At 49.5% G+C, this 115,343-nt stretch carries 98 protein-coding genes and 1 tRNA gene (2 of these 99 cut by a window edge); 44 read left to right on the plus strand and 55 right to left on the minus strand.

All coding sequences use genetic code 11. The features are described 5' to 3' along the window. The 7 genes from J2X05_RS00275 to J2X05_RS00305 all read right to left on the minus strand — a co-directional run. On the minus strand, nt 1-414 hold the 5' portion of the coding sequence (locus J2X05_RS00275; RefSeq protein WP_310067190.1) for an esterase/lipase family protein. 339 nt of this gene lie to the left of the window's left edge; the window shows 414 of its 753 coding nt (coding positions 1-414); the start codon lies at nt 412-414; the stop codon falls past the left edge of the window. Between the two features lie 176 nt (nt 415-590). Beyond that, nucleotides 591-956, minus strand: coding sequence for a DUF2750 domain-containing protein (locus tag J2X05_RS00280; RefSeq protein ID WP_310067192.1), 366 nt, complete (start codon nt 954-956; stop codon nt 591-593). A 155-nt stretch (nt 957-1,111) separates the two neighbouring features. Next, nucleotides 1,112-1,999: an IS3 family transposase gene (locus tag J2X05_RS00285; RefSeq protein WP_310067195.1), complete on the minus strand. Its 888-nt coding sequence runs from the start codon at nt 1,997-1,999 to the stop codon at nt 1,112-1,114. Next, a complete protein-coding gene (locus tag J2X05_RS00290; RefSeq protein WP_310067199.1) occupies nt 1,924-2,301 on the minus strand; it encodes a transposase in 378 nt (125 codons plus the stop codon). Before J2X05_RS00290 ends, J2X05_RS00285 begins: the two co-directional genes overlap by 76 nt. 72 nt (nt 2,302-2,373) lie before the next feature. Then, a complete protein-coding gene (locus J2X05_RS00295) occupies nt 2,374-2,808 on the minus strand; it encodes a hypothetical protein (RefSeq protein ID WP_310067202.1) in 435 nt (144 codons plus the stop codon). A 231-nt stretch (nt 2,809-3,039) separates the two neighbouring features. Continuing rightward, nucleotides 3,040-3,297 (minus strand): hypothetical protein, encoded by a 258-nt coding sequence (locus tag J2X05_RS00300; protein ID WP_310067204.1) that lies wholly within the window; start codon nt 3,295-3,297, stop codon nt 3,040-3,042. A 416-nt stretch (nt 3,298-3,713) separates the two neighbouring features. After that, nucleotides 3,714-4,640, minus strand: coding sequence for a LysR family transcriptional regulator (locus J2X05_RS00305; RefSeq protein WP_310067206.1), 927 nt, complete (start codon nt 4,638-4,640; stop codon nt 3,714-3,716). Between the two features lie 150 nt (nt 4,641-4,790). Between J2X05_RS00305 and J2X05_RS00310 the strand changes: the two genes are divergently transcribed. Both J2X05_RS00310 and J2X05_RS00315 read left to right on the plus strand, forming a co-directional pair. Continuing rightward, nucleotides 4,791-5,048, plus strand: a complete 258-nt coding sequence (locus J2X05_RS00310) for a DUF2798 domain-containing protein (RefSeq protein ID WP_310067209.1) — start codon at nt 4,791-4,793, stop codon at nt 5,046-5,048. Nucleotides 5,049-5,123: 75 nt separating this feature from the next. Then, on the plus strand, nt 5,124-5,786 hold the full coding sequence (locus J2X05_RS00315; protein WP_374725239.1) for an SDR family oxidoreductase: 663 nt from the start codon (nt 5,124-5,126) through the stop codon (nt 5,784-5,786). A 56-nt stretch (nt 5,787-5,842) separates the two neighbouring features. Here the strand turns inward: J2X05_RS00315 and J2X05_RS00320 are convergent, their stop codons facing one another. After that, nucleotides 5,843-6,406, minus strand: coding sequence for a RebB family R body protein (locus tag J2X05_RS00320; protein WP_310067212.1), 564 nt, complete (start codon nt 6,404-6,406; stop codon nt 5,843-5,845). 256 nt (nt 6,407-6,662) lie between these two features. On the opposite strand from J2X05_RS00320, the gene J2X05_RS00325 reads away from it, so the two are divergent. From J2X05_RS00325 to J2X05_RS00345, 5 genes are all read left to right on the plus strand, one after another. Beyond that, the gene (locus J2X05_RS00325) at nt 6,663-7,655 is read left to right on the plus strand and encodes a Gfo/Idh/MocA family protein (RefSeq protein ID WP_310067214.1); all 993 of its coding nucleotides are present in this window, start codon (nt 6,663-6,665) and stop codon (nt 7,653-7,655) included. Nucleotides 7,656-7,787: 132 nt separating this feature from the next. Beyond that, entirely contained in the window at nt 7,788-10,037 is a 2,250-nt protein-coding gene (locus J2X05_RS00330) for a DUF3857 domain-containing protein (protein WP_310067217.1), read from the plus strand. Nucleotides 10,038-10,047: 10 nt separating this feature from the next. Beyond that, nucleotides 10,048-11,505, plus strand: a complete 1,458-nt coding sequence (locus tag J2X05_RS00335; protein ID WP_310067220.1) for a hypothetical protein — start codon at nt 10,048-10,050, stop codon at nt 11,503-11,505. Between the two features lie 62 nt (nt 11,506-11,567). Further along, nucleotides 11,568-12,884, plus strand: coding sequence for an NAD(P)/FAD-dependent oxidoreductase (locus tag J2X05_RS00340; protein ID WP_310067222.1), 1,317 nt, complete (start codon nt 11,568-11,570; stop codon nt 12,882-12,884). A gap of 106 nt (nt 12,885-12,990) precedes the next feature. Continuing rightward, complete coding sequence (locus J2X05_RS00345) at nt 12,991-13,920, plus strand: prolipoprotein diacylglyceryl transferase (RefSeq protein WP_310067225.1); 930 nt, start codon at nt 12,991-12,993, stop codon at nt 13,918-13,920. 54 nt (nt 13,921-13,974) lie between these two features. Here J2X05_RS00345 and J2X05_RS00350 read toward each other — a convergent pair whose 3' ends face one another. From J2X05_RS00350 to J2X05_RS00370, 5 genes are all read right to left on the minus strand, one after another. Further along, complete coding sequence (locus J2X05_RS00350) at nt 13,975-14,490, minus strand: GNAT family N-acetyltransferase (protein ID WP_310067228.1); 516 nt, start codon at nt 14,488-14,490, stop codon at nt 13,975-13,977. 190 nt (nt 14,491-14,680) lie between these two features. Next, nucleotides 14,681-16,261: a S41 family peptidase gene (locus tag J2X05_RS00355; RefSeq protein ID WP_310067229.1), complete on the minus strand. Its 1,581-nt coding sequence runs from the start codon at nt 16,259-16,261 to the stop codon at nt 14,681-14,683. Between the two features lie 126 nt (nt 16,262-16,387). Beyond that, the gene (locus tag J2X05_RS00360) at nt 16,388-18,847 is read right to left on the minus strand and encodes a glycoside hydrolase family 3 N-terminal domain-containing protein (RefSeq protein WP_310067232.1); all 2,460 of its coding nucleotides are present in this window, start codon (nt 18,845-18,847) and stop codon (nt 16,388-16,390) included. Between the two features lie 223 nt (nt 18,848-19,070). Then, nucleotides 19,071-20,402 carry a xylose isomerase gene (xylA, locus tag J2X05_RS00365; RefSeq protein ID WP_310067235.1) on the minus strand — a complete coding sequence of 444 codons (1,332 nt, stop codon included), beginning with the start codon at nt 20,400-20,402 and terminating at the stop codon, nt 19,071-19,073. A 72-nt stretch (nt 20,403-20,474) separates the two neighbouring features. Continuing rightward, nucleotides 20,475-21,959, minus strand: coding sequence for a xylulokinase (locus tag J2X05_RS00370; protein ID WP_310067236.1), 1,485 nt, complete (start codon nt 21,957-21,959; stop codon nt 20,475-20,477). A 400-nt stretch (nt 21,960-22,359) separates the two neighbouring features. On the opposite strand from J2X05_RS00370, the gene J2X05_RS00375 reads away from it, so the two are divergent. Continuing rightward, entirely contained in the window at nt 22,360-23,091 is a 732-nt protein-coding gene (locus J2X05_RS00375) for an NUDIX hydrolase (RefSeq protein WP_310067238.1), read from the plus strand. A 249-nt stretch (nt 23,092-23,340) separates the two neighbouring features. Continuing rightward, nucleotides 23,341-24,756, plus strand: a complete 1,416-nt coding sequence (locus J2X05_RS00380) for a sugar porter family MFS transporter (RefSeq protein ID WP_310067240.1) — start codon at nt 23,341-23,343, stop codon at nt 24,754-24,756. A gap of 199 nt (nt 24,757-24,955) precedes the next feature. Here J2X05_RS00380 and J2X05_RS00385 read toward each other — a convergent pair whose 3' ends face one another. Beyond that, a complete protein-coding gene (locus J2X05_RS00385; RefSeq protein ID WP_310067242.1) occupies nt 24,956-25,234 on the minus strand; it encodes a hypothetical protein in 279 nt (92 codons plus the stop codon). Between J2X05_RS00385 and J2X05_RS00390 the strand changes: the two genes are divergently transcribed. From J2X05_RS00390 to J2X05_RS00415, 6 genes are all read left to right on the plus strand, one after another. Continuing rightward, nucleotides 25,233-26,777: an endo-1,4-beta-xylanase gene (locus J2X05_RS00390; RefSeq protein WP_310067244.1), complete on the plus strand. Its 1,545-nt coding sequence runs from the start codon at nt 25,233-25,235 to the stop codon at nt 26,775-26,777. The genes J2X05_RS00385 and J2X05_RS00390 overlap by 2 nt on opposite strands. A gap of 81 nt (nt 26,778-26,858) precedes the next feature. After that, a complete protein-coding gene (locus J2X05_RS00395; RefSeq protein ID WP_310067247.1) occupies nt 26,859-28,517 on the plus strand; it encodes a glycoside hydrolase family 43 protein in 1,659 nt (552 codons plus the stop codon). Next, entirely contained in the window at nt 28,517-31,369 is a 2,853-nt protein-coding gene (locus J2X05_RS00400; RefSeq protein ID WP_310067250.1) for a glycosyl hydrolase 115 family protein, read from the plus strand. Before J2X05_RS00395 ends, J2X05_RS00400 begins: the two co-directional genes overlap by 1 nt. 38 nt (nt 31,370-31,407) lie before the next feature. Further along, entirely contained in the window at nt 31,408-32,616 is a 1,209-nt protein-coding gene (gene manD, locus J2X05_RS00405; protein WP_310067252.1) for a D-mannonate dehydratase ManD, read from the plus strand. A gap of 51 nt (nt 32,617-32,667) precedes the next feature. After that, nucleotides 32,668-33,792, plus strand: coding sequence for a glycoside hydrolase family 43 protein (locus J2X05_RS00410; protein ID WP_310067254.1), 1,125 nt, complete (start codon nt 32,668-32,670; stop codon nt 33,790-33,792). Nucleotides 33,793-33,973: 181 nt separating this feature from the next. Then, nucleotides 33,974-34,624, plus strand: coding sequence for a putative glycoside hydrolase (locus J2X05_RS00415; protein WP_310067257.1), 651 nt, complete (start codon nt 33,974-33,976; stop codon nt 34,622-34,624). Between the two features lie 22 nt (nt 34,625-34,646). Here the strand turns inward: J2X05_RS00415 and lipA are convergent, their stop codons facing one another. The 3 genes from lipA to J2X05_RS00430 form a co-directional block, all read right to left on the minus strand. After that, complete coding sequence (lipA, locus tag J2X05_RS00420) at nt 34,647-35,678, minus strand: lipoyl synthase (RefSeq protein ID WP_310067260.1); 1,032 nt, start codon at nt 35,676-35,678, stop codon at nt 34,647-34,649. Nucleotides 35,679-35,803: 125 nt separating this feature from the next. Beyond that, nucleotides 35,804-36,409 (minus strand): lipoyl(octanoyl) transferase LipB, encoded by a 606-nt coding sequence (gene lipB, locus J2X05_RS00425; RefSeq protein ID WP_374725247.1) that lies wholly within the window; start codon nt 36,407-36,409, stop codon nt 35,804-35,806. Nucleotides 36,410-36,479: 70 nt separating this feature from the next. Continuing rightward, nucleotides 36,480-36,752, minus strand: coding sequence for a YbeD family protein (locus tag J2X05_RS00430; protein WP_310067263.1), 273 nt, complete (start codon nt 36,750-36,752; stop codon nt 36,480-36,482). A gap of 207 nt (nt 36,753-36,959) precedes the next feature. On the opposite strand from J2X05_RS00430, the gene J2X05_RS00435 reads away from it, so the two are divergent. The 7 genes from J2X05_RS00435 (at nt 36,960) to J2X05_RS00465 (ending at nt 44,933) form a co-directional block, all read left to right on the plus strand. Beyond that, nucleotides 36,960-37,637, plus strand: a complete 678-nt coding sequence (locus J2X05_RS00435; RefSeq protein WP_310067265.1) for an RDD family protein — start codon at nt 36,960-36,962, stop codon at nt 37,635-37,637. Nucleotides 37,638-37,647: 10 nt separating this feature from the next. Next, nucleotides 37,648-38,637 carry a stage II sporulation protein M gene (locus tag J2X05_RS00440; protein WP_310067266.1) on the plus strand — a complete coding sequence of 330 codons (990 nt, stop codon included), beginning with the start codon at nt 37,648-37,650 and terminating at the stop codon, nt 38,635-38,637. Next, nucleotides 38,634-40,253, plus strand: a complete 1,620-nt coding sequence (locus J2X05_RS00445) for a DUF4129 domain-containing protein (RefSeq protein ID WP_310067268.1) — start codon at nt 38,634-38,636, stop codon at nt 40,251-40,253. The genes J2X05_RS00440 and J2X05_RS00445 overlap by 4 nt, the downstream gene beginning before the upstream one ends. Further along, nucleotides 40,250-41,791: a DUF4350 domain-containing protein gene (locus J2X05_RS00450; RefSeq protein ID WP_310067271.1), complete on the plus strand. Its 1,542-nt coding sequence runs from the start codon at nt 40,250-40,252 to the stop codon at nt 41,789-41,791. Before J2X05_RS00445 ends, J2X05_RS00450 begins: the two co-directional genes overlap by 4 nt. Then, nucleotides 41,784-42,812, plus strand: a complete 1,029-nt coding sequence (locus J2X05_RS00455; protein WP_310067272.1) for an AAA family ATPase — start codon at nt 41,784-41,786, stop codon at nt 42,810-42,812. The genes J2X05_RS00450 and J2X05_RS00455 overlap by 8 nt, the downstream gene beginning before the upstream one ends. Nucleotides 42,813-42,834: 22 nt before the next feature. Next, nucleotides 42,835-44,169 carry a DUF58 domain-containing protein gene (locus J2X05_RS00460; RefSeq protein WP_310067274.1) on the plus strand — a complete coding sequence of 445 codons (1,335 nt, stop codon included), beginning with the start codon at nt 42,835-42,837 and terminating at the stop codon, nt 44,167-44,169. Nucleotides 44,170-44,261: 92 nt separating this feature from the next. Continuing rightward, nucleotides 44,262-44,933: a hypothetical protein gene (locus tag J2X05_RS00465; protein ID WP_310067275.1), complete on the plus strand. Its 672-nt coding sequence runs from the start codon at nt 44,262-44,264 to the stop codon at nt 44,931-44,933. Nucleotides 44,934-45,132: 199 nt separating this feature from the next. Here J2X05_RS00465 and J2X05_RS00470 read toward each other — a convergent pair whose 3' ends face one another. From J2X05_RS00470 to J2X05_RS00515, 10 genes are all read right to left on the minus strand, one after another. Beyond that, the gene (locus J2X05_RS00470) at nt 45,133-45,858 is read right to left on the minus strand and encodes a DUF805 domain-containing protein (protein ID WP_310067276.1); all 726 of its coding nucleotides are present in this window, start codon (nt 45,856-45,858) and stop codon (nt 45,133-45,135) included. Nucleotides 45,859-46,094: 236 nt separating this feature from the next. Continuing rightward, nucleotides 46,095-47,309 (minus strand): D-alanyl-D-alanine carboxypeptidase family protein, encoded by a 1,215-nt coding sequence (locus J2X05_RS00475; protein WP_310067277.1) that lies wholly within the window; start codon nt 47,307-47,309, stop codon nt 46,095-46,097. Between the two features lie 114 nt (nt 47,310-47,423). Continuing rightward, nucleotides 47,424-48,332, minus strand: a complete 909-nt coding sequence (locus J2X05_RS00480) for a septal ring lytic transglycosylase RlpA family protein (RefSeq protein ID WP_310067280.1) — start codon at nt 48,330-48,332, stop codon at nt 47,424-47,426. Continuing rightward, nucleotides 48,332-49,372, minus strand: coding sequence for a lytic murein transglycosylase B (mltB, locus tag J2X05_RS00485; protein ID WP_310067283.1), 1,041 nt, complete (start codon nt 49,370-49,372; stop codon nt 48,332-48,334). Before mltB ends, J2X05_RS00480 begins: the two co-directional genes overlap by 1 nt. A gap of 49 nt (nt 49,373-49,421) precedes the next feature. Continuing rightward, nucleotides 49,422-50,576 (minus strand): rod shape-determining protein RodA, encoded by a 1,155-nt coding sequence (rodA, locus tag J2X05_RS00490; protein ID WP_310067285.1) that lies wholly within the window; start codon nt 50,574-50,576, stop codon nt 49,422-49,424. Then, nucleotides 50,569-52,614, minus strand: coding sequence for a penicillin-binding protein 2 (gene mrdA / locus J2X05_RS00495; RefSeq protein WP_310067287.1), 2,046 nt, complete (start codon nt 52,612-52,614; stop codon nt 50,569-50,571). Before mrdA ends, rodA begins: the two co-directional genes overlap by 8 nt. A gap of 73 nt (nt 52,615-52,687) precedes the next feature. Continuing rightward, a complete protein-coding gene (gene rlmH, locus J2X05_RS00500) occupies nt 52,688-53,164 on the minus strand; it encodes a 23S rRNA (pseudouridine(1915)-N(3))-methyltransferase RlmH (RefSeq protein ID WP_310067289.1) in 477 nt (158 codons plus the stop codon). Nucleotides 53,165-53,176: 12 nt separating this feature from the next. Further along, nucleotides 53,177-53,524: a ribosome silencing factor gene (rsfS, locus tag J2X05_RS00505; protein ID WP_310067292.1), complete on the minus strand. Its 348-nt coding sequence runs from the start codon at nt 53,522-53,524 to the stop codon at nt 53,177-53,179. Between the two features lie 64 nt (nt 53,525-53,588). Next, nucleotides 53,589-54,224, minus strand: coding sequence for a nicotinate-nucleotide adenylyltransferase (gene nadD / locus J2X05_RS00510; RefSeq protein WP_310067294.1), 636 nt, complete (start codon nt 54,222-54,224; stop codon nt 53,589-53,591). 6 nt (nt 54,225-54,230) lie between these two features. Then, nucleotides 54,231-55,484, minus strand: a complete 1,254-nt coding sequence (locus J2X05_RS00515; RefSeq protein ID WP_310069403.1) for a glutamate-5-semialdehyde dehydrogenase — start codon at nt 55,482-55,484, stop codon at nt 54,231-54,233. 253 nt (nt 55,485-55,737) lie between these two features. Here J2X05_RS00515 and J2X05_RS00520 point away from each other — a divergent pair, with 253 nt between their 5' ends. From J2X05_RS00520 to J2X05_RS00540, 5 genes are all read left to right on the plus strand, one after another. After that, nucleotides 55,738-56,298, plus strand: a complete 561-nt coding sequence (locus tag J2X05_RS00520; protein WP_310067296.1) for a glycine zipper 2TM domain-containing protein — start codon at nt 55,738-55,740, stop codon at nt 56,296-56,298. Between the two features lie 100 nt (nt 56,299-56,398). Next, a complete protein-coding gene (locus J2X05_RS00525) occupies nt 56,399-56,776 on the plus strand; it encodes a PepSY domain-containing protein (RefSeq protein WP_310067298.1) in 378 nt (125 codons plus the stop codon). A gap of 56 nt (nt 56,777-56,832) precedes the next feature. Further along, a complete protein-coding gene (locus J2X05_RS00530) occupies nt 56,833-57,510 on the plus strand; it encodes a response regulator transcription factor (protein ID WP_310067301.1) in 678 nt (225 codons plus the stop codon). After that, nucleotides 57,497-58,906, plus strand: a complete 1,410-nt coding sequence (locus J2X05_RS00535) for an ATP-binding protein (RefSeq protein WP_310067303.1) — start codon at nt 57,497-57,499, stop codon at nt 58,904-58,906. The genes J2X05_RS00530 and J2X05_RS00535 overlap by 14 nt, the downstream gene beginning before the upstream one ends. A gap of 277 nt (nt 58,907-59,183) precedes the next feature. Continuing rightward, entirely contained in the window at nt 59,184-60,131 is a 948-nt protein-coding gene (locus J2X05_RS00540) for a DegV family protein (protein ID WP_310067306.1), read from the plus strand. Between the two features lie 84 nt (nt 60,132-60,215). Here J2X05_RS00540 and J2X05_RS00545 read toward each other — a convergent pair whose 3' ends face one another. The 4 genes from J2X05_RS00545 to J2X05_RS00560 all read right to left on the minus strand — a co-directional run bounded on the left by J2X05_RS00545 (nt 60,216) and on the right by J2X05_RS00560 (nt 66,926). Then, nucleotides 60,216-63,407, minus strand: a complete 3,192-nt coding sequence (locus J2X05_RS00545) for a di-heme oxidoredictase family protein (RefSeq protein ID WP_310067310.1) — start codon at nt 63,405-63,407, stop codon at nt 60,216-60,218. A gap of 418 nt (nt 63,408-63,825) precedes the next feature. Continuing rightward, entirely contained in the window at nt 63,826-64,854 is a 1,029-nt protein-coding gene (gene galE / locus J2X05_RS00550; protein WP_310067312.1) for a UDP-glucose 4-epimerase GalE, read from the minus strand. 182 nt (nt 64,855-65,036) lie between these two features. After that, on the minus strand, nt 65,037-65,699 hold the full coding sequence (locus J2X05_RS00555) for a TorF family putative porin (RefSeq protein WP_310067314.1): 663 nt from the start codon (nt 65,697-65,699) through the stop codon (nt 65,037-65,039). A gap of 228 nt (nt 65,700-65,927) precedes the next feature. Beyond that, on the minus strand, nt 65,928-66,926 hold the full coding sequence (locus J2X05_RS00560) for a DMT family transporter (RefSeq protein WP_310067316.1): 999 nt from the start codon (nt 66,924-66,926) through the stop codon (nt 65,928-65,930). Nucleotides 66,927-67,349: 423 nt separating this feature from the next. Between J2X05_RS00560 and J2X05_RS00565 the strand changes: the two genes are divergently transcribed. The 3 genes from J2X05_RS00565 to J2X05_RS00575 are packed head-to-tail and all read left to right on the plus strand — an operon-like array spanning nt 67,350 to nt 70,389. Next, nucleotides 67,350-68,591, plus strand: coding sequence for a multifunctional CCA addition/repair protein (locus J2X05_RS00565; protein WP_310067317.1), 1,242 nt, complete (start codon nt 67,350-67,352; stop codon nt 68,589-68,591). Between the two features lie 48 nt (nt 68,592-68,639). After that, complete coding sequence (locus J2X05_RS00570) at nt 68,640-69,401, plus strand: pteridine reductase (protein ID WP_310067320.1); 762 nt, start codon at nt 68,640-68,642, stop codon at nt 69,399-69,401. Between the two features lie 22 nt (nt 69,402-69,423). Continuing rightward, entirely contained in the window at nt 69,424-70,389 is a 966-nt protein-coding gene (locus J2X05_RS00575) for a magnesium transporter CorA family protein (protein ID WP_310067323.1), read from the plus strand. Nucleotides 70,390-70,391: 2 nt separating this feature from the next. Here J2X05_RS00575 and folK read toward each other — a convergent pair whose 3' ends face one another. From folK to tsaD, 3 genes are read right to left on the minus strand one after another with little or no spacing between them, the layout of a single operon-like run. Then, nucleotides 70,392-70,904, minus strand: a complete 513-nt coding sequence (folK, locus tag J2X05_RS00580; protein WP_310067326.1) for a 2-amino-4-hydroxy-6-hydroxymethyldihydropteridine diphosphokinase — start codon at nt 70,902-70,904, stop codon at nt 70,392-70,394. After that, nucleotides 70,901-71,260 (minus strand): dihydroneopterin aldolase, encoded by a 360-nt coding sequence (gene folB, locus J2X05_RS00585; protein ID WP_310067330.1) that lies wholly within the window; start codon nt 71,258-71,260, stop codon nt 70,901-70,903. Before folB ends, folK begins: the two co-directional genes overlap by 4 nt. A gap of 11 nt (nt 71,261-71,271) precedes the next feature. Further along, on the minus strand, nt 71,272-72,300 hold the full coding sequence (gene tsaD / locus J2X05_RS00590) for a tRNA (adenosine(37)-N6)-threonylcarbamoyltransferase complex transferase subunit TsaD (protein WP_310067334.1): 1,029 nt from the start codon (nt 72,298-72,300) through the stop codon (nt 71,272-71,274). A 223-nt stretch (nt 72,301-72,523) separates the two neighbouring features. On the opposite strand from tsaD, the gene rpsU reads away from it, so the two are divergent. The 6 genes from rpsU (at nt 72,524) to J2X05_RS00620 (ending at nt 79,211) form a co-directional block, all read left to right on the plus strand. Beyond that, nucleotides 72,524-72,739, plus strand: coding sequence for a 30S ribosomal protein S21 (gene rpsU / locus J2X05_RS00595; protein WP_084618192.1), 216 nt, complete (start codon nt 72,524-72,526; stop codon nt 72,737-72,739). Nucleotides 72,740-72,873: 134 nt separating this feature from the next. Next, the gene (locus tag J2X05_RS00600; protein ID WP_310067337.1) at nt 72,874-73,329 is read left to right on the plus strand and encodes a GatB/YqeY domain-containing protein; all 456 of its coding nucleotides are present in this window, start codon (nt 72,874-72,876) and stop codon (nt 73,327-73,329) included. Between the two features lie 45 nt (nt 73,330-73,374). Then, entirely contained in the window at nt 73,375-75,420 is a 2,046-nt protein-coding gene (gene dnaG, locus J2X05_RS00605) for a DNA primase (protein ID WP_310067340.1), read from the plus strand. Between the two features lie 149 nt (nt 75,421-75,569). Continuing rightward, entirely contained in the window at nt 75,570-77,426 is a 1,857-nt protein-coding gene (rpoD, locus tag J2X05_RS00610; RefSeq protein WP_310067343.1) for an RNA polymerase sigma factor RpoD, read from the plus strand. 289 nt (nt 77,427-77,715) lie between these two features. Beyond that, nucleotides 77,716-78,981 carry a sialate O-acetylesterase gene (locus J2X05_RS00615; RefSeq protein ID WP_310067347.1) on the plus strand — a complete coding sequence of 422 codons (1,266 nt, stop codon included), beginning with the start codon at nt 77,716-77,718 and terminating at the stop codon, nt 78,979-78,981. 153 nt (nt 78,982-79,134) lie between these two features. Then, nucleotides 79,135-79,211, plus strand: a tRNA-Ile gene (locus J2X05_RS00620). Between the two features lie 144 nt (nt 79,212-79,355). Here J2X05_RS00620 and J2X05_RS00625 read toward each other — a convergent pair. The 4 genes from J2X05_RS00625 to J2X05_RS00640 all read right to left on the minus strand — a co-directional run bounded on the left by J2X05_RS00625 (nt 79,356) and on the right by J2X05_RS00640 (nt 86,355). Further along, nucleotides 79,356-82,904, minus strand: a complete 3,549-nt coding sequence (locus J2X05_RS00625; RefSeq protein ID WP_310067348.1) for a hypothetical protein — start codon at nt 82,902-82,904, stop codon at nt 79,356-79,358. Between the two features lie 152 nt (nt 82,905-83,056). Further along, nucleotides 83,057-83,329: a PilZ domain-containing protein gene (locus J2X05_RS00630; protein WP_310067351.1), complete on the minus strand. Its 273-nt coding sequence runs from the start codon at nt 83,327-83,329 to the stop codon at nt 83,057-83,059. Nucleotides 83,330-83,437: 108 nt separating this feature from the next. Next, nucleotides 83,438-85,696, minus strand: a complete 2,259-nt coding sequence (gene parC, locus J2X05_RS00635; protein ID WP_310067354.1) for a DNA topoisomerase IV subunit A — start codon at nt 85,694-85,696, stop codon at nt 83,438-83,440. Between the two features lie 122 nt (nt 85,697-85,818). Further along, complete coding sequence (locus J2X05_RS00640) at nt 85,819-86,355, minus strand: LEA/WHy family protein (RefSeq protein WP_310067356.1); 537 nt, start codon at nt 86,353-86,355, stop codon at nt 85,819-85,821. A 267-nt stretch (nt 86,356-86,622) separates the two neighbouring features. Between J2X05_RS00640 and J2X05_RS00645 the strand changes: the two genes are divergently transcribed. Next, nucleotides 86,623-87,000, plus strand: a complete 378-nt coding sequence (locus J2X05_RS00645) for a hypothetical protein (RefSeq protein WP_310067358.1) — start codon at nt 86,623-86,625, stop codon at nt 86,998-87,000. Between the two features lie 5 nt (nt 87,001-87,005). On the opposite strand, the gene J2X05_RS00650 is transcribed toward J2X05_RS00645, so the two are convergent. From J2X05_RS00650 to J2X05_RS00670, 5 genes are all read right to left on the minus strand, one after another. Further along, nucleotides 87,006-87,389: a DUF2750 domain-containing protein gene (locus J2X05_RS00650; protein ID WP_310067360.1), complete on the minus strand. Its 384-nt coding sequence runs from the start codon at nt 87,387-87,389 to the stop codon at nt 87,006-87,008. A 19-nt stretch (nt 87,390-87,408) separates the two neighbouring features. Next, entirely contained in the window at nt 87,409-88,149 is a 741-nt protein-coding gene (locus J2X05_RS00655; protein WP_310067362.1) for a M48 family metallopeptidase, read from the minus strand. A gap of 109 nt (nt 88,150-88,258) precedes the next feature. After that, nucleotides 88,259-88,885, minus strand: a complete 627-nt coding sequence (locus J2X05_RS00660; RefSeq protein WP_310067365.1) for a hypothetical protein — start codon at nt 88,883-88,885, stop codon at nt 88,259-88,261. Between the two features lie 82 nt (nt 88,886-88,967). Further along, on the minus strand, nt 88,968-90,149 hold the full coding sequence (locus J2X05_RS00665) for a lytic polysaccharide monooxygenase (protein ID WP_310067368.1): 1,182 nt from the start codon (nt 90,147-90,149) through the stop codon (nt 88,968-88,970). A 392-nt stretch (nt 90,150-90,541) separates the two neighbouring features. Next, on the minus strand, nt 90,542-90,919 hold the full coding sequence (locus tag J2X05_RS00670; RefSeq protein WP_310067371.1) for a DUF6488 family protein: 378 nt from the start codon (nt 90,917-90,919) through the stop codon (nt 90,542-90,544). An 88-nt stretch (nt 90,920-91,007) separates the two neighbouring features. On the opposite strand from J2X05_RS00670, the gene asd reads away from it, so the two are divergent. Further along, the gene (asd, locus tag J2X05_RS00675) at nt 91,008-91,859 is read left to right on the plus strand and encodes an archaetidylserine decarboxylase (protein ID WP_310067374.1); all 852 of its coding nucleotides are present in this window, start codon (nt 91,008-91,010) and stop codon (nt 91,857-91,859) included. 94 nt (nt 91,860-91,953) lie between these two features. On the opposite strand, the gene J2X05_RS00680 is transcribed toward asd, so the two are convergent. From J2X05_RS00680 to J2X05_RS00705, 6 genes are all read right to left on the minus strand, one after another. Further along, complete coding sequence (locus J2X05_RS00680; protein WP_374725240.1) at nt 91,954-92,709, minus strand: TerC family protein; 756 nt, start codon at nt 92,707-92,709, stop codon at nt 91,954-91,956. Between the two features lie 151 nt (nt 92,710-92,860). Continuing rightward, a complete protein-coding gene (locus J2X05_RS00685; protein ID WP_310067375.1) occupies nt 92,861-94,228 on the minus strand; it encodes a cyclic di-GMP phosphodiesterase in 1,368 nt (455 codons plus the stop codon). Nucleotides 94,229-94,463: 235 nt separating this feature from the next. Beyond that, nucleotides 94,464-95,531 carry a uroporphyrinogen decarboxylase gene (gene hemE, locus J2X05_RS00690; protein WP_310067377.1) on the minus strand — a complete coding sequence of 356 codons (1,068 nt, stop codon included), beginning with the start codon at nt 95,529-95,531 and terminating at the stop codon, nt 94,464-94,466. 135 nt (nt 95,532-95,666) lie between these two features. Next, nucleotides 95,667-97,085: a glutamate synthase small subunit GltD family protein gene (locus J2X05_RS00695; RefSeq protein ID WP_310067380.1), complete on the minus strand. Its 1,419-nt coding sequence runs from the start codon at nt 97,083-97,085 to the stop codon at nt 95,667-95,669. A 27-nt stretch (nt 97,086-97,112) separates the two neighbouring features. Beyond that, nucleotides 97,113-101,564 carry a glutamate synthase large subunit gene (gltB, locus tag J2X05_RS00700; protein ID WP_310067383.1) on the minus strand — a complete coding sequence of 1,484 codons (4,452 nt, stop codon included), beginning with the start codon at nt 101,562-101,564 and terminating at the stop codon, nt 97,113-97,115. 261 nt (nt 101,565-101,825) lie between these two features. Beyond that, on the minus strand, nt 101,826-102,281 hold the full coding sequence (locus tag J2X05_RS00705; RefSeq protein ID WP_310067385.1) for a hypothetical protein: 456 nt from the start codon (nt 102,279-102,281) through the stop codon (nt 101,826-101,828). Here J2X05_RS00705 and J2X05_RS00710 point away from each other — a divergent pair. Then, complete coding sequence (locus tag J2X05_RS00710) at nt 102,259-103,509, plus strand: flagella assembly protein FlgT middle domain-containing protein (protein ID WP_310067389.1); 1,251 nt, start codon at nt 102,259-102,261, stop codon at nt 103,507-103,509. The two genes, J2X05_RS00705 and J2X05_RS00710, sit on opposite strands and share 23 nt — an antisense overlap. Before the next feature lie 4 nt (nt 103,510-103,513). Here the strand turns inward: J2X05_RS00710 and J2X05_RS00715 are convergent, their stop codons facing one another. After that, complete coding sequence (locus J2X05_RS00715) at nt 103,514-105,028, minus strand: tryptophan halogenase family protein (RefSeq protein ID WP_310067392.1); 1,515 nt, start codon at nt 105,026-105,028, stop codon at nt 103,514-103,516. Between the two features lie 47 nt (nt 105,029-105,075). Further along, a complete protein-coding gene (locus tag J2X05_RS00720) occupies nt 105,076-106,038 on the minus strand; it encodes a hydrogen peroxide-inducible genes activator (protein ID WP_310067394.1) in 963 nt (320 codons plus the stop codon). Between the two features lie 225 nt (nt 106,039-106,263). Between J2X05_RS00720 and J2X05_RS00725 the strand changes: the two genes are divergently transcribed. The 5 genes from J2X05_RS00725 (at nt 106,264) to J2X05_RS00745 (ending at nt 111,565) form a co-directional block, all read left to right on the plus strand. Further along, the gene (locus tag J2X05_RS00725; protein WP_310067397.1) at nt 106,264-107,562 is read left to right on the plus strand and encodes a cation:proton antiporter; all 1,299 of its coding nucleotides are present in this window, start codon (nt 106,264-106,266) and stop codon (nt 107,560-107,562) included. 271 nt (nt 107,563-107,833) lie between these two features. Then, nucleotides 107,834-108,550, plus strand: coding sequence for an exosortase-dependent surface protein XDP1 (gene xdp1 / locus J2X05_RS00730; RefSeq protein WP_310067398.1), 717 nt, complete (start codon nt 107,834-107,836; stop codon nt 108,548-108,550). Between the two features lie 148 nt (nt 108,551-108,698). Further along, on the plus strand, nt 108,699-109,472 hold the full coding sequence (locus J2X05_RS00735) for a ThuA domain-containing protein (RefSeq protein ID WP_310067400.1): 774 nt from the start codon (nt 108,699-108,701) through the stop codon (nt 109,470-109,472). A 36-nt stretch (nt 109,473-109,508) separates the two neighbouring features. Further along, a complete protein-coding gene (locus J2X05_RS00740; RefSeq protein ID WP_310067403.1) occupies nt 109,509-110,999 on the plus strand; it encodes a phospholipid carrier-dependent glycosyltransferase in 1,491 nt (496 codons plus the stop codon). Nucleotides 111,000-111,001: 2 nt separating this feature from the next. Continuing rightward, on the plus strand, nt 111,002-111,565 hold the full coding sequence (locus tag J2X05_RS00745; RefSeq protein ID WP_310067404.1) for a PA14 domain-containing protein: 564 nt from the start codon (nt 111,002-111,004) through the stop codon (nt 111,563-111,565). A 521-nt stretch (nt 111,566-112,086) separates the two neighbouring features. Here the strand turns inward: J2X05_RS00745 and J2X05_RS00750 are convergent. The 4 genes in view from J2X05_RS00750 to J2X05_RS00765 are tightly spaced (at most 22 nt apart) and all read right to left on the minus strand, a layout consistent with a single transcriptional unit that may run on beyond the window. Beyond that, nucleotides 112,087-112,893: a sulfite exporter TauE/SafE family protein gene (locus J2X05_RS00750; RefSeq protein ID WP_310067408.1), complete on the minus strand. Its 807-nt coding sequence runs from the start codon at nt 112,891-112,893 to the stop codon at nt 112,087-112,089. Between the two features lie 22 nt (nt 112,894-112,915). After that, nucleotides 112,916-114,127 (minus strand): ABC transporter permease, encoded by a 1,212-nt coding sequence (locus tag J2X05_RS00755; protein WP_310067411.1) that lies wholly within the window; start codon nt 114,125-114,127, stop codon nt 112,916-112,918. Further along, entirely contained in the window at nt 114,120-114,914 is a 795-nt protein-coding gene (locus J2X05_RS00760) for an ABC transporter ATP-binding protein (RefSeq protein ID WP_310067413.1), read from the minus strand. The genes J2X05_RS00755 and J2X05_RS00760 overlap by 8 nt, the downstream gene beginning before the upstream one ends. Next, nucleotides 114,914-115,343 carry the 3' portion of an alpha/beta hydrolase gene (locus tag J2X05_RS00765; RefSeq protein ID WP_310067414.1) on the minus strand. The gene runs 1,172 nt beyond the window's last position, so 430 of the gene's 1,602 nt are visible here — the last part of the coding sequence; its start codon lies beyond the right edge, outside the window; its stop codon occupies nt 114,914-114,916. Before J2X05_RS00765 ends, J2X05_RS00760 begins: the two co-directional genes overlap by 1 nt.

The raw sequence follows: 115,343 nt of genomic DNA on the forward strand, positions 1-115,343 counted from the left end.
TGCTGGCCCATTTATTAATTTATAACCAGGAACGTTTTTCAGTTTATCTGCCACTTGACTTCCTTTATTTGGTGGACCAAGCATTACAGTTCGTCCAAGATTTTCAATCGAATGAGTGCTTAAATATTGCCTCAAGACTATTCCACCTAATGAATGAGTAATGAAATTAATTTTCTCATCAGATTTGCATTTACTCAATGCAGCCGGAATTTCCTCCGCAGCGAGAACCTGAATAGTATTTTTTCTAGAGGCGTAATCATGATTGACTATAGAATAACCTTCGCTGGACAAGGCACTTTCCATTTTATTCATTGAATCACTGCTACGTGCCAGCCCATGAAGCAAGATTACACATTCACTTGCGTGAATATGCGAATTAAACATGACTAAAAAACAAAATATTATTTTACGCATAGAATATCGATAAGTAATTATTGGCTAACGTTTAATAAAATTTCACACCCAATTAAAAACCGCCACGGTGAACCAAGCGCTCGAACTTCGTAAATCAGTCAAGAGCTGAAGTTAGTAGCGGATACTCAGCAAAAGATAAAGATGATTTTGATGTGCTTTTTTACCGCAGTCGCTTGTTAAATTTCGTTGTTTTTTAAATAAGCTTCAATATTTTTCTTACAGTCAATAGGCTCAATATCATAACCCGTAGCCTGCGCGCCAGACCAATTTATACCAACCAAAATATTATCTTGTGTCAAACCTTGAACCCAGCGCTCAATGAATTCAGACCAACTTATACAGACAGGCTCAAAAGCTCCGTATGCACTAACATTCTTTATAATCAGTTCGGCCCGCGATCTGCTTGACCAAAATGGCATAGACCTTCGCCCGCTTTCGGAAAGTGGAGAAGGAAAACCCTGAGCATCTCTTATGCTCCAGATTAATTTTTCTTTCGCAACCTCTTTATAAAAAGAGGCTGCATGTGCTGCTGATATGCTCATAGAATTTAACACCGAGTTCAGCGGCAGATTTTAAGTTGTGATTTTGTGGAATACTTTTGCGTAGCAAAACCACAAAAGCGCGACTTAAAAACTGTCCAGCGCAGGCACGAAGTGCCGAAGCTGATCCTCCCCCGATAAAATGGACACCTGTTTAATTATGCAAACCGCTGCTCATATTCCATCGGGGAAACATAATCCAATCCAGAGTGTAACCGGACTGAATTGTAAAATTGATTGATATAACGGCTGATCGAACGACGTAAATTTTCGAGACTATTAAAAACCGTGCCCCTAATCAGTTCAGCCTTTAAACTATGATAGAAGGATTCCATAAACGCATTGTCTGTGCAATGTCCAGGACGGTTTACGCTATGGTTTAATTCATATTTACCTAACATTGATTGAAACTCCCACCCTGTAAACTCACCACCTCTATCCGAATGAATGATGATACCTTTGGGATAATTTCGCTTTTTCAGAGCATACATGAGGGCATCTGTACTTAATTTCGTTGTTCTTGTTTCTGCAAGCGACCAACCAAGAATACGGCGTGAACATTGATCCATTACGGTGGCCAAATATTGCCAACGCCCCTTCAACTTTAAATAGGTAACATCAGTTACCCATACCTGATCCAGAGTGGTGGCATTTCCGTGCTCAAGCAACAGATTATTTCCTTTCGCTACAAATCTTTTTAGCCCAGGCTGACGACGCGTTACCAAAGATACTCGGCCTCGTAAATTCGCTTCGCGCATAAGTCGCTCAACCCTTTTCCTGCCCACCTGAATACCTTGCGCAACAAGCGCTCTAAACACTCTTGGGCTGCCATAACGACTTTCACTTTTCTCATAAATAGCAATAATTTTCTGAAGCAAATAGTGGTCTTCTTGAGTTCTCATAGAAGCTTCACGCTCTAACCATGAATAATAGCCGCTACGTGATACCGATAACCACTTGCACAGCATTGCTACTCCGAACTGGTCTTTGTATCTGAGGACGAATCCAAACCTTTCTGATGCTGTTCCGCCAGATACCGTTGCCACTTTTTTAGAAGATCGTTCTCCTGCCTCAAGCGGTTTACTTCTTTTTTGAGCGCTGCGACCTCAGTGATTTTTTGATCAGGCGATTTCTTCTTTCTACTCATGCCAATCCGGACCTTGCCGTCACATTGTAAAGTACCATGTCGATATTCTCGCCCCCATCGCGACAGCATCATAGGATGAATGCCCAACCCTTCAGCAACATCTTTAACTTTATTATCCGGATGAAAGCTTAATTTAACGGCACGAATTTTAAATTCATTTGAATAAGACCACGTCTTTCGTGGATTTGTATATCTTGGCATTTTAACACCTCTTTAGTTAATCAGAGGTGTCCACTAAAACGGGGGAAGTTCAAGCGGTGCTGCAACGACTTGTTATAACGGATTTTCAATGCGACAAAAATATTCCTTAAATTTCCATTTTGTTACTAGTACATAGTAGCAACTACCCTCTTTAAAAAGAGTTAAAGTTTCGTACTTATTTACGGCATTATTGTAATTGCTAATAATATAATATTCGTTTGTCTCTTCAATTATTTTATAAGGTGAAGGTTTGTCTATACCTTCATAATTTTCAGAAGAATTTTTGTAGTATGACTTGCTATTTTTAGGCCCATATTCATTTATAAGCTTGCCGAAAAAGTCATGTTCAAATAATGCCTTTGCCTTCTCAGAAACATCGGGTGTTTCGTGCATAGACTGAAGAGTCATTTTCTCATTAGATTGCCATGAACCGATTAAGGTGTTCGGTTTTATACTTGAGCAACCAGCAAGAATAAGAAAAACGAAAATAGTATTTGGTGTTTTCATATTGAGTTATAACGCCGCGATAAACGGTGGTTTTTAAGTTGCACTTTTGCCGTAAAATGGAGCGAAGCGGAATGGCAAAAATGCAACTTAAAAATCCATCCGTTTGATTGCTTTGTTATGGTGCCTTTGACTTTACAAATTATTCTTTTGAAGAAAAAACTAGCAGTGCTTAAGAATAGTGGAAATGCTGGAATGCAACAGAATTTCGGTATTTTATAGCTGTTATGCATTCTAATTTCTTGCTTTAAAAGCAACGATCACTATAGCTAGGACACCTAAAGGAACTGTAATTATTGCTAAAAATACTACTGTTACCATTATTTCAACAATTGAATTAAATGATGAGATTGCACAACCGGTTATTCCACTTGCCCCACTGCTGCAACCAAGAACTCCACTTAATATTCCGCCTATCAATGCGCTTATTAGTGGACTAAATGACAATAATAAAATTGTACCTATAGTTTTTTTCTTTCTTTCAGGATTCATGTGTTACTCCTTTTTGAATTATCCATAACAGTTTATTAAATTGCACCAACTATATAACCCGCAGAAATTTATTCCAACTAATTTGGTGTATCACCATGTAATTCCAAAAATAGAAGAGTCTTTGATTCTTTTAACTCATTGTGAATCAACAACTTAGTCTTCACTTCGCATTAATTATGGAGTTATACGGCAAAGGAAACTCCAATTAATTGCCTACTTAATCTCGGATAGCCAAACCGATGCTCAGATTTTCTATCCAGACTGATGCGGTCATGGAGGATTGAGCGAGCGGTCATACCAGCATCACCAATATCACCAGTCTTCTGACAACTCAATTACACAACATAACCCTGCCGAATGTTTATAACGACTCAATAAACGAAGGAATTCCCATGACCGGCAAATACAAACCTGGATTACACCGCCCGCCACTCGGCGGGCAATGCCTCTACCAAATAATCCATAAACGCACGCACTTTCGGTGTTAATTGGTTGCGGTCGCGCACGCAGGCGTAGAAATCCAGTGGTTCAATTTCCGCATTAAAACCGGTGCATTCGTCGCAAGTAAATAATTCCTTCAATTCACCCCTGCGCAAATATTCGTTGGCGACAAAGGCGGCCAAGCGCGTAATGCCACCGCCTGCAAGCGCAAGGCGCGCGAGCACGTCGATGTCGTCACTGATAATTGCCGCGCGCACTTCTGCATCAAAACGCAAACCGTTTTCTACAAAGCCCCAACGCAAAAATCGGCCGTCTGCTGCGAGGCGAAACACCAAACAATCGTGCTCGCGCAAATCTGCCGGGGTTGATGGCCGCCCCGCGCGCGCAATGTAGGCAGGTGATGCGCAAAAAATGGTGGGGACAGTCGCGATCTTGCGCGCGACCATTCCGTCATCCAATTGCTGTTTAATGCGGATACTGACATCCACCGATTCCTGCACGTGGTCCACACGCCGGTCAGTTGAGGTGAGTTCAATTTCCAAACGGGGGTAGCGCTGGTTAAACGCGGGAATGAGCGGCGCCAGCACATGGCGACTAAAGGCAGCGGTGGAAGCGATACACAAACGCCCCTGCAGTTCTTGCTCTGTATCCGTCACCGCCGAACGCGCCAGCTCCAGTTCGTGGATCAGGAGTGCGACTTTGTCGTAATAGACTTTGCCTGCATCGGTTGTAGCAAGGCTGCGCGTAGTGCGCGTGAGCAAGCGCACGCCCAAATAGGATTCAAGACGGGCGATATTCTGGCTGGTCGCCGCTGCGCTGATTCCCACTCGCCGCGCTGCCGCTGCAATACTGCCGCCTTCAACAGCCCTCACAAAACACTCAATACCGCGCAGAGTATCCATAGCCTTAGCTTCCGAATAGTTAATGCAATTACCAAGTTTTGCTTAATACAGCATATACCGCCAGGCGTCTACCGAAGCGGAGGGCTGCGCCTTAAAGTGCACCAGTCAGGTCGGGTTAGCCCGGCTAAAATCATCCTGAAGGTATCAATCATGCAAGAGCTCACCGTTCAATCCGGCAGCAAAAAACTGCCCGCCAAATTCACGCCCTTTGTGTTCGCATTTTATATGTCAGCGATCATGGCATTCCTGATGTCACTGATTATCGTGGCGGCCAACAGCGGCATTGCCGACCACTATCTGGCACAGGTGATTCATGCCTATAGTATCGCCATGCCTTCAGCTTTCTTTTGTGTTTTGCTGGTGCGCCCGCTGGTGATGCAGTTGGTAAAACACACGGTAAAAAATTAGCCAGCAACGGCCGCAAATCAGTTACGCTCTCGCCCATTAATGACTGGCGCAATTTCAACAATGGAGCGAACCACTATGAAAACTGCATTGATTACCGGCGCGAATCGCGGCATTGGCCTGGCTTTGTGCAAAACCTATCTGGCGCAAGGCTGGAAAGTGATCGGCCTGTGCCGGACGGCATCGCCGGAGTTGACTGAATCGGGCGCGCGCGTCATTGCCGGTGTGGACGTAACTGATGCGCAAGCGCTTGCGCAACTCGCCGATACATTGGACGGTAAATCGATTGATTTGCTGATCAATAATGCGGGCATTTTCCAGCATGAAATGTTGGGAAATATTGATTACAACTCCATCCAGCAACAGTTCCTCATCAACGCCGAAGCGCCCTTGCGCGTAACCGAAGAGCTGCTCGGTAATTTAACTGCGGGGGCAAAAATCGCGTTTATTACCAGCCGTATGGGTTCAATTGCAGATAACAGCTCCGGTGGTTATTACGGTTACCGCATGTCCAAGGCTGCACTGAATGCGGCCGCCATGTCACTCGCACGGGATTTAAAACCGCGCGGCATTGCCGTGGCGATACTGCACCCGGGTTATGTGCAAACGGCAATGGTAAATTTTGGTGGCGATATTTCTGCGGATGAAGCTGCCCAGCGATTAAACCAGCGCATCGCTGGATTGACGCTGGAAAACAGCGGCACATTCTGGCATTCCAATGGCGAGGTATTGCCCTGGTAATGGCGCACGCGGGCATCGTTTTTTAACAGATGCCCGCGCAGCCGATGGCACAACATTTACATTCGTTTTATTAACTCCAACACTTTTTCGTAGTTGCCTGCATTTTCCGGAGACTTAATCATCGCGGCCAAGGTGGTTGCAGTGGCAGCAGCACGAATCACATCCATTGAAGTGCGGTGGGTGTTAGCCGACAACTGCGCTAATGACGATGCAAAAGCATCCATCACTGCGCGTGTGCCATAGCTAAAGTCGCCCGCTGAACCCAGCACATTCTGCAAAGCCGCATGCACTGCTTCATCAACTTGCTCCGTGACATTCGCAGCTGCCAAGGTTTGGTCGAGGCTCGCTTTTGCGCTGTCAAGATTGGCTTTGATGCCTTCGGCACTGCGATCCGTATCCAGAGAACAAATTAACGCAACACACATGGTGGTTGCAGCCTGCACAGTTACCGCGAACTGCTGCTGCGCATAGGTCGCATTTAACGCTGCACTGGCAAGTGCTTGCGTGGTTGATTGAAAGAGATTGCCCATCGCAATAGCGGGCGACTCACCGATAGTTTTGGTGTTGGCTTGGGTCACTGCATCGGTGATTTGAGAATTAACTGCTGTTGGAAAAGCCATATCAGGCTCCTGTTGAATGTGAAAAAACATACCTTGTAATGAAGCCCGCCCGGATAATTGCAAGCGGACCAGTGTAGCCTAGCCAAACACAGGGCTATCGCCAAGTTACACGCTATAACAGCGGAGGTACACGCTATAACAGCGCAGGCAAAAGACAAATCAATACCGCATTTACAGCCAAATAACAGGCAAAATCATCTACACTGGGCTTCTATTATCCATCCGGCCATTCAGGCTTTTACGCACAGGATCATCCATGAAAAAACTCCGTTGGGGGGTGCTCAGCACCGCTAAAATCGGCCGTGAAAAAGTCATTCCCGCCCTGCAAAAATCCACTCACAATCAGGTGCTCGCCATTTGCTCGCGCGATGAACAAAGTGCGCGCCGGGTAGCCGATGAATTGCACATCGAGCGCGCCTACGGCACCTATGAAGAATTGCTGGCCGATACGGATATCGATGCGATTTACAACCCGCTGCCCAACCACTTGCACGTGGACTGGTCGATCAAAGCACTGCAAGCGGGCAAGCATGTCCTCTGCGAAAAACCCCTGGGTTTGAATACTGCCGACGCACAGCGTCTGGTCGATGCTGCCCGCGCCCATCCACAACTGAAAGTGATGGAGGCGTTTATGTATCGCTTTCATCCGCAATGGCAGTTGGCAAAACAACTGGTTGATGAAGGCCGCATCGGCAAATTGCATGCGGTGCATTCGCATTTTTCTTACAACAACCGCGAGCCGGATAACATTCGCAATAAAGCTGAATGGGGCGGTGGTGCTCTGCTGGATATTGGTTGCTATTCCATTTCACTGTCGCGCTGGTTATTTAACGAAGAGCCAACACAAGTACTCGGCCAAATCACCCCTATGCCCGGTGAAGAAGTGGATTGCCTAACCTCTGCCATTATGGAATTTTCTGCTGGTAGCGCGAGCTTTACTGCCGCCACCAAAATTGAACCGATTCAATATGCCGAGGCAATTGGCGATGAAGGCAGCTTGTACCTTGAGCGCCCCTTTTACAACGATGGCAGTGAACCGGTGCAGCGCGTACGCATTACCCGCAACCGCGTGCAAGAAGTGATTGAAGTTCCCGATACCAATCACTACAGCGCTATGGGCGATGCCTTTGCACTCAGCATTTTCAACGACAGCCCTGTGCCAACACCGCTGGATGATGCTATCGCCAATATGCGCGCGATTGATGCAACCTTTGAAAGCGCCGCAGAGCGCAAATGGATTGCACTGTAATTGAAGTGGCAACACATTAAAGCAGTAATAGATAAAAAGTAGCGATTGGACTACAACAAGATGTACTACAGCCAATCACAATAAAAACAATCGCTACTGTTTTTTAAATTCGTATCGTTTTGGAGAGAATGCGTGTCAGATTTTTTAAGCAAGATGTGTTGCCTGCGTTATCTGTTGGCATTTAGCCTGCTAATCACTGGCGGGCAAGTATTGGCGGACGATCACAAAATTGAATCTAAAAAAATCGAGCGCATCGCCCCTGCATTAAAAACACTGGCACGCAGTGTCAAACCTGATGACAAGAATGAAGCGCAAGTCCTCTTGCGCAAAACCCAGGTGCATATCGATGAACAATTGATGAGCCATGCCACTTCCTATGTGGCGGTATACATTAACAGCGACGAAGCCGTGCGCGACTACAGCCAGATCAGCGTAAGCTTCAACAGCTTTTATGAGGACATAGCACTTGAGTTCGCCAATGTGCGCACACCTGACGGCAAGATGGACAGCATCAAAGCGGATGCCACCCAAATCCAAAGCCCGACTGACGAAAACTTTTATCACGACCGCAAGGAATTATTATTTTCGCTACCTAATGTGCGCAAGGGTTCTATTATCGAATTCCAGTATCGCTATACCGACACCAAAAAAATGGTCCCCAACCAATGGTTTGACAGTTTCAGTTTCCACTGGTGGGAAGATCGTGCTGCGGGGCAAGGCTCACGTGCCGATGCGATTGTGATGAGCGAATTACACATTACCGCACCGATCAATATTAATCTTGTCAGCAGCGATACCAGCCGCTATCAGATTAGCGAGAAGCGTAGCACCAAGGGCGCGCAGCAGACCATCATCTGGACAGGAAAAAATCTCGCCAAAATTGAATTGCAAAACGCCATGACGCGCGAACACAACTACGCGCCCTACTTGCGCGTATCCACCACCGCAAAATGGAATGACGTTGCACGCTGGGCTGACAATTTGGTCGAACCACACTTGGTGAGCGACACCAAACTCGATGCCTTAATTGCCGAGATTAAAAAAACTGCACTGACACCTGAAGCAAAAACCAAAGCGGTTTACCGCGCTATCCAGGATCGCGTGCGCTACGTTTTTGCGCATGTAGGACGCGGCGGCTATGAACCCCACGATGCATTTGAAGTACTTAAAAATGGTTACGGCGATTGTAAAGACCAAACCGTACTAGCGGTGATGTTATTACGCAAATTAGGTATAGCAGCTGACCCCGCATTAATTATCACGCGTGGGCGCGGCATTCCGGATATGCAAGTACCCGGGGTGAGTTTTGATCATATGATTGTGCATATCCCCGCACAAAATGGCCTGCAAGAAATCTGGATGGATACTACGGGCGAAACCAGTTTGTACCCAGGGTTTTCTGTAGGTATCGAAGGCCAACCTGCGCTAGTCGTAAATAATAATACCGAGTCGATCAGCGTGTTGCCCTCACTGCCAGCCAAAGACCATTTTGCTGAACTGGAACTAGTGTTTGATAAATTTAGCGGCCGCGATGCGCAGGCGAGCTTCAAATTACATTTTGGTGGCTTGTACGAACAGCGCCTGCGTAGCATGTGGCAGTATTCCAGTGAGCGCGACAAATATTTCCGCGAATTGATCGGCCAAATTTACAACTCTGCTGAAGTCATCGAACTCACTGCGAGCAATGCCGATAACCTGTGGCAGCCGTTTACCATCAGCGGCCGTTTTAACTTCACCAATGTGTGGGGCGGCGAAAAAGATCCCATCAATTACAGCTTCAGCATTACCCAACTCACCAATTTATTCGCCGATTTACGCAACCTGCACAAAGTGCAAGACCGCAAGCAACCCTACGTGGTGGATCCGGGTTACAGCCTGCGCTCGCGCGTGGTATTTACCAGCCCCGATGGCGATCACCATTTGCGTTTGAAAACCCAGGGCGAAAATATTGATAACACCTATTACACCCTGACCCAAACCGGCAAGCAGGAAAACAATCGCTATATCGTCACTCAGAATCTCACCGTAAAAGCGGTAAACGTTGCGCTGAAAGATTATGGCGATTTTTATCAAAAAACCAACGAGCTGAACGAATCCAATGATTGGACGCTGAGTTATGAATACAATAAAACTGCAGCAGAATTAATCGCACTGGAAAGTAATGGCAAAACGGATGTAGCCAGTTTAATTGCACTGACTAAATTGCACATTAAAAACGGCGCCTATGAAAAATCCTTGGCGACCGCACAGCAAGCGGTAAAAGCATCACCCCAAACAGCGGAGGCCTATTATGTGTTGGGGCTGGCGCAGGGTTACAACCAACTGCTGCCGGAATCTGATGCCTCATTTAAAAAAGCAGAAGCCTTAGGCTATAAACTCTGAGACTGATGCAATGAATTTATTTCAACCAGCGCAAAAAAAACCTACACAGTGGCAACGCTCGCAGTTATTCCGCGCAGGATTATTAGCAGCAATGCTGCTGGTTAGCGGCTGTAGCCAACAGCCGCACACTGGGCGGGCAGCAACCACAAAATCCACCATTACTGCAGGCGCCAGCGCATCAACAGAAATTGCCACTCTCGAAGCAGACGTAGAACGAACACCCAACAATGCTGAGCTGTACTACAAACTCGGCCTTGCATATATCGTCGACGCCGAAAAAAATAAATCGGCGCGCAGCCGCGAGCTGGCGATAAAAAATTTCCGGAAAGTATTAAAACTGGTGCCCGGCAACCCCGCCACACTCAAACTGCTCTATAACATTTATTACGAGGATGTTGTTGCAGGCAATGAAAAGGCCTTTACCAAAGCCAGCAATATTTTTAACCAGTTGTCCGCAGCCACCCAAACAGAAGTCAATGCGCCTTCGCTGGGAGTTTTCCTACATCGCTACGTAGCGCAAAATAAATCCGGCAAAAAAAATCTGCCCGAACTCTATAGCGCACTACTCGCCGCCATTCACGAACAACCCGCGAGCGATAAAGCCTATATCCAACTCGCCAAAATGTATCGTGAGGAAAATTACTTCCCTCTGGCGCTCGCCACTTTGAAACTCGGCGCAGAACAGATTGCTGGCTCAGGCGATTTATACGAGGCCATCGCCAACACCTATGAAGCGCGCGCCGAAGCCAGTGGCTGCAGCTACGAAGCAGCTGATTATGTAGGCGATGCAATTCACTTTTACCAACAGGCAGTACCTCTGGCACCTGAGAGCGCTGAACTTCACTACGCTCTGGCGCGCTTGTATCTGGATAAAAATCTGTACCAACTGGCGCTGCATGAAGCCAGCATTCTGGTCGAGTTGGAACCTACTGCCGAGAATATCGCGTTTAGCGCGCAAAACTATTCCATGTTGGGCAAAGAGCCAAGAGCGCAGCGGCTGCTCGAGCAAGCCAAAGCCCAAGGACTCACCACAAGCGATTCGGCCTATCACGAAATTTATATGAACTCGGGTGAATGGATGAAAGCGGCCTTGAGTTTTACAGACTATTTACAAGCCAAAAAAAATATCAGTGTTTATGATGCCATCAAGGCGGACATTATCGGGCAGCAAGCTGATCTAGACTTTTCCGCGCTGATCCAAAAGAAGCAACTGGCTTTCAATAGCGAATGGGAAGCGGCCGTTTATGCGTTTTGGACCGGCAAATTAACACGCACTCAATTGGGGCAAACCGCGCAGAACCGCTGCGAGCGTACTGAATACTTTTTTTATTCCGGTTATCGCGACTATCGCGCTGGAAAATTAGCGGCAGCCAAACAAAACTTTTCGTCCGCACTGCAACAAAATACATACCGTTTTATTGAGCGGCCACTAGCGCGTCATTTCCTGAGCAGCCTGGGAGCTAAATAATCAGGCTGGCTGGACGCGCTTGCGATGAGAGAGATTTATCAACTTACCTGCAGGTATCTGCTATGCAAACACAAACCCTAAGTAATCCGCCGCGTATTGTTGTTGTCGGCGGCGGCGCAGGTGGTCTGGAACTCGCCACCAAACTGGGTGAAAAACTCGGGCGAAAAAAGAAAGCGGAAATTACTTTGATCGACCGCAACACCACTCACCTATGGAAACCTCTGCTGCACGAAATTGCCGTGGGCACTATGGATGAAGATGTCGATGCGGTGAGCTATCGCGGCCACGCCAACGCACACCATTTTTTCTTTCGCGTTGGCAGCATGATTGACCTCGACCGCGAAAAACGCGAAGTGGTGTTGGCACCCATGCAGGATGAAGATGGCGTAGAATTTTTACCATCAACGCGCATCCCTTACGATTATTTAATCCTTGCGCTTGGCTCTATCTCAAACGATTTCAACACGCCCGGCATTAAAGAAAACTGCATTTTTCTGGACAGCCCGGCACAAGCACATAGATTTCACACCAAATTGCTCAACCGCTTTTTGCGCATTCAACGCTTAACCGGTGCAGATGATTATGTGCGTATTGCAATTGTTGGCGCAGGTGCAACCGGCGTCGAACTCTCCGCCGAACTGCATCACGCTGTGCATGAAATTCATAACTACGGTTTTAATGCAATTTCCAATGATCATTTGAAAGTCACCATAGTAGAAGCTGGTCCCAGAATTTTACCTGCACTACCCGAGCGTATTTCTGGGGCCGCACATAGTGAGCTGGTTAAAATAGGTGTTGATATAAAACTCAACACCATGATCACCTCAGCCACCAAAGAAGGCTTGCACACCAAAGATGGGCAATTGATTGAAGCGGATTTAATGGTCTGGGCAGCCGGAATTAAAGTGCCGGATTTTATGGCCAACCTTGCAGGGCTAGAAAGCAATCGCATCAACCAATTGCATGTGAATGAATTTTTGCAAACCACACGCGACGCCAACATTTTTGCTATTGGCGACTGCGCCCAATTCACCAACGCCGACGGCACCCGTGTACCACCGCGCGCGCAATCCGCACACCAAATGGCGAGCGCCTGTTACACCAACATTGTTGCACTGCTCAACAAAAAACCACTCAAAGCCTACAAATACACCGACTACGGTTCACTCGTTTCACTCGCAAGTTACTCCACCGTCGGCAACCTGATGGGCAACCTCAGCAGTGGCAGCGTCTTCATCGAAGGCCGCCTCGCGCGTTTGGTTTACATTTCACTCTACCGCATGCACCAAATCGCCATCCACGGCTTAATTAAAACCGGATTAGTGATGCTGGGTGGAAGATTGAATAAATGGTTAAGACCGCGGTTGAAGTTGCATTGATTTATTATTGTTAACTGTAGGGTGGAGTCGCGCAGCACTCCACCATAATTAACTCTACCTAGCTCCAAGCTCCGCTTGGGAATTCATCAATAGGGAAATTAACCCCATGTCCTACCCTTATCTAAGTGATCTAATTAATCACCTGTTCGGCACCAACATCCAACTTCCCATCGCAATGTTCGGCGCATTTGTTGCGCTAGCAATTATTACTGCGGCCTGGGTTGGCAAAAAAGAAGTAATGCGCTTTGAGCGATTAGGTAAGCTCCCCTCAACAGTTATATCGGGCAACAAAAGCATAACTACTCACTTGCTCGTTTCTGATCTTGCAATGATATGCGCAATATTCGGCGTAATTGGCGCACATATTTTTCATCTGCTCGAATATCCACGCGAATTGCTCCAAGATCCAATCGCGATGATTTTTTCACTGGACGGCCTTTCTATTTACGGCGGACTTATTTTAGGTGCTATCGCTGGCGCAATATTTTTAAATAAACGTGCCGTGCCCATTATCCCCATGCTGGATGCATTAGCACCTTCAATTATTTTAGGCTATGGCATAGGCCGTTTGGGCTGCCAAGTATCAGGCGATGGCGATTGGGGCACAGCGGCCAACATGGCTATCAAACCCAACTGGTTGCCCGATTGGTTCTGGACGCAAACTTACGAAAATAATGTAGTAGGCACAATCATCCCCGCACCCGGCGTCTACCCAACACCACTCTATGAAGCGTTGGCTGCTTTTTTAATTTTTGCGTTCTTATGGAGCATCCGCAAAACACATTACAAAACCGGTTTTCTTTTTTCCGTGTATCTTTTACTGAGTGGTTTTGAGCGTTTACTGATAGAAAAAATTCGCATCAATAGCGAATACCATTTATGGGGAATGAATTTTACGCAGGCAGAGTTTATTTCTACGGCGTTAATTATTGCGGGGGTTGTGGGAATTATTAAAACTACAAATGCAAGGCTGCTACCTAGAATTGTGTTTTCAGTTGTGGTGATTGGGGCTCTGTCGGCTTGTGCACAGCTTTAACACATACAGCTGAAAGCTAACACTGCTTCCTTAACTTTTCAAACGAATGGGGTACTACAGCCCCACCCGCATCACATTAACCGACCTACCACCCAACTTTGTACGGCGCACAATTTCCCAGCCGCGTTTTTGGTAGTAATCCGTGTAATCAGTAGCGGACAACCAAAGCTCTTCCAGCTCCAAACTTTGGGCATAATTTTTTGCCGCATCAATCAATGCGTTGCCGATACCTTGGTGGCGCACATTTTCCAGCACAAATAAATTGCTTAGCCAGACAGGGCTTTCGCTTGCAACTTTGGGCATGCGTTCGCTGCTGCGGTAGGTGTAGTTGACGAGGCTGACGCAGCCGACCAATTGGTTGCCGCGCAACGCAATGAGGGTTTTGGGAATGAGATTTTGTTGCACATGCAACACCAACCGTTGCTGACGCAGCGCGACAGAAGATTTCAACCCCTGACGCTCGCACTCCTGATGATGCCAGTGTGCGACCTGCGCAAAAAATTCCGGTTTGGATTCCAGGTTGACAATTTCAACTGGAACAACAGTGGGACGAGCTAGATTCACAATCATTTAACACAACAGCAGATGGATGGGGATATACGTTGGATTTTGCTTGGTTGCCGAGGCTCATCCTGCGGCGTAACAGGCGCAGCCACTATACCGTTTTCATGGCATGGCCGCCACGAGCGAAGGTTTGATGTATTTGCACTAGAAAATAAATGGCTCCAGCCGAGGAGCCATTTAACCCAAATACCGCGATTTAGCGATCAAGAATCAGCAATTTGCGGGTTTCGGGTTGCATAAGCTCCCCCGTATATTGCTCCGCTGATAACTTTTGCTGACGCCCACTCGCCACGGCAGGACAGGCACCCGTTGCACGCAACTGCAAGGCCGCGGCAAGCAATGCCTCATTGGGATCACCTAACTCGTGTTGCAAATCATCCGCGACCGTACAGCCTTTTACTTTATCCAGTCCGTTATCGGTAGTAGATGGAATAAAACCATCACTGTATTCACCAAAGCCTTTTGCGTTAATTGCTTTAAACTGGATCGTATAATAAGTCGTTCCACAATTAGGTTGCGGAAGGAAACCGTAGGGTTTACCGCAAGTGGTGTCGCCGATCAAATACACACTCACACCAATGCCGCGCAAACTATTGATAACCAACTCACTCGCAGAGCAAGTTCCACTTGTTGCCAACACATAAACTCGTTGTAAATTGAGAGTAGGTAAGGCCAGGGATTTATTTAAACCGTACAGCCCTGTATCCACAAATCCCCAGGGTTGCTCTTTAGGCATTTTTGAATTGGCGACATCTTGATAAAACACTTTGTTAGTAGTGTTACTACCTGCGATCATATAACCCACTTGGGCCGCGACAGAGATGTAACCCCCGCCGTTGTAGCGCAAATCCAATATTAAATCACTTACACCTGCCGCTTTAAGCGAGTTGATAGCCTCCACCCATTGATCTTGCGCATCGGGAATAAAGGTATTGAATTGCATATAAGCAGCCTTGCTGCCGTTATGGGTAATTGCTTTGGCCAGCGAGACAGCTGCAGTCGGTAAAGAGACCGACTCGAGGGTCACTTTGCGTGTATTGGTTGTGCCCAAATCCTGAATTTCGAATTCATGCACATCATTAATTCTGCTGGGATAAAACCACTCCCTTAATTTGGTATCACTGGCATTTGCAACACTCTGCCCATCAACAGCAATAATTTTTGCGCCGCGCTTGATATTTTTTGCAGCAGCAGGTGAATATTGATCAACATAAGCAACCTGAATACTAAATGGAGCATCCCACTTAATTTTTATATGCAGGCCGTAGCTGTAACTTATACCTGCGCTCCATGCCTCCTCCTCTTCCGTCGATTCATACCAATGAAAATTATCTTTATAGGAACCTGAGGCAGTTTTTTTATCGGATACGAGACGATTGAAATAGGCTTGTGGGGTATCGCTATTACTTGGATTTACGTCAGGTAAATCTTCAAACCACAAATAGGTTTCATAACTCCAGGAGCGCAAAAAATTCTTTTCCTGGAGTGCGCTGCCTTTTTTATCGGGAAAGGGAATGCCGGTAATTTTACTGGCGCCCGAGCGAGGAGCAGCGCAATAATTACCAAAGTTGTCGGACGATTGATAGACACCCGCCTTCCAACCATTGGAGTCACCACCGCCAATCAACGAGCCACCGCCATCTCCCCCGCCGCCGCAGGCAGTAAGCATCAGCGCTGTAGCGCTAAGGAAAACACCCAAGATAGACGGTTTTAACAATGAGCTACAACTGGGAAATAAAATCTTGGCTTGTATACAGGAGAGGTATGATTTATCCACAATAGACGTCCTTAAATATCCTATCAACAGCCAGCGATATGCTGACTGGGATGCCAAGAGTAAAAGAAAGTCGGCGCAAAAACCACGACGGACTTATCGTCCGCCGTCTTTTTCAGCACAATGTATTTACATCAATTTAACTGTAACCGGTGTCAGATAGCCCTTATTTTTGCTGATATCTATTGTTTTACCCACCACATCCAGCTCGCCCTTGAGCCGAATATCCGCCGATGATGCTCCCAACAATAAATTGATCTTGCCCGGCTCCAACACAAAATCCATTTGGCGATCATAGAATCCCAATTGATTGGCAGAGAGGGTAAAGGTAACGCGCGCAGATTGCTGCGGAGCGAGACTGACGCGCTTGAAGCCGCGCAATTGTTTTACTGGTTGGGTTGCGCTGGCCACAGGATCATTTGTGTAAAGTTGCACAACTTCATCACCAGCGCGCTTGCCGGTATTGGTGATAGTTACACTGATATCAACTGTGTCATTTGCGCCAAGTTTGGTTTTGCTCCACTGCATATCCGCGTAAGCAAATTGTGTGTAACTCAAACCAAAACCAAAGGGATAAAGTGCATCGGTTTTATCAAATGCATAGCCGCGTTTGGCAGAGGGCTTGTGATTGTAATAGACAGGTAAATGGCCAGCAGAGCGTGGGACGCTCACCGGTAATTTGCCCCCGGGATTAACATCGCCAAATAAAACGCGCGCAACGGCATGGCCAGTTTCTTGCCCCAAATACCAACCCTGTAAAATAGCTGGCGCTGTTTCGGCAAGTTTAGTGATGGCGAGTGGACGACCACCAATTAACACCACCACCGTGGGCTTACCTGTCGCAAGCACAGCATCAACCAGCTCTTGTTGCTCGCCGAGCAATTCAAGGCTGGTGCGATCACCTAAATGGCTATCAGCCCAAGCTTCACGCGAGGTCGCTTCGCTGTCACCGACAACGACAATCGCCACATCGCTTTTTAGTGCAGCGGCAACGGCTTTCGCAATCATGCCTTTAGTATCGGCTTTGGTGGCCAACACTACTTCATCGGTATGCCAGCGCTGTTTGGAACGGGTATTGGCTGCGGCTGAGTCCACATCGGATGCCCATTTTTCAATTGTCAGCAGAGTGCCTTTTTCATAATTAAGTACAACATCATCACCCAGATATTCTTGCAAGCCTTGCAAGATACTGACGGTTTTTTTGGGCACATCGCTATAGCCGCCAATTAATGTTTCATCTACGTGCGGGCCGATAAGGGCAACCGATTTAATCGCAGCCTTATTCAGCGGCAAAATGTTTTTGTCGTTCTTGAGCAGCACCATGGATTTTTCTGCCGCTTGCAGTGCAACAGCGACATGCTGGTCATTACCAACAAATGCATCTACATCAGTGACACTGGTGTAGGGATTATCAAATAATCCCAATGCAAATTTTTCATGCAATACGCGCGCTACCGCCTGATCAATTTTTTTCACACTGATTTTTTTATCGTTGACTAACTGGATAATTGTTTTATAGGCATCACCATCCGGTGTTTCTACATCGACACCGGCTGCCAGCGCCAACAGCGCCGCTTCGGATTTATCCGCTGCGAGATGATGACGATTGATCAATTCTGCAATAGCAAAATAATCGCTAACGACAACACCGTTAAAACCCCACTCGCCACGCAAAATATTTTGTAGCAAATCCACATTAGAGTGCGAGGGAATACCATCAATTTCATTGTAAGACGCCATTACACTGCGGGCATGCGCCACTTTTACCGCCGCTTCAAATGGTGGCAAAAAGTTTTCGCGCAAGCTGCGCTCACCAATAGGCGCTGGTGCAGTATTTAAACCACCGGTTGGCTCACCATGGCCGGCGAGATGTTTTAGCGTAGCAATGACTCTATCTTTACCAATTCCATCGCCTCGCCCCTGAAAACCATTTACCGCTGCCACACCCAATTCAGCAACCAGATATGGATCTTCACCGAGTGTTTCCTCAATGCGCCCCCAGCGCGGATCACGCGCCACATCCAGCACCGGCGCCAAAGCTTGATGTGCACCTATCGCACGCATTTCCTGTGCTGCAATGGTATAAACCTGTTCGATTAATTGTGGATCCCAGCTGCTTGCAAGACCAATCGCCTGCGGAAAACTGGTGGCATTGCGCCCGGCATGGCCGTGCAACGCTTCTTCATGAAAAATTGCCGGAATACCCAAGCGGGTATTTTCTACCAGATATTTTTGTACCGCGTTGGTAAAGGCCAGTGTTTGCGCGGGCGTTTTATTGGGCGTAATGACCGCTTTGTTTTCAGCAGGGCGCGCGACTTGGCCGATCCCCAAACCTAACACCTCTACTGCGTGTTCGGCCGTGAATTCACCTTTGTCTGTTTCAAGCTTCTGCCGTGCAACCCAAACGGTTTGCAACTGCGCAACCTTTTCCTCCAAAGTCATCCGCTTTACCAAATCGTTTACGCGTTTCTCTATGGGCTTATCGGAATTTTTATACAGCGGCTCGGCAGCCATGCTTGCCGTGCCAACTGACACCAGACTCGCGACCGCAAGCCAGATGTTTAGCCGATTAAATCGTGGAAATTGCATTGTGTTTTACCCCTTAGTAGATTGGTTTTTATTATGAAACTTAGAAGATTATTTTCCGTACAGATCACTCTAGCCGATTGAAAAAGGTTCGGCAGAGGTTTTACATTTTTTTTGTGAGAGATAGAGCGGAAATAAAAAAGCCGCCAAGCATCTCGTCATAAACGATTTGATGATTGGCGGCTAAGGCTTTGCTAGAAAAAATTGGTTAATTCAAATAAGAGAATTAACGGATATAACGGTTAATTACATTTTCGTAGAGTTCTTGACGACCGCTTTGCAGAGTGATTTCGCCACCCTTGTTACCTAAATCAGCCAATTGTTGCAGAGTCAATTTGCCTTGCTCGTACGCAGCGCCGTTACCTGAATCGAATGATGAGTAACGCTCTTTGCGCATACCTTCCAGCGGTGATTTTTGCAACAGACTGTCAGCGATCAACAATGAACGGGCAAAGGTATCCATGCCGCCGATATGACCGTAGAACAAATCGATAAAGTCAGGTGAATTGCGACGCGCTTTTGCATCGAAGTTCACACCGCCACCCTGCAAACCACCACTGCGCAACAACACCAACATCATCTCAACAGTTTCGTTGATGTTGTACGGGAACTGGTCGGTGTCCCATGCGTTTTGGTAATCGCCACGGTTAGCATCCAGTGAACCTAACATGCCGGCGTTTGCTGCTGCTTGCATATCGTGGCACATGGTGTGACCAGCCAAGGTTGCGTGGTTGGTTTCCAGATTCAATTTAAAATCTTTATCCAAACCGTGATGACGCAAGAAGCCAATTACAGTTTCAGCATCGAAATCGTATTGGTGCTTTGAAGGCTCCATTGGTTTTGGCTCAATGAAGAAATAACCTTTAAAACCTTGTGCACGTGCGTAATCGCGAGCCATAGTCAGGAAGCGCGCCATATGCTCTTGTTCGCGTTTCATATCGGTATTGAGCAAGCTCATGTAACCTTCACGACCGCCCCAGAACACATAGTTCTCGCCGTTCAAAGCGATAGTTGCGTCGATTGCGTCTTTCAATTGCGCACCGGCGTAAGCCACTACATTGAAATCAGGATTGGTAGAAGCGCCGTTCATGTAACGTGGGTTAGAGAACAGGTTTGCAGTCCCCCACAACAATTTCACACCAGAAGCCGCTTGCTTCTGTTTCGCGTATTCAACGATGGTTTGCAACCGCTTGGATGTTTCAGCGCGAGTCGCACCTTCATCGATCAGATCGATATCGTGGAAGCAGTAGTAAGGTGTGCCGAGTTTGGTAATGAACTCAAACGCTGCATCCATTTTTTCGTGGGCGCGCGCGACTGCATCAGCAGTAGATGACCAAGGGAATACTTTTGTGCCTGGACCAAAAGGATCGTGACCAGCGCCGCAGAAAGAGTGCCAATAGCAGGTGGCAAACTTGAAATGCTCTTTCATGGTTTTGCCAGCAACAACACGATTTTCATCGTAGTATTTAAATGCTAATGGATTATCTGAATCAGGACCTTCGTAGCCAATTTTGCCTACGCCGGGAAAGTATTCTTTGCTACCAATAACAATACTCATAATTTTCACCTTGGGATTTTCACTAAAACGCTATTCAAAAAAACTGTTTATCGCAACGCGAATTGTTTTGCCTTAACGGGGCAAAAGTGCAACCCAGGTTTGATAAGCATCCTGATACTGCGCAAACAACGCCGCCTGAGGCTCAACCACACTCAAGCGGGTCAAACCGGTAAAGGCTTCTGTTGCCGACGCGTAATAACCACTGCCCAACGCCGCCGCGCGCGCTGCACCTTCGGCGCCGTCGGTTTCAAACATTTCTACTGCCGCTTGCGTGGTATTGGCGAAGGTTTGTGCGAACACTTCGCTTAAAAACATATTGCCTTTACCGGCACGCACCACTTCGCAACTGCCACCCAAGGATTTCAAAACATCAAAACCCTGGTTGAGCGAAAACACTATACCTTCTTGCGCGGCGCGCACCATATGGCCTAAGCCGTGACGATTAAAATCAAGATTGCGCAACTGCGCACCCAAATTTTTATTTTGGAAAATACGTTCAGCACCATTGCCAAACGGGTGGAACAATAAACCTTCGCTGCCCACTGGCACAGCTTGCGCCAGCGCATTCAACTGTGGATAGGACGGAGTTGCTCCCGCCTGACCCAATGTTTGGCGCAGCCAGGAGTACAAACGACCACAGCCGTTCACGCAGACTAAAACACCATTTCGCTTTTTTTCTTCAGTGCTGGTGACATGCAAGAAAGTATTTACACGCGATTCCACATCCGCAGCGGGTTGATCAGTCACACCGTAAATCACACCCGATGTACCTGCTGTTGCCGCCACTTCGCCCGGCTCCAATACATTCAAACTAAATGCATTGTTAGGCTGATCGCCAGCGCGGTAACAAATTTTTACACCGTCGCGCAAACCTAACTCAGCCGCAATGCCTGCACTTACATGTGATTGCACACCAAAACTTGGAACGATATCGGGAATCAAACTGCTATCAATTCCCCAGTGCGCCAATAATTCGGTAGCGACACGATTTTCTTTAAAATCCCACAGCGTACCTTCTGACAATCCGGACGCGGTGGTGTTAATTACGCCGGACAATTTCATCGCAATAAAATCACCAGGCAACATAATTTTGTGGATGCGCGAAAAAATGTCCGGTTGGTTTTGTTGCACCCAGCGCAATTTCGCCGCAGTAAAATTACCGGGCGAATTCAGCAGGTGACCAAAACAATAATCGGTACCCAGTTCTGCTAAAGCGGCATTACCCAATGGCACAGAGCGGCTGTCGCACCAAATAATCGAAGGGCGCAATACCTTTTGGTCTTTATCGACCACCACCAAACCGTGCATTTGATAGGAAATACCAATTGCGTCAATTTGCTGCGGATTAAAACTGCCACGCGCGACCAAACGCGCAAAACCCTGACGCACACAATCCCACCAAGTATCAGGGTGCTGCTCGGCAAAACCCACCGCAGGGCTATCAATAGATAATTCAGAATCAGGATAAGACAGCGCGCCCAGACTCTTACCCGTGTGGCCATCCAACACCGATAACTTGACTGAAGAACTACCGACATCAATACCAAGAAACAACATAGAAGCTCGCTAATCCAAAGAATAAATGCATCCGGTTACATGCGCCGGGCCAGGGCTTATAGGGTCTAGCACATTTTTATGTTTAAAAAGTATGCACCACTACAGAACATGCTGATAGCATAGCTTATTGTCCATCTGACAACAAGATAAAAGAGTGTAAATTTTTAGGGCGAAAGTCACACTGGCACCAGAAGCTGGCAGCAGATGACGGGCAAATCATCGCCCAACCGCTATAGTGCGAAGGCAACTGGCAGGCAGCGCACTTCAAAAAGGCGCTCGCATGCCCCTCTCGACCATTGTTTGACGGGCTTATACAATGCCGATTAAATGAGCCTATCGGTTAACGCTCTATCAACCAACAGAAACAATCACTCCAGCGCAAGCTCTGAGGACATTGCACGTGCCCAACACCCATATTCCCGGCAGCCAACACTCTCCCAATGCATTAAGCCTAGCGGAGAATGTCATCAAAGCACTTTCTATCGACAACCTTGTTTTTGGGTTGGACGACGACGACCTTAAAATCCTGTTGGTCAAACAAACTGACCCGCTGCATCAGGGCAAATGGGCGCTGCCCGGGGGTTGGATTCGCTACGACGAAAACCTGCGCGATGCCGCCTATCGCCTGCTGGAGGAATTGACCGGTGTGCGCGACCTGTATCTGGAGCAGCTCAAAACGTTTGGGCGCGTCGATCGCTTTCCGAGTGAGCGCGTGGTGACCATTGCCTATTACGCGCTGGTAAGCGCGGATAAATTTTCGCTGGTGGCTGGCCAAAGCGCGGCCGATGTGAGTTGGCAAAGCGTGAATAAACTGCCGGAATTGGTGTACGACCACGCCGAAATTATCGAGCACGGCCTGAAGGTGTTACGTCATCAGGTCTGCCATCAACCGATTGGTTTTAATTTATTGCCTGAGAAATTCACCCTGCTGCAGCTGCAAGCGCTGTACGAGGCGATCCTCAATACCACCCTGGATAAACCCAACTTCCGCCGCAAAATCATGAAGATGAATCTGCTCAGCCCCTGCAATGAAAAACAGCAGGGAGTGCCGCATCGCGCCGCCAGCCTGTATCGTTTTGATGCGGAAGCCTATAAGCATTTGAGCGAATCGGGTTTTGCCTTCGAGATTTAAGGAAATAGATTTAACTGGCAGTTTACGAGATACCATATAGTCAATAGAACCATATTGCTTTAGTATTCTCTCCACCCTGAAACGCCGGTTCACGAGACCGGCGTTTTGCTTGTTCCAAGACCTCCAGCACCTTTCTACAACTGCCCGCAACCCGGCAACTGTGATATGGTCGCGCCGTCGAACCAGCGGCAATAACAAAGCTGGCCGCAAGGCTAGCGCATAAAGATAATTTCAATAATAGGTATCACCATGAACGAGACCTCAAGCACAACCCAGGCAAACATGTCGTTTGTCATTTTGATTAGTTTGATCGCCACTATCGGTGGCTTCCTCTTCGGTTATGACAGCGGCGTAATTAACGGCACTGTCGATGGACTACAAAAAGCCTTCAACTCAGACTCCATGGGCACAGGTTTCAGCGTGTCATCCATGTTGCTCGGCTGTGCTGTCGGCGCCTTCTTTGCTGGCCAATGGGCTGACAAATACGGCCGCTGGTGGGTACTAATGGTGTCCTCCATCCTCTTTATTATTTCCGCGTGGGGCTCAGGCATTGCGACCGGCTCGGTCGAATTTATTATCTACCGTGTAATTGGCGGTTTGGCAGTGGGAGCAGCTAGTATTATTTGTCCCGCTTACATTAGCGAAGTGGCGCCAGCTAAATACCGAGGCAAACTCAGCTCCATTCAGCAGATCGCCATTATCAGCGGCCTGTTTTTCTCCTTCCTCAGCAACTACCAACTGGCTGAAACTGCTGGTGGTTCTACCGCAATTCTGTGGTGGGGCTATGAGACCTGGCGCTGGATGTTCTGGATGGAATTAATTCCTGCTGGCGTGTTTTTCCTCGCACTCTTCCTAATCCCTGAAAGCCCACGCTTTCTGGTGGCAAATGGTAAAAATGACAAGGCCAGAGTGGTATTGGCAAAGCTTTATGGTGAAAAAGGCGCCGATGCAAAAGTGAGCGAGATTTACGGCACCTTGGCGCACGACCACAAACCCAGCTTTGCTGACCTGCTCGACAAAACTACGCGTAAAATCCGCCCGATTGTCTGGGTCGGTTTTGGTTTGGCAGTGCTACAACAATTTGTCGGCATTAACGTAGTGTTCTACTACGGCTCGGTTCTCTGGCAAGCTGCTGGCTTTTCGGAAAGCGATGCACTCTTCACCAACGTTATTTCAGGTGCAGTCAGTATTGGCGCCTGCTTTATCACCTTTTTCCTGGTCGATAAAATCGGCCGCAAGCCCCTGCTGTGGTTCGGCTCAGTGGGCATGACCATCACTCTGGCGCTGGTAGCCTACGCATTTGCCAATGCCCCTGTTGATGAAGCTGGCAAACTGCAACTGTCTTCCAGCGATGGCTTACTGGCGCTGATCGCCGCCAACGTTTACGTGGTGTTCTTCAATATGTCGTGGGGCCCCGTCGTGTGGATCATGCTGGGCGAGATGTTCCCCAACCAAATGCGCGGCTCGGCGCTGGCGATTGCCGGTTTGGCGCAGTGGGGCGCGAATTTCCTGATTACTTGGACCTTCCCGATGCTGCTTGCCTCGGCGATTGGTTTAGCGGGCGCTTACAGCATCTACACCTTCTTCTCACTCTTCTCCGTGTTCTTTGTTATGTGGTACATCAAAGAAACCAAGGGCAAGGAATTGGAGCAAATGGAGGGGTGAGCACCCAGCAAAGCAAGTAGCTTTATCGGCTAAAACAAAAAGGCGAATCCATAGTGATTCGCTTTTTTGTTTAGCGGCAAGCCGTTTACATTTCTAAATGCGGGCATTGGTGTACAACCCCTCCATCTTATGGTGTAATTGACTACAACAATAAACCATAATGATGAGACCACACCATGAGACATTTTCAACGCGCCGTTTATCTGTCGCTAATTGCTATCGGGCTTACTGCATGCGGCGGAGGCGGAGGCGGCAAATCAACACCTGCGTCATCGACACCTGCATCGTCAATGGCACCTGGCTCAGTTGCGGCATCTTCTGTCGCTGTATCATCAGCACCAGCATCGTCCACACCTGCATCATCTGTAGCGCCAAGCTCCGTCGCTGCCTCCTCGATTGCGCCTTCGTCTACCCCGGCATCATCTATCGCTGCCAGCGCTTCCAGCTCAGCCGCAAACACCGTTATTACGTTAGGCATGACCAGCGGTTGGCGTGGCAACGGTAACGGCAATACCGGTATTACCTACAACAGCGATGGTGTCAGCTTTAATGCAAGTGGTGACGACATAGGTGCAGTGACCGATATCGCCGCACCAATCCAGTTGGAGGATGCCATCATCACTATGGTGGTTAATGTGAGTAGCGAATTCAAAGCCAGCGGCGCCAACCTGCAACCTTTCGCACAAATAAAAGGCGGAAGCTGGGCGGGTGAGTGGAATTGTTGGGCAGGTAACGAATTGTTCACTGCCGGCACCGATGTCACGATTACCTGTACCGTTGCAGAAGCCGACAAAAAATTCGACCAAACCGCAAGTGATGTGCAAATCGGCGTACAAGCCAAAACTTCACCGACAGGTGTCGTTACCATCAAAAGCGTCACTGTCACACTCAAACAAAGTGCAAGTAGTAGTTCCAGTGTTGCTTCATCCAGCGCGACCAGCGTTTACTCAGCGAATGTAAACAGTTTGCGCGAATTGGCAACTTTTCCAATAGGCGCAGCAGTGTCTAATACGGATTCACCTACCTACAACATTTTGACGAATGCGTCTGAAAAAACTGTGGTGGAAAAACATTTTGACCAGATGACTGCTGGCAACATTATGAAAATGAGTTACCTGCAACCAACACAAGGTAATTTTTCATTCACCAATGCTGATGCATTTGTCGATTATGCTGTGAGTAAAAATATCAATATCCACGGCCATGCCTTGCTGTGGCATTCGGATTACCAAGTGCCCGGCTTTATGAAAAACTGGAGCGGTTCTGCTGCCGATTTCATCACTGCCGTAGAGACCCATGTCTCTACCATCGTTGATCACTATGAAGCTAAAGGCGGTGTAGTGAGTTGGGATGTAGTGAACGAAGCACTCAATGACAACAGCCCATCCAACTTCCGCACTGACTCGGCGTTTTATACCAAGAGTGGCAATAGTGCCGTCTATATCGAAAAAGCGTTTCAAGCAGCGCGCGCTGCTAACCCCAACGTAACGCTCTACTACAACGACTACAACATCGACCAAAACAATGCCAAAACCACCAAGCTGGTAGAAATGCTGACCGACTTCCAGGCGCGCAGTATTCCAATTGATGGCGTGGGCTTCCAGATGCATGTGTTTATGGATTACCCGAGCATTGCCAGCATCAGCGCCGCGATGAAAAAAGTGGTTGATAAAGGCCTCAAGGTAAAAATTACTGAATTGGATGTTGCCGTTAACAATCCTTACAGCGGTGGCTGGCCGGGCAGTAAAATCAGTACCTTTACCCAGGACGTTGCGCTTACTCAGAAAAAACGTTATTGCGAAATTGTAAAAGCCTACTTGGACACAGTGCCCGCCAATTTGCGTGGTGGTATCACCGTGTGGGGCACAACCGATGCAAGCACCTGGTTAACAACCGCAACCTCACAATACAACGGTGAGGCCATTGCATGGCCCTTGTTATTCGATAATAACTACAATGACAAACCTGCACTGCGCGGTTTTGCCGATGCCCTGCAAGGCAACACTTGCACCAATCTGTAAGCGCTTGTAGTAAACACAGACCAACACTATGGGTAGCTACGCAAGTAGCTACCCATTTTAATTTTAAGAGTGAGGAAAAAAATGAAAGCCACCCAATCAATCGCACTTTTATTCGCAAGCTGCTTAACGATCAGCAACACCAACGCAACAAGCGTCGATTTTTATCAGTTTACTTATGAAGGCAAAGATGCAGTCTTTGCACAAAAACCTGCGCAAGGCCAATTCCAAAACCCAATCATTGCAGGGTTTTATCCTGACCCGAGTATTACCCGCGCAGGTGATGATTACTATTTGGTGACCTCTTCTTTTTCCTATTCACCCGGTGTACCGATTTTTCACAGCAAGGATTTGGTCAACTGGAAATCTCTCGGCCATGTATTGGTTACCCCCAAACAATTGCCGCTATATAAGCAACAAACATCGCGAGGCATTTACGCACCGACTATTCGCTACCACGATGGAACATTTTATTTGATCACCACACTGGTGGATGTGCGCGGCAATTTTATTGTCACGGCCAAGAATCCCGCTGGCCCCTGGTCTGACCCGATTTTATTGCCGGAAGTGGGCGGCATAGATCCGGATATTTTTTTCGATGATGATGGGCGCGTGTATATCGCCCACAATGATGCACCTGTCGGTGAGCCTCTCTATGAAGGTCATCGCGCGATTTGGCTGTGGGAATTTGATCCTAAAGCGAAAAAAGTGATCAAAGAATCGCGCCGATTGATTGTGAATGGCGGCACCGATCTGGCCAAAAAGCCGGTGTGGATTGAAGCACCGCATATCTACAAAATTAACGGATGGTATTACTTGCTCTGTGCAGAAGGCGGTACGGGTTACGAGCATAGTCAGGTTGCGTTGCGCACCAAAGATTTAACCAAACCTTTTGAGCCCTACACTGGCAATCCGATCCTGACCCAACGCGATCTGGATATTAATCGCCCCAACCCCATCACCACTGCCGGACATGCTGATTTAATTCAAACCAAAGAAGGTGAATGGTGGGCAGTATTTTTAGCGACACGTGCTTACGATAAAACTGCCTACAATACTGGGCGCGAAACTTTTTTATTGCCGGTTAGCTGGAAAAATGAATGGCCGATCATTTTAGAGCAAGGCAAAGAAATACCCTACCAACTTAATTCACCAAAAATATCAGCCATTACCAAAAACGCAGAACCTACTACAGGCAATTTTATCTGGCAGGATAATTTTTCAGGCAAAGCGTTACAACATCAGTGGGTCAGCTTGCGCACTGCAGACTCGCCATTTTATACATTGAAAAATAACCGCATCCAATTGCAGGCATTAAATGTAGGTCTGGACGAACTGGAACAGCCCGCATTTCTTGGGCGTCGCCAGCAACATACACGTTTTAGTGCAAGTACCCAATTGGATATACCAGCAGAAAAAACTTCCGCTGGCATAGTCGCCCTACAAAGCGAGACAGCACATTATTATTTCGGAGCAACAACCATTAATGGCAAAACTCAATTGTTTATTGAGCAAGCCAATAAAGGCGTGCCGAAAATTATTCATACAGCTTCTCCCGCTGACATTGGCAAGCGATTAACCTTTGTTATCGAAGGCAATTCAGGAAAGATCAGCTTTTATTACGTAAATAAAGACAGCAATAAAAAAGCAGTGCTTGAAAATGCTGATGCAAAAATCCTGAGCACTGAAGTCGCAGGCGGTTTTGTCGGGACATTGTTAGGGATCCACGCGAGGGCAGAATAATGCGCAGACTTTTTTTCTTCTGGGCTTTTTTATTACTTGCGCCCTCATGCCTCGCACTGGGCGAGGCATCCTGGCTCGTGAAAAGTGCCAGCAAAAACCTGATATTAGTCGATAAAAATACCAGCGCCGATTTGATTATCGATGCCGGTGAATTCCCCGGTGTGTTGCGCGCCACTAAAAACCTGCAAAAGGATATTGAAAAAGTCAGCGGTAAGAAACTGACACTCAGCAACGCGATTAGCAACAACAATAATCCACTAGTAATTGTTGGCACCCTGGGAAAAAGCAAAATTCTTGATCAACTTATCGCTGCTAAAAAAATCGACGTAAGCAAAATACGCGATCAATGGGATGCCTACCAGGTAGCTGTTATCGAGGAGCCCTTTCCACAGGTAAAGCGCGCACTGGTCATAGTCGGAGCCAATAAACGCGGCACTATGTATGGCATTTACAGCCTAAGCGAACAGATAGGCGTATCCCCCTGGTACTGGTGGGCCGATGTGCCAGTGAAAAAACAATCCGCTTTATATATCGATAAGAAACTGCAGCTTACCGAAATCCCCAAAGTGAAATATCGCGGGATTTTCCTGAATGATGAAGCCCCGGCACTTACCAATTGGGTCATCGAAAAATACGGCAACTACAACGCCCAATTTTATGAAAAAGTATTTGAATTACTCCTGCGTCTGAAAGCCAATTTTTTATGGCCAGCGATGTGGAACAACGCCTTTGCCGATGATGATCCGCAGAATATGATCCTTGCCGATGAATATGGAATCGTGATGAGCACCTCGCATCACGAGCCGATGATGCGTGCCGATAAAGAATGGAATCGCTACGGCAAAGGCCCCTGGGAGTATTCAAAAAATCCGGAAAATTTATATAACTTCTGGGTCGATGGCGCCAAGCGCAATAAACCTTATGAAAGTATTTACACTTTGGGGATGCGCGGCCAACAAGATGAACCCATGAGCGAAGGTGAAAATATCGATTTACTCGAAAAAATTGTTAACGACCAACGCAAAATTCTCGATGATGTTTTTGGTAAAGACCAGCTCACACAAGTGCCACAAGTGTGGGCACTGTATAAAGAGGTACAAGGGTTTTATGAGCGCGGCATGCGCGTGCCCGATGATGTGATTTTGCTCTGGTGCGATGACAACTGGGGCAATATCCGCCGGTTACCCACACAGGATGAACGCAAACGCGCAGGTGGAGCCGGGGTTTATTATCATTTTGATTATGTCGGCGGGCCGCGCTCCTATCGCTGGATCAATACCGTTTCCATCGCCAAAATTTGGGAGCAGATGCACTTGGCTTACACTTATGAAGCCAACCAGATCTGGATTGTAAATGTGGGCGATTTAAAACCCATGGAATATCCAATTGAGTTCTTCCTCAATATGGCCTGGAATCCGGAAGCTTGGCCGAAAGAGCGCATTCCCGAATTTGCGACCCTCTGGGCTGAGCGCGAATTTGGCAAGGAGCACGCGCAGGAAATTGCAGCGATTATGACGGGCTACACACGTCACAATTTGCGCCGCAAACCCGAGCTGCAAGAAGCCAATATTTACAGCCAATTAAATTACGACGAAGCAAATCGTGTGACTGCGGAAATAAAATCCTACGCTGCGCGCGCTGAAAAAATCTATGCTCAATTGCCCACAGAAAAACGCGATGCGTTTTATCAACTGGTGCTCTTCCCTGCAAAGGCGAGTGCAATTGTGACCGAGCTTTACGATGCGCAGGCCAAGAACCATCTCTATGCACAACAAGCGCGCGCCAACACTAATGACTACGCCGATAAAGTGCGCGAATTATTTGCCGCCGATGCAGCGCTCGAACAGGAATACCACGAGTTAAATAGCGGCAAGTGGAATCATTTTATGTCGCAGCCCCATATTGGCTACAGCAACTGGAATAACCCGCCGGAGGATACATTGCCGGTGACCCATCACTATGAACCGCATAAAGCTGCCGAAATGGGGATAGCAGTTGAAGGTATAGCGGCCGCCTGGCCGAGCCCCGGCAACTATCAATTAGGGCGTTTTGATCCGCTCGGCAAACAACAAAGAATCATCGAAGTGTTCAATAAAGGTAAAGAATCGTTCACAGCTACTGCCAAAGTGAGTGCACCTTGGATTATACTAAATCATACTAGTGTACAAGTTGATTCCGCTGCTGCATTTTTGGTTTCCATCGATTGGAGCAAAGTTCCGAATACAAAGGATGAGGTCGCAGGGTCAGTACAAATAACCGGAACCGGTTGGGGCGGCGCGAGCATTGCCGTGAAGGCGGTGAAACCGCATTTGGACAAGCGTGCACTAAAAGGCTTTGCGGAGGCCGATGGCTATATCGCCATTGAAGCCGAGCACTTCCAACGCCAGGGTAACAACCGTGAATTGCGCTGGGAAAAAATCCCCGAACACGGGCGCACTTTGTCATCCATGTCGGTCTACCCGATTACGGACAAAAGCTTTAGTGATGTTACGACAGCGCCCTATCTTGAATACGATATTTATAGCCAGAGCAGCGGCGAGCTCAAGATAGAGGGATTATTCGCACCCAGCTGGCCATTAATGCCCGGGCGCGGTTTGCGTTACGCAGTTGCGATTGATAGCGAGCCTGCGCAAATTGTGGACCTGACCGCTGATATGAGCGCACCGGCATGGGAAGAAAGTGTGCGCAGTGACGTACGCCGCAGCATTACCAAACATAGGATCGATAAATCCGGCGCACATAGATTGCGAATTTACAGCCTTGACCCCGGCGTAACCTTGCAAAAAATTCTGATTGATACCGGCGGACTTTTGCCCAGCTATTTGGGGCCAGAGGAGAGCCGACGATATTAAAACTTTTTAATAACCACCAGCAGTAGAGATGCCGTTGAATGAAAATTGTTGATGCGAAAGTGATTGTCACCTGCCCCGGCAGAAATTTTGTCACACTCAAGATTACTACTGATCAAGGAATTTATGGCATCGGCGATGCGACTCTCAACGGCCGCGAAAAAAGTGTGGTCTCTTATCTGGAGGATTATTTAATCCCCGCGCTTATTGGTCGCGACCCGCAACAAATTGAAGACATCTGGCAATTTTTTTATCGCGGCGCCTATTGGCGTCGCGGGCCAGTGGGCATGACGGCACTTGCAGCAATTGATGTAGCACTCTGGGACATTAAAGCCAAACTGGCGAATATGCCACTCTATCAATTGCTCGGCGGAAAAAGCCGCGAGCGCATCCTGACTTACACCCACGCCAACGGCAAAGATCTGGATTCCACGTTGGATGCGGTGCGCAAAGCGAAAGAAAAAGGCTATCAAGCGATTCGCGTACAGTGCGGTATTCCGGGCATCGAAAAAACCTACGGCGTTGCCAAAAGCGAAAAAAGTTATGAGCCTGCGGATTCGGATTTGCCGTCCACAGAAGTTTGGTCAACCGAAAAATATTTGAATTTTATCCCCGAAGTATTTGCACAAGTGCGCAAAGAATTTGGCAGCGAGATTCATCTGCTGCACGATGTGCATCATCGCTTAACACCGATTGAAGCCGCGCGCTTGGGTAAAGATTTGGAACCCTATCGCCTGTTCTGGATGGAAGATGCAGTACCTGCAGAAAATCAGGAATCGTTTAAATTAATTCGCCAGCACACCACTACGCCCCTCGCGGTGGGCGAAGTATTTAATTCAATTCACGACTGCCGCGAACTTATTCAGAACCAACTGATTGATTACATCCGCACCACGATTGTTCACGCTGGCGGTATTAGCCACGTGCGACGCATCGCCGATTTTGCCAGCCTGTTTCATGTGCGCACCGGCTTCCACGGCGCAACGGATTTATCGCCTGTATGCATGGGCGCCGCACTGCATTTTGATTATTGGGTCCCCAACTTTGGTATTCAGGAACATATGGCGCACAGCGCGCAAATGGATGAAGTTTTCCCACACGCCTATCAATTCGAGCGCGGCTTTTTTACACCGGGTGACACACCCGGTCACGGTGTAGACATCGATGAAAAACTCGCCGCGAAATATCCCTACAAGCGTGCGTGCCTGCCTGTGAATCGGTTGGAAGACGGAACCCTCTGGCACTGGTAAGATCCGGGTTGGCAAGATAACAACGACACAACCCATAACGAGACAATAACTATGACAAACCAACACCAATTCCTGACCGCCAGTGTTATCGCTGGCAGCCTGCTAATCGCAGGCTGCCAGGACAAATCCGCTCCGGCCGATACCGCAGCAACATCGACAGCCGCAAGCTCAATCGCAGCTGCGCCTACACCGGCTGACCCAGCGTTATTTATCAGCCAGCCGCTGGTCACCGACATCTACACCGCCGATCCATCAGCGCGCGTGTTCAACGGCAAAATTTATATTTATCCATCGCATGATATTGAAACCGGCGTCACTACCGATGGCGAGGGCGATAAATTCGATATGAAAGACTATCGCGTGCTGTCCTATGATCCGGCCACAGGCGCAACTACCGACCACGGCGAAGCGCTGAATCTAAAAGACGTACCCTGGGCCAGCCGCCAACTCTGGGCACCCGACGCAGCAGAAAAAGACGGTAAATTCTTTTTGTATTTCCCGGCGAAAAACAAAGGAGGGATATTCCAAATGGGTGTCGCCACCAGCGATTCACCCACCGGCCCGTTCAAAGCAGAACCAGAACCTATCAAAGGCAGCTTTAGTATCGACCCAACTGTATTTAAAGATGACGACGGCGCTCACTACATGGTTTTCGGCGGCATCTGGGGCGGACAATTGCAGCGCTGGGCGAGCGGCAGTTACGTCGCTGAAGACAAATACCCCGCCAGCAATGAGCCGGCACTCAGCCCTAAAATCGCCAAGTTGAGCGATGACATGTTGCAATTCTCAGAGCCACCCAAGGATATTCAAATCCTCGATGGCGCTGGCGTCCCCCTGCTCGGCACCGACACCAATCGCCGCTTTTTTGAAGGCGCCTGGGTTCACAAATTCAACGGCAAATATTATTTGTCCTACTCCACCGGCGACACCCACTTTATCGCCTACGCCATTGCCGACAACCTCTACGGCCCCTACACCCACAAAGGCATAGTGCTCACCCCCGTATTCGGCTGGACCAACCACCACTCCATAGTGCAACACAACGACAAGTGGTATTTGTTCTACCACGACTCACAACTCTCTGGCGGTCAAACCCATTTGCGCAATGTGAAAGTGACAGAACTAACGCACAATGACGATGGCACAATCAACACCATTGACACTTACCTCGACTAGACCTGCATGTAATAACGGTAAAATTAAAAAAGCCCCGGTCAGCGCACAGCTCTCCGGGGCTTTTATTTTCATAGGGAAATTGACTTTTATCTGGCTTGAGTGAATATTGTTTGCGCGCCATTAATCATCTTATTCGTGGTGTATTAAACCCCAATAATAACTATCCCGCGAGATCACCCCCATGCACAACTTCATCACCAAGCTGCTGAAACTATTGCCCGCAATCACCAGCATCTGCCTGATTGCACCGCTGAACAGCCATGCGCAAAACACACTAAATCCCAATTATTTTTATCTGGTTAAAGGTGAATTAATCGGTCGTAGTATTTCACTGGGCGACCCCAGCAACTGGTCTACGATGATACAAGGGCGAGAAGGCCAATCAGCCGGAGAGAAAATCAAAGTTGCCCCCATCGACTTCAAAGCTTCTGGTGACGCCATCCAACTTACCTGGGCGCCGCGCAAAAAAGTTGTCGGTAATTTCGGTCTCTATGGCAACGCCATCGACTTATCTAAATTTAAAGATGCAGCTTCACTGACAATCGATATGCGTGTCGATGTAAAACCAGACAAAGACGTGAAAATTGGACTGGATTGTGGCTACCCCTGCCGCGCGGATATCACCATTAATGGCATGATAAAAAAAATGCCCAAGGGTGAGTGGTTCTCGTTGCCACTACCACTCAATTGTTTCAAAAGCGACAACTTTGATTTAAGCAAAATCACCGGCCCCTTCACCATTGCAACCGATGGCAAATTCACCGTGAGTATTACCAATATTCGTTTGGAAAAATTACTGGAGGGGGAAAAGGGCTGCGTCGAGCAACCCTGATCCAGTTAGCAGGATGAAATGATTAAGCCTTGGCGAAGTTGTTGATATTGAACTCTTCGCCGTGAGCTTGTTTATCTGCATGGTATGAAGACCGTACCAATGGACCACAGGCGGCGTGTTTGAAACCCATTTCTTCGGCGAGTTTAGTGTACTCGGCAAATTCATCGGGGTGCACGTAGCGCTCTACAGGTAAGTGATCTTTGGATGGCTGCAAATATTGGCCGATGGTGAGCATGTCGATATCGTGCTCACGCATGTGCTTCATCACTTCGATAATTTCTTCTTTGGTTTCGCCAAGGCCAACCATCAAACCCGATTTGGTCAATACATCGGGGCGACGCGCTTTGTATTGCTTGAGCAATTGCAGCGACCATTCGTAGTTCGCACCGGGACGCGCCTGACGATATAAACGCGAGACAGTTTCCATATTGTGGTTGAATACATCGGGCGCTTCTTTTTCAAGAATATCCAATGCGATTTCCATGCGACCGCGGAAATCCGGCACCAAGACTTCTACTTGTAATTTAGGGCTGAGTTCGCGCGCTTCGCGGATACAGTCGGCAAAATGTTGTGCACCACCGTCGCGCAGGTCATCGCGGTCTACTGACGTGATCACCACATATTTCAAACGCATTTCGGCAATGGCTTCAGCGAGTTTGCGCGGCTCCTGCTCGTCGAGCGGATTGGGTTTGCCGTGGCCAACATCGCAGAAGGGGCAGCGACGGGTGCAGATATCGCCCATGATCATAAAGGTCGCGGTGCCACCACTGAAACATTCACCCAAATTCGGGCAGTTAGCTTCTTCACACACGGACGATAATTTATTTTTGCGCAAAATCGATTTAATGCGATCCACTTCAGGCGATGCGGGAATACGCACGCGAATCCAATCGGGTTTACGTTGGATTTCTTCGCGGTCGCTGGCGATAACTTTTACCGGAATGCGCTCGACCTTGTCGGCATCGCGCAGTTTTTCGCCCTGCTTGTAACGCTCGGTGCGTTTGACCGGTTGCAGTTCGGGTACGAAGGTAGATACGGGTGGCAGATCAGACATAAGAAGCTCTTTGCTTTTTCGACCTCATTGGAGGCACAGAGGGAGTCGGGTAAGGGATTGTGCGACCGTGCGCCACCATGGATGGTGGTGCCGAGCCTCCAGGGATGGATTTACGGCGTGTCGCACTAGCCCTTGCCCGGCTCCCGACCAGATTCGATGGCGCGCATTGTACAGGTTTCATAGCCCAATTTCCGCGCAAATTCTGCGACAAGTTGGGTTTGTACATCCTCCAGAGCGGGGGGATTGGGCAATAAGTCTTTCATCTGCGTCATCGCCAAGCCTTGATAACCACAGGGATTAATCCGCTGAAAGGGGGCAAGATCCATCGCCACGTTCAGCGCCAAGCCATGAAAACTGCAGCCACGGCGCACGCGCAACCCGAGCGAGGCGATCTTGTCGCCATTGACGTAAACGCCGGGAGCATCCGGCTTGGCCGCCGACTCAATCCCGTAATGCGTTAAGGTCGCGACAATAGTTTGCTCGATTGAAGTCACCAGCTCGCGCACCCCGATCTTCAAGCGGCGCAAATCGAGAAGTGGATAAGCCACCAACTGACCAGGCCCGTGGTAAGTCACCTGCCCACCGCGATCACTTTGCACTACTGGAATATCGCCGGGGAACAACAAGTGCTCCGCCTTGCCCGCCTGCCCTTGGGTAAAGACGGGAGGATGCTCAACCAACCACAGTTGGTCGATGGTCTCGGGCGTACGCTGGTTGGTGAAGTCGGTCATAGCTTGCCAGCTGGTTTGGTAATCCTGCAGGCCGAGGTTGATCACCTCCAAAACGCGAGCTGACGACAATTTACATCACCATCTTGATATTGGTATTAACACGCAAATCCTCGTGGATTGCGGTCAACTGTTCAACACCGGTAGCGGTGATCCACACAGTCACTGAGTGATACCGACCTTTGCTGCTTTCGCGCACAGTGATGCGCTCTTGATCGAAACCCGGCGCATGGCGCTCCATGATCTCAACCACGTAGGTATGCAATTCAGGCCCGGCTTCACCCAATACTTTGATGGGATAGTTTTCGCAGGGGAATTCGATTTTGGGGGGTTGTTGTTGGGACATAGATAAACCCGAAATGATAAGGCGTGAATTATAACGCCTAGATGGGGACAAAATCCCGCTTCGCAAGCTTCAAATGCGCCGCAATCCGCTATTCAGCGCAGGCTAGATCCGCTATTCTCGCCAATTACCAAACACCCCAGAAAATATAATTTAAGCGACATAACCCGGCATCGCGCCAGACTCGTCGCAGCATAAGGACAGTTGGATTTGTTACTCGATACCCGCCAATCACTTGAAACCCCGGAAGGCGCCCTGCTCCCACTGACACCCGCTGGCTTTGGCGTGCGAGTACTGGCGCAATTGCTGGATATCCTGATCCGCTACGGCATAGTCACCGTGATTTTTATCGCCCTGTCCCTGCTTGGGCGCATGGGTACCGGCATAGCGCTGATACTCGCGTTTTTGCTCGAATGGTTTTATCCCGTCTTCTTTGAAGTTACCCGCCAGGGCCGCACCCCCGGTAAAAAATGGATGGGCATTCGCGTAGTTAACGACGATGGCACACCCATCACCTTCGGCCCCTCGCTGTTGCGCAATTTATTACGCTTTGTCGATTTCCTGCCCATGCTCTACCTCACCGGTATTGTCGCCAGCCTGTGCAACCGCCAATTCAAACGTTTGGGCGATTTGGCCGCTGGCAGCATGGTGATTTACGAGGCGCCGCCTGCGCGTGAACCCAGTTTTGAAGTGCGCGGTCAGTTGCCAGTGCCCGCCGACTTTTCCACCGACGAACAGCGCGCCCTGCTCGCATTTGCCGAGCGCAGTAAATATTTATCGGCCGAGCGCCAAAGTGAATTGGCAACAATTCTTTTACCCGTTATCGGCAGCAAAGATCCGGTGATTGCCATCAAACAAATGGCCAACACTATGGTTGGCAAGCAGTAAGGACGATGACATGAAACAAGGACAATTCGAACAACTCTACCAACCACTCTGGCATGTGATGGAGCTGGAAATTATCGAGCTGGAAAAACCCGACGGCCGCCTCAAGGGCAGTGAACTGGCGAGTTTTGCCAGCCGCTATCGTCGCCTCTGCCATTTCCACGCGCTCGCAAAAGATCGCCACTACTCCAGTCATTTGGTGGATAAACTCGGCGATTTAGTCGTGCGCGGCCACCAGCAGTTGTATCGCCGCAAACAACCCTTTATGCAGCAATTCACCAGTTTTATTGTGGCGGGATTTCCGCGCTTGGTGCGCGAGCAACAACGCTACGTTTGGTGGGCAACTGCATTACTTTACGTTCCGGGGCTGCTGATGTTTTTGGCAATCCTGTGGCAGCCGGATTTGGTCTACACGGTCACCGCGCCCGAACAAGTCAGTTCATTTGAAAGCATGTACGATCCGGAAAATCGCACGCTCGGCAGCGCCCGTGAATCCGATACCAATGTGCAGATGTTTGGTTTTTATATCAGCAACAATATCAGCGTGGCATTCCGCACCTTTGCATCGGGAATTGTATTTGGGATCGGCTCGATTTTTTTTCTCGTCTACAACGGTTTGTTGATGGGTGCAGTCGCCGGGCATTTAACCAACGCTGAATTCACACAAACTTTTTTTACCTTTGTCGTCGGTCACGGCAGTTTTGAATTGACTGCTATTTGCATCGCCGGTGCAGCGGGTTTAAAACTCGGTTATGCATTGCTCGCACCGGGCAATCTCACGCGCAAAGAGTCGCTCAAACGCGCCAGCCTCGTCGCCATCCAGTTAGTGTACGGCGTGATTATCATGTTAGTGATCGCCGCTTTTATCGAAGCCTTTTGGTCATCCAATAATATTCTTATGCCCTGGCAAAAATATTTGGTCGGCGGATTTTTGTGGACGCTGGTAATTGGCTATCTGGTTTTCAGCGGGCGCAGTTTGCGCGGTGAGCGAGGCCAAGGATGAATCTGGATCAAGTCACACTGGAAATTCGCCCACGCAGCGCCTGGGAAGCGGTTGACCTCGGTTTGTTGATGGCCAAACGCTGGTGGCTGCCGATGATGAAAATCTGGCTATTGGTGAGTTTTCCCTTTTTTATATTTACGCTGCTGATTCCCGACAATTGGTTTTGGGTTGGAGCACTGTTCATGTGGTGGCTCAAACCGGTGTTGGAACGCCCGCTATTACATATCCTCAGCCATGCGGTATTTAATGACCTGCCGGATACGCGCAGTACCTTCAAATTATTTCCATCGCTCGCCTTGAAACAAATTTTTTCCAGCCTGACATGGAGAAGGCTCAGCCCAACCCGCAGTATGGATTTACCGGTCTTGCAATTGGAAGGATTAAGTGGTGCCCGCCGTCAGGATCGTTTGGGTGTACTGCACCGCGAAGATTCATCGCCTGCGAGCTGGATGAGTTTTATGGGGCTCGCGCTGGAAATATTTTTATGGGTCGGCATTATCAGTTTTATCTGGGCGCTGATTCCACGCGAAATTGATATCGAATGGGCGAATTTCTTTTTTGATCAGGAATCTTCCAATCTGCATTTGCTGCAATTATCCATCTGGTATCTCGCACTCAGCCTCACTGCGCCTTTTTATGTCGCCTGTGGTTTTGCGCTCTATTTAAATCGCCGCATTAAATTGGAGGCATGGGATATCGATATCGCCTTCCGCCGCATTGCCAATAAACGCAGCACAGCAAAGATACTACCGTCATTACTCCTGACACTGGCCTTGGGGCTTGGCATGTTTGCCACTGATGCGCAACGGAAAGCCCATGCTGATGAACAATTGCCTGCGGTAGCGGAATCTGTAGAAACCACTGAGGAATACTCCGGCGAAGCAGTGATCGATAAACCGCTCGGTGAATTCACTGAAATTGATCGCAACCAGGCGCATGAATCCATCAAAGCCGTATTGCAACAAACTGAATTCAGCCGCAAGGAAATGCAGCGCACATTGAAATTCGATGAACCAGAAGAGGATGAAGAAACATCAACTTTCTGGAAAAAGTTTTTTAAATTTCTGGCCAATTTTGAAGGGTTTGTCGCCGCCGCCAGTTTACTGGAGATACTCTTATGGCTCGCCGTACTTGCCTTGATCGGTTTTGTTTTTTATCGCTATCGTCATTGGCTGGCCGCGCAGTTTGTACGGATTAAACCTACACCCGCTCCCAAAGCAAAACCGGTGACCCTGTTCGGGATGGATGTGACCCGCGAATCCCTGCCGGAAGATATCAGTACCAATGCACTCAAACTTCTGCAAGCAGGCGATATGCGCGCAGCACTCGCCCTGCTCTATCGCGCCAGCTTGTTTCATTTGGTTCATAGCGGCGTGGATATTCACGATGGCCATACCGAGCGCGAATGCGCTGAACTAATGCGTGAATATTTTGCAAAGAATAGCGCTGCGCAAACACGCGTTGCTTATTTTGTTGCGCTTACCCGTGAATGGCAGCGGCTGGCCTATGGCCATTTATTGCCTACTGCAGAGAAGGCGCAATATTTATGTGCGAACTGGAATAGCTGCTGGTTGCAGCAAAGCAACAACGCAAACGCACAGGGAGCTGCCGAGTGAGTGACGCAAAAGAATCGCTAACCCGTTTGCAGCGCGGATTGATTATCGGCGCGTTGGCCGCTGTCTTGGGTGGATTGGGCTATTGGTGGTACACCACACTGGAGTGGGAAGAGAAAGAAATCGATCTAGGCTATTCAAAAGAAGCGCGACAAAACGATTTCCTTGCCGCCGAAATTTTCTTGCGCAAACAGGGCGTGCAAGCCACTACAGTAAAAAACCTGAGCCTGTTGGATAAACATTCCTGGCGCAACCTTAAACTCGGTGCGCAAGATACGATTGTGATTATCAACGGCTATAAAACGCTGACTCAGGAACGTTACGACTCGCTCTATGAATGGGTGGAAGCGGGCGGCACCCTGATTACCTCAACACAAAATCCGTTTATCGGCACCCACACCAGTGAAGAAGATCTGCTGCTAAACGATTTTAATATCGAGCTGCTCCCCGAAGAAACTGACGCTGATACCCGCGACCTGCTGGAAATGCTCGCCGATGGTTTTGACGAAGAAGACGAATCCGATAGCGAATCCGCGGATGATAAAAATGATAATAAAAAATCTGACGAGAAAGCATCAGACGCGAAGCACGATAAATCTGCCGAAAAAACAGTAGCGGATAAGTCGGACGATAAAAACGCCAGCGATAAAAATACAAAAACCAAAAAAGATGAAAAACCGGAAAATTATTACCGTTGCAGCCTAAAAGAAACACCTACAGCGGTTGAATTTGCCGACGAAGAAAAGCCACTGAATTTTGATTTCAGTCGCCGCAGCCAATTTATTTATTACGACTATGTCGCTCATGACGATAATAAGGAAGATACAGAGAGCGGTGAAACACCAACAGATCAAGACCTTACCGTTGATGATGCGCAAGAAACTGAATCTGTAGCTGAAGAAGAAACAGATGCGGAAGAGGATTATCACTACGATGAAAAACGTGAGCACCTGCTCTACTTTGATATAGGTGAAGGCTCAGTCACCATCACCAGCGACAACACTATTTGGGCAAACCAGCGCATTGACTGTCACGACCACGCCTACGGACTCTGGCGATTGGTGAATCCAGATGGCCGCGTATGGTTTTTAATTAATCAGGATGCCCCATCACTCGCGAGCATTTTGTGGCGCAATGCCAGCTACGGTGTCATCGCCGGAATGATTGCACTGGTTTTGTGGCTCTGGGCACTCAGCGTGCGTTTTGGTCCGGTATTGGTTATTGAACAAAGCGGGCGCCGTAGCCTGGCCGAACATATTTATGCCAGCGCCATGTTGCTCTGGCGTAAACAACAGCACCCGCAATTACTCAACATATTGCGCAAAGAAATTCTGGAGCGTTTGGATGAGCAGCATCCCAATCTGGATCAAGCATCAGGTGAACAGCGCCTTGAATTTTTACACCAACTAACCGGCATTTCCCAAGCCGATATTAAACAAGCTCTTTTCGCCGACGGCCTGCACCATCCCCAGGAATTTGCCGCAGCGATTGCACATTTGCAAACTATCAGAAAGCAACTTTCAGGAAGCAATTATGACTGAGTCAACTAGCAACAACGACAGCATTGAAACTAACAAAGCAACGGATGCCGATGAGAGTTTGCAAAATCGTTTGCAGCAGGCAAGTACCGTTGCCAACAATTTACTGAATGAAATTAAAAAAGTCTTGATTGGTCAGGACGCCGTAATCGAGCAGGTATTGATTGCTCTGATCGCACGCGGCCATGTATTGATTGAAGGCGTACCCGGTTTGGGTAAAACCTTATTGGTGCGTAGCCTCGCCAAATGTTTTGGCGGGCAATTTTCACGCGTGCAATTCACACCCGACTTAATGCCCAGCGATGTCACTGGCCATGCGATGTTTAATATGGCCAAACAAGAATTTGAAATCCGCAAAGGCCCCGCGTTCACCAATTTATTACTCGCAGACGAAATCAACCGCGCGCCCGCCAAAACCCAGGCGGCACTGCTTGAAGTAATGCAGGAAGGGCAAATCACTATTGAGGGCGAATCCTTTAAAACCGGTGAGCCATTTATGGTGCTAGCGACGCAAAACCCGATAGAGCAAGAAGGTACTTATCCGCTGCCGGAAGCAGAACTTGATCGCTTTATGTTGAAGGTGATTATTGATTACCCAAGTGAGAGCGATGAGCAATTTATGTTGCGCCAGGTAACTTCACAATCACAAGGCGGTTTTGGTCTGGAGCATATCCGCACATTATTAAAACCAGCACATGTGTTAAGCCTGCAAAAAATTGCAGAACAAATAACCGTAGACGAACAAATTTTGCAGTACGTAGTAAAACTGGTACGCGCTACACGCAGCTGGTCTGGCATTTCACGCGGCGCTGGCCCCCGTGCTTGTATCGCCCTGCTCTCTGCAGCACGCGCCTATGCGCTGCTAAACAATAATTCGTTTGTAACACCGGACGATGTGAAAAAAATGTTTATCCCGGCACTGCGTCACCGGATTTTGTTATCACCGGAATTGGCGATTGAAGGCATCGCTGCCGAGCGGATTCTGCACAATATTTTGTTGCAGGTTGAAGCTCCGAGACATTGATTCCCTTACTGAAAAAAATATTATGCGCAGAACATGGATTCCCAGCACACGTTTGATAACTGCCTTCGCGCTGCTTGCAGCGCTGGTATTTATCAACGCCTTTAGCGCCCATTATTTTAAATGGAGTGCCGCTGCTTATTTGCCACAGGGATTATTTATTGCCGCAGCTGTTATCGCATTACTCGACTGGCTATTATCGCGTCGCTTGCCGCCGGTGGAAATTACGCGTGAACTACCGGGCAATCTTGCGGTTGATAAATGGACCGAAGTAAAACTGCGCATCCGCCATCAATTTACCGACAAGGTAAACATCCAGATTTTTGATGGCGTACCTGCCGATGCCAACTACGAAAATTTACCGCTGCGCATTGAGTTGGAACCCAACAAAATCAGCACCAACCATTACTCATTGCGTCCACTGGTGCGGGGCTCACTGCAATTGGATAAAACCCATATCCAATTTAAAAGCCCATTGGGTTTATGGCATATCCGTTATTGGGCCGGTGAGACAACTACCGCCAAAGTATTTCCGGATTTTGTCGCCATCGCCAACTACGCCATTCTCGCCACCGAAAATCACACCAGCCAAATTGGTATTAAAAGGAAACAGCGCCGTGGTGCGGGCATGGAATTTCACCAGCTGCGCGAATATCGCCAGGGCGACAGTTTGCGCCAATTGGATTGGAAAGCGACATCGCGTCGGCAGAAATTAATTGCACGCGATTATCAAGATGAACGCGACCAACAAATTGTATTGATGATCGACAGCGGCCGTCGTATGCGTGCGAAAGATGATGAACTCAGCCATTTCGACCACGCGCTCAACTCAATGCTATTGGTGAGTTACATCGCATTGCGCCAAGGCGATAACGTGAGCCTGATGAGTTTCGGCAACCAACACCGCTGGATTCCGCCACAAAAAGGAGTTGAACGAGTCAAAGTATTGCTCAACGGCATTTACGATTTGCACGCAAACCAATCCACTGCGGATTACATTACCGCCGCAGAAAAACTCGCCCTCCTCCAACCAAAACGCTCGCTGGTCATTTTAGTTACCAACTCGCGCGATGAAGACAACAGCGAATTGTTGCTTGCCGTCAACCTGCTCAAGAAACGCCATCTGGTAATGGTCGCCAACATCCGCGAACAAGTGCTCGACCAACTCAATGACGCTCCAGTGCAAACTTTTGATGATTCCCTAAATTATGCCGGTGTCCGTCGTTTTTTACATGAACGTCGCGATTCCCACCGCAAACTCACTGCCGCTGGTGTTTATGCAATTGACTGCACCGCCAACGAATTAGCAGTGCGTGTCGCGAATGCGTATTTGGAAATTAAGAGTGCTGGGATTTTGTAGACATACTCACAAGAATACTACCCAGCAATTCATTTCGCTAATTGTTTACCGAAAATTTAACAACAAAAGACCTAAGAATTAACACAGAAAATATGAATAATTCATTACCACTTATCGCGGACGCTTGGCGTTTTTTCAAAAACAACTTGGCTAGTATTATTGCCCTAATCATGCCATTAATAATGGCCGTTAGCACTTTTTCTGCTGCTATCGCTCACTACGCGAGAGATATTGAATACATTGAATATCTCGCCATGCTTCCATACATGTTGACATTCCCCATATACCAATGCGTATTTATTCTTTACATGTCTTCTGTAATAAGTGGTGAATTCTTACAGAGAAAACAATACTACCAACTAGCACTTAAACTTTGGCTTCCTATTGTTGGGCTTTATATTATTGCGACAATCGCGATCCTAACTGGACTTTTACTACTTATAGTCCCTGCCATTATTGTCATGATTCGTATTTCATTTTCGGAGTTTTATTGCATTCTTTATAAAAGATCACCAGTTGATGCTTTTAGATTGAGCTGGAAAGCAACTAAAGAGTATCAGGGAATAATATTCGCCGGTTTTATCATTATATGGCTCGCGACAAATGTTCCGTTTTGGTTTATTAAGAGAACCTTTTATAACATGGACTTTTGGAATCCCATCACTATCGCCCTATACCATGCAGCAGAATCACTATTTGCTATTTTATTAACAATATTCAACTTCAGAATTTTCACATTACTGCCAGAAAAACCAGATAACTAAAATCCACTCAGGATGAGTTACCTTCGAGTCTCAATGCGAATAATTATATTTTTTCAATAGCTAGCGAACTATGGAGTTAGAAAACCGACAAGCCATTATTGCAAGTAATATTGCTGACTCATTGTGCTCACTTAGATACCTGTAAATTTCCCTATAAAAAAGGCAGCCGAAGCTGCCTTATTTTTAAACCAGATGTAATTTACTGCGGTGTTTCGGATTCAGTTGCTTCGATTACTTCCGCTTCCGCAGCATCAATCGCGTCATCTTCGATTACTTCGTCTTCTACAGATTCATATGACACACCCTCTTCAACGGTTTCCTCGCTGTAAGTGGTGTCTTCAACTGCCCCCTCTTCTGTGTATTCAGTTGGGTAAGCATCAGTTTGGGATTGGTCGTACTGGCCGCTGAAATCCTGTTGCATTGCTTGCATGTATTGGTTGTACGCTGGTAACGCGAAAGCCAAAATCAACACCAATGCCACTACAGGGAAACCAAGTGCTACAACCCAGTGCCAGGTTTTATTCGGCGGAGTTTGCAGGCCGTAATTGTTGCGGCCGGGAGTACCTTTGAAGAAGATCAAAATAATGAGCAAATAAATATTTGCAAAAGGTACTAACGCAAGCAACCACATCCAACCGGTTTTATTCAAATCATGCAAACGCTGGATCATCACGATAACGCTGAACACCAACAATCCAATATAGGCAACAGCCATAATAGGCACGCCCACCCATGGAGACACAAATGCAAACAGACCGCCACCCACAGCTAAAATTGCGTAAAAGCCTATCGCAAATAATGCACCGTGAGCCCAATAGCGCAGACGGTTAATACGTGAGGAAGGAGAGAAAAACTTGATCTCGCCAACGGCTTGATCATCAGTGGTCAATTGACCTTCGGGGGTTTGGTAGGGATTAGTAGACACAAAAAGCTCCTTGATTTGTTATTTCTGAGTAAGTTGATGTGAACATCTGAGCCGCTTCACCGCAGCACATCAACAAATCAAAACAATACCGGAGTCAACTGGAACAGCAATACCTGTATTGTCGGAATTGCTGAAGCCGATCAATTCTTAACGAACTGGAGGAGAGAGATTCAGAGGTTCCGGGTAGTTGCCTGCGCACCCAAACAGAGCAACTACCAACGGATTGATTCTAGCGATCAGCTGAATAAATTGCGAAAGAATAATTTCAAATTGTCGAGTAGACGCGCAAAAAATCCGGCTTCTTCGACTGCTTGCAGCGCAACAATCGGGGTATTCACCAACAATTGGCCATCCAGCTCAACGGTGAGGTTGCCCAACTCCTGTCCGACAGCAATCGGGGCTTTAATGATTTCATTGATATGCATTTTTGCTTGCAGTGATTGTTCGCGGCCTTTAGGTAAGGTCAGCACAATATTATTAGGGATGCCGAGTGTGACTTCCTGGGTTTTACCTGCCCACACGCGCGAACTACTCACCTGCTGACCCGCTTGATAAAGTTGGGTGGTCTGGAAGTAGCGGAATCCATAAGCCAGTAATTTTTGTGTTTCGGCAGCGCGCGCACTTTCACTTTCGGTGCCCATCACCACAGCAATAAAACGGGTGTTTTCACGTTTAGACGATGCCACTAAGCAATAACCCGCTTCCTCCGTGTGGCCGGTTTTTAAGCCGTCAACAGTCTCGTCGCGGTTCAACAATAAATTGCGGTTGGGTTGACGAATGTTGTTATAGAAAAAATATTTCTCGGCGTAGATCGGATAGTGAGTTGGATGGTCATTAATGATCGCACGCGCAAGCACCGCCAAATCTTTTGCCGTAGTCAAGTGACCTTCTGCCGGCCATCCAGTTGAGTTTTCAAAATGGGTATTGACCATACCCAACTGCGCTGCAGTTTGGTTCATTTTATCGACAAAGGCATCTTCATTGCCGGACACATATTCAGCGAGCGCTACGGTTGCATCGTTGCCCGATTGGATAATCACACCGCGCAATAAATCGATAACTGACACTTGTGTGCCTTCTTTTACATACATGCGTGAGCCGCCCATTTTCCAGGCTTTTACGCTGATGTTCACCATAGCATCTTCGGTGATGCGGCCTTTTTCAATTTCGTCAACCACCAAATAACTGGACATCATTTTGGTGAGGCTCGCAGGAGGTAAACGCTGTTCAGAATTGCTCTCGGCCACAATGCTGCCAGTAGTAGCATCAACCAAAATAAAACCGGTCGCAGCCAATTGGGGCGCTGCAGGAATAACCACTGGCTTTTGTTCGACAACCTGCCCAGGAGTCGGCGTAGGCAAAGTAGCAGATGGAACTGGTGCAGCTGGCTGCTGTGCAAAGGTGAGGCCTGAACTGACCAGCAGGACACTGGCTAATAATTTTTTAATCATGGTGGATTAACACTCTGTAAAACGAAATAAAAAAGAAAATTTGAATTCGCGAATTGTAACAGTAAAGCAGCGGCGTGAATCAAACCTGAATCTCAAGTGCAAGCGCTACCGGATTTACTGATAAACCACATGCGCTTCAAAAATTTTAATCCGCGCTAATTGGTCGCGAGCATCTTGCAAACTTTTTGCGTCTTTAAATGGGCCAACGCGCACGCGGTGTACCTGTTTAGGTTGTGCCGCAGATTTAATGATGACCGGATAAGTCAGTTTGCTACCTACACTCGCCGCAAATTGCTGTGCAGAATCTTTTTGGCTGAATGCACCCAACTGTAAATAAGTACCCGCTGGTAATGCCGGCTCAAGATTTTTTGGCGTTTTGCTATCGGCGCGGCGCGGGATGGGCGCCGCATCACCGGGCAATGCAATTTCTACTTCGACCCTGCCAGTGCCAGTTTTATGGATACCAATGCGCTGCGCTGCGGCGTAACTCAAATCCACAATGCGTCCCTGGTGAAAAGGGCCGCGGTCATTAATACGCACAACGACGCTTTTGCCATTATCCAAATTGGTCACGCGCACGTAAGAGGGAATCGGCAAGGTTTTATGTGCACCGGTCATGGCGTACATATCGTAGCGTTCGCCATTGGACGTATTGTGTCCATTAAATTTATTGCCGTACCAGGAAGCGTAACCGCGCTCGCGATAGGAACTTTCATCTTTGATCAGGTGATAGGTTTTGCCGAGCACAGTGTAAGGATTTTTATTGCCTGCCCGGGTGCGTGTTTCATAGCGCGGCACCGCATCGGGCACGTGCGACATATCAATGTCTTCGCTTGGCCCAAAATCCTTATCGTGTTCGTAGCGGCCATCATTGGGGTTGTATGGCTCAGAGGATTTAGTGGGCTTACCGGACTTGGGTTTATTGCCCGAACAGGCCGCCAATAAAACACAGCAAATGAATACCAGTGCGATATTTCTTTTTTGTATTTTATTGGCAGAGCCAGTTCGGGGCATTGATAGCATTAGTGGGCTGCTCCCGCAGATAGTTTATCGATGTTATGCATCGCTTGTTGGATATCAAGGCTTAAATCGTACACTGCCATGGCGTACATGGGGCTGCGGTTGTAGCGGGTGATGGTGTAAAAATTCTGTAAGCCGAGCCAATATTCCAAGCCATTGGCGCCATCAAATTCAATCGCGATCGCCGGAGTATTCCGGGCAATTTTTTTGGTGGATGTGATACCTGCTTTTTTCCATTCACTCACTTTAATACTGGGTGGTTCTACTTTATTGAATGACTCGTTGGCCAACAGAGTATCGCGCGCTTTGGTTAACCTGGCTGGAACCACAACCGCTTTGCCGGTTTGCCATCCATGCTTTTTGAAATAGTTGGCGACACTGCCAATCGCATCGGTGGGGTTATTCCAGATATCGGTAAAACCATCACCGCTGAAATCGACAGCAAAATTGCGGTAGCTTGATGGCATAAATTGACCATAGCCCATGGCACCTGCATAAGAGCCTTTGAACTCCAGCGGGTTGTGTTTTTGCTCGCGCGTGAGAATAAAATAATTCACCAATTCAGAGCGGAAAAATGGCGCGCGCGGCGGATAATCAAAAGCAAGGGTGGTGAGCGCATCAATCACATACCAGCTGCCGGTATTTTTGCCGTAGTTAGTTTCCACACCGATAATCGCCACGATAATTTCGGCGGGCACACCGTATTCTTTTTCGGCGCGCGTCAGTGCGGCGCGATGCTCATTCCAAAACGCAACACCATTGGTGATGCGCATAGGCACGATAAAAATCGGCCGATATTCTTTCCAGGTTTTGGATTTTTCTGCCGGGCGCGCAATCGCCTCCAAAATCGGTTGACGCTTTTCTGCCTTACTCAACCATTGAGTAATTTCCTCGGCGGTAAAGCCATGCTGCTTTACCATTTCATCGACAAAACCAGCCGCCAGTGGATGCTGACTGTAATCCGCCGCCGCAATAACACTCAGGCTTGCCCCCGCTAGAATACTCAGGCATTTTTTTGAAACGCTATAACAGAAAGACAACATAAAACCTCGTTTAACGCATTTTCCTATCCACTAACCGGCGGTATATGGATCAAGACTGGGGTGTCATTACCCGTTTTTTCTCGGTGGCAATCGCCATCAACAGACCAAAACCGGCAAAGAGCGCAACAATCGCCGTGCCGCCCTGGCTGATCAGGGGTAAGGGTACACCGACCACCGGCACTATGCCTGACACCATACCCATATTGACGAACACATAAACAAAAAACGTTGAACTCACGGCGGCGGCGAGCAAGCGACCAAAACTGCTTTGCGAGTTCACGGCAATCATCAAGCCACGAATAATGACCATCGCATAAATGGCCAACAAGAGTATCACCCCGAGCAAGCCAAACTCTTCTGACATGACCGCAATAATAAAATCCGTATGGCCTTCAGGCAGGAAATCCAGGCGCGATTGGGTGCCTTCCATCCAGCCTTTGCCCGACAGGCCACCAGAGCCAATTGCCGTTTTCGACTGGATTATATTCCACCCGGTTCCCAGTGGATCCTGCGTGGGGTCAAGCATGGTCAGCACCCGCTGGCGCTGGTAATCGTGCAGCATAAAATGCCAGATCGGCCAAAGACTTGCGCCAAACACCACCACGGCAGCCGCGATATATCGCCAGAGCAGGCCGGAGAAAAACAGCACCATAATGCCCGAAGTGGCGACCAGGATGGAGGTGCCCAAGTCGGGCTGTTCGATAATCAGGGCTGTGGGTAGACCGATCAACCCGAGCACTATGATGACCTGAGTGAATCGCGGCGGTAAAAAGCCACGGCTGAGGTAGGCCGCAATGGTGATGGGCATGGCGAGTTTCATGATTTCCGATGGCTGGAAACGGAAGCTGCCGATCTGTAGCCAACGCTGGGCGCCCATGGAAATATCGCCAAAAATAGTCACCGCCAGCAATAACAAGACGCCACCCACATAGGCGAAGGGCGCCATGCGCCGCATAAACTCGACCGGAATCTGCGCGACTATAAACATGGTGACGTAGGCAATCATAAAAAAAGTGCCCTGCTTTTCCACGCTCGGCAAGTTGTGCCCACTGGCGCTGTAGAGCACCGTCAGGCCAATCACTGTCAGCAACATCAACAGCAGCAGCAGGAAAAAATCGATATGCAGACGCTCGGCGAGACGCGCGCGGCGGCTGAAAGCACTCGCCGCCTCCGGCATGCGTCGCAGGAAATCCTGTTTACTCATGAGTGGTCTCCGGAACCGCAGCAGGCGCAGCTGATGAAGAAGTATCTACAGCTTGCACGGCCGCTTTAGCAGCTAATTCCGCCTCTTTAGCCACCCGCACGGCTTTGCGCTCGGAGATGTAGTTGTTCGCGCGCTTGATAATGGCAGCGTGGTGGAATCCTACCGGGGGAACAAATTCGTCAGCTTTGAGGTAATAACCCAAGAGATGGGCATCCATCATCGCGCGCGCAACTGGTGCGGCTTGGCTCGATCCCCCTTCAGCATTTTCAAGCATCACCGCCACTGCAATTTGCGGTGCCTCAACCGGCGCAAAGGCCACAAACAGGGCGTGGTCGCGATGGCGTTCTTTCAGCGCCGCTGAGTTGTATTTGGCGTTTTGGGCGATAGCTACTACCTGCGCCGTACCCGACTTGCCCGCCATCCGATATTCAGAGCGCTCCGATACCCGCCGCGCCGTGCCGCGTGCACCGTGCATTACCTCTTCCATGCCACCGATAATCGCATCCCAATATTCGGGTTTGGTTTCGAATATCTCATCGACAATCGGCTGATGCACCTGATCGCCAATTTTCTGGATAAATTGCGGCCGATAGCGGACACCGCGATTGGCGATAGTGGCAGTCATCACCGCCAATTGCATAGGCGTTGCCAATACCATGCCCTGCCCAATGGAAATATTGACCGTATCGCCCGGGTACCAGGCTTCGCGCCGCGCCGCACGCTTCCACTCACGCGATGGCCACAGGCCTTTGCGTTCGCTGGGAATATCTATGCCGGTGAGGTTACCGAGGCCAAAATGCCCGCCAAAACTACTGATATTGTCGATCCCCATGCGGTTGCCCAGATCCCAGAAGTAGGTATCACAGGATTGGGAAATGGCCGCTTTGAGATCCACCCGGCCATGGCCACCACCGGTTCTGGCCAGCACCCAATCGCGATAGAGACGTGAACTGCCGGGCAAGGTAAATACGCCGCGGTCCGAAATGGCGCGATTGACATCGGTAAACCCCGTATGCAAACCAGCAAGACCAATCACCGGCTTTATAGTTGAACCGGGCGGGTATTGAGCCTGTAAAAAGCGGTTAAACAACGGGGTATCTATGTCCTCATTAAGGCTTTTGTAATCGCGATAGCCAATGCCCGTCACAAACAAATTAGGGTCAAAACCGGGGTAGCTCACCGCCGCTAAAACGCCGCCGGTTTTCACATCAATCGCCACTACTGCGCCGCGCCGGCCACGCATGGCAGCGACGGCGGTCTCCTGCATGCGCGCATCCAAATGCAGGCGCAAATCGCTGCCCTGCTTGGAATCTATGCGATCAAGAATGCGCATAACACGACCGCGTGCATTGGTCTCCACGTTCTGGCTGCCAACTTCACCCAGCAACACATCTTCGTAACTCGCCTCGATCCCAATCTTACCAATGGCGTGGGTACCGGAATAACGCTGCAATTGCTCAGGCGTGAACGCATCCACCTCCTTTTCACTGATGCGCCCGGTATAGCCAATCACATGGGCAAACATGTCCTTGTGCGGATAATTGCGGACCAGCTCCGCATTGACCTCTACACCGTCCAATAAATGCTGATTTACCGCAAGGCGCGCAATTTCTTCTTCAGTGAGACGATAGCGCAGGGGAACTGGGTCGAGTTTATGGCGACGCTGTTTTTGGGCTTTATAGAACTTACCCAAATCCGACGCGCTAATTTCAATCAGGCTTTTAAGCAACTCAATCGTGTTGTTCAATTCGGTGGCATCAGCACTGACAACCGAGAGAGTAAAACTCGCTTTGTTATCGGCAAGCAGTTCGCCATTGCGGTCAAAGATCAAACCGCGGGTTGGTGGAACCGGCTGCACGTGTACGCGATTGCGATCAGATTGGGTGGCGTACTCTTCGTAATTGACGATTTGCAAATCGTAATAGCGATACACCAGGATTGACACCAACAGCAGCATAAATACCGCCATCACCACTACGCGGCTGCGAAATATTTTTGCCTCGCGCTGGTGATCTTTAAACTGTTGGGATTCTTGCATGTTCGGGTCGGGAACTCGTATAAATCAAGGTTGATAGTGTTGTAGGTTTTTTAACCTGGCTTTGGCGATATCATTATTTGTGATATGGATGATTTTGCAAAATCGTACAGGCTCGATAAAGTTGCTCGATCACCAAAATGCGCACCAAAGGATGAGGCAAGGTGAGCGGAGAGAGCGACCACTTTATTGTTGCCAGCGCCAAGCACGCCGGCGCCAAACCATCAGGGCCACCGATCAGCAATGAATAATTTGATCCACTCATTTTCCAGCCCGCGAGATTTTCCGCGAGCTGTTCGGTGCTCCAGGGCTTGCCTTTGACCTCAAGTGCAATCACTTGTTCGTCTTTGCCGCCTTTTTCAATCACCGCGAGCATGGCCTCGCCTTCTTTTTCCATCGCCTTGGCAATATCGCTATTTTTACTGCGCTGGGCGAGCGGCAATTCCACCATTTCTACCGTGACATCGCGCGGCATACGTTTGGCGTATTCCGCATAGCCAGCTTCAACCCAGTCGGGCATTTTAGTGCCAACAGCGATAATGCGAATGCGCATAGCGACTATTTATCAACCGCTAATGGGTTTGTCACGATTGGCCGGTTTCATCGACCAGAGTTTTTCCAACTCGTAATAATCACGCGCTTCCTGTTGCATCACATGCACCACTGTATCGCCGTAGTCCACCAACACCCAATCACCGGTTTCCAAACCTTCAATGCCCAGTGCGCGAAAGCCGGCTTTTTTGGTTTCTTCCACCAAGTTTTCAGCCAATGAACGCGAGTGACGGCTGGAGGTACCGCTGGCAATAATCAGGGTGTCCATCACATCGGTGAGTTCGTGCACATCGAGCGTCACTATGTCTTTGCCTTTGAGGTTTTCAAGGGCGTTAATGATCGCTTTGTTTAAATCTGACATTCAGTTACCTATTAATAAAAAATTCAAAAAATAAAATGTAAAAAAGATTAATCAAGAGCGCGGCTTATTGATAAAGACCATTGCTGCGAATGTAATTCCAAACTCCATCGGGCACCAAAAACTGCGGCGAATTTCCGGCGTGAATTTGCGCGCGAATATCAGTAGCGGAGATGGGCAGTAACCGCTGCTCCAACAACACAATCGCACCCGCTGACTTTTGCGAAATCACCGTGCTATCAGCGCGATTGGATTGCAACAAATCGGCCACTGCTCCCGACTCCGGCAAAAACCAACCCGGACGCGCAACGACTACGATATGTGCCAACTGCAACAATTGCGTCCAGTTATGCCAGGTATCGAGCGTCGCAAAACTGTCCATTCCCATACACAAACACAAACTGTTGTGTTCGCCTACTTCAGCACGCAATTCATGCAGGGTGTCGTAAGTATAGGAAGGTTTATCGCGCTGCAATTCGCGCTTATCTATTCGCAATTCCGTGCAGCTTTGCAACGCTATCTCCAGCATGTCCACGCGCTGGCTTGCACTCGCCCCGGGTGTTGGACGATGCGGAGGCAAATAACACGGCAGCAAATGCATTTCATCCAATTGCAGCTGTTGTTTTAGTTCCAGTGCGATGCGCAAGTGTCCGATATGGATCGGATCAAACGTACCGCCGAAAATACCTATGCGCTTGCGCATGAGGGGTTACGCACGGATGTGTCCATCGCCAAACACCACCCATTTTTGCGAGGTCAGGCCTTCAAGACCAACCGGGCCGCGTGCATGGATTTTGTCGGTGGAGATCCCAATTTCAGCGCCCAAACCGTATTCAAAACCATCAGCAAAACGGGTTGAGGCATTGACCATTACCGACGCTGAATCTACCTCGGTAATAAAGCGGCGCGCGCGGGTGTAGTCTTCACTGACAATTGCATCGGTATGTTGCGAACTGTATTGGTTGATATGCGCGATGGCTTCATCCAAACCGGACACAATTTTGATCGACAAAATTGGCGCGAGATATTCGGTCGCCCAATCTTCTTCAGTCGCCACATTGGCACTGATCAGATCGCGGGTCTTTTCATCGCCGCGCAGCTCAACACCTTTTTCAGCGTAAGCCGCAGCGAGGCGCGGCAGAATTTGCGCGGCAACTTGCTCATGCACCAGCAAGGTTTCCATCGCATTGCACACACCGTAGCGATGGGTCTTGGCGTTCATGGAAATGGTGAAGGCTTTGTCGAGATCCGCCTTATCGTCAATGTACACATGGCAAATACCATCGAGGTGTTTGATCACCGGTACTTTTGCATCAGTGCTGATACGTTCGATCAAGCCTTTACCACCGCGAGGAACAATCACATCCACAAATTGCGGCATGGTGATCAACTCACCCACAGCTGCGCGGTCTGTGGTTTCCACCACTTGCACCACATCGGCAGGTAAACCAGCCGCTTTCAGACCAGCTTGCAAACAATTGGCGATGGCACGATTGGAATGGATAGCCTCACTGCCGCCACGCAAAATTGCCGCGTTACCGGATTTTAAGCACAGACTCGCCGCATCGATAGTCACGTTGGGGCGCGATTCGTAAATGATCCCCACCACCCCCAAAGGCACGCGCATTTTGCCCACCTGGATGCCGCTCGGGCGATAGCTCATACCGGTGATTTCACCGCAGGGATCAGCGAGCGCCGCGACCTGGCGCAAGCCTTCAATCATGCCGTCGATCGTCGCTGGCTTAACAGCCAAGCGGTCGAGCATGGCGGCATCTAGGCCATTTGCTTTGCCAGCTGCAAGGTCCTTTTGATTTTCCGACACCAGCGTAATACGCGATTTATCCAATTCATTGGCAATCGCCAACAGCGCTTTGTTTTTCAATGCAGTGGGGGCAGCAGCGATCACACGGGAGGCGATACGCGCTTTGCGGCCAAGCTCGGCCATGTACTCTTTAACGTTCAATTCAGACATGAAACAACCTGTTGCGGGCAATTCAGAAAAAATGGCCGCGATTATAACCCGAGTTGCGCACACTTTTGGCGCTGAAGCTGGCTTTATTTCCGCGATTCAGACTCTTTAACGCGGTTTATCCGGATTGCGACGGAACGCACAAGATTGCTCGGTGACATTTCAGTTTTCGTTCATCTTAAAAGGCTTAGTCTGGTTCCACTCCCAACCAACCGGGAGTCACCATCAACCATACGAGATATACATCATGAAAAGCCTGTTATTAATCAGCACCCTGGCCAGCAGCCTGTTGCTGGCTAACAACGCCCTGGCTGATCGCGACCGTCACCATAAGCACAAACACCACGACCACCATCGCCATTCTTACCACGTGGTTGAGTACACCGAATATGCGCGCGTGGTGTCGAGCAGACCGATTTACCGCACCGTCGCTGTAGAAGTACCCATGGATTCCTGCCATGTCGAAACGGTGGCCTACAGCGAGCGTCAACGCGGCGGCGATTCTTTTAAAGGCACCGTAGTGGGTGGCTTGATCGGTGCGGCGATTGGCCATGAAGTTGGCCGCAGCAACCACGCAACTGCTGCCGGTGGCCTAATTGGTGCAGCCATTGGCAACGATGTTGCTGGCGGCAGCCGCCGTGTAACGCGCTATGAAGACCGCGAGGTCTGCAACACGCGTTACCGCACCGAATATGAACGCCAGCTAGTCGGTTATGATGTGACCTACGCCTACGATGACCGTATCTATCACACAGAAACCCGTCATCACCCCGGCGCCCGCATTGTGCATGTGAGAGGCCGTCATTAATCACTCAACGAATTGGCAAAGGTCAAATTGACCTTTGCCAAAACACGGGCGATAGTGAAGGCGTAGAATTTATTTGAATGCCTTCTTGTTGGAATTTGTCATGCTGTACTCAAAAACCTTCCGCGTGCGCCCCGGCCCTTTTCTGCAAACATTCCTTTTGTTGGCAACGCTGCTATTGAGCTGCCAACTGGGTATTGCCCAGTCCAATGACTTGATCGGCAGTGACATGGGGCTTCCCTCCAGTGAACCAGATAACAGCCTGATCGATACTGATACCATTGCCCCGACTGCCCCGGAACCCAAACTCTCGCCCGCTGAAGCCGCCGAATTGGTGCGCAACAAAGTGGGTGGACAAGTCATGAGCGTCAATACGCAGCAAGACGATACCCGCGTGGTCTATGGTGTTAAAGTACTCAACGCCGGGCGCATGCGCGTTATTAATGTCGATGGCCAAACTGGTCAATTGCTCAACCACTAGTAATTCTCTCGATTTAACCACTGCACTTAATCCATCAATAAATCCAGGACCGATCCATGCGTATTTTGATCGTTGAAGATGAAAAACCCCTGCGCGAACAAATTCTCAGCCTGATGGCCACCGAAAAATATGCCTGTGATGCCGCCGCCGATGGCCGCGAAGGCCTGTTCCTCGGCAGCGAATATGACTACGATCTGGCGATCATCGACTTGGGGCTACCGCTGCTAGACGGCACTCAACTGATCCGCGAACTGCGCGCCAAAGAGCGCAACTTCCCCATTTTGATTCTGACCGCACGCGGCAATTGGCAGGACAAAGTTAGTGGCCTGGAAGCCGGTGCCGACGATTACCTGACCAAACCCTTCCACCCGGAAGAGTTGCGCGCGCGCATCCATGCTCTGTTGCGTCGCGCCAGCGGCCATGCCTCCTCAGTCTTGCGCTACGGACCCATCACGATTGATACCAGCGCCAAACGTGTGCACCGCGATGAAACCGAAGTTGAACTCACCAGCTTTGAGTACAACACCCTCACCTATCTCGCCCTACACGCTGGTAAGAACATCTCCAAAAGCGAGCTGACTGAACACCTATATGCGCAGGATTACGACCGCGATAGCAACGTGATCGAAGTATTTGTCGGCCGTTTGCGTAAAAAACTCGATCCGGATGGCAGCTTGAATTTGATCAGCACACAGCGCGGCCTCGGCTACCGGTTCAACCTTGATAAGCAGTAAGCCCGTGATCGCCCGCTTCTCGTCGATTGCCTCGCGCCTGCTGCTGGCATCGGCGCTGCTGCTGCCACTGTTTTTGGGGCTGACCGGCTTCTTCCTTGACCGCGCGTTTGAAAACAGTTTGGAGGTGGCCGAGCGTTCGCGCTTGCGCGGCCACGTCAACCTATTAATGAGCGTGGCTGAACCCATCACCAAAAACGAGAAAATCCACAGTCTGCGCATGCCCGTCACCCTCAGCGACGCCGACTTTGAACATCCCAATTCCGGACTCTATAGCTACATTTTCGACAACCAATCCAAGCTGGTCTGGCGTTCCAACTCGGCAGCCCTGAGCGACCCGCCGGACTACAAACGCATCGCCAAAAGCAACACCCCCGGCAAAATGCTGTTCAGCGAGAAACTGCTGGGCGGCAACCTGCACTTTATCGCGCGCTACACGGTCAAGTGGGAAGATGCACGCGGCACCCCCACTCCATTCCACTTTGTTGTTGCGCACAGTGCCGATGAATACACCGCCGAACTCAAAGCCTACCGCAATGAACTCTGGCGCTGGCTGGGCGCGGCAGGGATTTTTTTATTGATCGCGCAAACGCTGATCCTGCGCTGGGGCCTTCGCCCGCTGGGGAAATTGGCACAGGCGCTAAAAGCGATGCAGAGCGGCGACACCAGCAATATCGCTGGCGAACACCCCAGAGAACTACAAAAAATTGTCGATAACCTCAACCAGGTATTGGAGCGCGAACAGGCCTTGCGCCAGCGTTACCGCAACAGCTTGGCCGACCTCGCCCACAGCCTGAAAACACCGCTGGCCGTGTTGCAAAGCAAGCTGGTTGAAGGTGTGGAATCCGACGGCGAGCTGCAGCAAATTGCCAGCGAACAGGTGGCGCGCATGAACCAGGTCGTGACTTACCAATTGCAGCGAGCGGTCTCCAGCCAGCAAAAAGGCACCTTCCGTCGTACCCGCCTTGAGCCCATCGCGCAGCGGCTATTTGCCGCACTGCAGAAAGTCTATGCACATAAACACATGGAGCAGGAACTGGATTTGGCGCCCAACTCGATAGTTGCAGGCGATGAACAGGATGTAATGGAATTATTCGGCAATATGCTGGAAAACGCCTTTAAATACGGCAATAAACAAGTTCGCGTGCGCTCGTTCGTTGAAGATACCCAACTGCGCATTGATATTGAAGACGACGGCCCCGGTGTTCCCGACGATCAGACTGAGCGGATTCTGGAGCGCGGCCAGCGGCTGGATACCACCATTCCCGGGCAGGGCATTGGCCTTGCCGTCGCCGCCGAAATTGTGCGCAGCTACGAGGGCAACATCAGCATCCACCGCTCGGAACTTGGTGGTGCGCGTTTTAGCGTCTGCCTACCCATTCTTCCCATCAGCAGTTAAAAAGCCTCCTTCACTTATAACCGTTTTGCAGATTTCCGCCCACCTTTTGTAAGCCATGGCTTACACGCTTGTCGTCCTGACCGCACAACAACTTCCGCGATTCCTCACAAAGCGCGGTGATTTATGCGACTACTGCTTTATCGTCCCAAGATCGATACTGGCACCATCTGCTCAACGGCTGTATACCAAAAAACACAGCGGGAGCGACAAGGACCAACATGCCAAGGAGGGCGCCAACCATTCTTACAACAATGCTGTAATCCAGTGGAGAAAGAAAATGTCATCCAGGACGTGTATTGCCGTAGATTCGACTTGCGATTTGCCTGCAAAGTTTATTCAACAACACAACATTGAAGTGCTGCCCATTTATATCAACCACTCCAAAGGGCAGGAGCTGGATTATCGTGATCCTCAAACCATGTTGAATTTTTACAAAAATCATTCACGCGATGTCTATGGTTTGGCGCAATCCGATCCACTCTCCGTCAACGACATGACCGATATCCTCAGGGAGCGTTTGCTGCCGAAATACGATTTGGTGCAAGTCGTCACCATCAACAGCAAAAAGAGCGATGTATTCAAACGCGTGTCTGAAGCGGCTCTGGTAAACGAACCGAAATTCCGCGAGATGGAAAGAACTGAAGGCCGCGCACCTTTCCGCATTCGCTTGTACGATTCCATGTCCATGTTTACCGGCCACGCGCTGCTGGTATATGAATTAGTAAAACGCATCCATGTGGATAATTTGCCCCTGAATAAATCCATTCGCGAAATCGATAACATGCGCGATCAGGTGTACGGCTACTTAATTCCAAATGATTTGTCTTATATGCGTGAACGCCGTCATCTGCGCAAAGGCGACAACAATATTTCATGGATTAATTTTAAATTGGCAAGCGCATTAAACCTGCGCCCGATTGTGCAATTGCACCGCGGTGCAACCGATAAAATCGATACCGGCAAAGGCTTTTTAGGTGCGCTGGAAAAATTGTTTGCCCATGTAAAAAAACAAATCCAACAGGGTTTGACTAGCGAAGTCGTTGCGATGAGTTATGGCGGTTTGTTGGAAGATATTAAAGACGAACCGATCCTCGTGGAATTCCGTGAATTCTGTAAGCAGTACAACGTTAAAACCATGCTGTCGATGATGAGCATGACCGGTGCGATTAATGTAGGGCCAAAATCTTTTGCATTGTCATTTGCTACAGATAAAGATTTGGTGTGATTTTTTTAGTTAGTACAGAACAAAAATTTAAAAGCAATAACTCCCGCCAGTTGCCTGACGGGAGTTTTTTTTGCCACAAATTAATTACAAGGATTCGAGGAATTTAATCAAATCATTGCGCTGCGCCGCCGTCGCCGCTTTGTACGCGGATTGGCTCGCACTCGCTTCACCACCGTGCCACAAAATCGCTTCGTTGATAGTGCGTGCGCGACCATCGTGTAACAAGCGGGTGTGGCCATTGACGGCCTCGGTCAGACCCAAGCCCCAGAGCGCCGGCGTGCGCCACTCGCGGTTTAGCGCGGCATTGCTGGTCAGGCGATCGGCCAGGCCATCACCCATATCGTGCACCAACAAATCGGTGTAGGGCTTGATGGTTTGACCGCGCAATTCTGCCAATGGGTGCCCGTAATCGGTCGTCATACTCGGGGTATGACAACCGCCGCAGCCGAGATTGGCAAACACTTGCTCACCGCGTACGACATCGGCGTTATTGACCGTTTCGGGACGACGCGCCGGTGCGCCCAGCGCCTGCATGTATACAGCAACCAGATTGACGCGCGCATCGCTCAACTCAACGCCCGCTGGCCCTGCATTGCGGCAGGCGGTTTGGTTGGCACCACAAGCGGGGCCCTGGAAGATACTGGTGCTTACCCCTATATCTTCATGCAGCGCATCAGCAGTGAACTGCTCAAGCGTGGCGATATTCGCTTTCCAGCCAAAGCGGCCGATACGCTGGTCACCGGTTTTGGCATCAGTCACCTGCACCGCGCGGCCGGAAATACCATCGCCGTTGCTGTCATTCAGATCATGGCGCTGTAGCAAAGTCGCTTCAGGTACCGCTTCCAATAAGCCCAGTCCGACAATGGTTTGCGCCATGCGCGGCGAGAAGAAATTCACTTGCCCGCCAGCCTGATCCAATACTTGCACCGAGTAGCTGGGTGCTTGCAGTTGATAAGCTGTGCCGTCATTGAAATTACCGGAAACAGTGCTGTAACTCAGGCTTGTAGTCGCTTCCGCCGGTACACCGCCATTGCGCGATTGCGGCTGTAATACTTTGCCGAAATACGCGTGAGGCAATGCATTACCCTGGGCATCGGTACTGCCGGAGCTGACTTTTACCGCCATGGTATTGGGCAACTGACCCGCGACTGGCGCCAAACCGCGACCATTATTGGTATGGCAACCCACGCAGGAATTATTGATTGTCAGGCCGGTAGACAGGTTCGCCAGCTCGGGGAAATCCGGATTGCCCGGCTCAAAGTGCTTACCATTAACAAAATCCGTGTGGAAAATGCGGCGGCCATTCAAGAAACCATTGTGGGTTTCCCAGCGGGTATTCAGGGCTTCGCGGAAGAAGGAAGTCCACAGGTAATCATGGCGATCAACAATAAAAGGGCTTGCTGCAGTAGGCGCATATTCCAGTACCGGATCGGTGAAAATCTGGCCACCGTCACGATAAGTCACTGTCGCATTGTTGGCCGGATTGGTAACCAGATAAGACGGCTTTTGGTAGCCCTTGGCGATACCCTGTGGCGAACGAACCGGCATATAGCCCTGACCACTGGAATCCACCAACACACCGGAAGTGCTGATGACATCCGCTTGCGCGATTCCTTTAAACGCGCGCACTGGTGCTGCCGTAGCGGCGCCACCGGCAGACAGTTTCGCATTCAGCTCATCATTGTTGACGATATACAAACCCGGGCTGCCCAGTTTGATGCGGAAGGTATCCGTGTAGTAAACGCGCTGGGCGCTGACTTTTGGATCAGTCTCGGTGAAACCTAACCATTGCTGGAATTCAAAGTCATAGAACTCACCGGTGCGCAAAGTCGTTTGACCTTCGCGTTCACCCGGCACAAAACGGGTTCCCACACAGCGCCAGCGCTCGCCCTTGCCAGTCGCCGGATCAGCAGTCGCAATACGAGTGAAGCCGCCGTTATCACCAAAGTAGGAACGGTAAGGGTTAAACAAACTCTTGCGGCAGCCAATATCATTAAAGTTGGCGTATTCAGGTTCATAGAAAATCTCTACGCGCGATTCACCTTTCGGGGTGTGATCATGCACCTCAAACTTGAAGGTGCGGTGCTCGTGATAGAACGATGGAAAGGTGTAGAAGATAGTTTCAGCTTCATGACGCGCCCGCGCGCGACCGCTGCCGAAGGTGACGATGGTGCCGTCTGGCTCAATGCGCCAGTTGCGCGATACTTCTTGCGAAAACTGGGTCGGGAACAGCGGCTTGTAGTTCACATTGGCGGGAATACTGGCCGCCACACTGCTGGATGAAGGCACTGCCGGTGTCGATGAGCGGCTCGATGAAGACGCAGGGATACTACTGGGAGCAACACTGCCAGGCGTAGCACTACTGGCGACGCTGCTACCTGTACCGCCAGAACCATAGACTTTCAGTTCAAAAATCGAATAGCCCCATTGGTTGCCTGCACTGCGCGCCGTGCTATACACACGCAAATAACGATAAGAGCCGGTTACGGCAAGCGTATCGGTGCGTGCACCAAAAGTACCGCCGGTACGGCTCGCCAGATCGGTCCAGGTTGCATTGTTATTCGAGCCTTGCACAAGGTAATTGGCGGCATTGGCTGCCTCCCAATCAATTACCACCGAATTCAGGGTTTTAGCTGAGCCAAAATCCAGGCTGATCCAGGTTGGGTCAATGGCGTGGGTTGACTCCCAGCGGGTACCGGGGTTGTTATCAATCGCCAACGCGGCGGGTTGCTGCTGGCTGCTGGCCGCCACTATCGCACCGGTCGCAAGATTCAGGTTCGCGGGGATGCTGGCGGCGCTGCTACTCACAGGTACCGCGCCATACACCTTCAGTTCCCAGATCGAATAGCCCCAGTTATTGCCGGTACTGCGCTGGGTACAATTAATGCGCACATAGCGATAGGAACCGCTGGCCGCGACTGTATCGGTACGCGTACCAAAAGTGCCGCCGGTACGGCTGGCGATAGTATTCCAACTCGTGCCATTGATTGAACCTTGCACCTCATAGTTGGCTGCATTGGCCGCCTCCCAATCGATAACGACTGAAGACAAGTTATAGCTGGCGCCAAGATCGACACTCAACCATGACGGGCTAATACCATGGGCAGATTCCCAACGGGTACCGCCATTGCCATCCACCGCATTGAGCGCAGAGGTGAGCGACGTGCTGGCCGTAGCCGTCTTATTAAGCGCAAGATTCGTTTGGGCAAAGAGATTGTGACTAATAAGCAGTGAACAGAGCAGAAATAGCATCCTGCCCAGGGTGATGGTTTGCATAATTGTCTCCACTGGTTCCTTTCCAGCCACTGGCATTCACGCCTCTGACGAGATCTTATCGTTATTGAATGCGCTGACCGGACAAGGGAATTAGCTGATTGTTTTGACTTACCGTTAAGCGCGACTTTTGGAAAACAACAACTGTCACGCCAAAATTTTTATTGGAATTGTGGTGGTGTGTTGATGAACTAACACACTAGTAAGCTTCAACTATTAGCCGGACTTTCTCTTCTCACTTTTGGAAAACTGCTTAAAGATGGGGCATCTCACTTGCCTCTGTAAAAAGTGAGATGGATTTGTGTATAACTGGTCACACCGCAACTGTGCGGAAAACCAATTACATCGAAACCGTCCTAAAAAAAACAGCCGATGGAATCGCTTCCATCGGCTGTTCTGGTAAAACGATTAAACAGAACGATCAGTTGTTGTAGCCATTGGGATTTTGCGACTGCCAGCGCCAGGCATCTTTCATCATCCGCGCGAGATCGTATTTTGCAGTCCAACCCAACTCCGCTTTGGCCTTGATCGGATCGGCGTAGCAGCTGGCGATATCCCCCGCTCGGCGCGGCACAATTTTGTAGGGCACAGCGCGGCCACTCGCCTGCTCAAATGCCTTGACCATCTGCAAGACCGAATAACCAGAGCCGGTACCCAGATTGTAGGCGCGGCAGCCTTTGCCGGCCCGATCCAACTTCTTAAGCGCCGCGACATGGCCGAGAGCGAGATCAACCACATGGATGTAATCGCGCACACCAGTGCCATCCACCGTGGGGTAATCGTCTCCAAATACGCTTAATTCTTTGAGTTTGCCAATTGCCACCTGCGCTATGTACGGCAGCAAATTATTCGGGATTCCGGCTGGATCTTCGCCAATCAGACCGCTTTCATGCGCCCCAACCGGGTTGAAGTAGCGCAGCAGGGAGATATTCCACTGGCTGTTGGGCGCCTTGGCGATATCGGTCAATATTTCCTCAACAATCAGCTTGCTGCGACCATAAGGATTGGTGGCAGAGGTAGCGAAATCCTCCTCGATAGGTACCGACACCGGATCACCATAGACGGTGGCCGAGGAGCTGAAGATCAGCTTCCACACCTTGAACTCTTCCATCACCTCGGTGAGCGATAGGCTACCCGCCACGTTGTAACGGTAGTATTTCATCGGAATCTGGTTGGACTCCCCCACCGCCTTCAAACCGGCAAAGTGCATTACCGCCTCTATCTCGTAAGTGCGGAATACATCGCGCAGGGCGTCCTTATCATTGATATCCACCTCAAAAAACAGAGGCTCAACACCGGTAATTTGCGCTACACGCTTGAGCGATTCAGCACTGCTGTTACACAGATTATCGACCACCACCGGCAAGTAGCCGCTATTGATCAGTTCAACACAGACATGGCTGCCGATAAAGCCGGCACCGCCAGTAACAAGAATAGGAGAGCGAGACATGCAAGATTCCTTATAGAGATGTAAGCCGTTGCGCACGCATTGAACCAGAGTTCGGGCGGGAGCATAAGGGCTTGGAAAGAATCTTTTATTAAATCATATAATTATTATTTTATAAGGTCGCAGACAGCAAAAAGGCAAGTCGAAGCTTGCCTTTCTGGTGAGCAGTTTTTGCAGATTAAAATTTATTCGATCGGCAAACTAAGAGATACTATGATTTTAGCTTCATCATTGTAAAAGCCCTCTACGTCGTCAACCACTTTACCAATTGTAAAGCTCAGTTTTTCATTGTAAGCGTACGTTAAATCAACGTGCGCCAAATCATCTTCATGCACACCATACTTCGCGGTAAATGCGCCAAAAGTTGCAGCTAAGGTCATGTAGTTGTAGTCGTCATAACCGAAACCAATAATCTCTTCACCTTCGCCATAAGTAGTGTTAGCAATATTATCGTAATAGGTAAATGTAACTGGACCATAACCAACGGCGACAATTGCCTCAGCAAAGTCCCCTGGCGCCACATCATACGTGGCATAGTTATAGGACACGACGCTTACATCAAATTTAAAGTCACCAAAAGATGCACCATATCCAACGTAAGTGTCATATTCAGTACCCCAAACAGCATCCCCTGAACCAGCCCAAACGCCACCGTAGAAGCCAGCACCAGTCAACTTCAAGTCACCCCAAACCTGAGCATCACCACTACCTAAATCCAAACCACGCCAGTAGTACATATTGTTAGCACCAACAGATGCAGCAACCTCAGCGTGTGCCGCTGGTACAGAAAAACCTGCCATAGCAGAGAGAGCGATGGCACCAGCGATTAATTTTTGTTTCATCTTCATGAGTTCTTCCTCTATTAATGGTCTTTACTAGTTAGTTTTGAGGCAGCTATTGATAATTCACACTAGCTTGATAGCAATATTGCAGATACCACGCCAGTTTTATTTTTGTCTTTTAAATCATCGCGTTACGAGTTGAATACAAGATTGCATACCCTAAACAAAACCAGCAGAAGCACAAGCATGGTGCATAAAAACCCAGCGCGCCACCCTGGCACGCACCAAAACAACTCATTTAAACCGGATAACGTATTCCTTAATTTTTTGCAGTTCCTGTTGCGCACTGGTTCCGCCCTCCTCCGCTGGCGGCTCAGTCAACTTGCGCAGCAACCATGCATTTAGCGACGCCAACGCAGCACGGATTGACCATGGCAGATAAAGCAACAAAGCAAAGAGCACAATGGCCACGCCGATTAATGTTTGCGACGACAAAACCTCATCCGCCAGGGTTTTACCAATCACAATCGCCAATACCGGTGTCATCAAGGTGATAAGCGACACCGCACTTGCAGACATTCTCTGCAAAATATAAAAGAACAGCGCCGCTCCCACCAATGACCCCATGATCGATAAATAAATAACCGATGCACCGGATTTCACCGAAACCTGCTGCGGCACAGCGCCATCCATTAACCACCAACTCAACACTAATCCCGGTAATGAAAACAGCAACGCACCACTGGCTTGATGAAATGCATCAAGGCTCACCGCTTCTTGCTGGGTTAATTTTTTCACCCACACACTGCTAAAACTAAAGAGTACGCAAGAGAGCAAAATACTGGCGATACCGTAGACCGAGCGAATATTAAATTGCAATTGATGATAAAAAATAACAACCAGACCAGCGAGTGCAAGCACTAACGCAACCATTTTTCTGAGCGTAAATGGATTTTGTTTTAGGAGCCACAAGGTCATCAAACCGGTAACAAAAGGTGACATCGCAAAAATGACTGCCACCAAACCCGACGGAATAAATTGCACGCCCCAATACACCACCGGCATGTTGGGAAAAATACCAATCGATGCCGCAAAATAAATGTGCCGGTGCTGCCAATATGTGGAAAGGGATTTTCGCAATAATGCATGCACGAAGAGCGCAATCGCCAACGCAATTGACATGCGCGCCACAGCTGCAGCAATAAAACTCAGGCTATCGCTACTCCATTGAATAGCAAGCGGGGTTGTAGCCCAAATCAGCACTACCGAAAAATACGCAAATAACACAGCCACGGCATAACTCCTTATTGCCCAATGAGCAACTGACGAGAGAATGACCGCAGCAAACAATCAGCAGGACTGCCTGTAAAAAATCAGCAAACTGAAAGTAAAAAAACTGAAACCCGAAAACAAAAAAAGGCCGCAGTTTTTATGCTGCGGCCTTTGTTTATAACGATTATTCAACTAATCAACAAATTCCGCCAAGCAACGAGCCATGACTACGCACCAAAAAATTGGTCGTAGTGCGACGGCGTGCTTAATGGAATTCATTTGATACATAATTAATTGATCTAAGGTTATAAGGTTTTTGAAAACTGAAGCGAGGTTAATTTAATTTCTGTTCAGCCACAAGTCATTTTTGCATTTTTTTTATTCAATTAATTACCCTATACTCATGCCCTCATTTTTAATGCAAAAAAGTAATGACCAAACGAAATGAAAACATATCTGGTTGGCGGCGCTGTCCGCGATAAATTATTAGGCCGCACCGTCACTGAACGAGATTGGGTGGTAGTGGGCAGTAGCCCCGCGCAAATGGTCGCCAATGGATTCACTCCAGTAGGTCAAGATTTCCCTGTCTTTCTGCATCCGCACACTAAAGAGGAGTACGCGCTCGCCCGTACCGAGCGCAAAACCGGCAAGGGTTATGGCGGCTTCAGCTTCTATTGCGGGGATGAAGTGACCCTGGAAGATGATTTGGTCCGCCGCGACCTTACGATCAACGCCATGGCAGAAGATGAAAATGGCAACATCATCGATCCATACAACGGCCAACAGGATCTTTCCGACAAACTCCTGCGCCACGTATCGCCCGCTTTTGCCGAAGACCCGGTGCGCATACTGCGCATCGCCCGTTTTGCTGCGCGCTATCACACATTAGGGTTTCGCGTAGCCGATGAAACTATCGCATTAATGCAAACCATGGTCGCCAACGGCGAGGTAGATCATCTGGTGGCGGAACGTGTGTGGAAAGAAATTGAACGCGCACTTGGCGAACCGCATCCTGAAATTTTTGTTGAAGTGTTGCGTGCGTGCCATGCACTAACGCGTTTATTTCCTGAAATCGATGCACTTTTTGGGGTACCGCAAACGGCAGTGCATCATCCGGAAATTGATACCGGCACCCATACATTGATGAGCCTGCAACAAGCAGTAAAACTGTCGCCCAGCACCTGCGTGCGTTTTGCTACGCTCTTGCATGATGTCGGTAAAGCGGCGACACCGGTCGATGAATGGCCGCGCCATATCGCCCACGAAGATCGCAGCCTACCGCTTGTCAAAAAATTGTGCGAACGTATCGCAGCCCCCAAAGATTACAAAGACCTGGCCATGATGGTGGCGCAATGGCATACCCACTGTCATCGCGCATTGGAATTAAAACCGGCAACGATATTAAAAGTATTGCAATCCAATGATGCGTTTCGTCGCCCCGAACGCTTCGAACAATTTTTATTGTGCTGTGAGGCCGATGCACGAGGACGTACGGGTTTTGAAAATCGCGCTTACCCCCAGGCAGATTTTTTTCGCACTGCATTCAAGACAGCACAAGCCGTCGATATTACCGCCATCCAGCGCGGAGGTTTTAGCGGCAAAGAATTTGGTGATGAAGTTAATCGCCAGCGCCTGCAAAATCTGGTTCAATTGAAGAACAGCATTTCAACCCCACCCCCAGCGTAACTATAACCTCACCTATAAGTAACGCAGCGGTTATCGAGAGATAAGCACATGCCCGCAACCACCACCAAAGTGGCACTGGTAACCGGTGCCGCCAAACGCATAGGTGCCGAGATCGTCCGGCAGTTACACAAAGAGCATTTTAATGTAGTGATTCACTATCACCAGTCGGATAAAGCGGCAAAAGAACTTGCCAATGAACTAAATGAAGAGCGTGAAAATTCTGCATACTGCATTGCTGCAGACCTCAATAATATGGAGCAAATCAATAATCTCGCCATGCAAGCACAGCAGCATTGGCAACGCCTGGATTTACTCGTCAACAATGCCTCCAGTTTTTATCCCACACCTATTGGCGAAACCAGTGAAGAGGATTGGGACCAGTTAATTAACTCCAATCTCAAAGCACCGTTTTTCCTTGCGCAAGCGCTCGCTAAAAAATTGGGTGAATATCACGGCTGTATCATTAACATTGCCGATATTTATGCGGACAAGCCGCTCAAGAAACACAGCATTTATTCTATCGCCAAAGCGGGCAATGCGATGCTCACCAAAACATTGGCACAAGAGCTGGCACCAATGATACGTGTGAACGGTATTGCACCAGGCGCTATCCTCTGGCCAGATGATAGCCACAAAAAACCGGAAGACCGATTGTCGGACGACAACAAAGAGAAAATGCTCGCCAAAATCCCACTGCAGCAGCGCGGCCAAGCACAGGACATAGCGCGAACAATTTTATTTTTGACACAATCCCCTTATATTACCGGGCAAATACTCACCGTCGATGGTGGTCGTACGATTACGATTTAGTCTTTATACCCATGAGAAACGCATGATAAGAACACAATTATTAACCACGGCAGGTGAACGAATTGAAGGTAATGCCGAATTAATTGAGCGCTGGCGTTGCGACTATGGCAGCTATATCTGGATAGATTTGATTAATGAAGGGCCGCACGCAGAAAAGCAATTTTTGTTATCTATGCAGTGCCATCCGCTAGCAATCGAGGATGTACAGCGTTTTCGTCACCCGCCTAAAACGGAAACATTCGATAACTACACCTTAATTTTATATCGCGGCATCACCGAGTTTAATAAAGACCTCACCATACAGCAAATGACCATTGCACTTTTTGCTGGTGATCGCTGCCTGATTAGCTGCCATCCGCGTCATTCATTGGGCGTTACGTATTATTGGGAAAATGCCCATCATGAGAATTTATTAGTTAGCCCCGGCTTATTAGCATCTCGCATTATGCGTTTTTCCGTCGGGCGCTATTTGGAGTCAATCCTTGCATTTGAAACATCACTCAATGAGCTGGAAGATGCAATGCAAGAAAAACCCAACGACGAAGTTATGCGCGAATTAATCAGTTATCAATCGCGACTACGCAAACTCAAACGGATTTTTAGCTACCACGAAAAACTTGTCACCAATTTATTAAAAGATATTCCGCAGCGATTAATTGACGAAGACGGAGATATAGAACACGGCTTGCAGGATCTATTCGAGCGCTGTGAACGCCTGCACGGCTTGTGCACCATGTACTATGAAATTTGCGGGGATCTAATCAACGGCTACTTATCAATCAGCTCGCACCAGCTAAACAACACCATGCGCGTGCTGACAGTTATTACCGCGATTTTTGTGCCACTTACCTTTATCGCCGGAATTTACGGGATGAATTTTGACAACATGCCCGAGCTGCACATGCCCTACGGTTATTTTTATACACTCGGGGGAATGCTGGTAATTGCAGCAGGGTTTGGAATTGTTGCGTTTAAGAAGTGGCTATAAAGCTACGCGACCGAAATAATCTTGCCACTCCATTTAAAATCAATCGCCCACAGGGACTGTGAGGCCTGATCATACTCCAACCATAAATCACGATAGGTTTTTTGCAATTGCGGATGCAAAACGTCCGGCGCAATTTCAGCCAGCGGCAGAAGTACAAACGCATTTTTGGTGATTTCGGCACGCGGTAATTCAATATCGTTTTCAATCCCGACGAAATCGCCGTAGGTCAAAATGTCGATATCCAGAGTTCGCGGGCTAAACTTTGGCCCGTTACGCTTGCGGCCATTATTATCTTCAATGCGTTTTAGTGTTTCCGATAATTCAATAAGCGACAAAACCGTATTGGCGCCAACAACCAGATTAAAAAAGTTGCTGCCATCAAAACCGACCGATTTACTTTCGTAAACCGACGATATTTGCAATTCACCAAACAACTCCGCCAGCGCATCCAGCGCCGCCGTAATATTGTTATGGCGATCAACATTACTGCCCAAGCTTAAATAAATCGCCGTCATTCGGGTTTTGCCCCGCGCTCGATCAGCAAACCCACATCGCGCGCACCGCGCACTGCACCCGGTTTGCTTAACCGCAAACGCAACCAGGGCACATTAAATTCCGTACGAATCACCTGCGCAATTTCTTCTGCCAGCGTTTCCACCAATAGCGCATTACGGTTTTCAACGTAGGCAATCAAGCGTTTGGAGACAGCTTTGTAATTCAACGCATACTGGATATCGTCAGTCTCGGCGGCTTTGCGAATATCACTCGCCATTTCCAGATCGATACTCACGGTCTGGCGCACTTCGCGCTCCCAATCGTAAATGCCGATAATCGTATCGATACGCAAATCGCGGATGTAGACAATATCCATAAAAACTTCTTTTAAAGTGGAGAGAGTGTGTTGAGTGGCCAGCGCGCTTTGACATTAATGGCGAGACCTTCGTGTTGACCAGCAAGCAAACGCTGGCAGCCGGCGTAGGCGATCATGGCGCCGTTGTCAGTACAGAATTCGTGGCGTGCATAAAATACTTTTGCGCCAATTTTGGCGAGGCTTGCATCCAGATCAGCGCGCAACTTTTTATTAGCCGAAACGCCACCGGCAATTACAAGCGTTTTCATGCCGGTTTGTTCTAGTGCGCGCTTGCATTTGATCACAAGCGTATCAACAACGGCAGCTTGAAATGCATTGGCGATGTCGGCGCAGGTTTGGTCATCGGGCAAACCATTCGCTTGTTTGTTGGCATTAACCGTCGTGAGTGTTGCGGTTTTTAATCCGCTGAAACTGAAATCCAAACCGGGACGATCTACCATTGGGCGCGGGAATTTAAATCGACCATCATTACCTTGGTCGGCAAGTTTGGCGATTTGCGGGCCACCGGGATAATCCAGATCGAGCATTTTGGCGGCTTTATCAAACGCCTCGCCTGCCGCGTCATCAATCGATTCGCCTAGCAATTCGTACTCACCCAGCGCATCGACTTTTACCAACTGGGTGTGACCGCCCGATACCAACAAGGCTACAAATGGATATGCAGGCGGATTGGCCTCCAGCATGGGAGCGAGCAAATGGCCCTCCATATGATGAACGCCAATCGCCGGAACATCCCATGCATAAGCCAGTGAGCGCCCCATAGACGCGCCGACCATCAGGGCACCGATAAGGCCTGGGCCCGAGGTGTATGCAATACCATCTATATCGGCAGCAGTAGAGCCACTCGCGGCCATTACCTCATTAATCAACGGCAGCAATTTGCGCACATGATCGCGCGACGCAAGTTCCGGCACTACACCGCCATACTCCGCGTGCAGTGCGATTTGGGTATACAGGACATGCGCCAGCAAGCCTCGCTCACTGTCGTAAACTGCCACCCCTGTCTCATCACAGGACGTTTCCAAACCCAATACACGCATAAACCAACCTCTTGCCGCCCTTATTTTCAGGGGCGATCACCAACACAGGGCGGCTATGATAAAGGCTGGCATCGCGAAAACCCAGCACTCTCACGCGCGCAAGGTTGCGGCTGCCATAAGAAGCGTATAGAATCCGCACCCCTCGGATACTTCACTGTGTTTACACTCTGGCGCCTATCCACAAGACATCATTTATTAGCTCTCTTTGATTACAGGTAACAGCATGCCTTCAGTAAAACTTAAAGAAAACGAACCCTTTGACGTAGCCCTGCGTCGCTTCAAGCGCGCTTGTGAAAAAGCAGGCATTTTGGCTGACGTTCGCGCTCGCGAATGCTACGAGAAGCCAACTACCGTTCGTAAGCGTGATGCTGCTGCCGCTGTTAAGCGTCATGCTAAAAAGGTACAACGCGAATCTAAAAAGTTTACCCGTCTGTACTAAGTTATTGCGCCGACTCTGTCGGTAGTAATAGTTAGTTTTGACCGGTTCCGCTCGTTAGCCTGTTTGCATCTGTCAACTAACGAGCTGTGCGTTCCACTCCTGTACCCAAATTGATTACTCAATACCGGTGAATCATGAGTCAACCAACGCTAAAAGACCGCATAAATGATGCCTTAAAGACCGCGATGCGCGCTAAAGAAAAAGAGCGCGTCGCGGTTTTGCGTCTTGTGATGTCGGAATTTAAAAAAATCGAAGTGGACGAGCGCATCGAAGTTGATGACGCCCGCGCCTTGGTCGTGCTCGACAAAATGGTCAAGCAGCGTCGCGACTCCGAACAACAGTATCGCAACGCCAATCGCCCGGAGCTCGCCGAGCAAGAAGCTTACGAAATCACTGAAATTCAAGCCTATCTGCCCGCTGCACTCAGCGCTGCCGAGCTTGATGCTATTGTTAGCAAAGCATTAGCCGATGCCGCTGTGACTGAAGCACGCGATATGGGTAAAGCCATGGCGCTGATCAAACCCCAAGTGCAAGGCCGTGCAGACATGGGCGAAGTGAGCAAGTTGCTTAAAGCCAAGTTGAGCAATTAGTCGTCAGCTGCTAGTTTCTAGCTATCCCCTCCAGGCGACGATTTCATGGCCGGTTTAATCCCACAAAATTTTATTGATGACATGCTCGACCGCCTCGATATAGTCGATGTGGTCGATAGTCGCGTTAAACTCAGGAAAACCGGTAAAAACTACAGCGCCTGCTGCCCTTTCCACGACGAAAAAACCCCCTCCTTCACTGTAAGCCCGGACAAACAGTTTTATTACTGCTTCGGCTGCGGCGCGAGCGGCAATGCACTGGGCTTTGTGATGGATTACGAGCGACTCAGCTTCCCTGAAGCCGTTGAATCACTCGCTCGCCTGACCGGATTGGAAGTACCGCGCGAGGTGCAAACCGAAGCGCAGGAGAAACGTGAGCAGGAAAAACGCAGTATCTACACCCTGCTGGAAAAAGCAGATAATTTTTATCAGCAGCAATTGCGCCATCACCCCAGTAAACACCTGGCAGTAAATTATTTAAAAAATCGTGGCTTGGATGGCAAAACCGCCAAAGCCTATGGCGTCGGCTTCGCGCCGCCCGGCTGGGACAATTTACTCAAAAGCCTCGCGCACAACGATGAAGACAAGCACCTGCTGATCGAAGGCGGTATGTTGATTCATCAGGAGCAAGAAAAGAAACTTTACGACCGCTTCCGCCATCGTATTATGTTCCCCATCCGCGATACCCGCGGGCGGGTCATTGGCTTTGGCGGGCGCGTGCTGGGCGACGACAAACCCAAATACCTCAACTCCCCAGAAACACCCGTATTCCATAAGGGACAGGAACTTTATGGGCTTTACGAGGCGCGCCTCGCCTATCGCGAACTGCCGCGCTTGCTGGTCGTTGAAGGTTATATGGATGTGGTCAGCCTCGCACAGTTCGGGATAGGTTACGGCGTCGCAACACTGGGCACCGCCTGCGGCCCAGACCATCTCGATCGCGCCTTCAAATACACCAATGAGGTGGTGTTCTGTTTTGACGGTGACAAAGCCGGACGCAGTGCCGCTCATCGAGCATTAGAAGCATCACTCGACACCATGACCGATGGCCGCACCGTGAAATTCCTGTTCCTGCCTGAAGGGGAAGATCCGGATACATTGGTACGCCAGATCGGCCCGGATAAATTCGAGCGCATGATCGAGCTGGCGGTGCCGTTTGAGGATTACCTATTTGATGCAGTGGCGGAGGGATTAAACATCCGCACCATGGAAGGCCGCGCCACCTTTAGCAAGCGTGCCGCGCCGCTACTGGAACGCTTACCCAAAGGTGTATTCCGCGAATTGATGTTTGAAAGCCTGGCAACTCGTACTGGGCTCAATCGCAACATCCTGCAGGAATTGATTCAGGAACAGCAAAGCAAAGGCGAGATGCAACCGCTTTTTGTAGTGCCGCCTGCACCAGCCAAACCAGAAGACACCATACCAAAAGTTGTATTGCCGAGAAAAAATGAGCTGGAATGGGATCACCCACCGCTAGCAATTTACGAGGAGTACGGCGATTTTCCGCAAGAGCTGCCACCAACGGATTATCACGAATTTTATGAAGAGCCGCGCGCGCAACGCAAAGCCATCAATACGGCTTATAAGCCAGAATTGCAGGCGCGCGCAAGCAAATATTTAATGCCGCCAGTGCGCAAAGCCCTGGCACTACTGCTCACCTATCCAACACTGGCGAACCTTGAGCACAACCATGAGGAATGGCTGGCTGACGAAACAGATCTCGACTGCCTGATGCTTGGCCGCTTGCTCAAAGTGTTGCATGAACGGCCGCACTACAACCTCTCGCATTTGATTGGTTACTGGCGCGGCATTTACGGCGCAGACAATACCGAGCGACTGGCCGCCGTTGCCGGGCACGATTTGCTACAAGCAGCAAATGCCTTAACCCAAAGCCGACAAGATAAACCGGCCAAAGCCGATTACGACACCCAAGCGGCATTTAGCGATGCCATGGAAAAACTGCGCCAACAACAAAAGCAGAAAAAAACGGCAGAATCCTTGGCAAAACTCAAAAATGCCGACTTAACTCAACTCACCAAAGAAGAGCGCGATCAGCTGGTGCGCGCCGCACTGGCCACAAAAGTGCAACCATAAACCGTAAAACTGGTCAAAACACGCACAATTTGGTGCTATCTGGCTGAAGAATATTACCTCACCACCCAATCGCCTAGAATCCACACAAGCAAGTGGAGTATAATTTCGGGCTTTGCATTTCACTCATCAGGTTTTAAATAGGGTTTCGAATGTCTGAAGACGTCCAACAGCAACAGTCCCGTATTAAAGAACTGATCGCCCGCGGTAAAGAGCAAGGTTATCTGACCTATGCCGAGGTAAACGATCACCTGCCGGAAGACATCTCTGATCCGGATCAGGTCGAAGACATCATCCAGATGATCAACGACATGGGTATCCGCGTCTATGAAACAGCACCCGACGCCGACACCCTGTTAATGACCGATGGCGACTCTGCTGCGGATGAAATCGCCGCTGCCGAAGCCGCCGCCGCACTGGTTGCCGTAGAAACGGAAACCGGCCGCACCACCGACCCCGTGCGTATGTATATGCGCGAGATGGGTACGGTTGAGTTGCTGACGCGCGAAGGCGAAATTGTTATCGCCAAACGTATCGAAGAAGGTGTGCGCGAATTAATGCACGCCGTTGCCTACTGGCCAGGTGCCGTACAGCAAGTGCTCGACGAATACGCACTGGTCGCCAAAGAAGAACGCCGCCTTGCTGACGTCATTATTGGCTGGCTTGATCCGGTGGAGGACATTCCTGCAACACTTGCTGAAGTTGAAGAAATCCCTGTGGCTGTTGCTGGTGCAAAACCTGCTGGCGATGACGACGAAGAAGAAGCTGCAAGTGAAGACGAAGAAGAAGCGGTTTCCGGTGTAGATCCGGAAGAAGCGCGCGTTCGCTTTGAAGAGCTGCAAAAGCAGCAAGACAAAGTGAACAAAACCCTCGCCAAATATGGCTACGGCAGCAAGCAAGCAGAGAAAGAATTGTCCGCCTTGGGCGATCTGTTCAAATTCTTCAAATTGCCGACCAAACAATTCGACCCCATCTACACCAAAGCGCGCGAGATGCTCGACAACGTCCGCAGACAAGAGCGTCATATTATGGATCTGTGCACCCGCAGAGCCCAGATGCAACGCAAAACCTTTATCAAAGAATTTCCCGGCAACGAAACCAACGATGCCTGGTTGCCTGAATTCCTCAAAGGTAAAGTTGAGCACGCAGACAAACTCGAACGTGTATTGCCCGATGTACAAACTGCACAACAGCAACTTGCACAGATTGAAGCAGAAAGCGGCTTGAGTCTCGCCAGTATCAAAGATATCAACCGTCGCATGTCGATTGGTGAAGCGCGTGCACGTCGTGCGAAAAAGGAAATGGTTGAAGCCAACTTGCGTCTGGTTATTTCTATCGCGAAAAAATACACCAACCGCGGTTTGCAATTCCTCGATCTGATTCAGGAAGGCAACATCGGCTTGATGAAAGCAGTGGATAAATTTGAATACCGTCGCGGCTACAAATTTTCTACTTACGCAACTTGGTGGATTCGCCAAGCGATCACCCGCTCCATCGCCGATCAGGCGCGCACCATCCGTATTCCAGTGCACATGATTGAGACCATCAACAAACTCAATCGCGTATCACGTCAAATGCTGCAGGAAATGGGTCGTGAACCTACGCCGGAAGAACTCGGCGAGCGCATGGAAATGCCGGAAGACAAAGTACGTAAAGTGCTAAAAATTGCCAAAGAACCCATCTCCATGGAAACGCCAATCGGCGACGATGAAGATTCGCATCTGGGCGATTTTATCGAAGACACCACCATTATTTCTCCGGTGGAATCAGCGACAATGGAAGGCTTAATGGAAGCGACTCGCGAAGTGCTAGCAGGCCTTACTGCGCGTGAAGCCAAAGTACTGCGCATGCGTTTTGGTATCGACATGCACACCGACCACACCCTGGAAGAAGTAGGCAAACAATTTGATGTAACGCGCGAGCGTATCCGTCAGATCGAAGCCAAGGCGTTGCGCAAATTGCGCCACCCATCGCGCTCTGATCACCTGCGCAGCTTCCTGGATGATTAATAGATCATCACCCAATAAAACCCGCTTCGGCGGGTTTTATTTTATGCACTTCATTAAAACCTGATGCTCAACCAAAGTCGAGTGGCCGCCCAAAATCAGCACTCGCAAAATTTGCACTTCTCCTTTTTACAATAAAGCTTCAACTTCCTGCACCCATCAAGCATTCCTGCAATTCAATCAAGCCATTTGGCATTTCCGCGACTAGTATCCGCGCGAACTTTGAAGTTAGTGGTTCAAAAAATAACGACTACACACCCATCCCCCCCACTTAACAATGAAGGAGTTATCCATGTTCAATAAAAATAATATGCTGGGAAAATTGCTTTTCCCGATGCTGCTCTCGATGGCGGCAACTCAAGTTTCTGCCGCGCCAGATCCAAATTTTCATATTTACTTGATGTTTGGCCAATCCAACATGGAGGGCGCTGCCCCTATTGAAAACCAGGATCGCGTTACAAATCCCCGTGTAAAAGTAATGGCAGACTTAAACTGCGGCAATTTAGGTCGCACCTATGGCAACTGGTATGTCGCATCACCGCCACTCAATCGATGCTACAGCGGGCTGGGGCCTGGTGATTATTTTGGAAAAAACATGGCAGATGGCATGCCGAGTTCTGTCACCATTGGATTAGTTCCCGCTGCGGTCTCCGGTACTCCAATTGAGCTGTACCAAAAATCGGCGCCTATAGGTCGAAATAACCAAAACATTCCAACACAGTTCAACGGCGGCTATGCATGGCTACTCGACATGGCCAAAAAAGCTCAACAAGCCGGTGTCATTAAAGGCATTATTTTCCATCAGGGTGAGAGCGACACCAGCGACCCGAATTGGAAAAACCAGGTCAAAGAAATCGTTACGGATTTGCGTAGAGATCTTGGTATTGGCGATGTGCCTTTTCTCGCTGGCGAATTGCTCTATGCGGATTATGGATCTTGCTGTCACTGGCACAATGCCGAGGTTAGAAAGTTGCCCGGATTAATCAGCAATGCCCACGTGGTTTCAGCGATGGGCCTGCCGGGAATGGATGTGTATCACTTCACCACCGCGTCCTATCGCGAATTTGGCAGGCGCTATGCGCAAATCATGCTCGACAAGATTGATAGAAACAGCGTGGTCAGCTCCATCTCATCCAGCAGCGTTCGCAGTTCATCCCTCAGCTCTTCCATTCGCTCAAGCATTTCTGTTTCGTCACGGAACTCAAGTAGCGTTACAACCTCAAGAAGTGCCTCAAGCTCGTCCAGAGCGACCAGTACTGGAAAATGTGTTTACACCACCACTAATGATTGGGGCAACGGATTTACTGCGTCGATAAAAATTACCAACACCAGCGCGACTGCAATTAATGGCTGGAGTGTAAGCTGGAGCTACATTAACGCGACCCGCATAACCAACCTGTGGAATGGCGTGATGACAGGAAGTAACCCCTATACCACCACCCATATGGATTGGAATAAAACCATTCAACCCGGTCAATCGGTCGAATTCGGCTTCCAAGGCACCAAACCAAACGGAACCGCAATTACACCCGCGGTATCCGGCACCGTGTGTAATTAGAGGCTCACGCCAACAATAGCGCAAATACAAAAAAACCGCCGATTGGCGGTTTTTTTTGATCACAATTTGATAAAAATCCAACAGAATTAACCCTAGCCACATAGAGCACAACTCACTATAATGCCGCACACTGCGTTTCTGCAGTTTCCTTTGGGGCCTATAGCTCAGTTGGTTAGAGCATCCGACTCATAATCGGCAGGTCGCTGGTTCAAGTCCAGCTGGGCCCACCACATCAAATTAGTTTTTGACACTTCAAAATTACATTCACTACCATTTATACAAAATCTGCATTTTACAAATTGTAGTTATTTTAAAAAAATCTCCATTACTTTCCTACGCGATAGTTTCTGCAATTTAACCAACTCACATTGGGGCTACTGCGCACGAATCTCGAAAGGAAACTCAGCGGTTTGCTGATTGCGCGCAATACTGAATTCGATTGTTGCGGGTCGTTGCTTAATGGGCAACTCAACCTGATTTACGCCGAGGTTACCACGCAACTCTGCTGCTTGACTCACGGCTGCACCATTGTCATCCAATGCGGTGATTGCCATAAGTTCGGGAAAGCTGCCGTGAATATCAAATAACAAGCGCCCAGCTTCCCAGCGCGCCAATTTAAATGAGGAGTCAGCGCCATTCCACTGCATACCGAACTGGAACGGTAATTGAATTGCAATAGGATCTGATGCTGCCAAGAAAACCAGCTTGCCCCAGAAAGCAATAACATCACTCACGCCTAAATCCTGCCCGCGCAAATCCAATTGACCGCGCAACCAGGGCTGTGCGGGATCAGTTTGAAATTTTCCTTCTGCCCATGTACCACCAGCATGTTCCAACGCAATGGGTGACTGAAAATTTACAGAGTGAATATTACCGGCTGAATCTTCTACTTCCGTAATAAAAAAACGCGCCGCGCTGAGTTGGCGTGTTAACGGATGTTGGTTGCGCAGATAAATATCAGCCATTAACGATAATTGCTGTGCCTGGATATTCATTTGATTTACCGCAATTAACGCCGGCCCTGCAACAATGGTTTGCTGCGGAGCCTGAAAGGGATATTGGACATCCGTTGGTGGTGAATCCTGTTTAAGCGCAGCCAATGCTGCTACCGTTAATAATTCCGGCGCAGGCTTTTCCTGTGCAAATGTTTGCTCCAGCGGTTGAATGCGCCCAAAACTGAATGGATATATTTTTTTCTCCATTTTGCTCGCCACAATCACTTCAGCGGCGGCGATGCTACCTTGTACATCAATACCGGCGGTTTCTCCTGCGGCTAAAAAATTCACACCGCGCATTGCATTGGTTGTCGCCAGCACCTTGCCTTCTGCATTTAATGCATTTACTTGTAAAAGTGCTTCGCTATTACCTGAGTGTTGAAAATACAAACGGTTTGCACCGGAAGACAGGAAGCGCAATTGCAGTCCATGTGAATTAATTACTTTACCGGCCAATGGCAAATCCACTTTTATACGCTCGACGTTGAGCGGTAAGTTGTAACTAAGTTCACCTTTAATTGCGCCGATCGAGGAGAGATTAACATTCTCCGGCAGCAGAATTTTTTTCGTTCCCTGTGTACCGACGTAATGAATCGGCTGCCCCTGATCAAGAAACGCGCCGTCGTAAACCATGTCGATTTTGGCAACACGACGCACGCCAGTTGCATCGCAGCTACCCGGCGACAACAACGACTGATCCTGGTGATCAACGATATCGAGAATACGCAATTGAATAGGATCTGCTTCTTTGCCGAGATTAGGCAAATTAAATGCGCTGACATCCAGAGTAATCACCGTACCTTCTGCAGTCGCATCAATACTGCTAATTCCCACACCAAACGGGCCTGTACTTGTTTGCGCTGTGAACGCGGTATTTAAATGCTTGTTTAGCGCAAAGTCAGGTAAGGTTGATGATGGTAACTCACTAAATGCACGCGGTTTTTCATCGAGCCGCTCCTCCGAGATTACAGTTGGGTTATCGCTCATGGCAAAGGCTCGCGCTAATAACGAGTTAACCCATAATTGTAATTGCGGTTGTAACTGCTCATCGAAAAATACCGAAGCCTGTAATTGCTGCTCCAATTTGGTGAGTTTGATTCGCTCATAAATGGATAAAGTTTCCGGCCAATCCTGCACCATGGTATTTTTTGCATTGCTGAGCAGCGGAGCTATAGCCTTTTCAGCTGCGTTAATAAACTCTTGATTAGCACCTACCATGACGGCATTAAATTTCAGCACCGGCGGAAATAACTGCGGCGCCACTCCGAGATAAATCCCTTTTACCGGTGTAACATCTATCGACAATTTCCCCAGTGCCATCGCCGTAGAGGCTTCGGAAAATTGCGCCGGATTAAATAACGCAACACTGAGCATTTGTTTTGCACTAATGGTTTGCCAATCCGATAAATCTTTATCGGCAGGCGCACCGGCATCCAAACGCCCACGAAATGCGGCAACTCGCTCCGGCGCGCCCAACACAATCCGGTCAGCGTCAATTACGGCCATGATCACCGGCTGTTTTTCGCAGGTATTTTCATCTACCGACGAAAACACGACTTGCTGTGGTGAGTCTTCATCAATCGTATAATTTTTTTTCAACCAAGCGCGCCATTCTTCCGCATTAAATTTCCCGGTCAAAACCCAGAGCGGCTGGGTTTGGTTATTGGTGCGATAAGCGGAGATCCAGACTTGATCCAATTGGTGCGCAATATTGATTCCGGACTCTTCCAGCTTGCGCCAAAAATTCACATCGGGTGCGGGCAAATTAGTTAAGCCCGCACCGGATTGCAGTACATCGGGCAATTGTTGCAGGCGCGGCACATCGACATGCGCCAATGCAAACAGGGGTTCGGTTGCCAGCGCATTCACTATTTTTTCGTTTTGCGCTGAAGGTGTCGCTGGCTGCCACAAGGGACGCTTTAACCATAAGATAGTTGCTGCGGTTAGTGCTATAGCCAATAGGATGGCTAACATGCCCCACAGAAATGAGGATTTATGAAAATCCACTTCCACGTGAGCATCGTCCTCTGGCACCTCTTCTGTTTTTTCCTCTACTTTTTCTTCTAACTCGGCTGACTGCGAACTAACGGCTGCAGTAGCAATTTCAGGCTCCCCATCAGGTTCTGATTGCGGTTTACTGCCAGCTTCAATATTAATTTCAGTTTTCGTGTTAACTTCAGATTTAGCATCAAGCTCCGGAGCTGCTTTAGCTTCCGTTGCGAGCGTAACAACTGCATCCTTTTTAATGACAGGCTCATCAGTGCCTTGCTGAGCTTGCGCAACGTCCAGTTCCGGAATTGCGGTTATCGTCTCTGGTAAGGGGGAACTAGTGATCGCCGGAGTCATCGCGGCTTTTGCTGTGACAGCCTGCTCCGTTGATTTTTTTTCTGGTTTGGCTACTGGCTGTTTTTTTTCTTTTACTGTCGGGTTTTTAATTTTTTCTTTTACTGCAGGAGCTGCAGGAGGAATAGGTTGTTGCGCAGCTTCCGATTTTTTTGGTGCAGTTATTTCTGCAACAACAGGTACAGGAGCCACCTCCGTATTAACTGCAGCGAGTTCAGCATCCTCCGCTTCTTCACGCGCAATAATTTTTTTTACCAGCAACTGGCGTGGAGTCTCCTCCTCTTCATCAAGCTCCTCATCGAGACTGTGCAGTTCCAATTCCAATTCAATTTGGTCGGCAATGCTATCGGCATCTGCTGCGGCCATACTCACCACATCCAGATGGACACCCGCTTCCAAAAATGCAGCGCGCCACTGCTCAACCTCGGCAGAGGATTCGAGAATTTTAATCACACTGGGGCGCTGAGAGAGAAACACCAAGCGAACGGTTTTTGGTTTTAGTTGGAGCAACTGCGCCAAATTACCCACGACTTGATCCGCATCAAACCCTGCAGCAAATTGGCTTTTATAGATAAGCTTGTACACAAAAACTCCTTCAGTTTTCAGTACTCTGCTGTGATCTTATTCGTATTGTACGGACTCAGCAGATTCTGAAAGCACTAAAAAAGGAAAACGCTTTGCAGCGATATAATTAATAAGCAATCGCCTGGACAAGCGATTACAAGGTAAGCCAGTCACTAATCTTCTTGTATAAAACGCAAGCCAACACCCGCTGGCTCTACACGTACCACTTCCAGCTGTAAAACCGGTGCATCGTCCATCAGCCCCTGTACCTGCCCCCTAAGCCTCGTACCAACTGGTGGTATTTGCTCAGATTCAAGCACGACAAATACACCACCATCAGAAATATCGCGGGTTTTTACCAACAACTCACCCACTGAATCATGGGTAATTTTAATCCGGCAAGCAAAGGCTGTACGCACATGACGACGCTTGTCTTTTGAGCTCATGAAAACTCCTGCGTTATTGTTGTTGCATTTTTTTATCTGGGTTGTGTAATTTTTGCTGCGCGCGTTGCACTAAAAATAAAGGCGGAATAACCGCCCCTATTGTTTAACTCACTTATCGGTCACTTCGGCTTTATCCACCTTTTGGAAACCGCGAGGAAGTTTGTTGCCACGTCGGCCGCGCTCACCTTTGTAATGCTCCAGATCGGACATCTTCAAGGTGATGTGGCGTTTACCCGAATGCAGCGTCAGGCACTGGCCGGGGCTGATGACATTGACCGAAACTACAAACTCTTCACGTGCCGCTGCGCGCGCCGATGGAATGTTCATAATCTTATTGCCTTTGCCGCGCGCCAGCTCCGGCAATTCCGTTACCGGGAACACCAGCAGGCGGCCATCATTGCTCACTGCCGCCAGCAATGCCTGCTCGGGATTATCAAGCAATTGTGGCGGCAAAACCAGCGCTGCGTCAGGTAGAGACAAGAGTGCCTTACCCGCTTTATTTTTACTGGTGAGATCTTCCAGTCGGGCGATGAAACCATAACCAGCATCCGACGCCAGCAGCACGCGCTGCTGGTCCGTGCCCATCAAAGCACCTTCAAAAGTTGCACCACTGGGCGGACTGATACGGCCACTCAATGGCTCGCCTTGGCCGCGCGCGGAAGGCAAGTTATGCGCAGGCAATGAATAGCTGCGCCCGGTGGAATCAATCAAAATCACTTGCTGGTTGCTCTTGCCGCGCAGCGCATATTTGAAACTGTCGCCCGCTTTGTAGCTCAAGCCTTCCGGGTCTATATCGTGACCTTTCGCGGCGCGAATCCAACCTTTGTCGGAAATCACTACCGTCACCGGATCGACACTCAGCAATTCCGTTTCAGTCAACGCCTGAGCTTCCGCGCGCGCAACAATCGGCGAGCGGCGATCATCGCCAAAGGCCTCGGCAATTTGGATCAATTCTTTGCGCACCAGATTTTTTAATTTCACTGCCGATTCAAGAATTTTTTGCAGACCATCGCGCTCTTTTTCCAGCGCGGTTTTTTCTTCCAGAATTTTCATCTCTTCCAAGCGCGCCAATTGGCGCAATTTGGTTTCGAGAATATATTCCGCTTGCATCTCAATTAAATTGAAACGCTCCATCAGTACCGGTTTGGGATTATCCTCTTCGCGGATGATGCGGATCACTTCATCAACATTGAGGAACACCACCATCAATGCTGCCAAACGCAGCAAACGCTCTTCCACTTTTTCCAGACGATATTGCAAACGGCGGCGGGTAGTGACGGTCCTGAAACTCAACCATTCACTCAAAATTTTCGTGAGCGATTTCACTGCCGGGCGACCGTCGATACCAATCATGTTCATGTTTACACGATAGGTGCGCTCCAACTCGGTGGTGGCAAATAAATGTTGCATCACCTGATCCACGTCAACGCGATTGGAGCGCGGGATAATCACTAGACGCGTAGGATTTTCGTGATCAGATTCATCGCGCAGGTCGGCAACCATCGGCAATTTTTTGGCTTGCATTTGCGCGGCGATTTGCTCCAGGATTTTTGCACCACTGACCTGATGCGGCAATGCGGTAATAATAATATCGCCCGACTCTTCGTCTTTTTGCCAAACCGCGCGCATGCGTACACTGCCGCGGCCGGTTTCGTACATTTTGATCAGTTCTTCACGCGGCGAAATAATTTCCGCTTCGGTGGGCATATCGGGGCCGAGAATGTGCTGGCACAAATCGTTGACCGTCGCCTGCGGATTGTCGAGTAAATGCACACAAGCATTAACCACTTCACGCAAATTGTGCGGCGGAATATCCGTCGCCATACCCACAGCAATACCGGTAGTGCCGTTTAATAAAACGTTAGGCACTCGGGCGGGCAATACGATGGGTTCTTCAAGTGTACCGTCAAAGTTGGGCTGCCAATCAACCGTGCCCTGCCCTAATTCCTCAAGCAAGACTTCGCTGTATTTGGTGAGGCGCGATTCGGTGTAACGCATAGCGGCAAAGGATTTGGGATCATCGGGCGAACCCCAGTTGCCCTGACCATCCACCAGTGTGTAGCGATAGGAAAATGGCTGCGCCATTAACACCATGGCTTCGTATGACGCTGAATCGCCATGTGGGTGGAATTTACCGATCACATCACCCACGGTACGCGCAGATTTTTTATATTTGGCGCTGGCTTTTAAGCCCAGTTCACTCATCGCATAAACAATGCGGCGCTGTACCGGTTTGAGGCCATCGCCGATATGCGGCAGGGCGCGATCGAGGATCACATACATGGAATAATCGAGGTAGGCTTTCTCGGTGTAATCTTTGAGCGCTATACGCTCATCGGCCTCGGGCAGGGTTATTTCGTCACTCATTGAATATCCTGAAAATACAAAATTCAGATGGTTCTTTTTAGATGAATTTTAGAAAAATTGTTTCGCCAATAACACAAATGATTAGCGGTTTTATCGATATCATTTAAGCAGTTAATTGTGTCTTAACGTTTTTTTGCAGCAAGTGGGATCATCCCTTTTTCATTGATGCGCAGCGCAGGTAACCAGGCACTAAAATCCAGTTTGGCAGAAAAATTGTAATTTACATTTTCTTTAACGCCATTGCGACCAAAGTGTTCGATCAAGCGCACCAACTGCAACACATTGGCAGTGACTACCACTTTGACCGGCGTTTCTTGATAAGCAGCCAGGGTAGGCAATTGATTGCTCACGCCGCTTAGCACATCAAAGTTTTCGATACCGACGGTGTAGGACATGCCGCGCAGGGTTAAATCGCGGTCATTGGGGTTAGCGATCAACAGGCTCACTTCAATTGGCTGACTCAAGCCTTGCGCTGGCAATAATTGCAAGCCGGCAACTTTCACAGTGGGCTGCTCTAATTTCGGTTGCAAACTTGAACATCCCGCCAAACCCAAACTACAGGTTATAAAAAATCCTATCACCAATCGTTTAGTATTGACCACAACAGCCGGTGTTACGATTCGACGCAATAGTGTTTGTACACAGAAAATAAAACTCATCCCAAACTCCTTTACAGCAAAAAAATGTGAATACAAGCACTTGTACATTAACGTCAATGTGGTCTAATCCGCGCTCTTTTTACTGAGTATTCGTCTTTAGACCCAAGCTGATTAATCAGTAAAATAATAAATCGGCTCAATTGCATTCAAAAAAACAAGAGTCAGTAAAATGACATTCCGGGAAAATAGCAGCACACAACTGCTGGCGCGCCCGACCATTGACGGTCAGCTTATACGTATTATCCATGATTAACTGACTACAAACTTATGCCCAACCCACCCTGCAAAACATTGCTCAATCCGGATGAGTTATTCGCTAGTCGCGATCTTCGCCTGCAAGACCGGCGTGAAACCCAGTATCCGCAATTAATGCGCTTATGCGCCGATTTTAATTTTTCTGTTTTGCAGTTACAGCGCAAAATTTTTAGCCACATCAGCCGCAAGATGGTACCGGGCACACTGGAGTTTGTACTGGCGGCTCACGATGAAACAACCAATTATTGGTACAGCGTGACACCGGGCTTGGCCAGCTTAAAAATGCTCAACGATTACGCCAAGCACTATGAGGTAGATATTCTGCACATGCACTTATTTGGCGACGAAGATGACGATTACAACCAATTTACCCAAAACGGTTTTTATTAGAGGGCCTACTCACCCATCTCCAGTTCAAATTCTTCGAGCAAATCCAGCGGTTCCAGCTCCTCGCCTTCTAATTCTTCATTCCAATTGATACCCACCAGCAACACATCTTCGTGCATACCGGGCAACCAATCTTCGAGAAACTCAACCAGTTCAATCGCCACCGGCTTATAGTCTTTCCAATCGTCCTGGCAGTGCGCACGTGCAAAACCCTCCTGCGACCAAAAGGGCATTACATCCACATCATCGTGCGCTTCTGACGCGCTCAGCGCCCAGCCATCAGGCCCTTCCAGCCCCCACACACAGCCCAACTCCATGGCTTCAACGATAAAGCGGTCAAGATTTTCAGCGGGGTCGTCACTGAGCGGATCGGTAGCGATAATGTCATTCATGCTAAAAAACCTTTGGAGTTTATAATCTGAGGTGTGCGCCTTCGGCTTTGAGCCAGGCGCGATCTGCCTTGAAGGTGGGGCAGACGCTGGCGACCAACGCCCAAAAATCTGCACTGTGATTATGGTGACGCAGGTGGCTGACTTCGTGGGCGACAAGATAATCGACTATGGCCTCGGGGGCTAGCAGTATCTGCCAGTTGTATTGGATAGCGCCGCGGCTGGTACAGTGCCCCCACTTTGAGCGAGTTGCTTTGATGCTGACTTGCGTACACAACAAACCCATCATTTGCGTTAATTGTGCCGTTTTACGTGTGAGAATCGTGAGCGCTTGCTGCTGATACCAACGGCTGAGCAATTGGCGAATTTGTGCATCGTCACTCAAGCGCGAGCGCGGGGATAAAATCACGTGCAAGTTTTGATCTACGCGCGCAATGGCCGCACGCGAACCGCGTCCGAGCACCAGCGTTAATGTCTCGCCCATAAACGGGATCTGGCTACCCTGCGCGTAGCGGCGCGGTTCTGGCTGAGTCGCAAGCGATTGCTGTTGCTCGTGGATTTTTGCCCTGACCCATGCCGCTTTTTCGTGCAGGAAATTCACCAACAAGGGTTGCGGGGCGCCTATGGGTGCGCGGATTACTACCTGCGCCTTGCGGATTTCGATACTGATACTGCGTCGCCGCGGCGAGCGGGCGATAGTAAATTCAAACCCCAGCTCCACGGGTGCAGGCGTTGATTTTTTTAAACCAAACCATTCAGTCATTGTTATGCCTGGACGCCAAAAACAGGAAAGGGGAAAACAGGGATAGGCAAGAGTGGATACCTCGGATCAATCGAGGCGCCAAAGATACCACAGGTTGGGCGGGACCAATTCAGTAGAAGCCGAGCGTGTGATCCTTGCGTGCAACATAAACAGACGTCATGCCCTGCTCCATGCGCCGCGTAATCGCTGCCTCGGCTTTTAATTCGCCCGCGCGAAAATTGGCGAGCCCATCGTAAAACATGGCGGTAAAAAAGTCGGCGTCGGCATCGCGCGGGGTAAATACCTCGATGCGACACATGCTGGTATGGCAGCTGATACTGTTAACACTGACGCGCTGCAAGCCCTGATGTTGCGCGAACATCGCATGCAGCGCGTGCTCGTACGCAGCCGCCCATTCAACATCTACCGGCTCCTGCTCAAACATGGCGGTGGCGCGCTCATAGACACTATTTTCCACTTGTTGCACAGCGGTGCGGGCCACTTCGAGATCAAGACCAACAGGCGCTGCTGACCCATCCGATAATGCAGAGGGAGCGTCAACAACAACAGGGCTAGCTGTCTCAACTGAACGAGGAGCAATCGCCTCACTCTGCGCAACTGAATTAAGCGGAGTTAGTTCGGGAACCATCTGCTCCGGCGCTGGTTTGAAATGCAGATAAACCGCCAGAGCAAGTATCGGCAGCACTAGCAACGAGCCCCACAAGGGCAAGGGATTGTTGGAGCCGTGTCGATTCACCCAATACCTCAAAAAAATAACCAAAAATTGCAATCAGCAGGAGCACTGCACCCCAGCTGATTGCATGTACGCCCTGCCGAGCTTAACGGCAAGTAACGATTGGTGTCTCTACACTGCCGCCATTGGTATTACCTTGGAAGCCAAACTCAACCGATTGCCCTGCACCGACAGTGCCGTTCCAATTAAGATTGGTCGCGGAATAAGGATTGCTACCCGTAACAGTGGCGTTCCACGAGTTAGTCAGTCGATTGCTGCCTGCATATTGCCAGGTTGCAGTCCAACCAGTTTTGCTCGTGGTACCGGTATTGGTCACGCGGATAATGCCAGTGAATCCTGTACCCCAGGAGTTGCTCACCACATAGCTACAGCTCAGCCCAGCATTGTTGGCCACACTGCTGGATGACCGGCTGGAGCCAGGCATCGAGCTAGGCGCAACACTGGAACGACTGGATGAACCGGGCACAATGCTGGAGCGGCTGGACGAGCTTGGAGCAACACTCGCACGGCTTGATGAGCTGGGCGCAACACTGGCACGACTCGATGATGCCACCGGTGTTGAACTGTTGCCGCCACCGCCTATTTGCACATCAATACAACCGTGGAAGCGCTCGTAAGTTGGCGGTTCGCGCCCCCATTCTGCATAGATCACATGGCGGCCAGTGCGCGCCGGAACCGTACAGGTAGTGTGGATATGCGCGGTGGCTTTTTCGGCGCGCACATTGGGGTAGGCGCCTGGATTATCGTCGTTGTAAGGTAGATCGCAGAAGGGCTGGTCTTCGAAATCGGCCCAGGTCAATTCGCGTCCGACTTGATAGACAAAACCGGGTTTGGTGATCCAATAGCGGAAATCTGAGGTGTCATCAAAATGCGGGCCGTTACTGATATCCCAGGAGAAGACTAACGACCCCGAATTAATATTATTGACCGGCCAGTTGATGGCATTGTCCCAAGGCGTTTTGCCACCCTGCCAGGTTTCGCTGTCAAAGCCACACACATTTTTGGCAGTTGGCCCAAGCACCTTGCGCCCTTGATGGTGATTCAACACGCTCATATAGGAATAACCGCCGTTGAAATCATTCGCAAAAGCGTCGCCGCATACCGGGTATCTGGCCGTACCATTCGCTACTTCGTCGGGCTTGGTTACCTTGCCGCAAAAATAATTACGCGCGCCGGGGCTATCGACAAAACCATGGCCAAAACTCATGGCAGAAAAGGCCAGTAAAGCAGCACCTAGCCCACTACTTTTGATGAAATTCTTATTCATTATTCACGTCCTCACTTAACCGGATTTAGAGACAATTCCCGGATTCGGGAACCACCGTCGCCATCGGTACACCTGCATTACGGTGCAGCCACTGAATAAGCGACTACACAGCCTAGCGCTGGCAAACCAGGAGGCGAGCACAATCAGAAGTCCAGCGAGTGCTTATGAACAGCAAAATCATAGGAGAGAGCACATGCGATCTAATTATTGTTATGTCAGCTACCAACACTTTTTCTCACATACACTGGTAGACAAGTGGACAACCGAGCGAACGATATTCCCCCCATGCGACAGCGCTGTCAAACAAACGGAAAACTGAGGCGACACAGAAAGATAAAATCGCTGTCCGACATCACCAGAAAAAAATTTAAGCGCCAAATTTGGTACACAATTTATTTACCGGCTGAACTGGTCGCAACGGATGAAACAAAATCGCCCGAAAAATTGGCCGCCTCGACACGGCCATCCAACAAAATCCGTACGTACAGTGTTTTTGCTTGCGACGAATTTGCAACACTCACCAGATAATAACCGCGCCCATTCTCATAAATGTGCGCCGCACTTGTGGGCAAATTACGCCAGCTCTGATCCAGTTGCGCCAGCCCCAAGCCAGGCTGTGAATTGATGCTCGCATCACGCGCAGTCGCCAGAGCAATTTCTACTGCCTTTTTCATCGTGACTGGCGCGTGCTCATGCCCTTCATGCGCTTGTGTAACCGGCGCTACTAACACCATCAGTACAACACTGGACACTTGCAACCATCTACGCATAAGAACCTCACTGTTATTAATTATTTGCTAAACTGCTGCCTCTTATTTTTTGGGCAGCGCGCTGCCTACGCAGGAAATATAAAAATACATGAATGACAAACTCTTCATCCGCTTGCAACACCTTATTCCACAACACGGCCTTTCACGCGCTGCCGGTTGGTTGGCAAGCAGCCATAACCCACTCATTAAAAATACTTTTATCCGGTGGTTTGTAAAACGCTATCAGGTGGATATGAGTTTGGCGGCCGAAGAAAATCCGCTTGCTTATAATTGTTTTAACGACTTTTTTACCCGCGCCTTAAAAACCGGAGCGCGTCCAATCGATGGAACAACCGATACCATCGTCTGCCCTGCCGATGGCGCCATCAGCCAATTGGGCAAGATTATTGATGGCCGCATCTTTCAAGCCAAAGGCCAAAGTTTCACCACTGCGGAGCTACTCGGTGGCGATGAAGAGCTCGCTGCAGAATTTTCCGATGGCAACTTTGCCACTGTGTATTTATCCCCGCGCGACTACCACCGTGTGCACATGCCCTACACCGGTAAACTGCGTGCGATGGTGAGTGTTCCCGGCGAATTGTTTTCGGTCAACACGGTCACTGCTGAAAATGTACCGCGCCTGTTTGCGCGCAACGAGCGCGCGGTCGCTATTTTTGATACCGACATAGGCCCCATGGCTGTCGTGTTAGTCGGTGCAATGATTGTGGCGGGCATTGAAACTGTGTGGGACGGGCAAATCGCGCCCTTTGCCAGCCGCGATATAGCCACCTCACTTTACCCTTACCAAAACATCACCCTAAACAAGGGCGATGAAATGGGCCGCTTCAAACTGGGCTCAACTGCTATCGTATTATTTGCCAAGGATAAAATCCTCTGGGATGAAAAATTCCGCGCCGGAGCCCCCACCAAAATGGGCGAGCACATGGGTAAGAAAATCTAACGCCCTGCTGCCATAAAAATCTTTTTTATAACGCACAAAACAAACAGGCCGATCAATTGATCGGCCTGTTTGTTTCTCATGAGCATCCCAATTATTACTGCTGGTCGCCAGGATAATCTTTGCGAAGCTCCAACGGTTTATCTTGATGTTTGCGCAATTTGATATTGATCATCTCCACGCCGAGCGAGAAGGCCATGGCGAAGTAGATGTAGCCTTTAGGTACATGCACATCAAAGCCTTCAACCAACAGGGTGAAACCCACGATAACCAAAAACGACAACGCCAGGATTTTGATGGTGGGATGTGCATCAACAAAATCACCTATCGGTTTAGCGGCAAACAACATCACGCCTACGGCGATGATAATGGCGGTTGCCATAATCGGCACCTGACTTACCAGACCTACTGCAGTGATCACTGAATCGAGCGAGAAGACGATATCCAGAATGGCAATTTGCACCAATACAATCATCAAACCATGGGCTGCGACATTGCGCTCAGTTTCGATAGCACCTTCGAGACTGCCGTGAATTTCATGGGTCGCTTTGGCAATCAGGAACAAACCGCCGCCGATCAAAATAATGTCTCGTCCGGAAATGGCTTCGCCGAGCACCGTAAAGAGCGGATCAACCAAGCCCATAATCCACGCCAGTGAAAAGAGCAGCGCCAAGCGGGTGATCATCGCCAGACCCAAGCCCACATTGCGGGCAAATTTGCGCTGCTTCTCAGGTAAACGCCCCACCAGAATCGAAATAAAAATAATATTGTCGATCCCCAAAACAATCTCTAGCGCCGTCAGTGTTGCCAGGGCAACCCAGGCTTCCGGGCTTGTTAACCATTCAAACATCATTCAACTCTCATTAATTAATAACACACAACCCCATGGGGCACGGATAGATGGGTATTGCTCGTAAAAATAACCCCGGTGCCGGTGAGGCAATCGGGGGTGAGGATTGTACCCTGTGAACTATGGAGATAGGCAATAACTTTGAGAGGGATTATCAGGTGCGGGTAGTCAGGCGGCTGAGCAGCGCCATAAGGCCCTTCTTTTCGTTTTTCATCAGATAATGATCGCGGATACTCGCGATGTCTACATCGAAACTACCTGGTTCAAGATCCCGTGCGATTTCAATTTTCTCAATCTCGTAGCGGGATTTTTTGCCGGAATCGAGCAGCTCCTGCTTGCGCTTGTCATCCTCCGACAAATCCAGGAGCAGGTATTCATCCAGCGGTTGTTTATAAGCATCCAACACCACAATCACACGCGGTTTTAAGCGGCGTTCAAAGTTTTGCTCAACGACGACAGCAACTTCGCCAGTACTCAACTCCACCAATGTACCGGTGGGATACAAGCCGATAGCGCGGATAAACTCCACTACCAGCTCTTCTTGAAACTGGATATTGCGCAGCTCGTACAACTTGGCGACCGCTTTGGACGGCGCGATCGGGTGGCGCGAACCACGCGGATTGGTAACATGATCGTAAAAGGTAACTATGCCAGCGATTTTACCGAGCAGGGGAATTTTATCGCCCGATAAACCCTGAGGGAAACCGCTGCCGTTCAGGCGTTCGCAGTGGGTTTTTACCACACTGATAACACGCGGTTCAACACCAGGAGTTTTACGCAGAATTTCACAGCCAAGCTCAACAAAAGTTTCATAGAGATGCTCTTCTTCCGCCGTGCGCTCTGCCTTGGACAGCAGCGCCAAATCCAGCATGACCTTACCGACATCCTTGAGTAATACACCCATCGCCAGTACATCCAGATCGCGCTTGGGCAGACCTATATGACGTCCAAATAATATCGCCCACACCGATGAACGCACAGCGTGGCTATAGGTGTATTCATCTTTTTCCTGCACCCTGGACAACCAGGTAAAAGCATCGGGATTGCGCAACACACTGTCCACCATTTCACTGGCAACACGTTTGGTTTCCCCGAGCGAAAGCGCATCAAACTGGTTTTTCTCCAGTTGATCCATCACTTCCACCACAGCACCATAAACTTTTTGATGCAATTGGCGCGCTTTTTTCACCTCGCGCTGCAGTGGTTCTACCTCGCGGTAGAGCCCGCGCTGGATTTTGAGCGGAGCAACGGTTTCGTTAAATGAGCTTACGCGCTCACGGGTAGTGGCTTTTTTGGCAGAAGGAGCAATTGTCTTGAGGTTGGCCGCAATCGGGCCACGACCTTTTTCGATATCGATAAAAACATAGTTGCAGAGCGCTTTGAGCTGGTTGATTTCGCCCAGATCGCGCAAGTAAAAACCCTGTAAGGGGAATGGAGTTTGCGACCAAGGTCGATCCAGCCCCGACACAAACATGCCTATGGTCAACTCGTTGACGTCAACTTTGACTTGCTTGATTCCCACGCCTATTCCCCACATCACCCGCAGGTGCGAATTATCAGCCTTATTAGATCGGGATTCCGGCTATATGCCGGAGCTGCGCTGTGGCTAGGATTATCATAGCCCACCGGTGCCACCTGATTCAGGTTCTAAATCTTCCTAAAAAAAACCTTAATAGTGCATGGAGTTTAATCAAGAAAGGCGCGCCATGCCAGAGCCAGCAGATTAAAGGCGTAATAACAAACCCACAAGGTAAAAGTTATTGATGATATTGCGCCGACAACTCGTGTACCGCATTGATAAACGCACCGGCATGGGCAGGGTCAACTTCCGGGGTAATACCATGCCCCAGATTAAATATATGGCCGGAGCCACTGCCGTAAGCGGTGAGAATAGTGCCAACCTCGGCGCGGATACGCTCAGGTGATGCATACAAAATAGTAGGATCCATGTTGCCTTGCAGGGCGACTTTGCTGCCAACCCGCGCGCGCGCCGCAGCGATATCGGTTGTCCAATCCAATCCCAACGCCGTAGCGCCGGTTGCCGCCATAGCCTCCAGCCATTGACCACCGCCTTTAGTGAACAAAATGACCGGTACTTGACGACCTTCGTGCTCGCGAATCAAACCGCTGACAATTTTCTGCATATATTTCAACGAAAATTCTTGATAGGCCGCGTGAGAGAGAGCACCGCCCCAGGTATCAAAAATCTGCACCGCCTGCGCGCCTGCAGCAATTTGTGCATTGAGATAAACAGTGACCGAATCAGCCAACACATCCAGCAAACGATGCATTACTTGCGGCTGGTTGTAGAGCATTTCTTTGGCGCGACGGAAATCGCGGCTGGAACCGCCTTCGATCATATAAGTCGCCAGCGTCCAGGGACTACCGGAGAAGCCGATTAGCGGCACCCGGCCATTAAGTTCACGGCGAATGGTTTTTACCGCGTTGACTACATAGGGCAGATCTTGCTCGGGTTTAATCACTTTAAGCGCATTGACATCTGCTTCAGTGCGCACGGCCTTTTTGAATTTGGGGCCCTCGCCAGTCTCAAAATAAAGACCCAAGCCCATGGCATCGGGGATGGTGAGGATATCGGAAAAGAGAATCGCCGCGTCAAGGCCCGGATAGCGGTCGAGTGGCTGCAAGGTCACTTCGCAGGCCAATTCGGGATTAGTGCACAGCCCCATAAAATCGCCCGCTTTTTCGCGGCTCGCGCGGTACTCTGGGAGATAGCGGCCTGCCTGGCGCATCATCCACACCGGCGTTACATCAACGGGTTGCTTGAGCAACGCGCGCAGGAAGCGGTCGTTTTTGAGTTCTGTCATTTTATTATCCTTAGGCTCAATGCCTTGCTTGTGTTGGATAAAACAAACCCCGCAAAGGCGGGGTTGTAGGGGCGCTGCTTGCTGCGTCCAAATCACCAAAAGATTAGGGCGCGGCAAGCAGCGCCCCTACGGAGATTAAACCTGTAAATAATCCAGAATGCCATCAGCCGCTTCACGGCCTTCCCAAATCGCCGTTACTACCAGATCAGAACCACGCACCATATCACCCCCTGCGAATACTTTGGGGTTGGTAGTCTGGAATTTATATTGCTGCTGTTCTGGAGCAATCACACCACCCCAGTCGTTGGTTTTGACACCATTGGTTTCAAACCAGGGCTGTGGGCTCGGGCGGAAACCAAAGGCTATCAAAACTACGTCGGCTGGCAGGATCTCTTCTGAACCGGGAACCACTACCGGGCTGCGGCGACCTTTAGCATCTGGCTCACCCATCTGGGTGGTCACCACTTTAACACCTTCCACTTTACCGTTACCGACCACTTCAACCGGCTGGCGGTTGTAGAGGAATTGCACGCCTTCTTCTTTGGCATTAGCCACTTCGCGCTTGGAGCCGGGCATATTTTCTTCGTCGCGGCGATAAGCACAGGTCACGCTGCTTGCGCCCTGGCGAATCGAGGTGCGATTACAGTCCATGGCGGTATCACCACCACCTAGCACCACCACTTTCTTACCTTTAACGCTGATGAAATCTTCCGGGCTTTTTTCAAAGCCGAGGTTGCGGTTTACGTTGGCAACAAGGAAGGGGAGCGCATCGTAAACGCCGGGCAGGTCTTCACCGGGGAAACCACCTTTCATATAAGTGTAAGTGCCCATACCCATGAATACTGCGTCGTAATCACGCAGCAATTCTTCCATGGTGATGTCTTTACCCACTTCGGTATTCAGGCGGAATTCGATACCCATTTCGGTAAAGATTTCACGGCGACGGCTCATCACGGATTTTTCCAGCTTGAACTCGGGAATACCAAAGGTCAGCAGACCACCGATTTCGGGATACTTGTCGAATACCACCGGTTTAACACCGTTGCGCACCAACACGTCGGCACAGCCGATACCAGCTGGACCAGCGCCGATAATGGCGACTTTTTTGTTCGTCCAAACAACTTTGGACATATCCGGCTTCCAGCCCATGGCGAAAGCGGTATCGGTGATGTACTTCTCCGCGTTGCCAATAGTTACCGCGCCAAAGCCATCATTCAGGGTACAAGCGCCTTCGCAGAGGCGATCCTGCGGGCATACCCGACCGCAAACTTCCGGCAGCGAGTTAGTCTGGTGACTGAGCTCAGCGGCCTCAAAAATATTGCCTTCGGAAATCAGCTTCAACCAGTTGGGAATGAAGTTGTGCACCGGGCACTTCCACTCGCAATAGGGGTTACCACACTCCAGGCAACGGTGTGCCTGACCTTCCACTTCTTCTTTGGCGAAAGGTTGGTAAATCTCCACAAAGTTGCGTCTGCGGGTTTCAATATCTTTCTTGGTGGGGTCCTGACGACCCACATCGAGAAACTGAAAGTCATTGTTTAAACGTGCTGACATGATCTTGACCTCACTCATCACCAAGAGTTATTCGCCGCGCTTGCGGAAACTGACCAACAAACTACCCAAAGACGCCGCCTTAGGTTTAACCAACCAGAACTTGCCGATGTAGTCATCGAAGTTATCCAGCAGGTGTTGGCCCCATGCACTTTCAGTCTCTTGCACAAATTCTTCAATCACGGTGCGTAAATGGTGGCGTTGCGCTTCCAGTGCTTCAGTATTGATGCGATGGATATCCACCAACTCGTGGTTGTAGCGATCCACAAAGTCGTTAGCTTCATCCAACACATAAGCGAAGCCACCAGTCATACCCGCACCGAAGTTGACGCCCGTTTGACCGAGCACTGTCACTACGCCGCCAGTCATATATTCACAGCAGTGATCGCCCGCACCTTCCACTACCACATGGGCACCGGAGTTACGCACACCACAGCGCTCGCCTGCAGTACCGGCTGCGAACAACTTACCGCCAGTCGCACCATACAAACAGGTGTTACCCATAATGCTGGTTTTGTTCGATTTGAAGCCGGAGGTACGCGGTGGACGAATGACCAACTTACCACCCGCCATGCCTTTACCGACATAATCGTTAGCATCACCTTCGAGGTACATATCCAGACCACCGGCGTTCCACACCCCAAAACTCTGACCAGCAATACCAGTCAGTTTCAGTTTGAGAGGCTTATCGGCCATGCCCTGATTGCCATAGCGTTTGGCGATTTCACCGCTGATGCGTGCGCCAATGGAGCGGTCGCAGTTGGTGATATGGAATTCAAACTCACCACCGGTCTTGGCTTCAATCGCAGGCAGCAAGACCTTGACCATAGCTTCGGCAGTTTCGCCTTTATCAAATGGCTCGTTTTTGCTTACCGCGCACAATTGTGGTTTGGTCGCCAAGAAATCATCGGTATAGATGATGGGGCTCAAATCCAATTGTTGCTGCTTAACCGTTTCGCCTTCGAGGATCTGCAACAGATCAACGCGGCCAACCAATTCACCGAGACTGCGCACACCGAGGCGCGCCATCCACTCACGGGTTTCTTCCGCAACGAACTTGAAGAAGTTCATTGCCATTTCAACAGTGCCGATGTAATGGTCTTTACGCAGTTTGTCTTGTTGGGTAGCAACACCAGTGGCGCAGTTGTTCAAATGGCAAATACGCAGGTATTTACAACCGAGCGCGACCATCGGGCCAGTACCAAAGCCGAAGCTTTCAGCACCGAGCATCGCCGCTTTGACTACGTCCAGACCGGTTTTCAAACCGCCGTCAGTTTGTACGCGGACTTTATCGCGCAGGTCATTCGCACGGAGGGTTTGGTGAGTCTCGGAAAGACCCAGCTCCCATGGCGAACCAGCGTATTTAATCGAGGTCAACGGACTTGCCGCCGTGCCACCGTCATAACCGGAAATGGTGATCAAGTCAGCGTATGCCTTGGCCACACCGGCAGCGATAGTCCCTACGCCAGGGCGCGATACCAGTTTCACAGAAACCAGCGCATCCGGATTGACTTGTTTCAAGTCATAAATCAGCTGTGCCAGATCTTCGATCGAATAAATGTCGTGGTGCGGTGGTGGCGAAATCAGGGTCACACCGGGAACCGAGTGACGCAGACGCGCGATCAACGCATTCACTTTACCGCCGGGGAGCTGGCCGCCTTCACCGGGTTTCGCACCTTGGGCGACTTTAATTTGCAGCACTTCGGCGTTCACCAGATAAGCTGGAGTCACACCAAAACGGCCCGAGGCCACTTGTTTGATTTTGGAAGTTTTGATGGTGCCGTAACGCGCAGGATCTTCACCGCCTTCACCTGAGTTGGAGCGGCCGCCCAGACGGTTCATCGCCTCAGCCAAGGCCTCGTGCGCTTCAGGCGACAACGCACCGAGCGACATACCCGCCGAGTCAAAACGCTTGATCACGCTTTCAATAGGCTCAACCTCTGAGAGAGGCACTGGCTTGCAGGCATCTTCGCGGATCGCCAACAAATCGCGCAGCATGGATACCGGACGCTTGTTGACCAAATCGGCGTAGTTGCGCCACAGGGCATAGTTGCCGCTTTGCACAGCGCGCTGCAGTGTTTGCACTACATCAGGGTTGTAAGCGTGATACTCGGAGCCATGCACATACTTGAGCAGACCGCCCTGTACGATTGGCTTGCGATCCAACCATGCGCTTTGTGCGAGAATTTTTTGATCGGCTTCCAGATCTTCAAAACGTGCGCCGGCGATGCGCGATGGCGTGCTATCGAAACACATGGAAACCACTTCTTCCGACAGACCAATCGCTTCAAACAACTGCGCGCTGCGGTAGGAAGTTACGGTCGAAATCCCCATCTTGGAGAGGATTTTCAGCAGGCCTTTATCGATACCCTTGCGGTAGTTTTTGTATGCGGTGTCCACATCGCTCAGCAGCTCACCGGTTTCAATCAGGTCGTTGAGCACGTAATAACTTAGGAACGGATAGACCGCTGTCGCGCCATAGGCGATCAGGGCGGCGATCTGGTGTGGATCGCGCGCGCTGCCGGTTTCAACAATCAGGTTGGCATCGCAACGCAGGCCAACATTGGTCAAGTGTTGGTTGACTGCACCGACAGCAAGAAGCGCAGGGATCGGCAACAAGCCTTTTTCAAAGCCGTAATCGCTCAACACCATCAACACTTTGCCGGATTTAACGGCGGCAGCCACGTCATCGCACAGTTTAACCAGTGCAGATTTCAGATTGGTTTGCTCAGCGTTGTAATAAAGCGAGAACTTAGCCACGGCATAACCGGGACGGTTCAAATTCATCAAGCCGCGGAATTTTTCGGGCGAGAGCACAGGCGAACTGAGGATCACGCGGTCGGCGTGCTCGGGCAATTCGTCATAGACAGGCAATTCGCGGCCAAGGCAAGTCTCCAGCGACATCACGATCGCTTCGCGCAGCGGATCGATAGGCGGGTTGGTTACCTGCGCAAACTGCTGGCGGAAATAGTCGTAAAGCGAACGCTGTTGACGCGACAGTACCGCCATAGGGGTATCGTCACCCATGGAGCCAACCGCTTCCTGGCCGCCTTCAGCCAATGGGCGTAACAGTTGATCGCGCTCTTCAAAGCTCACCTGGAACATTTTCATGTTGGCTTTGAGGGCGATACCTTCAATACCATTTTCTTTGGCATCGGTATTGAGCGTGGATTCAATGCGCAGCGCACGCTCTTTCAGCCACTTTTTATAGGGCTGGGTAGACTTCAACTGATTGTCAATATCTTGCGTGTTGTGCAAGGTGCCGGTCAGGGTATCGATCGACATGATCTGGCCTGGGCCAAGGCGGCCTTTGGCGACTACATCAGCCGGATCATAGGCGTACACGCCCACTTCCGAGGCGACGGTGATCATATCGTCTTTGGTGATAACCCAGCGCGACGGACGCAGGCCGTTGCGGTCAAGGGTACAGACCGCATAGCGACCATCGGTAATTACCAGACCAGCGGGACCATCCCAAGGCTCGATATGCATGGAGTTGTATTCATAGAAAGCGCGCAGATCCGGGTCCATGTTCTCCACGTTCTGCCAAGCAGGCGGCACCAGCATGCGGATCGCGCGATGCAATTCCATACCGCCGAGCGTCAATACTTCCAGCATGTTATCGAGGCTGGAGGAATCGGAACCAGTGCGGTTTACCAGCGGCGTCACTGTACTCAGGTCAGGCAACAGCGGCGTTACAAACTTAGGCGTACGCGCCACCGCCCAGTTGCGGTTGCCCACAATAGTATTGATCTCCCCGTTGTGCGCCAGCATGCGGAACGGTTGCGCCAATGGCCAACGCGGCGAGGTATTGGTCGAGAAACGCTGGTGGAAGACGCAGATTGCGGTCTCCAGACGCTCGTCAGCCAAATCAGAGAAGAAACGCGGCAGATCCACCGGCATCATCAAACCTTTATAGGAAAGGATTCCGGTACTCAGGCTGGATACGTAAAAAGACTTGTCGTCTTGCAGGCGGATTTCAGCCTTGCGACGCGCCATAAACAACTTTGAATTGACCTGCTCAATGGTCAGATCCGGGTTGTTTACAAACAGGTGATTAAACGTCGGCAGCGACTTCATCGCGATCGGACCCAAGCAGCTTGGATCAACCGGCACTTCGCGCCAGCCAGCAACGATCAGCCCTTGCGCAGTCAGCTCTTCCGCCACAATCGCGCGCGCCTTATCGGCAACAGCGGCATCGCGGCTAAGCATAATAGCGCCCACCCCGTAGATAGAGGTCAGCTCAACACCGCAGGCTTCTTTCGCTACTGAGCGCAAAAAGCTATCCGGCTTTTGGATCAACAAGCCACAACCGTCACCGGTTTTGCCGTCCGCATTGATACCACCGCGGTGGGTCATGCAGGTCAGAGCTTCGATCGCCGTTTTAAGCAGACGATGGCTGGTGTTGCCCTTTAAATGGGCAATCAAACCAAAACCGCAGTTATCTTTAAACTCGTCTATCTGGTAGAGGCCAGTGGTCATAGGCTGATTCTCAACAAAAATCACTATCAAGGGATACGCTGCAAGTAAAGGCAAAGCTCATGCGAAAGCCGCGCCAGATCACATCCCAGACAAAAAAGCCCCTGGTATCCAGAGGCTAGGCAAATGGGCGCAGGATATTACCCGCTTGGAGGGGTATTAGCAAGACAACTGCGGGAGCGTCGAGTGTGGGATTATGAGGCAGGTCAGCGCAAAAAACAGCCAGCCAGCGCGATTATATTGCGCTGGCTGATGACATTAGCACTAGGACGATTTACGCCAGCGCTCTGGCGTCAGGGTTTGCTTTGAGCCGAAGGCGTGCTGATCCGCTGCAGTGGCACTGTCTTTACACTCGCCGCGCACCCAGAGGTGATAGCGCGAAATACTGCGGTCCAGTTCAAAAAAACCGTCGCGGCAGTAACCAGCTTGTTCGATCACATAGGCGGTATTCTCCAGCAGCCGCTCATAGGTACCACGTCCTACGTCGACGCCCCCCTTGGCAAATTCCTGCCCTGGATTGGCGCCACCGCGCGCAACACGTATATGACTCGGGATTCGCTCCTCAGGCCAACGCAATCGATAGGTAAACATCTTGGAAGTATTGGGCAGTATCTCCACTTCAAGCGTCTCGGCCATTTCAGTTTCGACATAGCTGCGCCCCGTGGAACTGCATCCAATAATCGTGCACATCAACAACGTGAATATAACAACTTTGCCCATCTATCTGCCCTATGATCGGTTTAACAATTGGCGTGCGTTGGGGGGGATTAAAGAATTCCTGCCAGAAGCCGACACACTGGCGATAACCCTCGTTTATTGTCCACACTATACGCGCATCACACCGGAGCCTGCCATGGGTTCGCTACACACACTGCCCCAGCGGATAAACAGCCTGCTGTTGACCTGCATTATCAGCCTGAGTTCACCTGTTTTGGGCAACTCGATCGTACCGGACGATATCGCCTACAAACCTCACCCCGCCCCCAACCCTTCGGAGAGCGGTGTGGTAGTGGGCACCAGCGAATTACCGGCAACTGCTGCAAGGGTGCCCTCAACTCAATACCTCGCCAAAGGCCAGTGCCCCGACCAAAGCCGCAGTCACGATAACCTATCAAAAGCGCTGGCGATCACCCAATTCCTGCGCAGCTCGCCCCATACAGCTAATGCAGGCAACCTGTTCGCAGCCGAATCCGGGCTGCCCGAACTGATCCGCGCCCAGTTGCGCCAGAAATATCAAGCTACGGGCCCAGCAGTAATGCCTTGGGGGTTTGCGCAGGCTGATCTCAGCGAATCCCAACTCAAACAGCAGGCACAAAAAATTGCGCGCCAGATGCGCACCCAATTTGTGATTAGCGGGACAATTGTTGACATGTCCATGCTGGCGCCAGACACCACATACAATCCCAGCTTATACCGCCAATTTGCCAATGGGTTTCACGACCTCACCCATTTAAAAATGTTTGACCAGCGCACGCGGGTAATGAGCCTGGAAGTGCAACTACGCGACGGTTTTACCGGTGAATTACTCTTTAATAAAAGCTACTCGACCAATGGTATCTGGAACCAGCGCCAACCAATCGGATTCGGCTCGCCCGCTTTTGCCAAAACCCACTACGGCAAACGAGTCAAATCACTAGCCAATAAGATCAGCACCGAGCTAGCCCAGATCATTCACTGCCAGCCCTTTATGGCCGCGATTGATAGCGCCCCCGGGCAGACTCAGGTTTTACTGCACGGCGGCGCTAATAATGGCCTGCACGCGGGCGACAACCTTAGCTTGTATCAGGTGATTATGGTGGGCTCCAATAACGAGTATCAGGTAAGCGACACCCGGCTGGTAAAACGCGAAACGCGCCTGCATCTGAGCGAGGTCTACCCTACACATAGCATTGCAGTAGTAGAGGGCGGTAGCTATTTAAACGGCAGCTATCTGGCCGCGAGCGAATAATCCACTACGGCTTGGTTGTTTCTGTGCCAGCACCGTAGTGCTCTTGTAAATAGGCATCGTGCGAGGGCAAGCTTTTTACCATATTAAAAATGGCGGAGCGCGCTAATTTCAGAGTTTCATTGATCTGGCCAAAATCGAGGTTATCGACGCGCGGGCTGTATTTTTGCGGGCGAATACCCATGCCTTCAAATACCGATTGCCAGCTGGTGCTGCGAAATAATTCGTCGTTATCTTCACGCAAAATACCGTGACCTTTAAACAAATCGATGCGCTCGCGCAGCGATTCAGGTAACTCCATGGTTTTACACCAACGCCAAAATTCGCTGTCGTCGCGCTCGGTCGCACAATAATGCAGCACAATAAAATCGCGCACCTCTTCAAAGTCCGCCCCCATACGACGATTATATTCACGCTGCAAACTAGGCTCGCAGTCGGCATCAGGCAAAAAGCGTAAAAAGAAATCCATGCCGCGCGCGATTAAATGAATCGCCGTAGATTCAAGCGGTTCAATAAACCCTCCCGACAAACCAAGCGCCAAACAATTGCCTTTCCAAAATTCCTTGCGTCGTCCGGTATTAAAACTAATCACACGCGGATCGCTAATACGCGGCGCATCAAGATTTTTCAGCAAGGTAGTTTTGGCTTCGGCATCGCTGCAAAACTTACTTGAATACACATAGCCATGGCCGGTCCCATTGCGCAACGGAATGCGCCAGGCCCAGCCCGCTTTGCGCGCGGTTGCTGTGGTGTAGGGCATACGTGAACCGGCGACCTGGGTTTTGACAACTATGGCGCGGTCGCAGGGTAAATAATTCGACCAATCTTCAAAGCCAACGCCGAGCGCCCTTTCGATTAGTAAGGCTTTAAAGCCCGAACAATCGATAAAAAAATCACCGTGGATTTTGCGCCCGTCCGATAACTCCAGCGCCTCGATAAAACCATTGTCTTTACGCTGCACGTTTACGCAGTTGCCTTCACTGCGAATAACACCGCGCGCTTCGGCATAGCGACGCAAATAGGCCGCCACTAATTTTGCATCCAGATGCACTGCATAACCGGCACCGCCAATCGGTGTGTTCATCGCCTGTGCTGGCGGAAAAAACCGCTCCTGGGCTGCCATCACCGCACAGGGCGAGAAATCCTGCAGGTTGTATTGCTCACCCTCCATAGTCGCCTTGAGCCAGCACTGGTAAAAATCCTGCGAGCCGATACGCTTGCCGAGCGCGCCGTAAGGATGGAAATAGGACTGGTTTTTCACCTTCCAATCGACGAATTTAATGCCCAATTTGTAACAGGCCTGGGTCTCGCGGATAAACTCCTCTTCATCGATCCCCAAGCTGGTAATCAAGCGCACCACAGGCGGGATAGTGGATTCACCCACCCCGATAGAACCTATCTCTTCCGACTCCACCAATTCGATCTCACACAGCTCGCGTTTGAGATGCGCAGCAAGCATGGAGGCTGCGATCCAACCAGAAGTTCCGCCGCCGAGGATGACGATTTTTTTAAGTGGGTTCATGCTTGTATTCATAACCGAAAACGTTCCAATAATTACCCGCGCTGCCCTTACCAGTTCGCTAAGGGCAGCATAGTCTGCTCAAGCGCATCCGGCTCGGTCGTAAAATTCCAGTAGGCACCGCTGCAGGATTGGATCGATTTGCGCAGCACGTCAATCGCCTTGTGACGCGGGAAGCTCGCGCGCCAGGCCAAAGCCAATTTGCGCTGGCCGCCCGCCAACGGCCGGGCAACCAGGCGATGTGCGGCGCACAAACCCGCCTCTGCCGCCGAGCGCGGCAATACGCTCAAGCCCAAGCCCGCGGCCACCATATAGCGCAGGGTTTCAAGGCTATTGCCTTCAGCCGCGTAGCGTTTGCGTGGGCTTTCGTCCGGCTCCCGCCAACCGGGGTTGAGCAGCAACACCTGCTCGCGTAAACAATGTCCTTCACCTAGTAGCAGGAGCTCTTCGCGGGCGATATCTGCCGGTGCTATCTCCGTTTTGCTCGCCAGTGGATGAGTCTGCCGCATAACCACCACCAAAGGCTCATCAAATAACTCCTGGGTCACCACATCGGATTCGCTAAACGGCAACGAGACCAGGATGGCATCCAGATCGCCGTCGCGCAGTTTTTTGCGCAGGTTAGCGGTGTAATCTTCCTGCACATAGAGCGGCATAGCGGGCGCCTGCTTCTGTAAATGGGGGATAAGTTGCGGTAGGAGATAAGGCCCAATGGTAAAAATCGTCCCTAACGCCAAGGGGCTATTAAGCTGATCCTTGCCGGCATCCGCGAGCGACTTGATGGCAGCAGTCGTAGTCAGTAGAACACGCGCTTGGGCGACAATTTTTTCACCCAATACAGTTGGCTGTACTTTGGTTTTGGTGCGCTCAAATAGCTCCACCCCCAGCTCCTCCTCCAGCTTGCGCACTGCGATACTGAGGGTCGGCTGGCTCACGTGGCAGCGTTCGGCCGTGCGCCCGAAATGCTGCTCCTCTGAAAGTATGACGATGTAGCGCAACTCAGTCAGGGTCATGAAAAACTCAATCCAGTTTAATGGCGCCCAGTGTGCCCGTTTGCATCCTCTCAGGTAAAGCTGCACGCTCATCCCAAAAGACTATAGCCAAATTCTATGGCATTCAAATTGCCCACCTCCCGCAACCCCATTTAAATATCCCGATCACCTGCTCCTTAGCGGCACGGGTCAATAACAACCAACACCTCATATAATTAACACCTAATAAAGATCGGATGTAGTCTCATGACAACTGCCCAACTTTCCGTTGTGTTTTTCCTTCAAATGTTCGTAATCCTTGCTGTTTGCCGCTTGGTAGGCTGGATTGGACAAAAATACCTTCACCAGCCCCAAGTTGTCGGTGAGATGATTGCCGGGGTTATCCTTGGCCCATCGCTATTCGGTCTGTTGATGCCAGAACTTCAGAAAACCCTGTTCCCTACGGAAATGAAAGGCGTCCTCTACGTAGGCGCACAATTGGGTGTTGGCATGTACATGTTCCTGGTGGGACTGGGTTTCCGTGGCGACCACTTCAAAGCCAACTTTAAAAGTGCTGCCGCCGTGTCTATCTCCGGCATGGTTGCCCCGTTCCTGGTGGCGATAGCGATTACGCCATGGCTGTTGACTGTACCCGGTCTTTTCTCTGATAAAGCCACTGTTTTCAGCGCGACCCTGTTTATGGGTGCTTGTATTGCGATCACAGCATTCCCGATGCTGGCGCGGATTATCCACGAGCGCGGCCTGAGCCAAACCAAACTGGGCACCCTGTCTTTATCTGCCGGGGCTATTGATGATGCTGGTGCTTGGTGCGTGCTGGCTGTGGTATTGGCCACCTTCGGCGCCGGTGCAGAATTAGCGTATAAAACCATTGTGGGTGGAATGGCTTTTGCCGCCTTTATGATCTTGGTTGTGCCCAAACTGTTGGCACCGCTGGCACGCGCTGCCGAGAAACAACAAACCCTCAGCCCGACCCTGTTCGCGATTGTCATCATGTGCTTTATGTTGTCTGCATTCACGGCTGATGCAATAGGCCTGCATGCGGTATTCGGCGGCTTCCTGCTCGGCGCGGTAATGCCACGCGGCAAACTTACCCAAGAGATCAAACGCCAACTTGAACCTTTTGTAGTGATCATCCTCATCCCGATTTTCTTTACCTACTCAGGCCTCAACACCCAACTGACTATGGTCAATAACGTCGAGCTGCTGGCAATCGCAGCGGTCATACTGGTGGGCTCTATTGCCGCTAAAGGGGTTGCGTGCTGGGGCGCTGCGCGTCTGTGCGGCGCTGACAACCGCACCGCAATGGGCATTGGTGCACTCATGAATGCGCGCGGGCTAATGGAGCTGATCATTATTAACATCGGGTTGCAAGCTGGAGTGATTGGCCCTGCACTATTTTCCATGATGGTGCTGATGGCAATCATCACGACGCTAATGGCATCGCCTTTGTTTGAGCTTGTGTATGGCAAGCGCGCCCGTGAAACCGGCGAGCTGGCAGCAGTAGGTGCTGAAGAGGCCGAACCTGCCAAGCCACAAACCGTCTGAGTTACATTTTTTGTACAGCCCTCCTCCCGTTTTACCTTAAGCCCTTTTAGCCCGAGCTAGTCTCGGGCTTTTTTATGTCCAGGGGTTGACCAAATCGCACCGAAAAAAGCACCAAAATATGTCGAAATTTTTATCACTTGCACCCAAATCGCCACCTGAGACTAGACCTGCATCACAACAAAATCAGTATCTTAGTTACCGTGGCACAAAAAGTGCTTTTTTGGCGTCTAGCTGTACCCACTCAATCACTCTATTTAACGGACTCCCCATCATGTTATCCATCAAATCGCTTATTGCAGGATTAGCACTGAGCACAAGCTTTGTCATGAGCGCATTCGCCGTTCCAGTCACTGTCAATCTGGCACCAAATACTGCAGGTTATGTTTGGTCATTCAACTACACCTCATCTGAAGCCGACGTTGCTGTAACCGGCTGGTCCAATAAATCCAGCGGAAACAAAGCTATCGCACAAGATGTGATCGGCAGATGGAACAACTCGGGCGTAGGCGTTGAAAATGCCAACAACCCCCACCACGCGGTCGATAATGCTAGCGGCGACTACGATGCCTTGCTCTTTTCCTTCAACAAAGTGGTTGATCTTAGCGGCCTGAATATTGGTTGGCATCAAAATGACGCCGACGTATCTCTGCTGGCTTACACAGGCGCAGCCCCTTTTGCAGGCAACCTAAATGGCTTAGGCAGCAACTGGGCCGCCTTGCTGAACAATGGCTGGAGCGTGGTGGGCAATTACAACCGCAATGGCAACGGCTCCTTTGCGGTTAACACAGCAGATGTGGCATCTCAATACTGGTTGGTCGGCGCTTACAACACAGCATTTGGCACAGGCAATGGATTGACCAAAAAGGACGACTATTTCAAGTTGAAAGCAATTACTTTTGAAGCCGTTGAAGTAGCTGAGTCAGGCTCCCTGATTTTATTGATGTTAGGCTTGGCAGGCTTACGCTTTGCGCGTCGTCGCGCTGCATAGTTCTCACAGCTAAAAGACTGTTTCAAAAAGGGCGCTATCAGCGCCCTTTTTTATTGCCTATAAATTTGTATCGCTTATGATGGGCCGGCTTAAAAAAGATAAGAAGACATCAGGGACAACAATAACAATCCATTAGCGAGACAATAGTATGCGTAGACAAATCGCCTTATCACTTGCTCTGACCTGCGCCCTTCTCTGCACTGCCATTAGCGCACAGGCACAGCAATTCAATGTATTACTCTTTACCAAAACCAACGGCTGGCACCACGAATCCGTCAACGAAGGTGTCACTGCGGTACGTGAACTTGCCGTGCGCCATCACTTCAGCGTTGATTGGCATGAGGACGCGGGTATTTTCAATGATGAAAAACTCAAAAAATACCAAGCTGTCATTTTCCTGTTGACCACCGGCGATATTCTTAATGATGAACAACAAGCTGCGATGGAGCGCTTTATTCGCTCCGGTAAAGGCTTCGTTGGCGTTCACAGCGCATCCGACACCGAATACGATTGGGATTGGTACACCAAAATGGTAGGCCGCACTTTCCACATACACCCCGTCATCCAAACCGCTGAGCTTACCGTCACCAATCGCAAATTCCCCGGTGTTGAGCGCATGCCCGATCGTTTTTTATGGACGGATGAGTGGTATGAATTCGGCGCAGAGCGCATTAAAGGCCTGAATTATATTCTGGCAGTAGATGAGCAGACTTTTGATCCAAAGGTGAGTTGGGGTGAGAAAAAAGGTGAAGGCATGGGCAAATTCCATCCCATAGCTTGGTATCACGATTACGACGGTGGCCGTGCATTTTACACCGCACTCGGGCACCTGCCCGCCACTTACAGCGATGCACTGTTTCTGGAACACATCTATGGCGGACTTTATTGGGCAGCAACCGGTAAAGGTTTGCGCAAAAAATAATTCCTGACTATCACTCTAATCATAACAACAGACACCATGAAAACATTCATACAGACCTACGCACGATTTATTTACCCCGCCGTTATTTTGGTGATTTCACTGAGCATTTATTTTCCCTATTACGGCACACCACAAGCGATGTTTTGGGATGAAAACTACCACGTACCCAACGCTCAAAAATACATTGATGGCGTGATGTATATGGAGCCGCACCCACCGCTCGGCAAATTGCTGATGGCAGTAGGCGAAGTATGGTTTGGCGATAACGAAAACGTTAACAAACAAGCGCTGCTCGCAACAGATTATCTTACCGGTGACGCCGCACCACCTGAGATGACTTACAAAGGCTATCGCTGGCCATCAACGGTAATGATGGCCCTCTCGGTTTTATTCTTTTACGGCATTATTAATTGCATAACGCAACGTGCATGGCTTGCAGCGGCGTTCACAAGTCTGGTCATTTTTGATAATGCACTGGTCATACATGCGCGCGCGGTACATCTCGATGGCATTCAATTATTTTTTATTCTTGCCGAACTGTATTTTTTTACTCGCATTGTCACCGGCGGAAAACCTATTCGCCTCAGGGATTATGTCCTGCTGGGAACCTTCATAGGGTTGGCCACCAGTGTAAAAGCCACCTCTGCGATTGAATTATTATTATTGGCAATGCTTTTTTGTGTCGATCAATGGAACAATATTAAACAGTGGAATTGGCAGGCACTTATCAAACGCATCGCCGTTACTGTGCCGTCTGGTGTGCTGCCTGCAGCAGCGGTGTTCCTCGGCGTTTTTTATGTCCACATAGGTCTGGGCGAAAAAATTATCGACAACAGAACCTACAAGGCATCTCCCGAATACATCAACCAAATTCGTATGGGCGACACTTGGTCACTCAAGACCTTTTCATTGGGCATGCGCGATAACTGGAAATTCATGAGCGAGTATGCCGACGGTGTGCCACGCCTTGACGAATGTAAACCGGATGAAAATGGCAGCTACGCAATGAACTGGCCATTAAGCAGTAAAACCATCAGCTATCGCTGGGATAAAAATACAGTCGATGGCAAAACCGTTACCCAATATAAATACCTGATTGGCAATCCGATCGTCTGGTTCTCCATTGTAGGAGGAATCATTCTCTCCCTGAGCTTGGTTATCAGCCGTTATATCTACAACAATCCCGTCAAAGATGAAAAACTTTTCTATTGGATCTGCGCCTTTACCGGGCTCTATGTGAGTTATATGGTAGCGATCTTACAAATTGAGCGGGTGATGTACCTCTACCATTATTTTATTCCATTAATTTTTGGGGCAATTAACCTTGCATTAGTTTTTAACTATATCTACCGCGACGAAGTTATCGCCAACAATAAACACACCATTATCAATGCCAGCCTGTTTGCCATTTTGGTGATTGCTGTATTTGCGTTCTTCTCTCCATTCACCTATGGCTTTGGGTTAACCGAAGACCAATTTGAATTGCGCAACTGGTTCAGCTTCTGGAAATTACAGGTGGTTAGATAATTATGAATATCCAACAACTATTAAACAAAAATAGTATTTTCACTGCGCTTATTGCGCTGATTGTCATACTGATTGGCGTGCGCATTACACCGGTGAGTGTCGATCCTGTAGTGAAGGTAATGATTAGCAAGAACCGCGTGGGGATTGCTAACATCTATCAACAGCGCGATATCGAATTTACCCGTGAAGTCTGGGTAGATGTGCTCGATCTGGAAGAAAGCAGCCGTTTTAGCCATCCAAAACTCGGTAATATCGCCACCTACACTGACGATTTTTTTGTCGATGTTGACCATAAAATCACGGTTAAAGAATCAGATAACTATCGTTTTATGATGGGCAGTGATGATGGCTTTTCTTTGCGTATTGATGGCAAGCTTATCTGCGAGCATCTGGGTGATCGTCCCTTCAGTGTTCAGCCCTGCATGATCTTTTTAAATGAAGGCGAGCACCAGGTGCACATCTCTTACTTTCAGGGTTTTGGCAACTCCGGCTTCACTGTGGAGTATGCTCGCGGAGATGAAAAACCACGCTGGTTTGGTGAAGACTCAAGCAGCGTGAAGTTTTAACTTATCCAATGTGCCACCCACTGAAAAGCGCCCGCAACTGAGGCTACTTTAAAATTCCAAGCTGTAAGTTTTAACTTGACTCAATGCCCTCATCGTTTGATGTGGGCATTTTTTATGCAAACAAAAAATGCGAGTTCGTAAACCGAGATGATTTATTTACTGAGTACGAATAAGCGCATTCCAACTAAATATAGCTTGGTGGCGCGGCTGCTTATATTGAGCCGCTTTCATTGTAGGGGTTGATAACTGGAAAACGCTTCGCCGAGAAAAGGTCACCAAAAAACGGGAACTGTCGAATCAAATCTCAGCCAGTTCGCATTAATACGGCACTGCAAATATCCGAAAAAAATATCAATTCCATTTCCGTTCGATATTGTTGCAAGCATGGGTCAACGTAAAATCTTGGGCATTAAAGTTCTTGCCAAGAAGACATTTGGTCGCTGATATAAAAAATTTAGCTATCCTTTATCTGGCCAGTCTGGCTCAACATTAAGTTTGAACAACCAATCCAAACTGCAGAATTACAGAACAGAAAAAAGCATTTTTAGACTTAGAATAATAAGCAGTAGCGCGAATAATTTTTTTAGTAATTTAACCGGTAATCTATGAGCCAATTTCGCGCCAAAAGGTGCCGTTATAAAACTGGTGAGGGAAATAAACAGTACTGCGGGAAGATAGACAAAGCCAAACGTATGATTACTCAGGGAAGTAGTTGACCAACCATTGATGACATAACCCGCAGTGCCCGCGATAGAAATAGGTAAACCAATTGCCGCAGATGTACCTATGGCCTTTTTAATATCAACATTCTGCCAAACAAGATAGGGAACCGTTAATGAGCCTCCGCCCGTGGACACAAGTGCGGACACAGCGCCGATGCCCAAACCACCCAATAATAAACCGCCGTTACCTGCAAGCTCTCTACTGGGGTAAGATTTTTTATTAAAAAACATTTGGAGCGAAACAACAGCCATAAAGAGCGAAAAAAATATGGCCAGATAAGAAGAGCTGGCATAGGCTGCGATAAATGTTGCTAAAAATGTACCCACCACAATACCCGGAGACATAATTTTCACAACCGGCCATAACACAGCGCCTGCACTATTGTGCGCTCGCAGACTGGATATGGATGTGACAATGATCGAGGCCATTGATGTACCCAAGGCGAGATGAACTACATTTTCTGCTGGAATACCTTGATACAAAAATAAAGTGGTGAGCACCGGCACCATAATTCCACCGCCACCCACACCGAGCAATCCTGCCATAAACCCTACAAAAACGCCGAGCAATAAAAAAGACAACATCCACACGATGTCTAAAGGCATCAGCAATTCCTGTAGCAAAGCATCAGACTCCATACACAATTTTTGGTTTGCGCAATTGCTGGATTGTATAAGCCAACAGAGCACATGCAAGAACACCGGACACCAACCACACCTGCGCAAAATGGGTAGCGGTAATTGTGCCGCCCAGCAATAGATCTTTAATCAATACCTGATGCCCCAACACCGGCACCCAGCGGAACCAATCGGCGTAAGCACTCGGATTGAACAAGGTATAAAACAGTGGCACCATCGGGATAAATATCATCAACCCCATATAGGTCTGCGCATCTTTAAAACTGCGGGCAAACAGGGAAATTAAAAATTGTAATGACGTCGCCAGCAGCGCAAGCGAAGCGAGCACTACAAACACACCGGCTAATTCCAGTGGCGATACATCAACTCGCAACCCCAACTCTTTAAAAGGTACATAAGCAAATGCGACGACCAACAATATGACTTCTACCAGCGACACCATCAAGGTAAGGGAAAAACTATTACACCATTTTCCCAGCACTAATGCAGTGGAAGATGCAGGTGTAATTAATAGGGATTCGAGCGAGCGGCGCTCGCGTTCGCCGGCGGTCATATCTGCACTGAAACCTACACTCGCCATAAAGGCAGTGAGAATTAACAGCATGGGCAAACTCCCCATCACAAAAAAACCCATTTTTTCATCGCTGGCTATATTGAGATCGCGAATATAAACGGGGTTGGCGATCCCGGGAGAAATACCGCGCGATAACAAACGCAAACTACCCATCCGCCCGTTCCAACTCCAGATTTGCTGGCGCACAAAATGAATCCCTCCTTGCAGTTTGTTGTTGGTTGCATCGAAAACCAGCGCCAATTCAATTGATTCACCTGTGGCAAATTTTTCGTGCGCATCTTTGGGGATTACCAAGGCATAACCCAGTTCGCCCGTTTCCACTTTTTGATAGGCATCATCGCCCACTGCATCAACTTGTACGCCGCGCTCTTGCAGCCAATCGATCAGCGATGGCAATTGCTCTGCCCCCACAACAGCGAGCTTGATGGGTTCGTTGTTGGTCGCTTTGGATTGATTGCTCATATGAATAATGAATAGCGACGAGGCGACAAATACACCGACAAAATACACCGGCATCAAGAGCGTCATGCGTAAGCTTTTACTATCGCGCAGGGAATCACGCCACTCTTTGCGAAACACTATGGCAATTTTATTCAACAATTCCGTAAGGTTAAACGAATTACGCATGATGCAGCTCCTGCTGTGGCTGAACTAAATTGACAAATGCCTCTTCCAGATTGTGGGATTTTCCCGCATCCAGAATTGTTTGAAGATTACCGTCTGCCAAAATTTTTCCGTGGGAGATCACAATAATGCGGTCGCACAAACCACTGACTTCATGCATCAAATGGCTGGAAAAAATCACGCAACGCCCCTGCATTTTTAATTCATGTAATAAACGACGCACTGCGCGCGTCGTGATCACATCCAAACCATTAGTGGGTTCATCCAATAAAATATGCTGCGGCTGGTGCACGATCGCCCGCGCCAACGCCGTTTTCATGCGCTCACCGAGTGAAAAACCTTCCGCGCGACGCTCGGCAATATTCACCATGCCCAACCAATCAATTAATTGGTTAATGGATTTTTCCATCGCATCACCTTGCAACCCTTGCAGCTCACCAAAGTAGCGGATATTTTCGCGCGCGGTTAGACGCTTATATAAACCCGTATCATCCGGCAATACACCTAATTGTTGGCGCGCAGCGTTCGGATTTTTACTGACTTGATGTTGATTGACCCACACATCACCTGCACTCGGCTGCAACAATCCGTAAATCAAACGCATGAGGGTTGATTTACCTGCACCATTTAACCCTAACAGACCGGTGATCTCGCCATCATTTAAGGTAAAGCTGACATCATCCAATGCGGTGATCAGATTTGGTGTGGCAGCTTTTTTAAAGCCAGGAAACTTGAGGCCGCTATTCTTTTTTGCCGCAAAGGTTTTACTGAGATGCTCTACACGAATCATTATTCTGCACTCCCTGACGATGACATATCTATGGAGGAAACGCTTACAGATGAGACACCTACCGATGAATAATTATCGGCCGCAGAGCTGGCCGCTTTTTTCTGATTGGCACCTAGTACCAAGGGCAGAGGTTTAATCTTTTCCACACAATCTGCTTTTACATCCTTCATAGACGCTCGCTCGATAAATTGCGCAATCAATTGCGGCACACAACCTTCAGATGAAATGGAGTGGTTGCCACCCGCCGCACTCAAACTCGTTGAATTGGGCAAGTGCGCCGCAACAGCTTGTGCCCATACATCGGGCGTCACCGGATCATGTTTTCCTGATAACAAGAGCGCTGGCACATCGCTTTTGATCGGATCCCAATAATCGACAGGTAATTGCGCTTTAGGCCATAACGCGCAAATCGGTTGTATGTCCTTTACG

It is taken from the genome of Cellvibrio fibrivorans (genome assembly GCF_031457055.1).
GTDB classification, from domain to species: Bacteria; Pseudomonadota; Gammaproteobacteria; order Pseudomonadales; family Cellvibrionaceae; genus Cellvibrio; species Cellvibrio fibrivorans.

Excerpts from the sequence above, each read along its gene's own strand:
- J2X05_RS00280 (WP_310067192.1), bottom strand. The coding sequence starts at position 956 with ATGAGCATATCAGCAGCACATGCAGCCTCTTTTTATAAAGAGGTTGCG.
- J2X05_RS00290 (WP_310067199.1), bottom strand. The coding sequence starts at position 2,301 with ATGCCAAGATATACAAATCCACGAAAGACGTGGTCTTATTCAAATGAA.
- J2X05_RS00295 (WP_310067202.1), bottom strand. The coding sequence starts at position 2,808 with ATGAAAACACCAAATACTATTTTCGTTTTTCTTATTCTTGCTGGTTGC.
- J2X05_RS00300 (WP_310067204.1), bottom strand. The coding sequence starts at position 3,297 with ATGAATCCTGAAAGAAAGAAAAAAACTATAGGTACAATTTTATTATTG.
- J2X05_RS00305 (WP_310067206.1), bottom strand. The coding sequence starts at position 4,640 with ATGGATACTCTGCGCGGTATTGAGTGTTTTGTGAGGGCTGTTGAAGGC.
- J2X05_RS00310 (WP_310067209.1), top strand. The coding sequence starts at position 4,791 with ATGCAAGAGCTCACCGTTCAATCCGGCAGCAAAAAACTGCCCGCCAAA.
- J2X05_RS00315 (WP_374725239.1), top strand. The coding sequence starts at position 5,124 with ATGAAAACTGCATTGATTACCGGCGCGAATCGCGGCATTGGCCTGGCT.
- J2X05_RS00320 (WP_310067212.1), bottom strand. The coding sequence starts at position 6,406 with ATGGCTTTTCCAACAGCAGTTAATTCTCAAATCACCGATGCAGTGACC.
- J2X05_RS00325 (WP_310067214.1), top strand. The coding sequence starts at position 6,663 with ATGAAAAAACTCCGTTGGGGGGTGCTCAGCACCGCTAAAATCGGCCGT.
- J2X05_RS00335 (WP_310067220.1), top strand. The coding sequence starts at position 10,048 with ATGAATTTATTTCAACCAGCGCAAAAAAAACCTACACAGTGGCAACGC.
- J2X05_RS00340 (WP_310067222.1), top strand. The coding sequence starts at position 11,568 with ATGCAAACACAAACCCTAAGTAATCCGCCGCGTATTGTTGTTGTCGGC.
- J2X05_RS00345 (WP_310067225.1), top strand. The coding sequence starts at position 12,991 with ATGTCCTACCCTTATCTAAGTGATCTAATTAATCACCTGTTCGGCACC.
- J2X05_RS00350 (WP_310067228.1), bottom strand. The coding sequence starts at position 14,490 with ATGATTGTGAATCTAGCTCGTCCCACTGTTGTTCCAGTTGAAATTGTC.
- J2X05_RS00360 (WP_310067232.1), bottom strand. The coding sequence starts at position 18,847 with ATGCAATTTCCACGATTTAATCGGCTAAACATCTGGCTTGCGGTCGCG.
- xylA (WP_310067235.1), bottom strand. The coding sequence starts at position 20,402 with ATGAGTATTGTTATTGGTAGCAAAGAATACTTTCCCGGCGTAGGCAAA.
- J2X05_RS00370 (WP_310067236.1), bottom strand. The coding sequence starts at position 21,959 with ATGTTGTTTCTTGGTATTGATGTCGGTAGTTCTTCAGTCAAGTTATCG.
- J2X05_RS00380 (WP_310067240.1), top strand. The coding sequence starts at position 23,341 with ATGAACGAGACCTCAAGCACAACCCAGGCAAACATGTCGTTTGTCATT.
- J2X05_RS00390 (WP_310067244.1), top strand. The coding sequence starts at position 25,233 with ATGACCAGCGGTTGGCGTGGCAACGGTAACGGCAATACCGGTATTACC.
- J2X05_RS00385 (WP_310067242.1), bottom strand. The coding sequence starts at position 25,234 with ATGCCTAACGTAATAACGGTGTTTGCGGCTGAGCTGGAAGCGCTGGCA.
- J2X05_RS00395 (WP_310067247.1), top strand. The coding sequence starts at position 26,859 with ATGAAAGCCACCCAATCAATCGCACTTTTATTCGCAAGCTGCTTAACG.
- J2X05_RS00400 (WP_310067250.1), top strand. The coding sequence starts at position 28,517 with ATGCGCAGACTTTTTTTCTTCTGGGCTTTTTTATTACTTGCGCCCTCA.
- manD (WP_310067252.1), top strand. The coding sequence starts at position 31,408 with ATGAAAATTGTTGATGCGAAAGTGATTGTCACCTGCCCCGGCAGAAAT.
- J2X05_RS00410 (WP_310067254.1), top strand. The coding sequence starts at position 32,668 with ATGACAAACCAACACCAATTCCTGACCGCCAGTGTTATCGCTGGCAGC.
- J2X05_RS00415 (WP_310067257.1), top strand. The coding sequence starts at position 33,974 with ATGCACAACTTCATCACCAAGCTGCTGAAACTATTGCCCGCAATCACC.
- lipA (WP_310067260.1), bottom strand. The coding sequence starts at position 35,678 with ATGTCTGATCTGCCACCCGTATCTACCTTCGTACCCGAACTGCAACCG.
- lipB (WP_374725247.1), bottom strand. The coding sequence starts at position 36,409 with ATGACCGACTTCACCAACCAGCGTACGCCCGAGACCATCGACCAACTG.
- J2X05_RS00430 (WP_310067263.1), bottom strand. The coding sequence starts at position 36,752 with ATGTCCCAACAACAACCCCCCAAAATCGAATTCCCCTGCGAAAACTAT.
- J2X05_RS00440 (WP_310067266.1), top strand. The coding sequence starts at position 37,648 with ATGAAACAAGGACAATTCGAACAACTCTACCAACCACTCTGGCATGTG.
- J2X05_RS00445 (WP_310067268.1), top strand. The coding sequence starts at position 38,634 with ATGAATCTGGATCAAGTCACACTGGAAATTCGCCCACGCAGCGCCTGG.
- J2X05_RS00455 (WP_310067272.1), top strand. The coding sequence starts at position 41,784 with ATGACTGAGTCAACTAGCAACAACGACAGCATTGAAACTAACAAAGCA.
- J2X05_RS00460 (WP_310067274.1), top strand. The coding sequence starts at position 42,835 with ATGCGCAGAACATGGATTCCCAGCACACGTTTGATAACTGCCTTCGCG.
- J2X05_RS00465 (WP_310067275.1), top strand. The coding sequence starts at position 44,262 with ATGAATAATTCATTACCACTTATCGCGGACGCTTGGCGTTTTTTCAAA.
- J2X05_RS00475 (WP_310067277.1), bottom strand. The coding sequence starts at position 47,309 with ATGATTAAAAAATTATTAGCCAGTGTCCTGCTGGTCAGTTCAGGCCTC.
- J2X05_RS00480 (WP_310067280.1), bottom strand. The coding sequence starts at position 48,332 with ATGCTATCAATGCCCCGAACTGGCTCTGCCAATAAAATACAAAAAAGA.
- mltB (WP_310067283.1), bottom strand. The coding sequence starts at position 49,372 with ATGTTGTCTTTCTGTTATAGCGTTTCAAAAAAATGCCTGAGTATTCTA.
- rodA (WP_310067285.1), bottom strand. The coding sequence starts at position 50,576 with ATGAGTAAACAGGATTTCCTGCGACGCATGCCGGAGGCGGCGAGTGCT.
- mrdA (WP_310067287.1), bottom strand. The coding sequence starts at position 52,614 with ATGCAAGAATCCCAACAGTTTAAAGATCACCAGCGCGAGGCAAAAATA.
- rlmH (WP_310067289.1), bottom strand. The coding sequence starts at position 53,164 with ATGCGCATTCGCATTATCGCTGTTGGCACTAAAATGCCCGACTGGGTT.
- rsfS (WP_310067292.1), bottom strand. The coding sequence starts at position 53,524 with ATGTCAGATTTAAACAAAGCGATCATTAACGCCCTTGAAAACCTCAAA.
- nadD (WP_310067294.1), bottom strand. The coding sequence starts at position 54,224 with ATGCGCAAGCGCATAGGTATTTTCGGCGGTACGTTTGATCCGATCCAT.
- J2X05_RS00520 (WP_310067296.1), top strand. The coding sequence starts at position 55,738 with ATGAAAAGCCTGTTATTAATCAGCACCCTGGCCAGCAGCCTGTTGCTG.
- J2X05_RS00525 (WP_310067298.1), top strand. The coding sequence starts at position 56,399 with ATGCTGTACTCAAAAACCTTCCGCGTGCGCCCCGGCCCTTTTCTGCAA.
- J2X05_RS00530 (WP_310067301.1), top strand. The coding sequence starts at position 56,833 with ATGCGTATTTTGATCGTTGAAGATGAAAAACCCCTGCGCGAACAAATT.
- J2X05_RS00540 (WP_310067306.1), top strand. The coding sequence starts at position 59,184 with ATGTCATCCAGGACGTGTATTGCCGTAGATTCGACTTGCGATTTGCCT.
- J2X05_RS00545 (WP_310067310.1), bottom strand. The coding sequence starts at position 63,407 with ATGCAAACCATCACCCTGGGCAGGATGCTATTTCTGCTCTGTTCACTG.
- galE (WP_310067312.1), bottom strand. The coding sequence starts at position 64,854 with ATGTCTCGCTCTCCTATTCTTGTTACTGGCGGTGCCGGCTTTATCGGC.
- J2X05_RS00555 (WP_310067314.1), bottom strand. The coding sequence starts at position 65,699 with ATGAAGATGAAACAAAAATTAATCGCTGGTGCCATCGCTCTCTCTGCT.
- J2X05_RS00565 (WP_310067317.1), top strand. The coding sequence starts at position 67,350 with ATGAAAACATATCTGGTTGGCGGCGCTGTCCGCGATAAATTATTAGGC.
- J2X05_RS00570 (WP_310067320.1), top strand. The coding sequence starts at position 68,640 with ATGCCCGCAACCACCACCAAAGTGGCACTGGTAACCGGTGCCGCCAAA.
- J2X05_RS00575 (WP_310067323.1), top strand. The coding sequence starts at position 69,424 with ATGATAAGAACACAATTATTAACCACGGCAGGTGAACGAATTGAAGGT.
- folK (WP_310067326.1), bottom strand. The coding sequence starts at position 70,904 with ATGACGGCGATTTATTTAAGCTTGGGCAGTAATGTTGATCGCCATAAC.
- folB (WP_310067330.1), bottom strand. The coding sequence starts at position 71,260 with ATGGATATTGTCTACATCCGCGATTTGCGTATCGATACGATTATCGGC.
- tsaD (WP_310067334.1), bottom strand. The coding sequence starts at position 72,300 with ATGCGTGTATTGGGTTTGGAAACGTCCTGTGATGAGACAGGGGTGGCA.
- rpsU (WP_084618192.1), top strand. The coding sequence starts at position 72,524 with ATGCCTTCAGTAAAACTTAAAGAAAACGAACCCTTTGACGTAGCCCTG.
- J2X05_RS00600 (WP_310067337.1), top strand. The coding sequence starts at position 72,874 with ATGAGTCAACCAACGCTAAAAGACCGCATAAATGATGCCTTAAAGACC.
- dnaG (WP_310067340.1), top strand. The coding sequence starts at position 73,375 with ATGGCCGGTTTAATCCCACAAAATTTTATTGATGACATGCTCGACCGC.
- rpoD (WP_310067343.1), top strand. The coding sequence starts at position 75,570 with ATGTCTGAAGACGTCCAACAGCAACAGTCCCGTATTAAAGAACTGATC.
- J2X05_RS00615 (WP_310067347.1), top strand. The coding sequence starts at position 77,716 with ATGTTCAATAAAAATAATATGCTGGGAAAATTGCTTTTCCCGATGCTG.
- J2X05_RS00630 (WP_310067351.1), bottom strand. The coding sequence starts at position 83,329 with ATGAGCTCAAAAGACAAGCGTCGTCATGTGCGTACAGCCTTTGCTTGC.
- parC (WP_310067354.1), bottom strand. The coding sequence starts at position 85,696 with ATGAGTGACGAAATAACCCTGCCCGAGGCCGATGAGCGTATAGCGCTC.
- J2X05_RS00640 (WP_310067356.1), bottom strand. The coding sequence starts at position 86,355 with ATGAGTTTTATTTTCTGTGTACAAACACTATTGCGTCGAATCGTAACA.
- J2X05_RS00645 (WP_310067358.1), top strand. The coding sequence starts at position 86,623 with ATGCCCAACCCACCCTGCAAAACATTGCTCAATCCGGATGAGTTATTC.
- J2X05_RS00650 (WP_310067360.1), bottom strand. The coding sequence starts at position 87,389 with ATGAATGACATTATCGCTACCGATCCGCTCAGTGACGACCCCGCTGAA.
- J2X05_RS00655 (WP_310067362.1), bottom strand. The coding sequence starts at position 88,149 with ATGACTGAATGGTTTGGTTTAAAAAAATCAACGCCTGCACCCGTGGAG.
- J2X05_RS00665 (WP_310067368.1), bottom strand. The coding sequence starts at position 90,149 with ATGAATAAGAATTTCATCAAAAGTAGTGGGCTAGGTGCTGCTTTACTG.
- J2X05_RS00670 (WP_310067371.1), bottom strand. The coding sequence starts at position 90,919 with ATGCGTAGATGGTTGCAAGTGTCCAGTGTTGTACTGATGGTGTTAGTA.
- asd (WP_310067374.1), top strand. The coding sequence starts at position 91,008 with ATGAATGACAAACTCTTCATCCGCTTGCAACACCTTATTCCACAACAC.
- J2X05_RS00680 (WP_374725240.1), bottom strand. The coding sequence starts at position 92,709 with ATGATGTTTGAATGGTTAACAAGCCCGGAAGCCTGGGTTGCCCTGGCA.
- hemE (WP_310067377.1), bottom strand. The coding sequence starts at position 95,531 with ATGACAGAACTCAAAAACGACCGCTTCCTGCGCGCGTTGCTCAAGCAA.
- J2X05_RS00695 (WP_310067380.1), bottom strand. The coding sequence starts at position 97,085 with ATGTCAGCACGTTTAAACAATGACTTTCAGTTTCTCGATGTGGGTCGT.
- gltB (WP_310067383.1), bottom strand. The coding sequence starts at position 101,564 with ATGACCACTGGCCTCTACCAGATAGACGAGTTTAAAGATAACTGCGGT.
- J2X05_RS00705 (WP_310067385.1), bottom strand. The coding sequence starts at position 102,281 with ATGGGCAAAGTTGTTATATTCACGTTGTTGATGTGCACGATTATTGGA.
- J2X05_RS00715 (WP_310067392.1), bottom strand. The coding sequence starts at position 105,028 with ATGAACCCACTTAAAAAAATCGTCATCCTCGGCGGCGGAACTTCTGGT.
- J2X05_RS00720 (WP_310067394.1), bottom strand. The coding sequence starts at position 106,038 with ATGACCCTGACTGAGTTGCGCTACATCGTCATACTTTCAGAGGAGCAG.
- J2X05_RS00725 (WP_310067397.1), top strand. The coding sequence starts at position 106,264 with ATGACAACTGCCCAACTTTCCGTTGTGTTTTTCCTTCAAATGTTCGTA.
- xdp1 (WP_310067398.1), top strand. The coding sequence starts at position 107,834 with ATGTTATCCATCAAATCGCTTATTGCAGGATTAGCACTGAGCACAAGC.
- J2X05_RS00735 (WP_310067400.1), top strand. The coding sequence starts at position 108,699 with ATGCGTAGACAAATCGCCTTATCACTTGCTCTGACCTGCGCCCTTCTC.
- J2X05_RS00740 (WP_310067403.1), top strand. The coding sequence starts at position 109,509 with ATGAAAACATTCATACAGACCTACGCACGATTTATTTACCCCGCCGTT.
- J2X05_RS00745 (WP_310067404.1), top strand. The coding sequence starts at position 111,002 with ATGAATATCCAACAACTATTAAACAAAAATAGTATTTTCACTGCGCTT.
- J2X05_RS00750 (WP_310067408.1), bottom strand. The coding sequence starts at position 112,893 with ATGCCTTTAGACATCGTGTGGATGTTGTCTTTTTTATTGCTCGGCGTT.
- J2X05_RS00755 (WP_310067411.1), bottom strand. The coding sequence starts at position 114,127 with ATGCGTAATTCGTTTAACCTTACGGAATTGTTGAATAAAATTGCCATA.
- J2X05_RS00760 (WP_310067413.1), bottom strand. The coding sequence starts at position 114,914 with ATGATTCGTGTAGAGCATCTCAGTAAAACCTTTGCGGCAAAAAAGAAT.